General features: G+C 70.5%; 73 protein-coding genes and 1 riboswitch. Of the genes, 31 read left to right on the forward strand and 42 right to left on the reverse strand.

Features of this window, described 5'->3' with window-relative positions:
* Positions 1 to 278 precede the first annotated feature (278 nt).
* Both G6O68_RS26490 and G6O68_RS26495 read right to left on the reverse strand, forming a co-directional pair.
* Positions 279 to 1,853: a glucose-6-phosphate isomerase gene (locus G6O68_RS26490; protein WP_165251833.1), complete on the reverse strand. Its 1,575-nt coding sequence runs from the start codon at positions 1,851 to 1,853 to the stop codon at positions 279 to 281.
* 31 nt (positions 1,854 to 1,884) lie between these two features.
* Positions 1,885 to 2,268: a YidH family protein gene (locus G6O68_RS26495; protein WP_165251835.1), complete on the reverse strand. Its 384-nt coding sequence runs from the start codon at positions 2,266 to 2,268 to the stop codon at positions 1,885 to 1,887.
* A 135-nt stretch (positions 2,269 to 2,403) separates the two neighbouring features.
* On the opposite strand from G6O68_RS26495, the gene G6O68_RS26500 reads away from it, so the two are divergent.
* Positions 2,404 to 3,534 (forward strand): phosphatidylinositol-specific phospholipase C1-like protein, encoded by a 1,131-nt coding sequence (locus G6O68_RS26500; RefSeq protein WP_165251837.1) that lies wholly within the window; start codon positions 2,404 to 2,406, stop codon positions 3,532 to 3,534.
* Positions 3,535 to 3,556: 22 nt separating this feature from the next.
* On the opposite strand, the gene G6O68_RS26505 is transcribed toward G6O68_RS26500, so the two are convergent.
* A complete protein-coding gene (locus G6O68_RS26505) occupies positions 3,557 to 4,801 on the reverse strand; it encodes a serine hydrolase domain-containing protein (protein WP_165251839.1) in 1,245 nt (414 codons plus the stop codon).
* A gap of 313 nt (positions 4,802 to 5,114) precedes the next feature.
* Between G6O68_RS26505 and G6O68_RS26510 the strand changes: the two genes are divergently transcribed.
* The 3 genes from G6O68_RS26510 to G6O68_RS26520 all read left to right on the forward strand — a co-directional run bounded on the left by G6O68_RS26510 (position 5,115) and on the right by G6O68_RS26520 (position 9,512).
* A complete protein-coding gene (locus tag G6O68_RS26510) occupies positions 5,115 to 5,390 on the forward strand; it encodes a hypothetical protein (protein WP_165251841.1) in 276 nt (91 codons plus the stop codon).
* Positions 5,391 to 5,451: 61 nt separating this feature from the next.
* The gene (locus G6O68_RS26515) at positions 5,452 to 7,833 is read left to right on the forward strand and encodes a YybH family protein (RefSeq protein ID WP_165251844.1); all 2,382 of its coding nucleotides are present in this window, start codon (positions 5,452 to 5,454) and stop codon (positions 7,831 to 7,833) included.
* Between the two features lie 239 nt (positions 7,834 to 8,072).
* Positions 8,073 to 9,512 carry a hypothetical protein gene (locus G6O68_RS26520; RefSeq protein WP_165251846.1) on the forward strand — a complete coding sequence of 480 codons (1,440 nt, stop codon included), beginning with the start codon at positions 8,073 to 8,075 and terminating at the stop codon, positions 9,510 to 9,512.
* Between the two features lie 21 nt (positions 9,513 to 9,533).
* Here G6O68_RS26520 and G6O68_RS26525 read toward each other — a convergent pair whose 3' ends face one another.
* From G6O68_RS26525 to sppA, 7 genes are all read right to left on the reverse strand, one after another.
* Entirely contained in the window at positions 9,534 to 10,643 is a 1,110-nt protein-coding gene (locus tag G6O68_RS26525) for a redoxin domain-containing protein (RefSeq protein WP_165251848.1), read from the reverse strand.
* Between the two features lie 112 nt (positions 10,644 to 10,755).
* Complete coding sequence (locus G6O68_RS26530) at positions 10,756 to 11,310, reverse strand: hypothetical protein (protein WP_165251850.1); 555 nt, start codon at positions 11,308 to 11,310, stop codon at positions 10,756 to 10,758.
* A 24-nt stretch (positions 11,311 to 11,334) separates the two neighbouring features.
* Positions 11,335 to 11,715, reverse strand: coding sequence for a CoA-binding protein (locus G6O68_RS26535; RefSeq protein WP_165251852.1), 381 nt, complete (start codon positions 11,713 to 11,715; stop codon positions 11,335 to 11,337).
* A 141-nt stretch (positions 11,716 to 11,856) separates the two neighbouring features.
* Positions 11,857 to 12,999 (reverse strand): PD40 domain-containing protein, encoded by a 1,143-nt coding sequence (locus G6O68_RS26540; protein ID WP_165251854.1) that lies wholly within the window; start codon positions 12,997 to 12,999, stop codon positions 11,857 to 11,859.
* Positions 12,963 to 13,952 (reverse strand): M56 family metallopeptidase, encoded by a 990-nt coding sequence (locus tag G6O68_RS26545; RefSeq protein ID WP_165251856.1) that lies wholly within the window; start codon positions 13,950 to 13,952, stop codon positions 12,963 to 12,965. Before G6O68_RS26545 ends, G6O68_RS26540 begins: the two co-directional genes overlap by 37 nt.
* Complete coding sequence (locus tag G6O68_RS26550) at positions 13,949 to 14,356, reverse strand: BlaI/MecI/CopY family transcriptional regulator (RefSeq protein ID WP_165251857.1); 408 nt, start codon at positions 14,354 to 14,356, stop codon at positions 13,949 to 13,951. The genes G6O68_RS26545 and G6O68_RS26550 overlap by 4 nt, the downstream gene beginning before the upstream one ends.
* Positions 14,357 to 14,509: 153 nt before the next feature.
* Complete coding sequence (gene sppA, locus G6O68_RS26555; protein WP_165251859.1) at positions 14,510 to 16,396, reverse strand: signal peptide peptidase SppA; 1,887 nt, start codon at positions 16,394 to 16,396, stop codon at positions 14,510 to 14,512.
* A gap of 333 nt (positions 16,397 to 16,729) precedes the next feature.
* On the opposite strand from sppA, the gene G6O68_RS26560 reads away from it, so the two are divergent.
* Entirely contained in the window at positions 16,730 to 17,155 is a 426-nt protein-coding gene (locus G6O68_RS26560) for a hypothetical protein (RefSeq protein WP_165251861.1), read from the forward strand.
* A 171-nt stretch (positions 17,156 to 17,326) separates the two neighbouring features.
* Here the strand turns inward: G6O68_RS26560 and G6O68_RS26565 are convergent, their stop codons facing one another.
* A complete protein-coding gene (locus G6O68_RS26565) occupies positions 17,327 to 18,412 on the reverse strand; it encodes a PA0069 family radical SAM protein (RefSeq protein ID WP_165251863.1) in 1,086 nt (361 codons plus the stop codon).
* A gap of 464 nt (positions 18,413 to 18,876) precedes the next feature.
* Here G6O68_RS26565 and G6O68_RS26570 point away from each other — a divergent pair, with 464 nt between their 5' ends.
* A complete protein-coding gene (locus tag G6O68_RS26570) occupies positions 18,877 to 19,317 on the forward strand; it encodes a hypothetical protein (RefSeq protein WP_165251865.1) in 441 nt (146 codons plus the stop codon).
* Positions 19,318 to 19,427: 110 nt separating this feature from the next.
* Here the strand turns inward: G6O68_RS26570 and G6O68_RS26575 are convergent, their stop codons facing one another.
* From G6O68_RS26575 to G6O68_RS26590, 4 genes are all read right to left on the reverse strand, one after another.
* Positions 19,428 to 19,634, reverse strand: a complete 207-nt coding sequence (locus tag G6O68_RS26575; RefSeq protein WP_165251867.1) for a hypothetical protein — start codon at positions 19,632 to 19,634, stop codon at positions 19,428 to 19,430.
* Positions 19,635 to 19,923: 289 nt separating this feature from the next.
* Positions 19,924 to 21,249, reverse strand: coding sequence for a hypothetical protein (locus G6O68_RS26580; protein WP_165251870.1), 1,326 nt, complete (start codon positions 21,247 to 21,249; stop codon positions 19,924 to 19,926).
* Positions 21,250 to 21,580: 331 nt separating this feature from the next.
* Positions 21,581 to 22,462 (reverse strand): class I SAM-dependent methyltransferase, encoded by an 882-nt coding sequence (locus G6O68_RS26585; RefSeq protein ID WP_165251872.1) that lies wholly within the window; start codon positions 22,460 to 22,462, stop codon positions 21,581 to 21,583.
* Between the two features lie 201 nt (positions 22,463 to 22,663).
* Positions 22,664 to 23,287, reverse strand: a complete 624-nt coding sequence (locus tag G6O68_RS26590; RefSeq protein WP_165251873.1) for a pseudouridine synthase — start codon at positions 23,285 to 23,287, stop codon at positions 22,664 to 22,666.
* A gap of 149 nt (positions 23,288 to 23,436) precedes the next feature.
* Between G6O68_RS26590 and G6O68_RS26595 the strand changes: the two genes are divergently transcribed.
* On the forward strand, positions 23,437 to 25,635 hold the full coding sequence (locus tag G6O68_RS26595) for a mechanosensitive ion channel family protein (protein ID WP_165251875.1): 2,199 nt from the start codon (positions 23,437 to 23,439) through the stop codon (positions 25,633 to 25,635).
* On the opposite strand, the gene G6O68_RS26600 is transcribed toward G6O68_RS26595, so the two are convergent.
* The 4 genes from G6O68_RS26600 to G6O68_RS26615 form a co-directional block, all read right to left on the reverse strand.
* Positions 25,586 to 26,563, reverse strand: coding sequence for an ABC transporter substrate-binding protein (locus G6O68_RS26600; RefSeq protein ID WP_165251877.1), 978 nt, complete (start codon positions 26,561 to 26,563; stop codon positions 25,586 to 25,588). The genes G6O68_RS26595 and G6O68_RS26600 overlap by 50 nt on opposite strands.
* Before the next feature lie 266 nt (positions 26,564 to 26,829).
* On the reverse strand, positions 26,830 to 27,654 hold the full coding sequence (locus G6O68_RS26605; protein ID WP_165251879.1) for an ABC transporter ATP-binding protein: 825 nt from the start codon (positions 27,652 to 27,654) through the stop codon (positions 26,830 to 26,832).
* Complete coding sequence (locus tag G6O68_RS26610; RefSeq protein ID WP_165251881.1) at positions 27,651 to 28,646, reverse strand: FecCD family ABC transporter permease; 996 nt, start codon at positions 28,644 to 28,646, stop codon at positions 27,651 to 27,653. Before G6O68_RS26610 ends, G6O68_RS26605 begins: the two co-directional genes overlap by 4 nt.
* A complete protein-coding gene (locus G6O68_RS26615; protein WP_165251883.1) occupies positions 28,643 to 29,524 on the reverse strand; it encodes a DUF1289 domain-containing protein in 882 nt (293 codons plus the stop codon). The genes G6O68_RS26610 and G6O68_RS26615 overlap by 4 nt, the downstream gene beginning before the upstream one ends.
* 163 nt (positions 29,525 to 29,687) lie before the next feature.
* Positions 29,688 to 29,894, reverse strand: a riboswitch (cobalamin riboswitch).
* Positions 29,895 to 30,043: 149 nt separating this feature from the next.
* On the opposite strand from G6O68_RS26615, the gene G6O68_RS26620 reads away from it, so the two are divergent.
* The 3 genes from G6O68_RS26620 (at position 30,044) to smpB (ending at position 32,841) form a co-directional block, all read left to right on the forward strand.
* On the forward strand, positions 30,044 to 31,216 hold the full coding sequence (locus G6O68_RS26620; RefSeq protein ID WP_165251885.1) for an LL-diaminopimelate aminotransferase: 1,173 nt from the start codon (positions 30,044 to 30,046) through the stop codon (positions 31,214 to 31,216).
* A gap of 41 nt (positions 31,217 to 31,257) precedes the next feature.
* Positions 31,258 to 32,274 (forward strand): 2-amino-4-hydroxy-6-hydroxymethyldihydropteridine diphosphokinase, encoded by a 1,017-nt coding sequence (gene folK, locus G6O68_RS26625; RefSeq protein ID WP_165251887.1) that lies wholly within the window; start codon positions 31,258 to 31,260, stop codon positions 32,272 to 32,274.
* 63 nt (positions 32,275 to 32,337) lie between these two features.
* Positions 32,338 to 32,841 carry an SsrA-binding protein SmpB gene (smpB, locus tag G6O68_RS26630; RefSeq protein WP_165251889.1) on the forward strand — a complete coding sequence of 168 codons (504 nt, stop codon included), beginning with the start codon at positions 32,338 to 32,340 and terminating at the stop codon, positions 32,839 to 32,841.
* Positions 32,842 to 32,859: 18 nt separating this feature from the next.
* Here the strand turns inward: smpB and G6O68_RS33650 are convergent, their stop codons facing one another.
* Positions 32,860 to 34,281 (reverse strand): peptidoglycan-binding domain-containing protein, encoded by a 1,422-nt coding sequence (locus tag G6O68_RS33650; protein ID WP_390625395.1) that lies wholly within the window; start codon positions 34,279 to 34,281, stop codon positions 32,860 to 32,862.
* Between G6O68_RS33650 and G6O68_RS26640 the strand changes: the two genes are divergently transcribed.
* Together G6O68_RS26640 and G6O68_RS26645 are read left to right on the forward strand one after the other, a co-directional pair.
* Positions 34,208 to 34,597: a hypothetical protein gene (locus G6O68_RS26640; protein ID WP_165251893.1), complete on the forward strand. Its 390-nt coding sequence runs from the start codon at positions 34,208 to 34,210 to the stop codon at positions 34,595 to 34,597. The two genes, G6O68_RS33650 and G6O68_RS26640, sit on opposite strands and share 74 nt — an antisense overlap.
* Positions 34,598 to 34,777: 180 nt before the next feature.
* A complete protein-coding gene (locus G6O68_RS26645) occupies positions 34,778 to 35,638 on the forward strand; it encodes an SDR family NAD(P)-dependent oxidoreductase (RefSeq protein ID WP_165251895.1) in 861 nt (286 codons plus the stop codon).
* Between the two features lie 18 nt (positions 35,639 to 35,656).
* On the opposite strand, the gene G6O68_RS26650 is transcribed toward G6O68_RS26645, so the two are convergent.
* From G6O68_RS26650 to G6O68_RS26665, 4 genes are all read right to left on the reverse strand, one after another.
* Positions 35,657 to 36,937: a hypothetical protein gene (locus G6O68_RS26650; protein ID WP_165251897.1), complete on the reverse strand. Its 1,281-nt coding sequence runs from the start codon at positions 36,935 to 36,937 to the stop codon at positions 35,657 to 35,659.
* Between the two features lie 15 nt (positions 36,938 to 36,952).
* A complete protein-coding gene (rnc, locus tag G6O68_RS26655) occupies positions 36,953 to 37,624 on the reverse strand; it encodes a ribonuclease III (protein WP_240911521.1) in 672 nt (223 codons plus the stop codon).
* Positions 37,625 to 37,802: 178 nt separating this feature from the next.
* A complete protein-coding gene (budA, locus tag G6O68_RS26660; RefSeq protein ID WP_165251899.1) occupies positions 37,803 to 38,621 on the reverse strand; it encodes an acetolactate decarboxylase in 819 nt (272 codons plus the stop codon).
* Between the two features lie 46 nt (positions 38,622 to 38,667).
* Entirely contained in the window at positions 38,668 to 39,981 is a 1,314-nt protein-coding gene (locus G6O68_RS26665; protein WP_165251901.1) for a hemolysin family protein, read from the reverse strand.
* A 265-nt stretch (positions 39,982 to 40,246) separates the two neighbouring features.
* Here G6O68_RS26665 and G6O68_RS26670 point away from each other — a divergent pair, with 265 nt between their 5' ends.
* On the forward strand, positions 40,247 to 40,684 hold the full coding sequence (locus G6O68_RS26670) for a YciI family protein (protein WP_165251903.1): 438 nt from the start codon (positions 40,247 to 40,249) through the stop codon (positions 40,682 to 40,684).
* A gap of 49 nt (positions 40,685 to 40,733) precedes the next feature.
* Positions 40,734 to 42,017: an RNA polymerase sigma factor gene (locus tag G6O68_RS26675; RefSeq protein ID WP_165251905.1), complete on the forward strand. Its 1,284-nt coding sequence runs from the start codon at positions 40,734 to 40,736 to the stop codon at positions 42,015 to 42,017.
* A 22-nt stretch (positions 42,018 to 42,039) separates the two neighbouring features.
* Here the strand turns inward: G6O68_RS26675 and G6O68_RS26680 are convergent, their stop codons facing one another.
* On the reverse strand, positions 42,040 to 43,395 hold the full coding sequence (locus tag G6O68_RS26680; RefSeq protein ID WP_165251907.1) for an OmpP1/FadL family transporter: 1,356 nt from the start codon (positions 43,393 to 43,395) through the stop codon (positions 42,040 to 42,042).
* 176 nt (positions 43,396 to 43,571) lie between these two features.
* Between G6O68_RS26680 and G6O68_RS26685 the strand changes: the two genes are divergently transcribed.
* Together G6O68_RS26685 and G6O68_RS26690 are read left to right on the forward strand one after the other, a co-directional pair.
* On the forward strand, positions 43,572 to 46,010 hold the full coding sequence (locus tag G6O68_RS26685; protein ID WP_165251909.1) for an arylsulfatase: 2,439 nt from the start codon (positions 43,572 to 43,574) through the stop codon (positions 46,008 to 46,010).
* A gap of 174 nt (positions 46,011 to 46,184) precedes the next feature.
* On the forward strand, positions 46,185 to 47,303 hold the full coding sequence (locus tag G6O68_RS26690) for an alkene reductase (RefSeq protein WP_165251911.1): 1,119 nt from the start codon (positions 46,185 to 46,187) through the stop codon (positions 47,301 to 47,303).
* Between the two features lie 91 nt (positions 47,304 to 47,394).
* Here G6O68_RS26690 and G6O68_RS26695 read toward each other — a convergent pair whose 3' ends face one another.
* The 5 genes from G6O68_RS26695 to G6O68_RS26715 form a co-directional block, all read right to left on the reverse strand.
* On the reverse strand, positions 47,395 to 49,614 hold the full coding sequence (locus G6O68_RS26695) for a hypothetical protein (protein WP_165251913.1): 2,220 nt from the start codon (positions 49,612 to 49,614) through the stop codon (positions 47,395 to 47,397).
* Between the two features lie 100 nt (positions 49,615 to 49,714).
* Positions 49,715 to 50,248 (reverse strand): methylated-DNA--[protein]-cysteine S-methyltransferase, encoded by a 534-nt coding sequence (locus tag G6O68_RS26700; RefSeq protein ID WP_315852143.1) that lies wholly within the window; start codon positions 50,246 to 50,248, stop codon positions 49,715 to 49,717.
* 32 nt (positions 50,249 to 50,280) lie between these two features.
* The gene (locus G6O68_RS26705; protein WP_165251915.1) at positions 50,281 to 52,464 is read right to left on the reverse strand and encodes a hybrid sensor histidine kinase/response regulator; all 2,184 of its coding nucleotides are present in this window, start codon (positions 52,462 to 52,464) and stop codon (positions 50,281 to 50,283) included.
* 45 nt (positions 52,465 to 52,509) lie between these two features.
* Complete coding sequence (locus G6O68_RS26710) at positions 52,510 to 52,953, reverse strand: response regulator (RefSeq protein ID WP_165251916.1); 444 nt, start codon at positions 52,951 to 52,953, stop codon at positions 52,510 to 52,512.
* 13 nt (positions 52,954 to 52,966) lie between these two features.
* The gene (locus tag G6O68_RS26715) at positions 52,967 to 55,237 is read right to left on the reverse strand and encodes an ATP-binding protein (RefSeq protein ID WP_165251917.1); all 2,271 of its coding nucleotides are present in this window, start codon (positions 55,235 to 55,237) and stop codon (positions 52,967 to 52,969) included.
* A gap of 316 nt (positions 55,238 to 55,553) precedes the next feature.
* Here G6O68_RS26715 and G6O68_RS26720 point away from each other — a divergent pair, with 316 nt between their 5' ends.
* The 4 genes from G6O68_RS26720 to G6O68_RS26735 all read left to right on the forward strand — a co-directional run bounded on the left by G6O68_RS26720 (position 55,554) and on the right by G6O68_RS26735 (position 60,851).
* The gene (locus tag G6O68_RS26720; RefSeq protein WP_165251918.1) at positions 55,554 to 56,138 is read left to right on the forward strand and encodes a biliverdin-producing heme oxygenase; all 585 of its coding nucleotides are present in this window, start codon (positions 55,554 to 55,556) and stop codon (positions 56,136 to 56,138) included.
* Positions 56,139 to 56,342: 204 nt separating this feature from the next.
* Positions 56,343 to 58,475 carry an alpha-glucan family phosphorylase gene (glgP, locus tag G6O68_RS26725; RefSeq protein WP_165251919.1) on the forward strand — a complete coding sequence of 711 codons (2,133 nt, stop codon included), beginning with the start codon at positions 56,343 to 56,345 and terminating at the stop codon, positions 58,473 to 58,475.
* 123 nt (positions 58,476 to 58,598) lie between these two features.
* Positions 58,599 to 60,356 (forward strand): serine/threonine-protein kinase, encoded by a 1,758-nt coding sequence (locus G6O68_RS26730; RefSeq protein WP_165251920.1) that lies wholly within the window; start codon positions 58,599 to 58,601, stop codon positions 60,354 to 60,356.
* A gap of 210 nt (positions 60,357 to 60,566) precedes the next feature.
* The gene (locus tag G6O68_RS26735) at positions 60,567 to 60,851 is read left to right on the forward strand and encodes a type II toxin-antitoxin system Phd/YefM family antitoxin (RefSeq protein WP_165251921.1); all 285 of its coding nucleotides are present in this window, start codon (positions 60,567 to 60,569) and stop codon (positions 60,849 to 60,851) included.
* 87 nt (positions 60,852 to 60,938) lie between these two features.
* On the opposite strand, the gene G6O68_RS26740 is transcribed toward G6O68_RS26735, so the two are convergent.
* The 5 genes from G6O68_RS26740 to ychF form a co-directional block, all read right to left on the reverse strand.
* Complete coding sequence (locus G6O68_RS26740; protein ID WP_165251923.1) at positions 60,939 to 61,796, reverse strand: ABC transporter permease; 858 nt, start codon at positions 61,794 to 61,796, stop codon at positions 60,939 to 60,941.
* Positions 61,793 to 62,749 (reverse strand): ABC transporter ATP-binding protein, encoded by a 957-nt coding sequence (locus G6O68_RS26745; protein ID WP_165251925.1) that lies wholly within the window; start codon positions 62,747 to 62,749, stop codon positions 61,793 to 61,795. The genes G6O68_RS26740 and G6O68_RS26745 overlap by 4 nt, the downstream gene beginning before the upstream one ends.
* A gap of 14 nt (positions 62,750 to 62,763) precedes the next feature.
* Positions 62,764 to 63,849, reverse strand: coding sequence for an ABC transporter permease (locus tag G6O68_RS26750; protein WP_165251927.1), 1,086 nt, complete (start codon positions 63,847 to 63,849; stop codon positions 62,764 to 62,766).
* Positions 63,849 to 64,760, reverse strand: a complete 912-nt coding sequence (locus G6O68_RS26755; protein ID WP_165251929.1) for an ABC transporter ATP-binding protein — start codon at positions 64,758 to 64,760, stop codon at positions 63,849 to 63,851. The genes G6O68_RS26750 and G6O68_RS26755 overlap by 1 nt, the downstream gene beginning before the upstream one ends.
* A 150-nt stretch (positions 64,761 to 64,910) precedes the next feature.
* Positions 64,911 to 65,999, reverse strand: coding sequence for a redox-regulated ATPase YchF (gene ychF, locus G6O68_RS26760; protein WP_165251931.1), 1,089 nt, complete (start codon positions 65,997 to 65,999; stop codon positions 64,911 to 64,913).
* Between the two features lie 239 nt (positions 66,000 to 66,238).
* Between ychF and G6O68_RS26765 the strand changes: the two genes are divergently transcribed.
* The gene (locus G6O68_RS26765; RefSeq protein ID WP_165251933.1) at positions 66,239 to 66,520 is read left to right on the forward strand and encodes a hypothetical protein; all 282 of its coding nucleotides are present in this window, start codon (positions 66,239 to 66,241) and stop codon (positions 66,518 to 66,520) included.
* A 6-nt stretch (positions 66,521 to 66,526) separates the two neighbouring features.
* On the opposite strand, the gene G6O68_RS26770 is transcribed toward G6O68_RS26765, so the two are convergent.
* From G6O68_RS26770 to G6O68_RS26780, 3 genes are all read right to left on the reverse strand, one after another.
* Positions 66,527 to 68,365: an AhpC/TSA family protein gene (locus G6O68_RS26770; RefSeq protein ID WP_165251935.1), complete on the reverse strand. Its 1,839-nt coding sequence runs from the start codon at positions 68,363 to 68,365 to the stop codon at positions 66,527 to 66,529.
* A gap of 10 nt (positions 68,366 to 68,375) precedes the next feature.
* Entirely contained in the window at positions 68,376 to 68,627 is a 252-nt protein-coding gene (locus G6O68_RS26775) for an oxidoreductase (protein ID WP_240911522.1), read from the reverse strand.
* 69 nt (positions 68,628 to 68,696) lie between these two features.
* Positions 68,697 to 69,647: a DUF1559 domain-containing protein gene (locus tag G6O68_RS26780; protein WP_165251937.1), complete on the reverse strand. Its 951-nt coding sequence runs from the start codon at positions 69,645 to 69,647 to the stop codon at positions 68,697 to 68,699.
* A 338-nt stretch (positions 69,648 to 69,985) separates the two neighbouring features.
* On the opposite strand from G6O68_RS26780, the gene G6O68_RS26785 reads away from it, so the two are divergent.
* The 4 genes from G6O68_RS26785 to G6O68_RS26800 are packed head-to-tail and all read left to right on the forward strand — an operon-like array spanning position 69,986 to position 73,460.
* The gene (locus tag G6O68_RS26785) at positions 69,986 to 70,651 is read left to right on the forward strand and encodes a metallophosphoesterase family protein (RefSeq protein WP_165251939.1); all 666 of its coding nucleotides are present in this window, start codon (positions 69,986 to 69,988) and stop codon (positions 70,649 to 70,651) included.
* A gap of 29 nt (positions 70,652 to 70,680) precedes the next feature.
* Complete coding sequence (locus G6O68_RS26790; RefSeq protein WP_165251941.1) at positions 70,681 to 71,877, forward strand: Rid family hydrolase; 1,197 nt, start codon at positions 70,681 to 70,683, stop codon at positions 71,875 to 71,877.
* A gap of 28 nt (positions 71,878 to 71,905) precedes the next feature.
* A complete protein-coding gene (locus G6O68_RS26795; protein WP_165251943.1) occupies positions 71,906 to 72,964 on the forward strand; it encodes an NAD(P)-dependent alcohol dehydrogenase in 1,059 nt (352 codons plus the stop codon).
* A 34-nt stretch (positions 72,965 to 72,998) separates the two neighbouring features.
* Entirely contained in the window at positions 72,999 to 73,460 is a 462-nt protein-coding gene (locus G6O68_RS26800) for a hypothetical protein (protein WP_165251945.1), read from the forward strand.
* A gap of 77 nt (positions 73,461 to 73,537) precedes the next feature.
* Here G6O68_RS26800 and G6O68_RS26805 read toward each other — a convergent pair whose 3' ends face one another.
* A complete protein-coding gene (locus tag G6O68_RS26805; protein ID WP_165251947.1) occupies positions 73,538 to 73,891 on the reverse strand; it encodes a hypothetical protein in 354 nt (117 codons plus the stop codon).
* A 111-nt stretch (positions 73,892 to 74,002) separates the two neighbouring features.
* Complete coding sequence (locus tag G6O68_RS26810) at positions 74,003 to 74,902, reverse strand: LysR family transcriptional regulator (protein WP_165251949.1); 900 nt, start codon at positions 74,900 to 74,902, stop codon at positions 74,003 to 74,005.
* 213 nt (positions 74,903 to 75,115) lie between these two features.
* On the opposite strand from G6O68_RS26810, the gene G6O68_RS26815 reads away from it, so the two are divergent.
* The 3 genes from G6O68_RS26815 (at position 75,116) to G6O68_RS26825 (ending at position 76,948) form a co-directional block, all read left to right on the forward strand.
* The gene (locus G6O68_RS26815; protein ID WP_165251951.1) at positions 75,116 to 75,643 is read left to right on the forward strand and encodes a peroxiredoxin; all 528 of its coding nucleotides are present in this window, start codon (positions 75,116 to 75,118) and stop codon (positions 75,641 to 75,643) included.
* A 75-nt stretch (positions 75,644 to 75,718) separates the two neighbouring features.
* Positions 75,719 to 76,258 (forward strand): carboxymuconolactone decarboxylase family protein, encoded by a 540-nt coding sequence (locus tag G6O68_RS26820; protein WP_165251953.1) that lies wholly within the window; start codon positions 75,719 to 75,721, stop codon positions 76,256 to 76,258.
* Positions 76,259 to 76,417: 159 nt separating this feature from the next.
* A complete protein-coding gene (locus G6O68_RS26825) occupies positions 76,418 to 76,948 on the forward strand; it encodes a GNAT family N-acetyltransferase (protein ID WP_165251955.1) in 531 nt (176 codons plus the stop codon).
* 13 nt (positions 76,949 to 76,961) lie between these two features.
* On the opposite strand, the gene G6O68_RS26830 is transcribed toward G6O68_RS26825, so the two are convergent.
* Positions 76,962 to 79,103 carry a LamG-like jellyroll fold domain-containing protein gene (locus G6O68_RS26830; RefSeq protein WP_165251957.1) on the reverse strand — a complete coding sequence of 714 codons (2,142 nt, stop codon included), beginning with the start codon at positions 79,101 to 79,103 and terminating at the stop codon, positions 76,962 to 76,964.
* A 309-nt stretch (positions 79,104 to 79,412) separates the two neighbouring features.
* Between G6O68_RS26830 and G6O68_RS26835 the strand changes: the two genes are divergently transcribed.
* From G6O68_RS26835 to G6O68_RS26845, 3 genes are all read left to right on the forward strand, one after another.
* Complete coding sequence (locus tag G6O68_RS26835; RefSeq protein WP_240911523.1) at positions 79,413 to 80,681, forward strand: M16 family metallopeptidase; 1,269 nt, start codon at positions 79,413 to 79,415, stop codon at positions 80,679 to 80,681.
* Between the two features lie 24 nt (positions 80,682 to 80,705).
* Positions 80,706 to 81,944, forward strand: coding sequence for a M16 family metallopeptidase (locus G6O68_RS26840; RefSeq protein ID WP_165251961.1), 1,239 nt, complete (start codon positions 80,706 to 80,708; stop codon positions 81,942 to 81,944).
* A 297-nt stretch (positions 81,945 to 82,241) separates the two neighbouring features.
* Entirely contained in the window at positions 82,242 to 83,144 is a 903-nt protein-coding gene (locus G6O68_RS26845; RefSeq protein ID WP_165251963.1) for a cobalamin-binding protein, read from the forward strand.
* On the opposite strand, the gene G6O68_RS26850 is transcribed toward G6O68_RS26845, so the two are convergent.
* Positions 83,123 to 83,398: a hypothetical protein gene (locus tag G6O68_RS26850; protein WP_206108218.1), complete on the reverse strand. Its 276-nt coding sequence runs from the start codon at positions 83,396 to 83,398 to the stop codon at positions 83,123 to 83,125. The genes G6O68_RS26845 and G6O68_RS26850 overlap by 22 nt on opposite strands.
* Positions 83,399 to 83,637 lie beyond the last annotated feature (239 nt).

Here is an 83,637-nt window from a genome sequence, read left to right on the forward strand (position 1 = left end):
TTCGGCGTCCATTTCGGCGTGCACGAGATCGCCCGGATCGACCTCCGCGTGTAGACTCGACCGAAGAGAACCGTCACCCATGTCCCCGAACGCGCGCCACCCATGTCCCCGGTCTATACACCCATCAGGGGGAAGGACGATTCGCGACGGCCCATTCCATCAAGGCGGACGTATCAAGAAGGCGAAGGCTTATCGAGGCACCCCCCCCTCATTCCCCACCAGGAGTGAAGGACGATTCGCGACGGCTCTCGTGTTCGTTTTCCTGCTCATTCAGGACTTCAGACCGCCTGGAACGTCGTCAGGCCCGGATTCGCGCCTCGGGACATGCGGGCGCGGCCGTTGGCGGCGAGGTGTTCGAGGACGAGGTAGACGGTCTCGGCCGAGTCGGCGGCGCCGACGGCCTCGGCGACCTGGTCGGCGGTCCGGGGCTGGGCGGTGAGCGCGGCGCGGGCCTTGTCCTGGATCTCGAGGACGCTCGCGGCGGCCTTCTTGCCCGCCTCGACGCCGGGCTGGTGGTAGGCGTTGACGTTGACGAGCGTGGCGTAGAGTCCCACGGCCCGCTCGAAGAGCGCGATGAGCGCGCCGACGGTCTGGGCGTCGACCCGGTCGACGGTGATCGTGACCGAGCGGCGGTCGTTGGCGAAGAGGGCCTCGCGGGTGCCCAGCAGGAAGCCGTGCAGGTAGTCGCCCGGGGTGACGCCGGGCTCGACCTCGCGGCCGTCGCCGCCGTCTTCCAGCACGCGGAGGAAGGTGACGAAGAAGTTGTCGACGCCGTCGCGGAGCTGCTGGACGTAGGCGTGCTGGTCGGTCGACCCCTTGTTGCCGTAGACGCTGATCCCCTGGTCGACGCGGTTCCCCTCCAGGTCTAGCCGCTTGCCCAGGGACTCCATCACGAGCTGCTGGAGATAGCGGCTGAACAGCAGGAGCCGGTCCTTGTAGGGCAGCACCACCATGTCCTTGGCGCCCCGGCCGTCGGTCGCCAGATACCACGAGAGCGCCAGCAGGGCGGCCGGGTTCTTCGCGACGTCGTGGACGCGGGTCGCCCGGTCCATCGCCGCCGCGCCGTCGAGGAGGCCCTTCATGTCGAGCCCCTGGAGCAGGCCGGGGACGAGGCCGACGGCCGAGGTCTCGCTGGTCCGTCCGCCGACCCAATCCCACATCGGGAACCGCGCCAGCCAGCCTTCCTTCGCCACGGTCTGGTCGAGCTTCGACCCTTCGCCGGTGACGGCCGTCGCGTGCTTGGCGAAGTCGAGTCCGGCCTTGCGGTAGGCCTCGGCGACGACGAGCATGCCGTTGCGGGTCTCGGGGGTGCCGCCGGACTTGCTCATGACGACCACCAGCGTCTCGTCGAGCGCGGGGCCGATCCGCTCCAGTTCGCGGGCGATGCCGTCCGGGTCGGTGTTGTCGATGAAGTGGGCATGGAGCCTGTCGGCCTTCGGGCTCCCCAGGGCGTCGGCGACGAACATCGGCCCGAGGGCCGAGCCGCCGATGCCGATGGAGAGCACCCGCGTGAACCTCGGCTTGCGCTGGGGCTTGACCTCGCCGGAGTGGACCTTGGCGGCGAAGGCGGCGACGGCGTCGAGGGTCTCGGCGATCTCGGCGGCGATCTCCGGCGTCGGCGACAGCTCCGGCGACCGGAGCCAGTAGTGGCCGACCATCCGGTTCTCGTCCGGGTTCGCGACGGCCCCCTTCTCCAGCTCGTCCATCGCGGCGAAGGCCCTGTCGAAGGCCGGTCGCATGCGCGCGATCGCGTCGTCGTCGAAGCCCATGCGGCTGACGTCCAGCGACACGTCGAGGGCGGGGACCCGGCAGAGCGAGGCCTGGTAGCGTTTCCAGAGTTCCGGCGCGTTCATTTCGTCGCTCACATGGGGCTTGAGCTGGGAATCAGGAGGTCAAGATCACGAACGTCATGGCCAGCCCGGCGAGCGCCAGGACCGCGGCCACGACCAGGGGCGTGCGGAGGTGGAGGTCCGGATTGGCGACCCCCGCGCGGAGGTCCCGCACGTACGCCCGGTGCCGGATCGCCGCCACCGCGCACACGCCGACGCCGAACGCGACGATCGCCGAGCCCAGCACGGGCGGGATCGGCGACTGGGGGCCGTGCAGCTCGTGCTGCCTCTCCAGATCGCCCAGCAGGAAGCCGAACCGGGCGATCAGGAAGCCGAAGCCCATCAGGCCGAGCGACGTCCGCACCCAGGCCAGGTAGGTCCGCTCGGCGGCCAGATACACGCGCGGGTCGCCCACCGGATTCGTCGGCTCGGTGTCCATGACTCTCCCAGGAATCGGGACGGTCCGGGGCTGCTGCTCCTTGGCCGCGAAGGCCCCTCGGCCCTTATCATCGCATGGACGCCCGCGACGATACATCCCCGAACGACGCCCGCTCCTCCCGAGAGATCCGCCGTCATGACCATCCGCCGACGATTCGCCCTCCTCGCCGCGTTCGCCCCGGCCCTGATCCCGAACACCCGGGCCGAGGGTCCGGGCGAGGCCCGCCTCAACCAGATCCAGGTGATCGGCTCGCACAACTCGTATCACGTCGAGCCCGCGCCCGGGGTGCTGGAGCTGATCGCCCGGGCCAACGCCCGGGGGGCGGATTCGCTCCGGTACACGCACCCGCCGCTGGCCGAGCAGTTCGCCGATCGGGGGATCCGCCAGATCGAGCTGGACGTCTTCGCCGACCCCGACGGCGGCCTCTTCGCCGACCCCGCGATCCGCAAGCTCGCCGAACTGACGGGCAAGGACGTCGGCCCCGACCCCGACCCGGACGGCAAGCTCCGCGACCCCGGCATGAAGGTCCTGCACGTCGCCGGGATCGACTACCGCACGACGACCCTCACGCTGGTCGACGCCCTGGGCCAGGTCCGGTCCTGGTCGCGGCTGAACCCCCGGCACGTCCCGATCCTCGTCCTGCTGGAATTGAAGACGGCCGAGGAGTCGCGGATCGCCGGCAAGGCCGTGCCCTTTGACGCCGGCCGGATCGCCGAGCTGGAGGCCGAGATCCTCTCCGTCTTCCCCCGCCCCGAGATCCTCACGCCCGACGACGTGCGTGGTGACTCCGCCACGCTCCCCGACGCGATCCGCACGCGAGGCTGGCCGAAGCTGGACGACGTGCGCGGCCGCGTGATCTTCGCCCTCGACAACACCGGGCCCGAGCGCGAGGTGTATGTGAAGGACCACCCCGCCCTCGCCGGCCGCCTGATGTTCGCCAGCGTCGACGAGGGCGATCCCGCCGCCGCCTGGTTCAAGATCAACGACCCGATCGCCAGCTTCGACGACATCCAGCGCCTGGTGAAGGCCGGCTTCCTCGTCCGCACCCGCGCCGACGCCGACACGAAGCAGGCCCGCGACGGCTCGACCACGATGCGCGACAAGTCGCTCGCCAGCGGGGCCCAGTTCGTCAGCACGGACTACCCCGTCGCCGACCCGCGCCTCACCGACTACCACGTCCAGCTCCCCGGAGGCGTCGTCGCCCGCTCCAACCCCGTCAGCGGAGACCGCGCGTGGGACGGGATCGACCTGGAACGGGGGCGGTGAGAGGCCCCGAGCGCGTGGCGCGTCACGCCGAGGCGAACGCCGCTTCGTAGCGGCCGAGCAGCGCGCCGACGGCCTCGTCGCAGGCCTGGTCGCTGGTGCCGCCCCCCTGGTTGGCGACGACGAGGACGCCGAAGTCGCGGGCCGGGGCGAGCCAGACGACGGCGTACCACATGGTATTGCTGCCGGCGTGGTTCAGGGCCCGGCCGCCGGCCCAGGGGCGGTCGAAGGCCATCCAGCCGCCGGCGTAGGTCTCGCCGCGACGGGGCGTGTGCAGGTCGCGGTAGGTCTCCGGCCGCAGGATCTTCGCCCCCGGGCGTTCGCCGCGGAGGTGGGCGACGGCGAACTTGGCCCAGTCGCCCATCGTGCAGTGGACGGTCCCCGCCGGGCCCATGACTTCCGCGTTGTCGTGGCGGATCGCCTCGATCCGGCCCCGGACGAGATGGTGGCCATAGGGGGCGTCCTCGCGCGAGGAGCGGTCGGCGCCCGGCGGGCCGAAGCCGCCCGAGTACATGTTCAGGCGCTCGAAGACCCTCGCCCGCGTCAGGTCCTCCCACGTCGCGCCGGTGACCTGCTCGGCCATCAGCCCCGCCAGGACGTAGCCGGCGTTCGAGTAGCTGTAGGCCGCGCCGGGGCGGGTCTTCGGGGCCACGCGGCACAACTCCAGGAGCGCCGAATACCGCTTGTCGGTCGGCGTGCGGCCGGCGAGGTTCCACCAGTCGGCGTCGTGCGGCAGCCCGGCGCGATGGGTGAGGAGCTGCGAGAGGGTCGCGTCGCGGAAGTCGGGGTGGAGGCCGTCGGCGTACTCGGGGAAGACCGTCCCGATCGTGCTCGACGCCCCCAGCAGCCCTTCCTCGAACAGCGTGCCGAGGAGCGTCGCCGTGATGGCCTTCGTGCAGGACCCCAGATGCACGAGATCGGTGACGCGGATCGGGTCGGAGTCGCCGATCTTGCGGACGCCCGTCGCGCCGATCGAGACGACGGCGTTCCCCTTGAGGATCGCGCCGATCATTCCGGGGAGCTTGTGCCGGGAGCGCACGGTCTCCAGCGCGGCGGCCGTCTGGGGGTCGTCCGGCAGGCGGACCTCCCAGGGCTCCAGCACCGGCCGCAGGGCGTTCCGCCCGGGCGTGGGGGCGACCGGCTTGCGGACGGTCCGACGCGTCCCCGGGCCGATGGGCTCCTGCCCCTTCGCCGAGCCGACGAACGAGCCCGCGACGCCCGCCGCGCCGCCGAGCAACACCGACTTCAGCCAATCGCGACGATCCGGCACGGCCCGCCCTCCTGTTCGCTACCCCCCGCCCCGTTCGCATCGGCGGGATCGACGCTCCCTCGATCGAGCATAGATCCCCGATCACGGGGCGACAACCGGCGGGGTCGCGGATCGCGTGCGATGTCGACCTGTCGCATCGATCCGAGGGGATCGTCGGCCGCGCCTCGGCTTTCTCGCGTTTTTCCGGCGCAGTCGCCGTGCGAAAGCCGCCGATCCTCAGGGAGGCCTCGCGCCCCATTTCAGCCCAGCTCGGACGGCCCCGGTCCTCGGCGCCGCACGACCTCGGCTCGTCTCGACTCGGATGGAGGGTCCAGTGGATCGCTTCGTCACGCTGGAGAGGATGCCCGAAGGGTTCGCGATCCCCGAGGATCTCGCCGGCCGGCTGGCCTACGACCCGTCGACGCGCCGGCTCTCGTTTCGCGGCTACATGAGCAAGGCCGACTTCGACCGGCTCTGCGGCCTGACCGGGGATTGGGCGTTCCGCCGCAAGCTGGAGGAATTGTTCCAGCGCTGCGTCTACAATGAGCGGCCGGAAACCCCCGGTCGCGGCCTGCTCGCCGCGCTCCGGAGGCGGATCGCCCCCGGTTGAGGTCGGCCGGGACGGTGCCCTCCCGCCGCGTCTCGGACCCGACCTCGACCGGAGATGACGGATGACGAAGTCGTCGCCCCGCTGGCTGGGGCTCGTGGGATTGGGCCTGATCCTTGCGTCGCGGACCGCGCCGGCGCAGGACCTGGAGCGTTTGAAGTACAACAACCCCGGGCTCGTCGTCGACCTGGGCGTCGGCCTCTGGGCCTGGCCGCTGCCGATGGACTTCGACGGCGACGGCGACCTCGACCTGGTCGTCAACTGCCCGGACAAGCCCTACAACGGCGTCTACTTCTTCGAGAACGCCGACGGCCCGACCTCGAAGGTCAAGTCGCCCGTGTTCAAGCCGGGCCGACGGATCAGCAAGGGGCTGCAGAACGTCCAGGTCAGCTACGTCGACGGCCGCCCGCGCGTGCTCTCGCCGGGGACGGAACATCCCGACTTCCTCAAGACCGGCCTGGAGCGCGGGACGCCTCTCCCCCTGCCCGCGAACGTCCACCCCAACAGGGTCCGGGGCAACTTCTGGCGCTATGTCGATTACGACGGCGACGGCAAGCTCGACGTGGTGGTGGGCGCCGACGACTGGACCGACTACGGCTGGGACAACGCCTACGACCCGACCGGCAAGTGGACGCGCGGGCCGCTGCGGGGGTTCGTCTACGTCGCCCGAAACATCGGCGAGAGCGACGCGCCGAAGTATGAAGACCCGACCCGGGTGATGGTCGGAGACAAGCCGCTGGAGGTCTTCGGCTGGCCCTCGCCCAACTTCGCCGACTTCGACGACGACGGCGACCTGGACCTGGTGTGCGGCGAGTTCCTCGACGGCTTCACCTACTTCGAGAACGTCGGCTCGCGGACGAAGCCCGAGTACGCGGCGGGGCGTCGGCTGAAGCAGGGCGACGGCTCGCCGCTGGTCATGGACCTGGAGATGATCACGCCGACGGCGATCGACTGGGACGGCGACGGCGACCTCGACCTGATCGTCGGCGACGAGGACGGCCGCGTGGCGCTCGTCGAGAACGCCGGCGGCCTGGCCGACGACCGCACCCCGCGCTTCCTCGCTCCCGTCTACTTCCGGCAGGAGGCCGACGACGTGAAGTTCGGGGCGCTCGCCACCCCCTTCGGCTTCGACTGGGACGGCGACGGCGACTTCGACATCGTCTCGGGGAACACGGCCGGCTACATCGCGTTCGTCGAGAACCTGAGCGGGCCGGGCGTGGCCAAGCCGAAGTGGGCCGCGCCGAAGCTGCTGGAGGCCGACGGCCGGACGATCCGCATCCTGGCCGGGCCGAACGGCAGCATCCAGGGGCCTTGCGAGGCCAAGTGGGGCTACACCACGCTGACCGTGGCCGACTGGGACGGCGACGAACTCCCCGACCTGATCGTCAACTCGATCCTCGGCCGCGTCCACTGGTACAAGAACGTCGGCGCCCGCACCGAGCCGAAGCTCGCCGCGGCGCGGCCCGTCGAGGTGGCGTGGACGCCCGAGCATCCCCAGCCGAACCTGTCGTGGGGCTGGCTCCGCCCCGACGGGGACGCCCTGCTCACCCAGTGGCGGACGACGCCCGTCGCCGTGGACTGGAACCGCGACGGCCTGGTCGACCTGGTGATGCTGGACCAGGACGGCTACCTGGCGTTCTTCGAACGGGCCCGCAAGGACGGCGCGCTCGTCCTGCTCCCGCCCCGTCGGGCCTTCCGGAACGACTCCGGCGAGCCGCTTCGGCTGAACGCCAAGAGCGCCGGCGGCAGCGGTCGGAGGAAGCTCTGCGTGGTCGACTGGGACCGCGACGGCAAGCTCGACCTGCTGCTGAACGCCGCCAACGCCCTGCTCTACCGTCAGGAGGGCGAGGCCGACGGCGGCTGGACGTTCCGGAACGTCGGCCTGCTTTCGAACCGGAACATCGAGGGCCACGACGTCAGCCCGACCGTCGTCGACTTCGACGCCGACGGCGTCCCCGACTTCCTCGGCGGCGCGGAGGACGGCCGGTTCTACTACCTGGCGAACCCCGCCGCCAAGGACAAGACGTTCATGCCGGCCGTCGAGGGCGACCCCGCGCACGACGTCCGCGAGGTGCTGGCGCGCCAGGAGGCCGCCTGGAACGCCGGCGACCTCGACGGCTTCCTGACCACCTACTGGGACTCGCCCGAGCTGGTGTTCCAGTCCGGCGGCGCGCGCACCGAGGGATTTCGGGCCACCCGCGACCGCTACCAGGCCCGCTACAAGGCCGAAGGCCGCGCGATGGGCAAGCTGGCGTTCTCGGGCCTCGAAGTCTCCACCCTCGGCCCCGACGCGGCCCTCGCGCGCGGCGGTTGGCGGCTCGTCCTCCCCGACGGCGCCGAGCCCAGCGGCCTGTTCACCCTGATCCTCCGCCGCTTCCCCGAAGGCTGGAAGATCGTCCACGACCACACCTCCGCCGCCGACCCGGAGCCGACGAGGAACCCGTGATCGACATGTCGATTTCCCTCCCCCCCGGCGGGAAAGCATCCTCAGGGACGGACGAGGGCGACCATCAAGGCGGACGGCGCGAGGAAGCGACGGATTCGCGGCCCGCTTGTTCCTTCGGACGGCTCGCATGCTCGTCTTCCCCCTCATCCGGCCCTTCGGGCCACCTTCCCCCGCCAGGGGGGAAGGACGTTCGTCGTCGTGTTCCATCCACAGGCTACCGGACCTCTGAGGCGACGCCCATGACCGCCCTGCCCTCGCTACTCTTCCTCGTCGGTTCTCTGGGACAGACGCCGATCGACGTCGGCGATCGCAAGCAACTCTTCATGGACCATCGCTTCATCGCGGAGAGCGATCGCGTCGAACTCCGCGCGAACCCGGCGCGGAAGCTCGGGCTCCTGCGCGACGAGGCGGGCGAGCCGTTCCAGGGGCATGTCGGCCGAGTGATCGAGGATGACGGGAAGGTCCGCCTGTACCTCGGGGCCGACGACGTGCGCGTCCTGGAGAGCGACGACGGGCTGCACTTTCGACGCACCGACGTCAAGCTCCCCGGCGGCGGGATCTTTCCGACGATCTTCCTGGACCCGCACGACCTCGACCCGACCCGCAGGTACAAGCTGTTCCGGATCGTCTACAGCCCGCCGTTCGACCCGGAGAAACACGGCGTCTACGCGAGCTATTCGGCCGACGGCGTGATCTTCACCGAGGCCGGCCGGGTCCTCCCGCTCTACACGGACAACCCGCCCCTCGTCCACTGGGACGAGCGGATCGGCAAGTACGTGATCTACACGAGGGCCCTGGCGTACGACTCGGAGAACCAGCGCCGGATCGCCAGGATCGAGACCGACGACCCGCTCGCGCCGTGGCCCTACACGAAGACGGACGACCCCCGAATGTTCTCGTCGATCGCGAACCTCCCGGTGGTCCTGGCCGCCGACGAGCAGGACGACCCGCATTCGGATATGTATTACAACGGGTCCGCGATCTACCCGTGGGCGGACGAAGCCTACCTGATGTTCCCCACGATGTTCCGGCACTTCTCGCCCGATCGCAATCCCGCGGTCGTCCCGCCCGTCCCGGGCCGGTGGGAGGACTTCGGCATGCTGGAAGTCCAGCTCGCGGTCAGCCGCGACGGCGTGAAATGGTCGCGTCCGGACCGCTCGCCCTACATCGCGACCGGGATGGTCGACGAGTGGGACCGCTGGTATGCGGTGGCCGCCCCGGGGATCATCCGGCGCGGGAACGTCCTGTACCAGTACTACTATTCGAGCGGGCGGCTGCACGACTCCGCGAACCTGCGGCCCGAGTACGCCGACGTCGCCAAGCAACTCGGCGGGGTCGGGGTCGTCCGGCAGCGGCTCGACGGTTTCGTCTCGGCCGACGTCGACCACAGGGGGGGCTGGCTGCGGACCCCGGTGATCGTCTTCCGGGGCGATCGCCTCCGGCTCAATCTCGACACCGGCGCGATGGGGACGGCGTTCGTGGAACTCCAGGACGCCGAAGGCCGGCCGATCCCCGGCTTCGCGCTCGCGGACTGCGAGGAGATCGGCGGCGACTTCGTCGACCAGCGGGTCTACTGGAAGGGGAACCCGGACGTCTCGGCGCTCGCCGGCCGGCCCGTCCGGATCCACTTCAAGCTGAAGCGGGCGAAGCTCTACGCGTTCCAGTTCACGAACGGCTGAGTTCGCTCCACAGCGGTCCGGTCAGTAAGTCCGGCCGATCTTCGAGACGATCGCGCGACGGACTTCCAGCGGGTCGACGCCGCCGCTCTTGCGGTACACGACCTCGCCGCCGGGGGCGAGGATCAAGGTGTACGGGACGGGCCCGGGCCACTTCGGGTCCAGGGCCTCGGCGAAGGCGTCGCGATCGGCCGAGTCGAGGATGTAGTTCGTCGCGGCGACGCGCTTGTCTTTCAGGGTGGCGAGCGCCTGGTCCTTCTTGGCGGGGTCGTCCAGGCTGATGGTGACCAGGCGGAAGGGCCGGCCGCGGTACATGCGGTTCATCGTCACGAACTCGGGAAGCTCCTGGACGCAGGGGCCGCACCAGGTCGCCCAGACGTTGACGACGGTGTACTTGTCGGTCTCGTTCTTCGCGAGCTTGGCGACGCCCGCCAGGTCGATGGGCTCGATCGCCACGGGCTCGGCGTCCCAGGTCTCCAGCGACTTCTTCGCGTCCGCCTGCTTGTCGGCCCATTTGGTGGAGCAGCCGAAGACGCGGGTGATCGGCGTCGGCACGGGCTTGCCGGCGAGGATGGCGTCGACCGCGTTGAGGGCGTCGCGCGATTTGGGGGGCTTGACCTCGCCGTCGTCGATCCGGCCGTGATACCGGAGCTTCCGCTCGGCGTCGAAGATGAAGACGTGCGGCGTCGCGAGCGCCCCGTAGGCCCTGGCGACCGCCTGGGTGTCGCCGTCGTAGAGGTACGGATACGGGTACTTGTGATCGCGCGCCCGGATCTTCATGTCCTCGAACGAGTCGCCGAGGTCGCTGTAGCCCAGCTCGTCGAGGCGGACGGCCTTGGGGTCGTTGGGCGAGATGGCGACGACGGCGACGCCCTTGTCCTTGTAGTCCTCGTGCAGCTTGGCCACCCGTTCCTCGTAGGCCTGGGCGGTCGGGCAGTGGTTGCAGGTGAAGACGACGACCAGCGCCTTGGCCGCCTCGTAATCCTTCAGCGCGTGGTCCTTGCCGTCGACCCCGGGGAGGTTGAAGTCCGGCGCGGCGGCGCCGATCTCCAGGGGCTTGAGGTCGGGCGGATCGGCGAGGGCCGTGGTGCAGGCCAGCAGGCCGAGGACGATCGTGAGCCGCGTCGTTTTCATGGCGAGTCGCTCCCGTGGCGTCGTGGCATCGGTCGGTTTCGCACGCCGTTCTCCGACGCGCAAGCTGGTAGTCTGACCGACCCGCCGTCTCCGGGCAAGGTTCCCCCGAGGTTCACGGATGCGGCCTGGGGAACGGCATCGGCACGGGGAAGCCCATGGGCACGCCCCCCTGCGGGTACATCATGGGGGCGAAGGACGGGTAGGAAGAGGGGCCGATCGTCCCCCGGATCGGCGCGAGCCGGACGGTGAGCGGCTCGCGCGAGACGACGCTCCGGGCCGAGGCGTCCACACCCAGGAAGATCCCCTCGGCCGCCGCGGCGGCGAGCAATTCGCGATGAACCACCGCGCCGACCTTGCGCGTCTCGTTCGGGCCTTCCTCTCGCCCCAGGTCGACGTCGCGGACGGCCACGTCGTAGTTCGGGAACTTCTCGGCCATCATGGCGACCCACGCCTGGACGGCCGGCGTATAGTCCCCCTTGCGGACGTCGTACACCTGGTACTGGAACGACGCGATCGGCCGGGCGCGGTCGAACCAGGCGACGACCTTGTAATCCGCGCGCGGGGCGGCGGGCGCCGGCCTCGGCGCCTCCTGGGCGATCGCCACGGTCCCGTAAAATGCCGTCGCCCCCAGGATCAGGCTCGCGACGTGCCGACTCGGGCTTCTCATGGAGGACGTCTCCCGGGCGTCGGATCAATAGCGGGCCGGGTTCTCGCCGACGTCCAGGATGCTGCACGCCTGGATCACGTCGAGGCCCAGCTCCTCGGCCTTCATCAGCAGCTCGGGGGACTCGGCGCCGGGGTTGATCCAGACCTCGACCTGCTTGTCGCGGATCTGGTCCAGCACCCGGAGTCCGACTTCAGGCGGGACGTAGAAGGAGACGCGGTCCAGGTGATCAGCCGGGACCGACGCCAGGTCGGGGTAGGCGGCGTGGCCCTCGATTTCGGCGAGCGTCGGGTTGATCGGGAAGACCTCCCAGCCCTGCGCGGCGAAGGCGCGGACGGCCTTGTTGCCGTACTTGGAACGATCCGAACTGGCTCCGACGATGGCGATCTTCTGGCGCGATCCGGTCATCCGAGGACCTCCGACGAGACGGGCCGGCAAGCGGCGGCGAGAGGCGTCCGCTATTCACGTCACGCCGACCCGTGAGTTTATTGTAGGGCCCCGGTCCATCGAAGTCGCGTCCCCGGCCCGCGCGTCGTCGTCGGCCCGGCGTCATTGCCAGTCGAGGCCGTTGATCCAGCTCATCCCGGGGAGCTTGAGCGGCCGGGCCTCCTTCGTCTCGACGTCGACGAGGACGACGCGATTGAGCGTGTTCTCGCCGGGGATCTTTCGCGACGGTGGCCCGTCGGGGTGGACGTCCATCGCCCGGAGCGCGCAGGCCAGGGTCTTGCCGTCGGGCGACCAGGCGACCTTGTCGGGCGAGAGCAGGACGTCCGGCCCCTCCTTCGTCTCCTCGACGAGGATTCGAGGCCCGCCCCCCTCCAGGCCGATCACGCGGATGTCGTTCTTTCCGCGTTCCTGGCGCAGATAGGCGATCCATCGGCCGTCCGGCGAGAAGCGGGGGTAGACGTTCAGCCCCCGGCCCTCGGTCAGCCGACGCTGCTCGCTGCCGTCGGGGCGCATCAGGTAGAGCTGGTAGCCGCTCCCGCGCGGCTCGTGACGGTCGGAGACGGTGACCAGCCACCGGCCGTTGGGCGACCAGTCGTCGACCTCGTCGGTCTCCGGGATCGGCAGTCGGACGGGCTTCGAGCCGTCGAGGTCGAAGCGCCAAGTCTCGTGGTGCGCGGGCTCGGGATCGGGGGGATTGAACCACTTGACCACGATGAGCTGGCGGCCGTCGGGCGACCAGGACGTCACCCCGCCGAAGTCGGAGACCCGAATCGGAGGACCGCCGGCTTGCAGATCGAGCGTCCAGACGCCGACGTTCTCGATGTCGACGCCCGGTCCGGTCCTGCCGGCGCGGATGAGCGCGAGCGACTTTCCGTCCCGCGACGCCCGGGCGTTCGCGCCGGGGACGGCCCCGGGCACTCGCTTGCGATCGCCGGTCGCGGGATCGACGGCCCAGAGGCCGTCGAGGTCCGCGTCGTATCGGCTCCCCGTGCTGAAGTTCGCGTCCAGATAGATCGTGCCGAGGCCCGCCGGCCGCGGAGACGCCTGGGCCGACGCCCGCCGCAAGGTGGGGACGGCGCAGGCGGCCGTGCCGAGGGCGGCGAGCTGCAGCCACTCGCGGCGCGAGACGTCGGGACGCGCGGCGAGCGTCTCGGGGAGCCGCGTCATCCGGCGCTTCCAGAAGGTGCTGAGCCCGGGCGCGCCCTCGCTCAGGGACGAACTCCAGGGACCGAATCCGTGCGACATGGCGGTTGCTCCTGCAGGTTCGGGGAGGCGGCCGAGGCCGCCGGGATCGCGGGACGACGAGGCGACGACAGGGAGACGACCTCGACCAGCGTCGAGGCGTAGGCGGCGGCGTCCTGGCCGGCCGCGTCCATGGCGATCCGGTCGCACGCCAGTTCGCGCTCCAGCAGGGCGCGATAGGCGACGTAGCGCGCCGCGGGATGGACCGTGAAGACGACTTCCGCGACGGCGGGGATCCAGTCCCAGAGCAGGTCGCGTCGCTTCAGGTGCGCCAGCTCGTGGACGAGGACGGCGCGAATGGGAGCGTCGTCCAGGGCGTCGGCCAGGCCACGCGGGATCGCCAGGGTCGGACTTCGCAGCCCGCAGACGAACGGGGAGGCGGCGTCGACCTCGACCACCACGGGTGCGCGTCGCAGGCCGAGTCGGCCCGCCGCTTCCGCCGCGAGCCCCAGGAGGTGGGCATCCGTCGCGGCGGTCGCCCGGCCCAGGACTCGGGCGAGCCGCCGCCCCTGGGCCGCGAGCCGCGCCACGCCCGCGAGGACCCCCAGGACCCAGGCGGCGAGGAGGGCCGATCGCCACGAGAGGGCCCGCCGCGCGAAGGGGGGGGCCGCGTCGTCCGGTCCGCCCGCCTCTCGGCCTTTCGCGGGAGGCCGGAGCATATATCCCGTGGCGGCCTCGACGTCGCCGGGGGCGGCCGCGGCTTCCGGAGGTCGCGCGGTCGGCGGACGCGGCGGCGACGGCGCGGCGAGCCACGCCGCGCCCCACAGCGGCATCAGCAGGAGCTTGATCGCCGCGATCCGCCAGAGCCAGCAACGGAGCGCCGGCGAGGCCCGCCGCAGGCCGGCGGCGATGGCCGCGAATGCGGCCGCGACGACGAGCGACTGCCAGGCGACGGACCAGGCCACGTCGGCCCAGGCCGTGGCAACCCGCTCGAAGCCGGCGAGGAAGGTCGTCACGCCCCCCCCTTCCCCCGCCCCTCGATCTTGCGGGCGATCGCGCGGAGCGCCTCCAGATCCCGGGCGGTGAGGCCGTCGGCGTCGGACTCGGCGAGGAACGCGGCCAGGGGCGCGCTCGATCCTCCCAGCGCCTTCTCGACGAACCGACGGATCAGCGTGGGCAGCACCCGCCGCTCCTCCACAGCCGCCCGGTAGCGGATCGGGCCCCGCTCGGCGTCGGGCTCGCGAATCAGCAGGCCCTTCTCCTCCAGGCGTTGCATCGTCTTCAGCACGGTGGTGCGGGCCACCGGCCGATCGGCCTGCACCAGGTCCCAAACCCGGCGCTCCGTGCAAGGCTGCTCGCGCCAGACCAGGCGCAGCACCATCATCTCCAACTCGCCCAGCGACGGGATCGCCTCACCCATCTCGGTCCTCCGGTGGATTACGACGGCTGTCGTCAACATTCGGAGTTTACGGCGGACGCCGTAAAAGTCAACTCCCGACCGGGGGTCAACAGAAAGACGCCGCGCGACGGGGGGTCGCGCGGCGTCGTAGGATTCACGAGGGATCGGCGAGGCTCAGCGGCCGACGCCCAGCTCGGGCATCATGGCGACGACCCCTTCGCGGCGGATCAGCTCCAGGCGGCCGAGCGCCGTGCGGACGACGGCGGCGCGGACCGGGTCGAGCGCGCCCAGGAGCGGTGCGGCCTGTTCGAGCAGGAACGAGCGCGGTGCGATGCTGACGAGGCCCTTGCGGTCGCCGTCGGCGTCGGGCTCCATCAGCTCTTCGAGGATCGTGCGGGGCTTGGGGAGCGTCCGCACGTCGTAGGTTTCGAGCTTGGCCGCCTCGGCGGCGTGGGCGACGGCGTCGTGGAAGCCGCCGAGCTTGTCGACGAGGCCGAGTTCCAGGGCCTGCTTGCCGGTGTAGACGCGGCCGCCGGCCAGCTCGTCGATCGGCTTCTTGAGCTTGTCGCCGCGGATCGCGACGACGTGGCCCTTGAACTCGCCGTAGATCTCGTCCATGTAGGACTGCATCTTGAGCCGCTCGGCCGGCGTGAAGACGTCGCTGGAGCTGAGCATGCCGGCGTTCTGGCCGCGGCGGTAGGCCTTGAACGACACGCCGAGCTTGTCGAACAGCCCGCCGACGGCCAGCTTGCCGCTGACGACGCCGATGGAGCCGGTGATGGTGGCCTCGTCGGCGAAGACCGCGTCGGTGCCGCAGGCGACGTAGTAGCCGCCGCTGCCGGCGACGTTCCCCATCGAGACGACGAGAGGCTTCTTCGCCTTCACGCGGCGGGTCGCGTCGAGGATGATCTCGCTCGCGAGGGCCGACCCGCCCGGCGAGTCGACGCGGAGGACGACCGCCTTGATCGCTTCGTCGTTCGCCGCGTCGTCGAGGGCGCGGCGGATCGAGACGGCGGCGGCCTCGCCGTCCTGGAAGAGGGCCATGCCCCCGGACGCGCCGACTACGATCGGCCCGTCGACGTAGACCACGCCGATCGCCGGCTTGGTCTTGTCGACCTTCGACTCGGCCATGATCTCGCCGAGGAACTTGAAGAGGCCGAACGGCGACGAGGCGTCGAGCTTGGGCTCGGCCTTCTTGCCGTACTTGCGGTCGAGGACCACGTCGTCGCCGTAGGTCTTCTTGAGGTGCGCCTCCAGGTCCTGGCGGTGCTCCACGGCGTCGAGGACGCCGAGGGCCTTCGCCTTCTCGGCGGTGTGCGGGCCGCTGTCGATCCAGGCCTTGACCAGCTCCGGGCTGACCTTGCGGCCCTCGGCGATGCGGGCGACCATCGTCTCGAAGATACTGTCCAGCAGCCAGTTCTGCATGGACTCGGCCTCCTTGCTGGGGCCTTCGCGCATGAACATCTCGGCGGCGCTCTTGTAGTCGCCGCAGGTGAGGAAGTCGGGCTTCACGCCGATCTTCTCCAGCATCCCGCGGAGGTACGGGGCCTCGCCGTAGAGGCCCGTGATCCAGAGGTCGGCCGTGGGGACCAGGCTGACGCGCGAGGCCCCGCTCATCAGGACGTACTGGCCCAGGCTGCCGACCGAGTCGGCGTGGGCGATCACGTCCTTGCCCGCCGCCTTGACGCGGTCGAACGCCCGGCGGATCTCGGCCACCTGCGCGGCACCGACGGTCGGGCCCTCCAGGATCACCACGACGGCCTTCACCGCCGGGTCCTTCGCCGCCTTGTCCAGACGTTCGATAAGCGTCCAGAGCGGCGTCGACGACTCGCCGCCGAGGTTGAACGAGTCGTCGGTGGGCGTCTCCTTGATCGTCCCGGCCAGCCGGAAGACGGCGACCCGTGGCTTGGGAGGCTCGGGCTTCTTCTCGGGCTCGGCCTTGGCGGCCTCCGCCGGCTTCTCCTGCGCCATCGCCGGGGGCGGGCCCCAGGGGGCCGCCCCGAGCGTCGTCGCCAGGGTCGCGGCCAGGGCGAGTCGGTATCGACTTCGCGTGCTCGTCATGGTGGTTCTTCCTCCAAGGATTCGCGCTTGCTCGTCCCAGATCGCGACCGCGCCGCGATGCGGGCAGGTCGGTCGGGTATTCGACGACTCCGGCCGATTCTTGGCCGGCTCGTCGGGAGTCATGGTAGACGGCGGAGGATGTGCGGGGCAATCCGGGCGGGCTGAACCGGTCTTCTCAGCCGATCGCCGGATCGCTGCCGCCAAATTCCCGTTCGCCGACAACTCGAATCCGAGCGAGCCGATCCATATCGATCCCTGGTCACGGCCGGATCGATCGGTCCTATTCCATCCAGGGCCGGCTTCGGGATCGCCAATCATCAAAGGATCGAGTCCATGAACCAAGATGCGGATCTAGCAGCCTTGATCGAAGGCGTTCTGTTCGACAGCGGCGAATGGATCGACGTTCCCGGGCGGTCGTGCATCCGCCGGCTGAAGGGGATGGGCTCTCGCGCACCCAGCGCCATAGTGGCAATCGCCGATCTCCTGGCAAACCACCCGGAAACCGTCGTCAAGCACCACTGTGTGGAATTGTTGGTGAACGCCAACATGTCGGAGGCGGACGAGGCGCTTGCCGAAGCGCTTCGTTTGCCGCTTGAGGACGAGGTGCGCCAATCTCTCATCGAGGAGGCGGACGACTCGGTGAGGCTTCGTCGGCACGCCCGATTCGTCGCAAACGCCAGGGAGTTGGAGCGACTTTGGTCCCACCCGTCGCTCCGCACCTTCCTCGGCCATGCCGCCGACGCCGCGGGTTCGGGATGACTCCAGATCGGATCGCGTCGGCGAGGTCGAATGGATAGGTCGGCCGTTGCGGGCGGTGGGGTAGATCGCCTTTCAGGCCGGTCATGCCCTGTCCTCCAGCTCGAATCCTTTCAACTGCCGCCGTCATAGGCTCTGGAAGCTGCCGCGACGAATGTTGAAGTTCCATGGCCTTCACTCGAACAGCCGCATTTGGTCGCCGTCCTTCGGCGGACGGCGGAAGGCTGCCGGGGATACGGGCCAGGGCTGGACGTTGAGGTCGAGGCGGCGGCAGGAGGTCTTGAAGACGCGGGCGATGATGTCGGCGATCGGGCCCCGGCCGCGCATGCGGTCGCCGAATTTGGGGTCGTAGAGCTGGCCGCCGTGCATGGAGCGGATGCGGTCCAGGATCTTGTCCTTGGCGTCGGGGCGGTGGCGTTCCAGCCAGTCCTCGAACAGCGGGGCGACGGCCAGTGGGAGGCGCACCGCGACGTAGCCGGCGGTTCGCGCGCCGGCCTTCGCCGCCGCTTCCAGGATCGCGGGCATCTCGTGGTCGGTCAGGCCGGGGATGACCGGGGCGACCATGACGCCGACGGGGACGCCAGCCTCGGCGAGCGTGCGGATCGCCGCCAGCCGTCCCGACGGCCGGCTCGTCCGGGGCTCTAGCTCGGCCGCCATCGCCGGGTTCAGCGTGGTGATCGAGACGAAGACGCCGGCGGCCCGGTCCTTCGCCAGGTCCGCGAGCACGTCCACGTCGCGGGCGACGAGCCGGTTCTTGGTGACGATGGTGACCGCCTGGCGATACTCGGCCATCACCTCCAGGCAGCCCCGGGTGAGCCGCAGCTTGCGCTCGATCGGCTGATACGGGTCGGTCACGCCGCTCATCGAGAGGACCCGGGGCCGCCACCTGGGCGAGTCGAGCGCCGCCCTCAGCAGGGCCGGGGCGTCGCGCTTCACGAGGATCTTGGTTTCGAAGTCGATCCCGGCCGACAGCCCGAGGAACTCGTGGGTGGGCCTGGCATAGCAATAAATGCAGCCGTGTTCACATCCTCGGTACGGATTGACGCTCGCCTCGAAGCCGACGTCGGGGCTGTCGTTCTCGGCGACGATGGTGCGCGAGCGGTCGTCGAGGAACTCGGTGTCGGGCCGACGGAGCCCTTCCAGGTACTCGGCGTCGTCCTGCACGGTCTCCAGCTCGATCTCGTGGTGCTGTCGCTCGAACCGGTTGGGGGGATTGAAGCCGGCCCCCCGGCCCTTCGGTGGGATCCGCTCGCCGCTCATGATCGTGCCGCCTCTCGCGTGAATCGACGCTCCGAGATCCATCCCAATCCGCGCCTTCCTCCCGGGGCGCGCCGAGTCTATCACGAGGGCCGAATAGTGTACAGGTGGATATGTTGTTCCTGACGGCGGATTGCTCCTCGGAGGCCGGTTGTAACGAGCTGATCGACGGTCGCTCCGGATGGTCGTCGGTCGAGCAGACGCGGGGGCGGGGAGGGTCTGTCTCGGGCGTCGGAGGCCTTCGTGCATCGAGTTCGGAGCCGAGGCGAATCGCCGTATCTCCTGAAATTTTCTGAATATGCGACGGAAGTTGGGAGGTCGTCGGCGTCGTCGAAGGCTTTGGCACCTGATTTGTTTATAGGCACTGGCATGACCCGTCTACGCGGCCCGACTGGGCCTCTCCCCGGCCCCTCGTTCGCGAGTGGGACGTCGGCCGCGGGGTTTTGATCGAGAAAGGGCTTCCAGCCATGATGAATATCAAGAATTGGCGTCGTGTCGCCGCAAGTTTGGCCGTCGCCGGGCTCCTGGCCTTCGGCGTGGAGGGCTCGGCCCGGGCGCAGCAGGCCGCGGCCGGCGGGACGCCGGGATGGAGCGGCTACGCCCCCGGCTACTCGTGGGGCTCGACCGCCCCGAGCGTTGGCGGGTTCGCACCGCAGGCGGCGACGCCGGTCTACACCTATCCCCCGAGCACTGCCTGGCAGGGCTACGCCCCGGCGACCGCCTGGCAGTCCTACGCCCCGGCCACCTCGTGGCGAGGTTACGCGCCGGGCTCCTACAACCCGGACGCCGTGCGGTCGGCCGCCCGAGGCTCGAGGACCAGCGAGCCGATCAGCTCGACGAATCGCGAGTATGGGACCGGGCGCAACGTGCACATGCACAAGCCCTGGCTCCCCTCGTCGCCCCGCTGAGGCCGGTCGGCTCGCCGGTTGGAAAAATCAGACGCCCCCGCCCGGCCGCGAGGCTCGGCGGGGGCGTTCTTGTTTCCGCAGCGGGTCTTCCCGGCCGTCGCCTTCGCTTCTCAGCGCGGCGGCGGGGCTGGAGCTTGCCCGTCGAGCCGGCTGCCGGTCCGTTCGTCGGCCGGGTCCGACGGGCCGAGCAGGAACTCGAGGAGCGGGGGCTCGACGGGACCATGATCGTGGCGGGACCTCCTGTCGCCACGCAGGGCGTCCAGGGCGAGGCCGATCACGATCAAGACGGCCGCGGTCAGGAGGACCTTCCGACTCATGGGTACCTCGGCCTCGCGAGACGATTCGGGCGGCGTCGGCCGAAGGGTGCGCTGAATTCGCCTCAGGACCGGCGCGAGGATCCGATCCCCTGGTGTGCGGATCGAAGCGGAAATCATGCTTTCTGAAGAGATTATCAGGTTTCGCTTTCGGCCTCAAGGGGATGCGGCATGGAAGCGGCGCATCGAGGCGAGGTAGGCCCCTCTCGGGTCTTCGACGGAGGCTGGCGGACGCCCGTCCTGCTCGCCGTTTCGCGATCGGAGATCGGCTCGAAGCCCGACCGCGCCGCGGTCAGCCGGGCAGGTAGCCGTCGAACTGGACGGGGGCCTGGTCGTCGTTGCGATAGGCGGGGGGCTCGGGTTCGAGGAACCGGCGCAGGTCGTCCTTGACGGCGAAGGCGAAGAAGTGGTTGCCCGTAGGGTTGTAGTGTCCGATGTAGAGCCGGTCCACGTACTGCTTGGCCGTCAGGCGGTAGGCCGCGAAATCGGCGACGTGGCGCGGCAGGGTGTCGACGTAGGGGATCGACTTCGAGGTCAGGAACGCGCGGAACGACTCCGGGTGCCAGTCCACGTTGTCGCGATCGCCGGGGGGCGTCCGGTTGCAGGCGTGCCAGACCGAGCTCGACGAATAGCTCATCAGGACCATCAGCTTCTTGCCGCGCTCGCGGCAGAAGGCGTCCAGCCGCTCCATGACCCGCACGCCCACCCGCACCGCGTAGCCGTGGAGCGCGGCGGCGGCCGATCGCTTCACGGCCTCGGGGCCCGAGAGGTCCGGCGCGGGCAGGCCCGCGACCTTCGAGGCCCGCGTGATCACGTCGGCGTCGATCGCCTCGCCGGTGCTTCGCGCGTACAGCAGGTGCGTCACCTCGTCGCCGCCGAACCGGTCGACGACGAAGTCGAGGTCGCAGAGCCGGTACAGCGACTCCTCGTCCGGGCAGGGGTTGGGATGCTCCACCAGCGCCCCGTCGTCGTCGAGACCCGCGTGCGACCAGGGGTTGGCGTGGAACATCACCGTGCTCATCGACTCCAGCACGTTCGGCGGAAACGAGAGCGAACGCCAGGTGTAAAGGCTCCGATAATGGTCGTCGCCCCAGATGTTGAAGATCAGGTACGGGGCGCCCTCGTCGGTCGACTCGTGCCGGAGCAGGCGGAGATACGCCTGGTAAACGCCGAACCCGCCGATCCCGTAGTTGCGGATCGGCTCGCAGAAGTGCGCCGCCAGCACCTCCTGCCAGGTCTCGCCGTCGCTGACCTGATGGCCCTGGGTGAAGCTGTCCCCATACGTATGAATTCGGCAAGGCTGATCGGCGAAGTGCGCCTGCCTGCGCCGGCCGGACTCGTCGTAGCGGGCCAGGGTGGAGCAACCGTCCACCCCATCACGGACGAACGAGTTGCGCAGCAGATACCCCAACTGGGGATCGAACCGGGCCCAGACCCGGGCCCTCGGGTCGAGGAATCGGTCGATCGAATCCTTGCGAACCACGTACGGCCTGAGCCAATCCCGGACTCGATCCTCCGCCCCCGCGGCGTTCCCGACGCCCCCTAGTCCGACCCCGACCGCCACGCACCCGGCCGTCAGGAAGTCCCGCCTGGGCCAGTCTCCCGTCCGCTCGCGCATGACCAAGACTCCCGACCGGACCTCCCGCCGGGCCGCCCCCGGCCGGCCGACCCACCCGGTCGCCGTCGATCTTCCGCCCGCCCCGGTCGCCTGTCAACGGGCCGACCGACCGTCGATCCTGGCGCACGCCCCGTTGGATTGAAACGGGAGGAGAAACCTTCCATATTTCTCCGACCGCGGCACCGGCACGCCGACCCGTCGATATTCCTCCACCAGCATATCCCGTTGTATGGCAAGGCGTTTGTCCGCATGGGACGGCCGCCGGCCCGCAGCGTCCCGCGGCCGATCTCTCCGGTCGCTCAACGACGCCTCGGGCCAGCCGCGAACGGTCTCAGGGTCTCAGGACGGCGCAGAGCCAGAGGGACCGGGTCAGGTCGCCGGTCACGAACTCGAAATCTCCATGCATGTAGCCTGGGGTCGCGGGCCGGAGCCGAGACGTGATCGCCGGCCAGGCTCGCCAGCGGGCTTGCCGCCAGGCCGCGCGCAAGGGTCCGACCCGGTGAAGCCGCTCCAGCAGGGGGATTCGCTTCAGCCGCGACGCCCGGGCCTCCTTCCAGCGCGTGCCCTCCGCTAGCTTCGCGATCTTGGCGCGGACGTCGTCCTTCCAGGCCTCAAGCAGCGCGTCGTCGCGGAACTGCTGGCCATAGATGGTGACGTCCGAGAAGTACCGCCCGACCAGCTCGTGGAATTCGTCGAGCTGCAGCTCCTTGATGTGCTCCTTGTTCATCGGGGAGGGCTCGTGCCCCAGGGAGAAGACCTGGCGATTCGGCGTGCTGACGAAGGCGACGCCGTCCGGGGCGAGGTGGCGCCGCATATTGGCGAGGAACTCCGGCATGTCCGGGACGTGTTCGAGCACCTCGCAGCTGAGGATGCGGTCCCATCGGCCCGGTCGGATGTGCAGGTCGGGGTCGCACGAGTCGGCGACGAGGAATTCGACCTCCGGCGCGGCCTCGGCGGCGATCGCGATCGAGTCTGCGGAGACGTCGAACCCGACAGCTTCCCTGGCCCGCCCCGTGGTCGCGAGCCAGGCGCAGTTGTAGCCCGTGCCGCACCCCCAATCGAGGACGGAGCGGCCTTCGGTCCCGACGGTCCGCTCGAAGAACTTGAGCCGCGCGAGCTGCTGCTGAATCATGGGCTCCGGGTCCTCCTCCAGCGACACCCCCCGGGATCTCACGGCCCGGTAACGGAAGACCTCGTCAGACGTCGACGTCATAGGTCGGTTCTCCGATCCTCGCCATCTCTCCGCGGCCATGCAGGCGGTCGTCGCCTCCCGGCCGGCCGGGCGCACGCCGCCGGCCGGACATCGCCGCAGCACGAATGATACGGCGAACCGGGGCGAAACTTTCACGTTCGGGCCGCTCGGTCCTGAAATCCGAGCCGGCGATCCTTCGGTCCGGTCGACGCCCGTTCAGAATTACGGAGCGGGCCGGCGGTCGGTGAGGGGAGGCCTGCGGGGTGGGAACGGCGGCAGGAGGGTGCGGAGCGCTTCGTCTTCCTCGGGGGAGAGGTCGGCCCAGGCGCCGGGCGCGAGGCCCTCGATCGTGACGCCGCCGATCGACCAGCGGACGAGTCGGAGCGTGGGATGGCCCACCGCGGCGGTCATCCTCCGCACCTGGCGGTTGCGGCCCTCGCGGAGCGTGAGCCGGAGCCACGAGGTCGGCACGTTCTTGCGGAACCGGATCGGGACGGGGCGCTCGGGGAGGTCCGGCGGCTCGTCCAGGAGCTCGACCTCCGCCGGCCGGGTCGGGCCGTCCGGGAGCGGCACCCCGCCGCGGAGCGCCCCGAGCGCGGCGGCGTCGGGGATTCGATCGACCTGGACGAGATACGTCTTGGGGTGCTCGTACCTCGGGTCGGTGAGCCGGTGGGCCAGCGTGCCGTCGTCGGTCAGCAGCAGCAGCCCTTCGCTGTCGCGGTCGAGCCGGCCGGCGGCGTAGACGCCCGGGATCGCCACGTGGTCGGCCAGCGTGGGCCTCCCCTGCTCGTCGGTGAACTGGCAGAGCACGTCGTAGGGCTTGAAGAGCTTCAGGGTCCTGGGCATGGGCGGGGGTCCCGGCGGGGGGCCGATCTGGCACTGCACTTGCAGCCCTGGTCGGACCGTCTGGAGCCACTGTATAGTCGGTCGCCGACGACCACCCACCCCGTTTTCGTGGAAATCCGCCGCCGCGCCATCATCCATCGAGGTCGCCGTTGTCATCGTCGCCCGCAAAAACCGCCCCCCGCCTCGTCCCGAGGGCCGTCGCCCAGCTCTCCCGGGCCTCCGTCGTCGCGGCCATTCTCCTGGTCGCCGCGTCGGGCTGCGAGTATTTCACGTCCGAGCGCCTGGCCAAGCTTGCACCCGCCACGGGCGCCGATCCGGCTTCCCGCCCCGCCGCCGGCCCCCTGGACACCGAACCGACCGTCGCCGATCCGGCCACCGGCGAGCCGATCCACCTGTCGGCGGCGGAGGTCGTGGCGATGCTGGAGCGGATCATCCGCGGCAATCAGCGCGAGCTGGACGACCTGGAGCCCAAACTCGCCGAGCGCGACGAGGCCGAGCGGGCGCGCGACGTCTTCCAGCACCTCGACGACCTGCTCAAGAGCCTCGAACGCGAGAGGAAGAAGGCGCTCGCCGAGGGTCAGGGCCCCCGCGCCGAGGAGCTGGCCCGGCAGTCGGCAAGCCTTCGCGAGCCGTGGGAGCTGGCCCGCGAGCGCCTCAACCTGGATCTTCGCGCCCGGATGCTGATGCTGGAGCGGGTGGACATCCTCCGGAACGTCCTCTCCCACGACCGTCAGCGGCTCGCCGCGGTCCTCGCCACCGGCGACCTGGCCCGGTTCCTCGACCCGCTCGCCCCCGACGAGCCGGCCTCGGCCCCCGCTCGCACCGCGCCGACAGACCCGGCGGCCCCCCCGCCCCCCGCCGCCGAGACGGACAAACCGCCGGCGGTCGAGATCCCGATCGTCCCGGGCGTCCCCCTCGTACCCAAGGCGGTCGACGCCCAGGACCAGGAGAAGCCGGCCGCCGCCAAGGCCGAGGCCGGGGGCGAGACCGCCAAGGACGCCGCGGCCAAGGTCGAATCGAAGGACGCGGCCGAGAAATCCGAGGCCGAGCCGGCGAAGGCCAAGCTGCCGCCGAGCAAGGAGCTGATCTCCGCCAAGAAGGAGCTGGAGGCCAAGAGCACGGCCGTCCAGAAGCTCCAGGAACGGACCATGACGCTCGACGCGCGGATGCAGAACCTGGCCCGCTCGATCGAGCTGGTCGGCCAGCTGTCCGACGTCGCCCAACGGAGCGTCGAGAACGCCTCCAGGACCCGCGACTTCCTGATCGCCGCGATGGCGGAGGAGAAGCCCTCGACCGCGCTGCAGGCCTGGACGCACGACGATCCCGACGCCCTCGGCGTCCTCAATCGGCTCGTCCGCGACTCGTCCGAGGACTCCAAGCGGCTCCGGGCCCGGTATGACGAGATGGTCGAGGAGCGCAAGCTCGTCGTCGACGCCCTGCAGAGGACCAACCTCCGCGCGCGATCGGCCCGGGACGTCCTGGACCAGACGCAGGAGAAGGTGGAGGCCCTGCAGAGCCCCTTCTCCACGCCGAACATCAAGGCCTGGCTCCTCGCGAACGCCCCCCCGATCCTGGGGACGCTGGTCGTCATGAGCCTGCTCTACGTGCTGGTCAGCCGCTACTCGCACAAGCTCGTGCAGATCTTCGCCTCGCGAGGCATCCGAGGGTCGAAGGCCGAGCGCGACAACCGCATGGAGACGCTCGTCAGCGTGCTCCAGAACACCGGGAGCGTCGTGGTGCTGCTGGGGGGCGGGTCGACCCTGCTGAGCCAGGTGGGCATCCCGGTGGCCCCGCTCCTCGGCGGCGCCGCCGTGGCGGGCGTCGCCGTGGCCTTCGGCGCCCAGAACCTCATCAAGGACTTCTTCTACGGGTTCATGATCCTGCTGGAGAACCAGTACAAGCTCAAAGACGTGGTCAAGATCGGCGACCACAGCGGCCAGGTTGAGCAGATCACCCTCCGCATGACGGCCCTGCGCGACTCCGAGGGGGCGCTCCACTTCCTCCCGAACGGCTCCACCACCTCGGTCGTCAACATGACCCACGGCTGGTCGGTCGCCGTCTTCAACGTGAGGATCGCCTGGGACGAGGACGTCGACCGCGTCATCGCGCTCATCCAGGATCTCGGCAAGGAGCTTCGCCAGGACCCGGCGCTGCGGCTCATGATCGTCGACGACCTGAACATGATGGGCGTCGATTCGCTGACCGACACGGCCGTGGTCATCCTCTTCTCCATCAAGACGCTCCCGCTCCAGCAGTGGAACGTCAAGCGCGAGTTCCTGCGTCGCCTCAGGAAGAAGTTCAAGGAGAAGGAGGTGCGGCTCCCTCCCCCGACGCCGCCTCCGGTCTGAGCGCCCTCTCCATCGCCTCGAGGCCCTCGGCGAGCCGGGGGCCGACGCGGGTGGTCAGGTCCTCGTCGAGCGCGACGATGCGCCGGTCGCGGACGGCGGGCACGTCGGCCCATCCCGGGCGCGCGAGGAGCCGCCGCCGCCCTTCCTCCCCCGACCGCCCGCCGCCACCCATCAGCCCGAAGGTGGCGAGGACGATCTCGGGCGCGCGGACGAGGACCTCTTCGTCGCTGGGTGTCGGATAGCGGGCCGCGACGTCGGCGAAGACGTTCTCCCCCCCCGCCGCCTCGATCATCCGGCCCAGGAAGGTCCCCGGCCCGACCGTCATCAGGGGCTCGTCGTACAGCAGGTAGAGGACCTTCGGCCGCCTCGCGTCGCCGCGATCGGCCACGCGCCGGCGCACCCCGGCGATGCGAGCCTCGAACGCGGACGCGACCGCCTCGGCCTCGGCGTCGCGGCCCGTCAGCCGGCCGACGGTCCGGATGTTGGAGGCCACGTCCTCCGGCCGTTCGGCGTCGAGCGTCACGACCGCCACCCCTAGGCGTTCGAGCGGCTCGACGATCGGCTGCTGCACCCCCCCCGTCGCCAAAACCAGGTCGGGACGAAGCGCCGCGAGCGTCTCCAGGTTGATGCTCGAAGGCGCCATGCCGCCGACCGACGTCCGCTCCTTGGCCTCGGGCGGGAAGTCGTCCATCATCGTCACGCCGACGACCGATCCGCCCGCCCCGACGGCGAACAGGATCTCGGTATTGGACGGCGCGAGCGACACCACCCGCTCCGCCGGCTTCTCAACCCGGACGGTCCGACCCAGCGAGTCGACCAGTTCCACCGGCCAGACCGAGCCCGGCGTCGCGACCTTCGCCGCCGCGACCGGCGAGGAGGTCGCCGCCTTCTCGTCGTGCGAGCCGCAGCCCGCCGTCGCGAGGAGCACGACCGCCGTCGCCGCCCATCCCCGAGGGCCGGATGAGGACGAGCACCACCGGAGAATCCGACGGGCGGTCGCGGATCGTCCTTCTCCCCTCGTGGGAGAAGGTGGCCGAAGGCCGGATGAGGGGGGCACCTCGATCAGGCGTCGCTTCCTCGCGTCGTCCGACTTGATAATTCCCCTCATCCGGCCCTCCGGGCCACCTTCCCCCACCAGGGGGGAAGGACGTTCGGCCACGGACTTTCCCCCCGCGATCACGCACAGCTCGCAACTCATGGCATCCTCACGGGTTCGTTCGGTCGGCGGGTCCGAGGCGTGGGAAGGACCATCGGGGTCCCGGTGAGGGGATGGCGGTCGACCAGGACGGGGCAGCGGTAGGCTCGGCCGAGGATGTCGGCGGTCAGCACGGCGTCGGGCTCGCCGATCGCCAGCAGGCGGCCCTCGGCCAGCAGGGCGATCCGGTCGGCCCAGGTGGAAGCCTGGTTCAAGTCGTGCAGGCTCACCACGACCGCCAGGCCCTGGTCGCGGGCCAGATGGTCGACGAGTTCGAGGATCTCCGACTGGAAATTCCAGTCCAGGTGGGCGGTGGGCTCGTCCAGCAGCAGCACCCGAGGCTCCTGGGCGAGCGCCTGGGCCAGCACCACGCGCTGCCATTCGCCGGCCGAGAGGCGGTCGACCGGGCGGTCGCGCATCGCCGCGAGGCGGGTGCGTTCCAGGACGCGGTCGACGACGGCCCCGTCGTCGTGGGTCATCGGCAGCCACCAGCCGCGATGCGCCGCGCGGCCGAGTCGGACGACCTCGTCGACGGTCAGCCGCGAGCCCTGCGGGTCGTCCTGAAGGGCGATCGCGACGCGGCGGTGAGTCCAGGCCCGGCCGCGACGCCAGGCGTCTTCGCCGTCGACCCGGACCGAGCCGGCGCGAGGCGGAAGCAGCCGGGCCAGCGTCCGCAGGAGCGTCGTCTTGCCCGAGCCGTTCGGGCCCAGGAGCGCCAGGACCTCGCCGGATTCGACGGTGAGGTCGACGTCCGTCAGCACGTCGGGCAGCCCCCGACCGTAGCCGCAGGCCAGCCCTTCGGCCCGCAGGCGGGGCTCGCTCATCGCACGGACCTCCGCAGCACGACCAGGAAGAACGGCCCGCCGAGGATGGCCGTGAGCACGCCCACCGGCAGCTCGATCGGCGCGGCGATCGTGCGCGCCAGGTCGTCGGCCAGGACCAGCAGGATCGCGCCGGTCAGGCCGCTGGCGGGGATGAGGTAGCGGTGCCTCGCGCCGACGAGCGCCCGCGCCAGATGCGGGGCGATGAGGCCGACGAAGCCGATGACCCCCGCCACGGCCACCGCCGCGGCCGTCGCCAGGCTGGCCGCCGCCACGATGAGCCCGCTGATCGGCTTCAAGGGGAGCCCCAGCGCCCGCGCCGGCTGCTCGCCGAGCGAGAGCGCGTCGAGCGGCCGGGCCAGCGCGCAGAGGCCCAGGAAACCCACGACGATGTAAGGCCCGCCGCCGATCAGCGCCGGCCAACCCCGCCCCTGGAGGCTCCCCATCAGCCAGGAGACGATCCGGGCCAGTTCCTGGTCGTGCAGCACCATCAGGAGCCAGACCATCGCCCCCAGGCAGCTGCTGACGGCCGACCCCGCCAGCAGCAGCGAGACGATCGGCGCGGGGCCCCACCAGGCGGTCGACGCGTAGACGAGCCCGGCCGCCCCCACGGCCCCGAGGAACCCGCCTAACGGCACCGCCCCGAAGCCGAGGCCCCCCGCCTGCCCCGCCGTGACGATCACCAACGTCGCCCCGAGGGCCGAGCCGGTCGACGCCCCGATGACGTAGGGGTCCGCGAGCGGGTTGCGGAAGAGTCCCTGGTACGCGGCCCCGGCGGCGCCGAGCGCCAGGCCCACCAGGCCCGCGAGGATCACCCTGGGCAGCCGCAGCTCCCAGACGATCGTCTCGTGCTGCGCCGCCGCCGGGCTCCGGCCCGAGAGGGCGGCCACGATCTCGACGGGCGAGAGCCGCACGGCGCCGACGCCCAGGCTGGCGACCCCGACCGCGAGCAGGATCGTCAGCAGCAACACGACGCGGACGTTGCGGTCGCTCACGGCGCGAGGCCCTCGATCGCCGTGCCGTCGGGGAAGTAGTACGCGCAGGGCGTGAGGGCGTCGAGCGTCTCCAGGCCGTTGGGGACGTCGCGGTCCCCCGCGAGCTGGATCGGCGCCAGGGGCTCGTCGTCGATCGCCGCGATCGGCCCCAGGGCCTCGACGCGGCCCACCGGACCCAGGATCACCCGGGCCGGCGAGGACGCGACGATCCGACGGCCCATCCCGGCGAAGAGGTCGGGCCACTCCAGGCCGAGGCAGTCGTCCAGGCCTCGGATCAGCTCGGGGTCGTCCGTCCGGAGGCAGAACGCCGCGCCTCGGGCGACCAGGCCCAGGTCGTACAGGCGGGCGTCGCGATCGCGGGGGTCGACCGCGTCGCGATCGGGCCCGAGGGCCGCCAGCCCCGGGCGGGGGACGTGCCGGGGGCGGGGGATCGCCATCACGAGCGGGGCCCGCGTCGGATCCTCGCCGGCCGCCGTCGGGGTCAGCACGCGGACCTGATCGGGGACGTCGAACCGCACCGAGGCGCGGGGCGTCCGAGCCTCCAGCCGCGTCGGCCCGAGCCGGTCCAGGCCGCCCGCGTCTCCCGGCTCCACGCGGAACTCCGAGGCCCCTCCGAAGTTGCCGAAGGCCCAGGTCCCGCCGCCGGGCTCCAGGGTGCCGGCGATGAATCCCATCAGGTCGCCGCGAGTCCACTTGAGGCGATGCAGGCCCACGCCCATGCGGGCCCGGCGATCGGGCAGGTCCGCCCAGACCGATTCCAGGAACGCGGCCGGCGCGTCGCGCCAGGCGGCGATCTCGGCCGCCGTGCGGGCGCAGCCGAGGCAGTGGCCCGACGCGGCGTCGAGGCGGCAGAAGCCGATGCAGGGGCTGATCGTCACGGACGAAGCCCCCCTGTCGGGGAGACGAGTCGGCGCGCGGCCGCCGGGGTCCGGCCGAGGGGCCGGGTCGCGAGGGGAGCATCGAGAGCAGGGGACATCGAGGCAGACCTTTCCGCCGGGCCGGGCGACGTCTTTGATGGGCGCGACCGTCTCGGTCGCGCAGGATTCACGATCCCGACGGGCAGGTCTTCTGGCTCTCGGCTCGTGACGGTCCCGGACGGCCTTCCCGCCGCATCTTGCGGCAGTGGCGCGACGTCCGGGGCCTGGCCGATCACAGCGGCGGCCCCGCGCCGGATTCTCACCGGCTTCCCTATTCTCTCCCCCCCCTCGGTGAACGGAGGACGGGAGCACCTGTCGGGCGGACGCTTCCATTAGAATGCCGGACCCCGACGAATACAAGCGAGTCCGCCGCCCCCCGGACCCCCGACGCCCCGCCGCGGGCCAGTTGTTGGATCGGCGGGCCGGGGATACACTGGGGGGCCGCACGATCCTTTGACGTCGATTTCGAGGCTAGACGCGATGGCGACCACCCCGTTCGAGAAGTCCCAGCGGCTCCAGAAGCTCCCGCCGTACCTGTTCGCCGAGATCGACAAGAAGAAGAAAGCCGCCATCGCCGCCGGTCGCGACGTCATCAACCTCGGCGTGGGCGACCCCGACCGCCCCACCCCCCGGCCGATCATCGAGAGCCTCCAGAAGAACGTCGAGAACCCCGCGTTCCACCAGTACGCCCTCGACCAGGGCTCGCCCGAGCTGCGGAAGTCGATCGCGTCGTTCTGCAAGGCCCGGTACGGCCTGGACCTCGACCCCGAGACCGAGATCCTGCCGCTGATCGGCTCGAAGGAGGGCCTGGCCCACTTTCCGCTTGCGGTGCTCAACCCCGGCGAGATCAGCCTGGTCCCCGACCCCTGCTACCCGGTCTACCGCTCGGCCAGCCAGTTCGCCGGGGCCGACGTCTACACGATGCCGCTCGAGCGGTCGCTGGGCTTCCGCCCCGACCTCGACGCCATCCCGCACGACGTCTACGCGCTCGCCCGGCTGATGTTCCTCAACTTCCCGAACAACCCGACCGGCGGCACGGCCGACCTGGCCTACTTCCGGCAGGTCATCGACCTGGCCAAGAACCACAACTTCACGATCGCCCAGGACGCCGCCTACAACGAGATGTACTACGGCGACCCCGCCCCCAGCATCCTGCAGGTCCCGGGCGCGAAGGACGTGGCGATCGAGTTCCACAGCCTCTCGAAGACGTTCAACATGACCGGCTGGCGCGTCGGCTTCGCGATCGGCGGCGCGCCGTTGATCGCGGCCCTCAAGCAGGTGAAGGCCAACTGCGACTCGGGCATCTTCACCGCGATCCAGTTCGCCGCCAAGACGGCCCTCGACCGGTACGACGAGCTGACCCCGCCGATCCGCGCCCTGTACAAGGAGCGTCGCGACGCGTTCGTCGGCGCCATGAAGAAGCAAGGGTGGGACGTCCCCTCGCCCGACGCGACCTTCTACGTCTGGATCCCCTGCCCGAAGGGTTACACGTCGAGCGACCTCTGCGCCCGGATCCTGGAAGAGGCCGACGTGGTGACGACGCCGGGCCTGGGCTTCGGCCGATCGGCCGACGGCTACATCCGCGTCTCGCTTACGGTCGAGACCCCGCGCCTGCTGGAAGCTGCCGACCGCATCGGCAAGCTCTCCCTGTAAAGTCAAGCCGACCCGAAGTCGGCCCGCGAATCGAGGACGGCATGAGCAGCGAGGGCTCGCTGGCGATCATCGGGATGGGGAGCAACCAGGGGGACCGCGAGGCCACCCTGGACGCCGCGGTGGAGGCCCTGAAGGCGACCCCGCACGTCCACGTGTGGACGGTCAGCCACTACTACGAGACGACTCCCGTCGGAGGACCCCCGGGCCAGGCCCCGTTCCTCAACGCGGCGGTCCTCACCGAGCCCGCCGTCGACCCGCTGACCCTGCTGGAGCGGCTCCACGAGATCGAGGCCCGCCTGGGACGGGTGCGCGACGAACGCTGGGGGTCGCGGACCCTGGACCTGGACCTGCTGCTCTACGGCCAAGAGGTGCGGCGGACGCCCCAGGTCGTCGTCCCCCACCCCCGGCTGACCTTCCGCCGATTCGCGCTGGTGCCGGCCGTCGAGATCGCCCCCTGGTCGCTCGACCCGCTGACGAACCTGACGGTCAACGAGCTGCTGGCCAACCTGGACCGTCGCCCCAGCCTCGTCGCCGTGGCCGCCCACCCGGACGACCCCGAGGCCGTGGAGTTGGCGTCGAAAGTGCATGAAGGGCTCGTCGAGGCCCTCGACGCCGAGCCGATCCGCCGGGCCGACCTGCGGGGGGATGCGGAGTGGGGATCGCCCGCGCATCCTCGCGACCGGCTCTTCGCCGAGGTCCGGGCGATCGCCCATCGCATGCCCATGTCGCGCTGGGCCCACGCCGGGCTGGGCGACCGCTGGCTCGCCGCCGACTTCTCGCTCGACCTGGACGTGCACCGGGCCGAGGCGATGGAGGCCGGCGAACCTCGGGCCGACCACGGGCTCTGGAAAGGGGTCTGGAACCTGTTCACCTACGAGCGGGCCGCCGAATCGGCCGTCGACCGCGCCCTGCCGCCGACGTTCGTGGTCCTGATCGGCCGCGACGCCCACGCGATCCGCGAGGCCGGCTTCCCCAGGCCCGTCCTCGTCCCCGAGTCGACCGACCCCGCGGCCATCGTCGCCGAGGCGGTCGTCACCTGCCGGGCCACCCGGGCCTGAGCGTCGGCCTGGGGCCGGACCAATCAAGGCTTCACGAATCGAGAACGGGGCGCCGTCGAGATCATGGCCAAGAAAGACGCGGGGAAGTCCGCCGGCAAGGGAAAGGACGATCCGGACGCCGTCAAGATCGTCGCCCGGAACCGTCGCGCGCGGCACGACTACGACCTGATCGAGAAGGTCGAGGCCGGCATCGTCCTGACCGGCACCGAGGTGAAGAGCCTGCGCAACGGCAAGGCGAACCTGGAGGACGCCTACGCCGAGATCACCCGGGGCGAGGTCTGGCTCAACGGCTGTGACATCCCCGAGTATCTGCAAGCCAACCGGATGAACCACGTCCCCAAGCGGTCGCGCAAGCTGCTGCTGCACCGTCGCGAGATCGAGAAGCTCGCCGGCCGGACCCACGAGCGCGGGCTCACCCTCATCCCGCTGGCGATCTACTTCAAGAAGGGGATGGCCAAGGTCGAGCTCTTCATCGCTAAGGGCCGCAAGACCTTTGACAAGCGGGAGGCCGTCAAGAAGCAGGAAGCCAAGCGCGACATCGACCGCGCCCTGCGGCGCCGCGATTGAACGACCCCGGCCCCCCCTTCACGGCGTGACCGAAACGCTGCCGATGCGCTTCCCCAGCCGCCCGCCCCCCGCGGTCCAGTCGGCGATGTCGGGGAAGGCGTCGAGGAAGAGCTTGATGAATCCCGGCCAGTCGGAGGGAGCCAGGATCAGGCAGCCCTCCGACATGGCGACGTCGGGCGTCCAGGTATTGTAACCGTTGTGGATGTGGATCCCGTCCGAGGTCTGCTTGGACGACAGGTTGCTCGAGACCGGGACCGACCTGTTCGCGTTGACGACCAGGACCGCGCGGAAGCCGTTGGTCCGGACGACCAGATCCTCGGCCTTCGGCACGCCGGGCTTGTGGAAGCCCAGGTACAGGTCGTGGGAGCCGTCCTTCAGCCTCCCCTTCACCGTCATGTCGTCCGGATAGATCGAACCCTTGAAGCTGCCGGCGACGCCTCCGGAAACCGTCACGGTCGACTCGTACCGCGTGGCGGTCGTCTTGACCTCGGCCCCGGGCAGGCCCCGGACCCCCGTGGGCTTCTTGAACCCGTGCTTGAAGACGACCGATATGGGCGTCACGATCCGCGTCGTCGGAGCGGCGGTTGAGGGGCGGCCGCCGACCAGCACCTTCCAGGTCGCCCCGTTCGGATCGACGCGACCATCAGGGGACGACATCCCCGCCACGCGCTTCTGAAACTCCTCGATGGCCGCGATCGTCTTCTCGCCGACCTTGCCGTCCACCGCGAGCGGGAGCATCGGTCTCGCTCGATGTTGATTCAAAAGGGCCTGGACGGTCCTGGCGTCGGCGGGGGAGTTCACGCCCCGACGGCCGACCGAGGAAGTGAGCGCGGCGGTCATCGGCGTCCCCCTATTATCTTGGCCCTGTCGTGCGGGAAGGGGCGGAGCGAGGCGCTTCGCCGTCCCCGGATCGCTCCGAGGATACCTCGCGACGGGGCTGGAAGGAACGGAGCAGGCGGCGGACTTCTTACACCTTTTTAAACCGCGAGGCTCGGGCGCGGCGGCGGTGGACGTCCTGCCCCCTTCCGCTTTCCGGCTCTCGCCCCCGCTTAGGAAAGACTCCGCCCGAACGTGGTTCCGCCCCTTGGGCCGCGCGTGGCAAACGGCCTTGGCCGATCCGGGGGGATTCGATAAAGTCCGGGCTGACCAGGGCCGACAGGAGGTCGGCCGGGGCCCCATCTTCGCGTCCACTCCCTCGGCTCGCGCGCGGCTCAACTCAGCAGATGATCGGTTCTTCCCGGGCGGCGTCGCGCCGGCTGGGTCGGGATACGGACGTCGATATCGGGTCGCGCAACGCGGGGAGAAGGCCGACGGCGGCCGCCTCGCGAGGTCGTCTCGACCGGGTCGTCGCCACGGGAGATTCGCCATGAGAAACGCCCGCTCTCTCCAACGCCTCGTGCGGCGATCGCTGGCCGTCGCCGCCCTCGCGGCCGTCTGCATCGGCGGCCTGGGATGTCACCAGCACCACTACTACTACGGTTCCTCCGGCGCGGGGCCTTGCCCGCCGGGCGTGGGGACGGTCCTGCCCAGCAACGTGACCGTCGGCCCGGTCTGCGAGGTCCCCAGCACGGTCGACGTCGACTCCCCCGCCGTGGGCGCCCGCTCGACCGTGGTCGACGACGGCCGCGCCAAGCCTCGCGTTGTGGTCAGCGAGCCCGCCCGCCGCTCCTCGCGATTCGGCTGGCGGAGCACCAACCCGGAAGACGTCCCGGCCTTCACCCAGATCGAAGGCGCCGTGAACAGCACGGTCCGCTGATCCCCTTCGGCCCGAGACCGGTCGGTCCGACCCGGAAGCCGCCCCGTCGTTCCCGGTTCGGATTGTATCGACGGCTGCCGTCTTCATCTTTCTGAAGGGACTCTCGGAATCTTGCCCTGATCTGCTAGAATACCTGGACGACTAGATGGACATCTCGACATTATCCGGGTGTAGACGGCCATGTCCCACACACGATCGTGGAAAGACACGCGCGCGCTCGTCACGGGCGCGTCCTCAGGGCTCGGCCGAGCGATAGCCGAGGATCTCGTCCGACGCGGGGCGAGCGTCGTCCTGACCGGTCGGTCCGCCGCCAGGCTCGATGCGGTCGCCTGCGGGCTGATCGACGCCGGCGCCGACCCCGACCGCATCGCGGTCGTCGCGGGGGACCTGACCGTCGAGGCCGATCGGCAGCGGCTGTTCGACGCCGTGAGCGCCCGCTTCGGGGCCCTCGACCTGGTCGTCAACAACGCCGGCGTCGGGGCGAACGGCCAGTTCGACACCCACGACGCCTGGGTCCTCCGTCGGGTCTTCGAGATCAACTTCTTCGCGATGGCCGAGGTCTGCCGCGCCGCCCTCCCCCTGCTCAGCGAAGGGCTCGACCCGGTGATGCTCGTCATGGGCTCGATCAACGCCCGCCGCGGCCTCCCCGGCCGCGTCGAGTACAGCGCCAGCAAGTTCGCGGTCTCGGGCTTCGTCGAGTCGATCCGGATCGAGTGGAAGCGTTACGGCATCCACGTCCTCCAGGTGAACCCCGGCTTCTCCGCGACCCCGTTCGACGAGAACGCGGTGGCCAAGACCGCCCGCGTGTCGGTCTCCGACTGGCGGACCGCCCCCCCCGAGGCCGTCGCCGCCGCCTCGCTGCGGGCCGTCGAGAGGAAGAAGCGCGAGATCACCCTGTCGTCGAAGGGCCGGATGCTCGTCTTCATGAATCGTATCGCGCCGCGGTTCGTGGACTGGGGGCTCTCGCGGTGGCTGCTCCGCCACTTCCCCGATTCGCCCGTGCTCCGCAAGAAGAAGCGGCCGGTCGGCCACGTCTCCTGACCCAGACGGCGCGCGGTCTCAGGTGGTCGAGGCCGTCGCGGCGCCGTTGCGGGCGAAGGCCCCGGCGCGGAGGCGGCGGGAGTTCATGGTCGGCCGGAACATGACCAGGAGCGCCAGCGGCAGGTAGAGCAGGACGAGCGTCCCCCCCTTGTCCAGGTACCAGAACTGGCTGGCCGCCAGCAACGCCGCCGACAGCGCGATGAGCTGCGAGAGGTCCTTGCGCGCCGGCCAGAAGGTGACGACCAGCACCATCGCCAGGTAGCCGATCAGGACCGGCAGGCGGAAGCTGGGGTCGATCCCGCCCCAGAAGCTGCTGCCGCTGGATCGGGGCTCGAACCGGGGAAGCAGGCCGACCTCGGCGATGCTCCGCGCGCCGAGCGCCCGGGCCCATTCCGAAAGCCCCAGCCCGGCCGCCCCGAGCAGGGCGCAGACGATCGCCACCGAAGCGGCCACCGCGACGTAGGTGAGCCGCGACCTGCCCCGGTAGAAGCCCGTCCAGAGGAAGATCAGCCCCAGGCAGGCGGGGATCCAGCCCGCCGCCAGGCCGATCAGGAGCCCGGCGATCGCCGGCCGGGCGTACCAGAGGACCGCGTAGATGATCAGGGCCGAGGGGATGAGCTGGCCGCTATCCACCAGCGCCATGCGGGTGTACGGGAGGATAAGGTAGCATGCGGCCATGGATAGGCCGGTCAGCGACCGCTCGTAATGCTTCCAGCCGATCAGCCAGAGGCCCGTCACGAGGGCCAGGTGGGCGAGCACGGCCAGCACCCGAGACACGATCACCTGCGGCCGTTCCCGCTTGAGCGAAGGCGGCAAGGGGGCGATGTCGAGCACCTGCTTGACCGTACCGCCCTCCTCGTCGGCCGAGGGGGGACGGGCCCCGCGGTCCTCGCGCCCCGAGGGCTCCGCCGGGTTCCTCGCCGCGCCGTCCTCGACGGGGAGGCTCACCGTCTCGACCAGCAGCAGTCCCAGGATGCCGACCGACAGGCAGAGGAGCCCCGAGGCGTTCAGGTTCGGCTCCAGCAAGGGCCGTCGCGAGAGCCCCAGGTCCACCAGGCAGCGGGCCAGCCAGGCCGCCGAGCCCAGGAACAGGAGGATGAACGCGACCCACGGCACCTGGCCGTGGCGGCCGACGATCATCATCATCCCCGGCACGAGCGCGAACAGCAGGATCAGATCCAGGTTGCGGACGCTCCAGAACCGGCTGAACTTGAAGAAGAGCGTGACGCAGCCGAGCAGGGACAAAAACAGCCAGACGATCGGCGCGAGGCCTAGGTCGGTGACGAGCTTACCATCCACGGCGACCTCGTCTCGTCAGTCCGACTCGTAGGGGAGTGGGGAGCCCGCGAGCTGGCACAGGGCGTTCAGGGCCGCGCGTTGCTCGGCCTCTTTCTTGTTCCGCCCCCACGCGGGCGCGTAGCGGTTGGCGCCGATCTGGGCGGAGATCTTGAAGCACTTGGAGTGGTCCGGGCCCTTCTCGTCCAGCAGCAGATACGTCGGCGTCTCGCCGAAGTCGCGTTGGGCCGCCTGCTGGAGGTTGCTCTTGTAGTTGAGGCCGTTCGAGCCCTCGACGGCCGCCTCGATCTCGGGCCCCATGTGGCCGATGATGAACTGCTGGGCCGCGGGCGCGCCGCCGTCCAGAAAGATCGCGCCGATCAGGCTCTCGAAGACGTCCGCCAGGACCGAGGACGGCGTCTGATCGCCGGCCCCCATCCCCTTGCCCAGGAACAGGTAGTTCTCGAGGGCCAGCGATTCCGAGATCTTCGCGCAGGTCCGCCGCGAGACCACGATCGACTTGACCCGCGTCAGGTCCCCCTCCTGGTAGTCGGGGTACTTGCGGAAGAGTTCCTCGCAGACGACGGCCCCCAGGATCGCATCCCCCAGGAACTCCAGCCGCTCGTTCGAGGCCAGCCGGTGGTTGGCGCCCGAAGCGTGCGTGAGCGCCTCGCGCAGCAGGTCCGGGTCCCGGAACTCGTAGCCGAGCACGGCCTGGCAGTCCGCGAGCAGGCGGGCCTCGTCCCGGTGGGTCGTGGTGTTTGGCGCGGCGATGGTTCGAGTTCCAAGCGGGAAGTGCGCGGAAACGCCCGGACGAAATCCGACTCGCGAGCAAGAAAACAGGCTAGCCCGCCGGAAATGCCCTGTCAATCCGCTGATCGCCGGCCGGTCAGGGGCGGTCGGCCCCGGGGGCGGGCCCGCGCGAGCTTTCCACCCGCTTCAGCTCCCGGGAGAGGTCAGGCGTCAGGTCGGCCCGGTCGAAGTCCTGGGAATCGGGGAGTTTGATCTCCCAGTCGTGGACGAGGTCGTACCGCACGCGGCCCTCGGCGGGGCGGCAGTCGAGGACGTGGCCGCCGATCTTGCGGTCGTCGGAGAGGAAGTGCCAGTGGTAGCCGGGGACGGTCAGCCCGCGCACCCAGGCCGGGCTCCGGATGCCCAGGAGCGTGCCGGAAACGCCCTCGCGGCTCCAGACCGACTGGCTCTCGGCCACCGCGGCGAGCGGCCGGTAAGGCGGCTCCTGGCGGTGGACGCTGCGGAGCGTGGCCGAGTCCAGCCGGCCGTCGATCCGCACGGCGACGAACGCGTTGGCCTGCGGCAGGGCCCCGTCGAGCCGGGCCTCCAGCTCCGTGAGGCTGGAAACCCGAGGGCACGCGAACGCCCCGTCCTCGTCGAACGCCGTGACGACCGCGAACGGGGTGGTCGCTTCGGGCCCGACCTCGGCCACCACGCCGTCGCCCCGGACCTGGTACGCGCGACCGTCGAGGATGATCAGCTCGCCATCGAGGTGGTCGAGCGTCCCGAGCCCGAAGTCGCCCTCGCGCAGCATCGCACCGATCGTCGCCACGCCGTCGTAGCGGCCGATCATCAGGGCGTTGATGACCGAAACCTGGATGATCCGGTCGGGGGCGGGCTCGGTCGGCGAGGTCCTTGGCGAGCACGAGGCGAGGCCGAGGAGCATCGAAGCCAGGAAGAGCCTGTTGAGGAGCATGGGCGATTCCGTTGGAGGAGTGCGACCGGCGGCGGGGGCTGGACGCTCAGGCCGGGGCGGCGTTCGATTCGGTCTGGGGCGGCGCGGAGACCAGAACTCGGTCGATGCGGTTCTCGTCCATGTCGACGACCTCGAAAGCGACCCCTTCCCACTCGAAGCGGTCGCCCACGGTCGGGATCCGGCCGAGTTGCATGAGGATGAAGCCCGCGAGCGTGCCGTACTCCCCCTCGGGGAGCCGGGGGAGGTCGGGGAGGTCGGACACCTCGTGGATGGAGAGGGTGCCGTCCAGCAGCCAGGTTCCGTCCTCCCGACGCACGGCGCGGGGGTCGAAATCCTCCTCGTCGGGCAGGTCGCCGACCAGCGCCTGGAGGATGTCGTTGAGCGTCAAGACCCCCTCGACGGCCCCGTACTCGTCGACCACGATCGCCATCGGCGTCGCCGCCGACTTGAACTGCTCCAGGACTTTCAGGCCCGACGCCCCCTCGAAGACGAACAGGGGCGGCTTCATGAGGGCGCGGACGTCGGGGGGGCCTTCCTCGTACGACCGGCCGAGCAGGTCCTTGGCCTGCACGATCCCGACCACCCTGTCGAGCGACCCTTCGCCGACGGGGAAGCCCGAGTGGGTGCTCTCCAGGACCCGTCGGCGGACTTCCTCGTGCTCGCCTTCGGCGTCGATCCAGACGACGTCGGCCCGCTGGGTCATCAGCACCCGCGCGGGCTGGTCGTTGAGCCGGAAGACCCGGCGGACCATGTCGTGCTCGGCCGTCTCGATCGCCCCGGCTTCCGCCCCCTGGCGCACCAGGACCTGGATCTCCTCCTCGGTGACGGGCGAGCCCCCGGTCTCGTGCACGCCGAGGAGGCGGACGACGCGCTCCGTCGACCAGCTCAGCAGGCCGACCAGCGGGACCGCCGCGATCGCGATCAGCCGGAGCGGGCCGGCCGCCCGCATCGCGATGGCCTCGGGACGGCTCAGGGCCAGCCGCTTCGGGGTCAGCTCGCCGAACACGAGCGTCAGGTAGGAGACGGCCGCGACGACCGCCGCCAGGCCGATCCCCTCGGCGTAGGGGACCAGGGCGGGCACGGTCGCGAGCGCCTCAGCGAGATGCTCGGCGAGGGTCGCGCCGCCGAAGACCCCGGCCAGCGTCCCCACCAGCGTGATCCCGACCTGCACCGTCGAGAGGAACCGGTTGGGGTCCTCGGCCAGCTCCAGCGCCAGCCTCGCCCGGGGGTCCCCCTCCTCCGCCCCGTGCTTCAGCAGGGCCTTCCGCGACGAGATGATCGCCAACTCCGCCATCGAGAAGAGGCCGTTCGCGAAGATCAGGAGGAGGACGACGCCGACCTCGATGAGTATCGTGTTCACCAACCGCCTCAGGCCGAGGTGCGAGCTTCCGACGGACGCGACCGCGTCAAGCATACGATAGGAGGCCACGCGGATCGAGCGGTCCGGCGACCATTCACGGCTGCATGACGTCCGGGGGTGGACTCGCGAAGAAATCTCGCCGGGATGTCGATCTCGGGCCGGGACGTTCGACGAAGAGGTGGGACCGATGAGGCGGAGGCCGGAGTTTGGCCTCGAGCTCGCGGTCGGGATGAACGTGGTCTCGCTTGGATGAAGGGAGCCGTCGATGCGTTTCATGGTGATGGTGCGGGCGACGAAGGAATCCGAGTCCGAGGGGTCGCCGGTGGCCGACCAGAAGCTCTTTCAGGACATGGCGAATTTCAACGAGGAGCTGGTGAAGGCCGGCGTGATGCTCGCCGGCGAGGGGCTCCACCCCAGCTCCAAGGGCGCGCGGGTGCGGTTCGCCCCGGACGGCTCGCGCACGGTGATCGACGGCCCGTTCGCCGAGACCAAGGAGCTGATCGCCGGCTTCTGGCTCTGGCAGGTCAGGTCGCTGGAAGAGTGTCTCGAATGGGTCAAGCGGTGCCCCGCCCCGTTCGCGACCGAGTGCGAGATCGAGGTCCGCCGCGTCTACGAGACCGAGGACTTCGGCGAGATGATGAGCCCCGAGCTGATCGCCCAGGAGGAGCGGCTCCGCGAGCAGGTCGCCCGGCTCGCGAAGTGACCCGGGCCCGGCTTGCCCCGGGCCGGAGGAATTGGTCTGATCGGACGTCATGACGACCGATCCGATCCATCGCACGATCGAGGCGGTCTGGCGGATCGAGTCGGCGAAGGTCGTCGCCGTGCTCGCCCGCCGGACCCGCGACCTCGGGCTGGCCGAGGACCTCGCGCACGACGCGCTCGTCGCCGCGCTAGAGCAGTGGCCGAGTTCGGGCGTCCCGCAGCGACCGGGCGCCTGGCTGCTGGCCGCCGCCCGGCGACGCGCGATCGACGCCCACCGCCGCGACCGGGCGTTCGACCGCAGGCGCGAGGAGATCGCCGCCCGCTTCGAGGCCGAGCCCGCGCCGGACCTGGACGCCGCGCTCGACGACGAGGTGGGCGACGACCTCCTGCGGCTGATCTTCACCGCCTGCCATCCCGTCCTCTCGGCCGAAGCCCGCTGCGCGCTGACGCTCCGGCTCCTGGGCGGCCTGACCACCGACGAGATCGCCCGGGCGTTCCTCGTCGCCGAGTCGACGGTCGCCCAGCGCATCGTCCGGGCCAAGCGGACGCTGGTCGACAAGCAGGTCCCCTTCGAGGTCCCTCGCGGCGCCGAGCTGATGGCCCGGCTCGCGACCGTCCTGGAGGTCGTCTACCTGATCTTCAACGAAGGCTACGCCGCGACCGCCGGCGACGACTGGATGCGGCCCTCGCTCTGCGAGGAGGCCCTTCGCCTGGGCCGGATCCTCGCCGAACTCGCCCCCGCCGAGCCCGAGGTCCACGGCCTCGTCGCTCTCATGGAGATCCAGGCCTCGCGCTCGCGGGCCCGCGTCGGCCCGTCGGGCGAGCCCGTGCTGCTGCTGGAGCAGGATCGGGCGAGGTGGGACCAGCTCCTGATCCGCCGGGGGCTCGCCGCGCTGGCCCGCGCCGAAGGGCTCGGCGAGGCACCGGGCCCCTACGTCCTCCAGGCCGCGATCGCCGCCTGCCACGCCCGCGCCCGGACCGCCGCCGAGACCGACTGGCGACGGATCGCCGCCCTTTATGCCGAACTCGCCCGGGGGGTCCCGTCCGCCGTCGTCGAGCTGAACCGGGCGATGGCCGTCTCGATGGCCACCGGCCCCGCCGACGGCCTCGCCGTGATCGACCGCCTCGCCGACGACCCCTCGCTTCGCGATTATCCCTACTACTTCAGCGCCCGCGGCGACCTGCTCGCCAGGCTCGGCCGGCCCGCCGAGGCCGCCCCCGCCTTCGCTCGCGCCGCCGAGCTGACCCGCAACGCCCGCGAACGCGCCTGGCTCCTCGCCCGAGCCCGCGAGTGCGCCGGCGACCCCGCGGCGGCCGGGACGTCGGAAGGATGACCCGCGGGAAGCGCGGCGGAGGTCATTCGACGAGTCCCGATTCGTCCGGTCGGGGCGCGGGCCGATTGCGACGGTCGGCTCCGGGACGGCCGCCGAACTGGACGTTGAACCCGGCGACGATCGAGTCGTACTGGGAGTCGATCTTGGCGGTCGCGAGGGCCTCTTCCCGGATGCCGCCCTCGATCGAGTTGCGGAAGCCGTGGACCCAGGCCAGGGACATGGTGACGTCGTCCGTCAGGCGGAAGGAGCCGCCCAGCGACAGGGTGTTCGTGATGATGCCCGGGAGCTGGACGTTGAACAGGGTCGCGGTGTCCGGGATCGGGTTTGTGTTGTAGAGGTAGCCTCCTCGGACGGTCGTCCTTTCCGTAAGCGCGTACTGGCCGCCGACGGCGACCGCGAAGGCCCCCCGCCAGCCGAGGCCGCCGTCTTGCACCGACTCGCCGAAGAGGGCGGCGTTGGCGTAGTCGACGTATCTCAGGTCGACGTCGATCAGGGCCCGGTCGAAGCCCTTGTAGGCGACGCCCCAGGAATAGATGGCCGGGATCTGGGCCTGGATCCCGATCCGACGCGCGGAGAGGTCGGGCGTCGCAGCGTTGAACCCCCAGCGCTCCTGCCAGATCGGGCTCTTGTACGAGAAGCCGAGGTTCCAGTCCTCGCTCATCTCATACAGCAGCCCGAGCTGGAAGCCCCCGCCCCAGAAAGCCCGGGCGTTCGTCCCGGTCGGGTAGGTGTTGAGCCCGAGATCGTCTCGAGGCCCCGGCGCGAAGAAGGCGGGGGAGAAGCCCAGGGCCATGTTGCTGATCACCGGTCCGCCGCCGACCGAGAGGCGATCGGTCAGCCGCACCGAGGCCGACGGATTGATGGTGAGCATCGAGGCGTTGGCCCAGATCGGCCCGAAGCCGAACGATCGGGGCGGTCGTCGCGAGGCCAGCAGCGGGGTCGTCTCGCTCCCCGCGAAGTTCACGTTGCCGCCGACGTAGCCGAAAATGCCCAGCCCGAAGGTCCAGTGCGAGTCGTCGCTGAGCCGGAAGGCCACGCCGGTCGCCAGGTTCGGCACCACGCCGCTGTCGCTCCGGGAGACGCCATAGCGGCCCTCGCGCGGAAGCACCCCGTTGATCGCCCCCGCGGGAAGGCTGGTCGTCAGATGGGTGCTGGGGATGATAAGTTCCGAACCGAGCAGGAACTCGGGCCGGTCCAGGCCGCTGAGGTTGGCCGGGTTCCAGTAGGTGGAGCCGAAATCGACCGGCGCGGCGGTCGAGGCGCCGGCCATCGCCCGGTTGATCGGGCCCGCTCCGGGGCTGATCAGCCCCTGCGCCGAGGCCGAGGACGTCACCCCGACGAGGGCGAGCAGGACGAACGTCGGACGCCGGCTCTTCATGGGCTCGCTCCTAATCCTGTCGGCCGGAAAATCGACGCAATCGTTTCAGACCGATTGATATTCGGCGGGCCGAGCCTGCTACATTAAAGAAATGGCACCGAGGTTCCGAAAGCCAAGCGACGCTTCCGGCACTCGCGCGGCCCCTCGTCACCCATCTTCCATGTCCGGAGCCCTTCATGATTCCCCCGCGAGACAGGCGACGCAGCCTTCCCGCGACGGCCCTTGCGGCCCTCGCCGTTCTGACCTTCGGCGGCCTCCTGGCGCTCCGCGCGGCGGGCCCGCCCGACGCGCCTCGATCGGCGAAGGCCGAGGCGGCCGACGACATCCCTCGCCCCGATCCGGCCTTTCAGGGGGTCGCGAGGCGAACCCTCGACGGCTCCAAACCGGCTTTTCCGGTGCCCTCCGGCGCGGCCGCGAAGGCGCCGAACGTGCTGCTGGTCCTGGTGGACGACGCGGGTTTCGGGAACCCGTCGACGTTCGGCGGGCCTTGTCAGACGCCGACGCTCTCGAAGCTGGCGGCCGAGGGCCTGCGATACAACCGCTTCCACGTCGCGGCCCTCTGCTCTCCGACCCGGGCCGCCCTGATCTCGGGGCGGAACCACCACGCCGTCGGCTTCGGGAACATCGCGGAGTTCGCCGGCGGCTGGCCGGGTTACAACGCGACCTGGCCGAAGAACGCCGCCAGCCTCGCCCGGATCCTCCAGGGCAACGGCTACTCGACCGCCGCCTTCGGCAAGTGGCACCTGACCCCCGACGATCAGCAGGGCGCCGCCGGCCCCTTCGACCGCTGGCCTTGCGGGCTCGGGTTCGACCACTTCTACGGGTTCCTCGGCGGCGCGGTGGGGCAGTACGACCCGCTGCTGGCCTTGGACAACACCATCGTCGGCGTCCCCACCGGCAAGGACTACTACCTGCCGGACGACCTCACCGACCGCACGATCCGCTGGATCCACGACCAGAAGGCCCAGGCCCCGGACAAGCCGTTCTTCGTCTACTATTCCACCGGGGCCACACACTCGCCGCACCACGTCCCCAAGCCCTGGGCCGACCGGTACAAGGGCCGGTTCGACCAGGGCTGGGACAAGCTCCGCGAGGAGACCTTCGCGCGCCAGAAGGCCCTCGGCGTCGTCCCGGCCGACGCCGTGTTGACCCCTCGCGACCCCGCCTTCCCGGCCTGGGAGAGCCTCAGCCCCGCCGAGAAGGCCTTCTACGCCCGCCAGATGGAAGTCTACGCCGGCTTCCAGGAGAACACGGACAACCAGATCGGCCGCGTGGTCGAGGCCCTGGAGGCGATTGGCGAGCGCGAGAACACCTTGATCATCGCCATCTGGGGCGATAACGGCGCGAGCATGGAAGGGACGGAGACCGGCACCTTCAACGAGATCACCACCATCACCGGCATCCCGATCTCGGCCGAGGCCCAACGGAAGCTGATCGAGGAGTACGGCGGGATGGACGCCTGGGGCGGGCCCGTCATGCAGCCGCACTATTCGTGCGCCTGGGCCTGGGCCGGCAACGCGCCGTTCCGATGGGGCAAGCAGGTCGCGTCGCACCTCGGCGGCACCCGAGATCCGATGGTCGTCTCCTGGCCCGCGGGCATCAAGGCCAGGGGGGGCCTCCGCGAGCAGTTCACGCACGTCATCGACGTCGCGCCGACCATCCTCGAGGCCGCGGGCGTCGCGCCGCCGGAGATCGTGGACGGCATCCCCCAGGCGCCGCTCCACGGGACGAGCTTCGCCTACACGTTCGACGACGCCGCCGCGCCCGAGCGCCACACCCGGCAGTACTTCGAGATCTTCGGCAATCGGGCCATCTATCAGGACGGCTGGCTGGCCTGCGCCCGGCTCGACCGCATCCCCTGGAAGCTCGACGCCGAGGCCCTGGGGAAGTTCGCCCCGGGCAAGTGGGATCCCGACGCGGACGCCTGGGAGCTCTACGACACGAGGGCGGACTTCACCCAGTCCCGCGACCTCGCCGCCGAGCGCCCGGAGAAGCTGGCGGAGATGAAGGCCCTCTTCTGGACGGAGGCCGAGAAATACCAGGTGCCCCCCCTGCTCGCGGGGTTCGCGAAGTTCTACGGCCTCAATCCGCCCCAGGCGGAACGCCGCCGCTTCACGTATTATCCGGGCGCCGAGAACATCGGAGCCGGCATGATCCCGCCGATCTACAACCGCTCCTTCACGATCACCGCCGAGCTGGACGTCCCCGAAGGCGGCGCGGAAGGCGTGCTCGTCGCCAACTCCGACGTCATGGGCGGCTTCTCGATCTACGTCCAGGACCGCCGGCTCCGCTACACCTACAGCTTCCTGGGCGTGAAGGTCGACACCCTGACGGCGGGCGAGGACCTGCCGGCCGGCAAGCTCCAGGTGCGCTACGAGTTCCTCGCCGACAAGCCGGGCCGGCCGGCCACCGGGGGGCGGTCGCGGCTCCTGATCGCCGACAGGGTGGTCGCCGAGGGCCGACTGGAGCAGACCGTGCCCATACGTTTCACGACGTACGCCGGGATGGACGTCGGCAAGGACAACGGCGAGCCGGTCTCGCCCACCTACGCGGCCGATTCGCCCTTCGCCTTCACCGGCAAGATCGGAAGGATCGATTTCGAGATCATGCCGTGACGCCGCTCCGGCCGGAAGCCTCGCTCGTCGGCGAGGCGAGTTCGAATGAAGGGACCTGGCCGCGGATGACGCGTCTCTAGTCGTGCGGCGTCTCCCCCTTCGGACGGGGGGGACCCGCCGACCGTCGCGTCGTCGCGCCGGGCCGCCATTCGAACCCCGGTTCAGGACTCCGCAATGACCGAGACGGACACGCTCTTCCGGCCGCTGACGATCGGCGAGATCGAGGCCCCCAACCGGATCTTCATGGCCCCCCTGACGCGGGCTCGGGCGACGAACCGCGTGCCCAACTCGCTGATGGTCGAGTACTACCGCCAGCGCGCGTCGGCCGGCCTGATCATCACGGAGGCCACGGCGATCAGCGAGGAAGGCTACGGCTGGCTCGGCGCGCCGGGAGCCTACGACGACGACCAGATGGAGGGCTGGAAGCACGTGACCGGGGCCGTGCACGACGCCGGCGGCCGGATCTTCCTGCAGCTCTGGCACATGGGCCGGGTCTCGCATCCCGACTTCCTGCGCGGCGGGCTCCCCGTCGCCCCCAGCCCGATCGCGGCCGAGGGCCACGCCCACACGCCGACCGGCAACAAGCCCTACGTCGTCCCCCGCGAGCTGACCGTCGCCGACGTCGCCCGGATCGTGGACGACTACGCGGCGGCGGCCCGGAGGGCGCGCGAGGCCGGATTCGACGGCGTCGAGGTCCACGGCGCGAACGGCTACCTCATCGACCAGTTCCTGCGTGACTCCTCGAACGTCCGGACCGACGCCTACGGCGGCTCGGTCGAGAATCGCTCGCGGTTTCTCGTGGAAGTCGTCGACGCCGTGACCGCCGCGTGGTCCGCCGGCCGGACGGGCGTCCGGCTGAGCCCGACCATGAACGAGAAGGCCATGAGCGATCGCGACCCGATCGGCCTGTTCACGCACGTCGCCCGCGCGTTGAACCGGTTCGGCCTGGCCTACCTCCACACCGCCGAGGCGATCGGCCCCGGCCGCCTGTTCAACCCGGACGCCCCGCGCGTCACGCCGCACATCCGCGAGGCTTTCGACGGCGTGCTCGTGACCAACGGCGGCTACGGCAAGGCCGAGGCGGAGAAGGCAGTCCGCGACGGCGAGGCCGACGCCATCGCCTTCGGCCAGAAGTTCCTCGCCAACCCCGACCTCCCCGCCCGCCTCCGCCTCGACGCCGCCCTCAATCCCGGCGACCCGAAGACCTACTACACGCACGGGCCCGAGGGCTACATCGACTACCCGACCCTGGGAGCGGCGACCGCGCCGACGCTCCGCGAGGCCGCCGGCTGAACCGATCGCTGGGGGACTTTGCCGGGAACGAGGACGGGCCTTCCCCCGCCGTCGAGGGAAGGCCCGAGACGTCGCGAGGCTCAGGGCCGGATCACTCGATCTCGACCTTCACCGCGTCGGCCGAGTTGGGGAAGCGGATCAGCAGGGTCTTGGAAGCCTCGTCCCACGACTGGGCGTCGGCGAGCGGCTGGCCGGCGACGGCGACCGACTTCGGGGCCCTCGGCAGGGCGACGCGGACGGAGGCGGTGATCTCCTGCGGGCCCCGGACGAAGAAGGCCAGGCCGTCGCCCTTCGGGGCCTCGTCGGTCACCCGGCCGGCCGCGGCGAGGACGCGCGGGCCCTTCGAGGGGACCCGGTCGAGGTCGAGCAGGAGCGACCGCTTCGCGGGGTCGAGCGTCACGGAGTCCACCACCTTCAGGTCGGCGTCGAACAGGTCGACGAATCGACCCTTGAGCACGTGATCGGACTCCCCCTCGGCCGATTCCAGGCCGGCGGCGATCACGTACGGGCCGCGATGCAGGACCAGGTGGTTCGTCTCCTTGTAGTCGAGCTTCGCCGCCCCGCAGGCCTGCTCGATGAGCTTGCGGACGGCGTCGCCCCCCTCGGGCCTGTAGGTCAGGGCCGCCGGGCTGGACGCGTCCCAAATCAACCGGCCGGAGCCGACCTCGTGCGAGCCGGGCTTGGCGTCGCGGCCGACGCCCAGGGCGTCGAACAGGGCCTGGCGAGGGTTGGCGTAGCCGGGGCCGCCGGGGGCGTTCCACCACGAGCGGACCTCGTTGTAGGGGTCCTTGTCGTCGTCGATGAACAGCAGGACGCCGCCGGCCTTGACCCACTCGGCCAGCACCTTGTCGGCGTCGTTGGTCAGCGGCTTCATGCCCTCATAGGTCATCATGAGGACCTTGTAGCGGGCCAGGTCGGCGGAGGTCCGCAGGTTCTCGAGCTGGACCGGCTCGGCGGGGATCCCGCGCTGGATGGCCGGCAGGGCGAGGCCGAAGAAGTTGCCGAGGTACGGGTCCGACGGCTTGTACCCCTCGCGCTGGAACATCAGGGCGTCGGAGACGATCAGGCCGATGCCGCGGGTGCCGGCGTCCCAGGAGATCTCGTCCTGCTCCATGTCGTTGAGCGTGTTCATCACCGTCATCAGCTCGGTGGCGTAGGCGGGCGGGATCGGGATGCGGTCCTCCTCGCGGAAGCGTCGGCGACGCCCCCCGAACAGGCCGGCCTGGGGCTGCGCGCCGGGGCGGGGATACTTGCGGTGGAAGATCCGCTCGGGCCAGGGGGCGACCTCGTAGCGGCTGGTCTCGGGCCAGAACAGGGAGCCGACGACGGTGCATTCCCAGTTCGTCCGGTAGTCGTCCCAGTCGTGGTTGGGGTCGTCCTCGATCGGGTCGTGGAGGAACCAGAGCCGGCCGTTGCTGCCGCGGGTGGCGGCGGTCATGGAGCCGTATTCGAAGAAGGCGGTCTGGAAGGTCCGCTCGGCGGTCTTCCCCTGGTACACGTTCTTGGAACGGGCGGTGCCGGTCCAGACCTGGGCGATGAAGCCGTCGGCGCCGACCGTCAGCAGGCTGGACTCGGGGCTTACGATGTTCCAGAGGGCGTAGTTCACCAGGCTGTGCGTGGGGACGTAGCACTTGACGTTCTTGCCGGTCTCGGCGTTCTTTTTCTTGACCGCGTCGAAGATTTGCTTGAGGGCGTCGCGATAGAGGACGTACTTGAGCTTGCTGGCGCGGTACTGGGCGTCGGCCGACTCGTGCGGCGGGATCCATTCCTCCTTGTAGTGCTCACGCCAGGCGCGCTTGAAGCCCTCGCTGTAGCCGGCGCGGGCCCAGAACTCGGGCTCTTCCAGGTGGACGGCCTCGACGCCGGCGTCGATGGCCTTGAGGACGTTCTGCGCCAGGTACTCGCCGAAGCTCGGGCCGGGGCACATGTAGTAGACGTCGCCACCGTGCGAGATGACCTTGCCGTTGCGGTCGGTCTGGGCCTCGTCGACGTGGTTCTTGCCGTCGAACCGGCCGTAGAGGTAGTCCTGGTACTGGCCCCAGGAGACGCCGGTCATCAGGTGGACGATGTAGCCCCGCTCCTTCCACTGGCGGATGCGGTCGGGGAGGCTCGCGTCGACGCCGTAGCATATGGCGACGTCGGCCGGCAGCTGCAGCCCGGCGTCCCAGGGGGCGTGGGTCTGGAACGACGTCCGTTCCTCCGCCTGGCGGGGGGGGGGCGTCTGGGCCCGGGCGGGCGTCGCCAGGCAGGCGAACAGCGGGCCGATCGCGACGAGGGCGCGTGCGGACCGGCGGGCGAGGATGGATCTCATGGAGGTCCTCGGGGAGGGGACGAGGGGGGGCCCCTCCTCCATCACTCGGGGGACGGGGCGAAGACCCATTATCGTCCGCGACGGCCGCGGCGTCACCCTCCTACCGCGAGGTCCAGGCGGCCGGGACCTCGCGGCCGGAAACCTCGGCCTCGTGCTGGAGCAGCCAGAGCTTGCGGTCGCCGCCGCCGCCGAAGCCCCCCAGGCGGCCGTCGGCGGCGATCACGCGATGGCACGGGACGACGATCGCGATCGGGTTCCGGCCGTTCGCGCCTCCCACCGCCCGGGCCGCGTTCGGGTCGCCCACCCGGCGGGCCAGCTCGGCGTAGGAGATCGTCTCGCCGTAGGGGATTTTGGACAGCTCGGCCCAGACGCGCGACTGGAACGCGGTCCCTTCCCCGGCCAGGGGTAGGTCGAAGCCCCGCGAACGGCCCGAGAAGTAGGCGTCGAGCTGGCCGCGGACGTCGTCCAGGAAGGCCGAGCGTGCTTGGTCCAGCCCCTCGGACGCGCGGGGGTCGGACGGGCCGTGGAGCATGTGGAGCTTCCACAGCCGGTCCCCCTTCGCCGCCAGCAGGAGTTCGCCGATGGGGCTGGCGAACCGGGCGTACCGGATCGTCTCGGTCGAGGTCGTGGACATCGCGAGGATGCTCCGGGGGCCTTCAGGTCGGATCAGGTCCCGTCGGCCGGCGGGGGGGCTGCCCCCCGCCCTTCCTTCGCCGACGGGTCGACGCCGGCGAGGAACCGGCTCAGCTCCTCGGGGTCGACTGGCTTGACCAGATGGAGGTCGAATCCGACCTCGCGCGAGCGACGGCGGGCCTCCTCCTGCCCGTATCCCGTCAGCGCGACGAGATAGGGGCTGCGTTCGCCGTAGCGGCCGCGGATGCGGCGGGCGACCTCGAAGCCGTCCATGCCGGGGAGGCCCAGGTCGAGCAGGATCAGCTCGGGCGTGAGCGCGTCCACCGCCTCAAGGGCCTTCATCCCGTCGGAGACGATCTCGACCTGATGGCCCCAGTGGTCCAGCAGGGTGGCGAGCACCTCGGCCCCGTCCTCGTGATCGTCGACGAGCAGGATCCGGAGCGGCCGCTCCGCCCTGGCGGCCGCCTCGTCGGCGAGCGTCGGCTCCCCGCCCATCGGCTTGCCGTCCATCAGTTCGAAGGCCCTCGCGATGGGCTTGCCGTCGGCCGAGGCTCCCGGCCGCGTCGGGGCCGGTTCGGGCCTGGGCAGCGCCGAGGGGATGGGCAGCCGGACGAGGAATTCGCTCCCCTTGCCGAGGCCTTCGCTGTGGACCGAGACCCGGCCGCCGTGCAGCTCGGCGAGCGTGCGGACGAGGGTCAGGCCGATCCCCAGGCCCCCCTGGGAGCGATCGAGCGAGTGGTCGACCTGGGCGAACATGTCGAAGACGAGCGGCAGCATCTCCGCGGCGATGCCGATGCCGGTGTCGCGGACGCGGATCACCGCCTCGTCGCCGTCACGCTCGGCCGCCAGCCGGATCCGGCCCTCGGCCTCGGTGTACTTGGCGGCGTTGTTGAGCAGGTTGACCAGGATCTGCTCGAGCCTGGCCGCGTCGGCCCAGAGCACGATCGGCCCGACGGGGGGCGACACCTCCAACTCGTGGCGATGCTGCTCCATGACCGGCCGGACGGCCTCCACGGCGCGGAGCATGACGGACGTCAGGTCGACGTCCTCGGGGGTGAGCTGGATCTTGCCCCGGGTGATCCGCGAGACCTCCAGCAGGTCGTCCACCAGGCGGGCCAGCTGGGTGACCTGGCGCTGGGCCATCGCCCGGGCCCGCTCGATGGTCCCCTCGTCGAGGCCGGGGAGCGACATCAGGTGGAGGGCGCTCCGGATCGGGGCGAGGGGGTTGCGCAGCTCGTGGGCGAGCATCGCCAGGAACTCGTTCTTGCGGCGATCCATCTCGGCCAGTTCGTCGGCCCGAAGCCTGGCCTCGCGCTCCAGGCGCTCCAGCAGCCGCAGCCGCTGACGTTCGACCGAGCGGCGGTCGACCACGCTGGCCACGGCGTTGTCCACCGATCGTCGCAGCGTCTCCTCGCCGAATCGGCCCTTGATCAGGTAGTCCTGGGCCCCCCGCTTGAGGGCCTGCACGGCGATCGATTCGTCCCCCCGGCCGGTGAGCATGACGACCGGGAACGGGGTGACGGCGGTCCCGCCGGTCAGCTCGCGGAGGAAGTCCAGGCCGTCCATGTCGGGGAGCGAGAAGTCCAGCAGCACGCAGTCCAGGCCCGCGGACCGGCAGATCTCCAGCCCTTCGCCGCCGTCGGCGGCTTCGAGGAAGCGGTAGGAGCAGTGGGGGTCGCGGGCCAGGAAGCGGCTGGCGGCCACGCGGTCCTCGGGCGAGTCGTCGACGATGAGGACGAGCCGCTCCTTGAGCCGGATCGCCTCCTGGGCCTGACGATGGTCGCGCTCCTTCTCCACCCGCTCGCGCTCGCGGCCGGGGCGGAGGGCGAACTTCTCGATGGCGTCGCCGATGGTGGCGCAGAGGGACTCGGCGTCGAAGTGGCCCTTGACCAGGTAGTCCTCGGCCCCTCGCTTCAGGGCCTGGACGGCGATGGCCTCGCTCCCCCGGCCGGTGAGCATGACGATCGGGAAGGGAGGGCCCCCCGCCTCCTCCTGCAGGCGGCGGAGGAATTCCAGGCCGTCCATGTCGGGGAGCGAGAAGTCCAGCATCACGCAGTCGAGGGCCGCCGAGAGGCCGATCGCCAGCCCCTCGGCCCCGGTGGTCTCCTCCAGGAATCGGTACGAGGCGCGGGGGTCCTGCTGGAGATAGCGACGGATTACGGCGCGGTCTTCCGGGCTGTCGTCGATGATCAACACGAGCCGCTCTTGCCATCCCATGGGAAGTCCATCCTCGTCTTCGCCGGGCCTCGCGCCGGCCGGCCTTCAGCCGACGTTGGTCGGCAGGGCCACGGTTTCGAACCAGTATTCCTTCAGCGTGCGGACCTTCTTGAGGAACTCGTCGAAGCAGATCGGCTTGATGATGTAGCTGCTGGCGCCCTGGCGGTAGCAGAGCTGGATGTCGCTGGGGTTGTCCGAGGTCGTCAGGACGACGACGGGGATCTTGCGCAGCTCGGCGTCCGCCTTGACGCGCTCCAGCACGTCGCGGCCGTCGGTGCCCGGGAGGTTCAGGTCCAGCAGGATCACCGCCGGCTGCACCGCGGCCTGGCCGGCGAACCGGCCGGTGCGGAACAGGTAGTCGATCGCCTCGTCGCCGTCGGTGCACCGGTCCACCGGGTTCACGATCTCCGACTTCTGGAAGGCCCGCCGAACCGCCGCGAACTGCTCGTCGCTGTCCTCGACGACCAGGATCGTCTGACTCGAATCCATTCCCGACTCTCCCTCAACCGCCCAGTGTGAAATGGAAGGTGGCACCTTCGCCGGCCTTCGACTCGATCCAGATGGCCCCCCCGTGCCGCTCGACGATCTTCTTGCTGAAGGTCAGCCCGGCCCCGGTCCCGCCGCCGAACTTGTCGCGGCCGTGGAGTCGCTTGAAGAGGCGGAACACGGTCTGGTGGTGCCTCTCGGGGATGCCGATGCCGTCGTCCTTCACGAAGAAGACGGGGCGCGGGGGGCGGGCCTCGTCCGCGCCGTCGGGCGGCGTCGGCGAATGGAAGCCGATCTCGATCGACTTCTCGGCCCTGTCGTTGTACTTGACCGCGTTGGTGATAAGGTTGCCGAAGAGCTGGCCCACCTGCACCCGGTCGCAGCAGATCGTCGGCAGCGGTCGCGCGACCTTCACCGACACCCGGTCCTCCTGGAGCATGACGCGGTGCAGCTCCAGGACCTCGTCGATCAACGCATTCAGGTCCACCTCCTCGTAGACGAGCTGGGCCCGGCCGAGCCGCGAGTAGCGGAGCATCGACTCGACCAGGTCCTCCATCCGCTGCGAGAGCCGCACGAGGCTCTGCAGCTTCGACACCCCCTCGGCGTCGAGCTTGTCCGCGTAGTCTTCCATCAGGAAGGTCGCGTAGTTGTGGATGCCGCGGAGCGGCTCCTTCATGTCGTGCGAGGTCGTGAAGGCGAAAGCGTCCAGGTCGCTGTTGCTCCGCTCCAGCTCCGCGTTCAGGCGGGTCAGCTCCTCGGCCCGGCGGACGACCACGGCGATGATCGCGTCCCGGAGCGCCCGCGCGGCGGCGACCTCGGCGGGGTGCCAGGGGAGGCTCTTGAGGTAGACCTCCTCCTTCCAGCGCCCGAACGAGGTCCGGGGGCTGAGCGTCCCGTCGGGCTCGACCGGCTTGTTCGGGTCCCCCCCCCAGTCCACCGTCTGGACGACCTCCGGGCGGAACCAGAGGACGTAGTGCCCCTGGGCCCGCGAGGTCGTCACGGCGATCAGCCCACAGCCCCGGTCCTTGTACTCCAACGCCGCGGGGAAGCGCCTGGGGAGCGAGTCGGTCTCGAAGACGTCGCCGTCGGCGTGGATCCGCAGCCAACTGACCAGCGACATGATCTGCTCGTCGTCGGGCGTCGCCCCTACCTTCGTGCAGGACTGGTCGTAGACGACGGCCGCGCCCCGCGCGCCGGTCAACTCGAGCACGTCCCCGCCCCCCTCGGTCAGCGCCCCGGCCAGGTCCGGCTCCTGGGACATCCGCTGGAGCAGCCGCTCGCGGACGCGTTGGAGGTTGGTCCGGTATTCCTGCCCCTCGCCGTCCTCCTTCACGCCGAGCTGGACCGAGACCAGGGCCGCCAGGAACTCGCAGGCGTTGCGCACGGCCGGCGGGACGTAGCGCGGCTCGCTGTAGTGCATGCAGCTCAGGAGCCCCCAGAGGCGGCCGTCCCGCATGAGCGAGAACGACATCGACGTCCGGGCGCCCATGTTCCTCAGGTACTGGATGTGCATCGGCGACACGGCCCGCAGGGCGGCCAGGCTGAGGTCCAGGGGCCGGTCGGCGTCCGGGCCCGGGGCGGCGACGATCGGGACCGCCGGGGCGTCGACGTCGGCGATCAATCGCGAGGGGTTCTCGTGATAGAGCCGCCGGGCCTGCTCGGGGATGTCCGAGGCCGGGAAGTGCAGGCCCATCAGGGGGACCAGCCCCTCGGCCGCGTCCTCGGCGCAGACCTCGCCGTGCCAGTCGGCGTCGAACCGATAGACGAGAACCCGCTCGAATCCCGTCAGCGAGCGCGTCTCCATCGCGGCGACCCGGAGGAAGTCCCGTAGCGACGTGGCCGCCTGCAGCCGGACCATCGCCTTGCGAGGGTCGATGGGGAGGTCCGGGCCGCTCGCCGCCCCGTCGGGCCGGGGGTTCTCCAATTCCAGGATCAGGTTCCCGTCCCGGCGATGCACCAGCGCGTCGAAGATCCTGGCCTCCCCCCGCGCGAGCATCCGGAGACGCGACGGGTTGGCCTCCTGGACCTCCTCGGAGAGGAGCCAGCGCCGGGCCTCCTCGCGGTTGGAGGGCTCGACCAGCGATTCCAGGGGCGAGCCCAGCACGCTTTGGGCGGGCACCCCCAGTAGGGGTTCCACGTTGATGCTGACCCGTCGCACCGTCAGCATCGGCTCGTCGAGCACGAACAGGACGCCGTGCGGCTGGATCCGGCCTGGGATGTGGATGGGCTCGTCCGCGCAGTTCGTGAGATCGACCGCCGGGATGTTCGTTTCCGGGCCTCGCGTCATCTCCCCACCTCGCTCGCCGGGGCGCTCGCCGTCCCCGGCCCTGGGGACGCCGGCGAGAGCCCTTTAATATAGAATACGGCTGCCAAGGCGGTCATCATCAAGGGCCCCTTCCCGGCGAGTCGCGGTCGTCGTCGGCGATCTTGAGAGAACGGTGCGTCCACGGGTTCGATCGCCCAGATTGTGCACGTCGCATGCCGGAGGTCTGGTTTTTCGGTTGGTGGTCCTAAAGTGTTTCTGAAAAGAGCTATGCGCTGTCGCTATGCTGGTTCGCCCGGCCTTCGCCGCGGCGCCGCCCTTCCCTTTTGAGAGAAAGCTCATGATGATGTCACGCTTGAAGGAGGTCACGCGGCCGCACCACGAGGCCGTGGAGGAGACGCTCGGCCGCTTCAAGCTCACCAGCTCGCTCGACGGCTATCGGAGGGTGCTCCGGCGGTTTCACGCGGTCCACCTGACGGCCGAGTCGGCGTTCCAGCGGCTGGACGGATGGGACGCGATCGGGATCGACCCCGCCGAGCGCCGGAAGCTGCCGCTGCTGGAGGCGGACCTCCGCGCCCTGGGCGACGACGAGGCCGTCGCCGCCCCCTCGGCGGAGGCCCCCCTCCCCCCCTTGACCGACCTCCCCCGGGCGCTCGGCGCGATGTACGTCCTGGAGGGGTCGACGCTCGGGGGCCGTTACATCACGAAGAGCGTCGGGGCGTCGCTCGGGCTGACGCCGGGGCGGGGCTGCTCGTACTTCGCCAGCTACGGCGACCGGGTGGGGCCGATGTGGAGGTCGTTCGGCGCGGCGGTCGACGCCTTCGCGACCACCGAGGAGGTGCGCGGGGCGATCGCCGACTCGGCCGACGCGACGTTCCGGGCGATCGACGCCTGGTTCTCGCGGGACGAGCCCGGCCCTCGATGACGACGCCCCGCCGGCGCTCTAGATTGGTAGGGTCGTCGTCGACGTGGGGCCTTGAGGGATGAGGCGTATCGACGGCATACTGTTGTGTCTCGCGGGCCGGGGGATCGCAGGATGGATCGTTCGCCAGGGACGCCCGGCACCGCCGCGACGCCGATCAATGGAGATCGGCCGGCGCGCTCCGAACGCCTCGCCATAGGGGAAAGCATGGTCGGTCAATCGCACCTCCTCGACAAGCTCAAGGAACTGGCTCGCAACCTCTGGTGGTGCTGGCAGGCCAACGTGATCGACCTCTTCCGCGAGCTCGATCCGACGCTCTGGCGGGAGGTGGACCACAACCCGGTCGAGTTCCTCAAGCGGCTGCCGACCGACCAGCTTGAGCGCCGGGCGGCCGAGATGGCCCTGGACTCGCGCATCGACTACGCCTTCCGCCGGCTCTCCGAGTACCTCAAGGACACGAACTCCTGGGGGGCGGTCCACGCCACGATCCTGCGGGCGCGGCCGGTGGCCTACTTCTCGGCCGAGTTCGGCCTGCACGAGAGCCTGCCGATCTACTCCGGCGGCCTCGGCGTCCTGGCCGGCGACCATCTGAAGAGCGCCAGCGACCTGGGCATCCCGCTGATCGGCGTGGGGCTGCTCTACAACCAGGGGTACTTCCGGCAGTCGCTCAACGCCGACGGCTGGCAGCAGGAGAGCTACCTCAACGCCGACACCGACCTGCTGCCGATCGAGAAGGTGGACGGCCCCGACGGCCGGCCGCTGCGGGTCGCCGTCGAGACCGCGACAGGCGTCCTGCACGCGCAGGTCTGGCGGGTCGAGGTCGGCCGCACCCTGCTGCTGCTGCTCGACTCCAACGTCCCGGAGAACAGCGAGTCCGACCGCGCGCTGACCGCCCGGCTCTACGGCGGCGACGCCCGCACCCGCATCCGCCAGGAGCTGCTCCTGGGCGTCGGCGGCGTCCGCGCGATCCGGGCGCTGGGGATCCGGCCCTCGGTCCTCCACCTCAACGAGGGCCACAGCGCCTTCGCCACGCTGGAGAAGATCCGGGAGCAGATGGAGGAGACCGGGATGCCGTTCGGCGAGGTCATCCGCGACGTCGCCCAGATGACGGTCTTCACGACCCACACCCCGGTCGCCGCCGGCCACGACCGCTTCCCCGCCCCGCTCGTCGAGGAGCACCTGGGCAAGATCCGCGAGGCCATGCACCTGTCGTACGACGACTTCATGGGCCTGGGCCGGGTCTACCCCCACGACCTGAACGAGCTGTTCTGCATGACCGTGCTGGCCCTGAAGCTCTCGCGCTACGCCAACGGCGTCAGCTCGCTGCACGGCGTCGTCTCGCGGCGGATGTGGCACCCGCTGTACACCAACGTCGCCGAGGAGCAGGTGCCGATCGGCCACATCACCAACGGCGTCCACGTCCAGACCTGGGTCGCGCCCCAGATGGCGATGCTGTTCAACCGCCACCTGGGGGTCGACTGGCCGAAGCGCCAGCGCTACGCCGACACCTGGAGCGCCATCGACAAGGTGGACGACGCGGAACTCTGGGAGACCCAGCAGGTCCTCAAGGCCCGCCTGATCAACTTCGTCCGGAGCCGGCTGACGGCCCAGGCCCGCCGCCGCGAGGAGCCCGAGTCGCGCGTCGAGCGGTTCGCCAACGTGCTCGACCCCAACGCCCTGACGATCGGCTTCGCCCGGCGGTTCGCCACCTACAAGCGCGCCGGCCTGGTGCTCCAGGACATCGACCGCATGGTCGACCTGATCAAGAACGCCGACCGGCCGATCCAGTTCGTCTTCGCGGGCAAGGCCCACCCCGAGGACCGGATGGGCAAGGAGCTGATCCAGCACATCGTGAAGATCACCTGGGACGAGCGGTTCGCCGGCAACATCGTCTTCGTCGAGGACTATGACATGAACGTCGCCCGGCACCTGGTGCAGGGGGTCGACGTCTGGCTGAACAACCCCCGCCGCCCCCAGGAGGCCAGCGGCACCTCGGGCGAGAAGGCCGTGCTCAACGGCGCGCTCAACTTCTCGATCCTCGACGGCTGGTGGGCCGAGGCGTATGATGGCACCAACGGCTTCGCGATCGGCGCCGGGACCACCCACGCGTCGATCCAGGTCCAGGACGAGCGCGACCACGCCTCGCTCATCGAGACGCTGACCAATCAGGTGGTCCCGATCTACTACGATCGCGACGCCGCCGGCCTGCCGCGGAAGTGGATCGCCCGCCAGAAGGACGCGTTCCGCACCCTGGCCTGGAAATTCAACGCCGATCGCATGGTCATGGACTACGTCAACCGCAGCTACCTGCCGGCGGCCGGCGGGCTGTCGCGCCAGTAAGCCGGACCGGCGGTCGATCGCCGACTCGGCGCGGGGAGGGTGGGGGCCAGCCCCGCCCCCCCGGCTCCGTCCCATCCCTCCCCACGTCCCAGCCGCCGCGCGTCGGCGAGGTCCAAGATCGCCATGAGTCAGGGCTTCATCGGCGAACAACTCGGCTCGTTCCGCCTGGACGAGGTCCTCGGCTCCGGCGCGATGGGGATCGTCTTCAAGGCGACCCAGGAGACGACCGGCCGCAAGGCCGCCGTCAAGATCGTCCAGGGCGAGGTCGCCGACAACGCCAAGCTGCTCCAGCGGTTCAGCCGCGAAGCCGAGATCATCAAGCAGTTCCGCCACCCCAACATCGTCCGCTGGCTCGCCACCGGCAAGTTCCGCGGCACCTACTACTTCGCCATGGAGTACGTCGAGGGGGACACCCTCGACAAGCTCCTTCAGGAGCGCGGCGAGATCCCCTGGCGCGAGGTCGTCGACCTGGGGGTCCAGATCTGCGACGCCCTCCAGTACGCCCACCAGCAGGGGGTCGTCCACCGCGACCTCAAGCCGTCGAACCTGATGGTCACGCCGGACGCCCGCATCAAGCTGACCGACTTCGGCATCGCCAAGGACCTCGACCGCACCGCGCTGACCGCCCCCGGCCGGACCCTGGGGACGGCCGCCTACATGGCGCCCGAGCAGATCCGGGGCACCCCGGCGGTCAGCCACAAGACCGACCTCTACGCGCTGGGCTGCCTGCTCTACCAGATGCTCGTCGGCAAGCCGCCGTTCAGCGGATCGTCCGCCGTCGTGCTGATGCACTGCCACATCAACGAGGCGCCGCCGCGCCCCAGCGACAAGGTCCAGGAGATCCCCAAGGCGCTCGACGACGTGGTCGTCGCCCTGATGGCGAAGAACCCGACCGAGCGCCCCTGGGACGCCGAGGCCGTCGCCGTGATCCTCCGCGAGCTTCGCGACAAGGCCGACAAGAAGCAGGGCGTCGCCATGGTCTGGCCCGAGGCCGGCTCGGGCGCCGCCAACCCCACCCGCGCCGGCATCGGGGTCGAGCCGGCCGCCAAGAAGCCCGGGGCCGCCAAGAAGAAGAAAAAGGGCAAGGCTTCCTCGGGGGGCGTTGGGGCCGCGACCCTCGGCGACGACGACCGGGGCCTGTTCACCCGCGAGCGGATGGAGATCGCCGGGCTCGTGCTGGGCCTGCTGACGATCGGCGGGTTCATCGCCTACTGGGTCTGGCCCCCGGGCGCCGATTACCTCTACAAGCACGCCGCGCCGCTGATGGAATCGACCCGGCGGTCGGACTGGATCACCGCCCGATCCGAGTACATCGACCCGCTCGACCAGCGGTTCCCCGACCACCCCTACCGCGAGCAGACCCGGGCCTGGCGCGACAAGATCGCACTCGACGAGGCCGAGGGCCGGGCCAAGATGCTCGCCAGCCCCACCCCCACGCCGTTCTCGCAGCCCCAGACCAACGGCGAGCGCCAGTTCGCCGCGTTCCACTCGCTGGCCTCGAAGGCCGAGGCCGAGGGGGATGAGCTGACCGCCGAACGCTACTGGCGGGAGATGATCGGGACCATCGCGGCCGACGACCCCGACGACCGCAAGTGGGTCCTCCTCGCCCAGAAGCGGGCCGACGACCTCGCCGCGCGGATCCAGGAACGCCGCGCGTTCGTCCAGCAGCAGGTCCTCCGGGCCGTCGCCGCGATGCAGGCCGGCCGCCCTCGCGACGCGGCCGCGATCCAGGCGATGCTCCGCGAGAAATACGGCCGCTACACCGACCTCGCCGACTTCTTCGCCCCCGTCCCGGAGCCCGAGCCGGGACCCGAGCCCGAACCCGACGCCCCCGCCGAGCCGGGCCCCAAGACGGACGAGCCTACGGCCGGGCCGGGCTGACGAGCCCTGAAGTGTTCAACCTCGTTGCAAGACTCGTCCAACAATTCGGGCGTTTCGCACGTAGGAACGAGCGGGCCATGATTGACGGATCGTCACGCGATTCGCTAATGTGGTTCCACCTATCTTGTGCAAGACGAGGCGGCCCGTCCGTTCGCCTCCTCTGCGATTTACTGTGCTAGCTTTGGGCCGCCCACGGCCCCGAGGATGCTGATGCCTCCGTCCCCGTCTCGTGTCCGCTTCATTGGCAGCCGCGAACTCCATCGCGACCTCCCGAAAGTGCTGGATAACCTCGAAAACCGCGACTGTCGCTATGTTTTGACCATCCACAGCAAGCCCAAGGCCGTCATGATCGGCGCCGAAGCGTTCCTCAGCCTCCTGCGGGGCGCGACCCCCGAGGACCGGCTGCTGGCGCTCCAGCTCGGCGCGCTCGTCCAGGGCCTCGAATCCTCCCACGTCGACGCCGAAGAGCCGGAAGGCGACCTCGTCGAGGTCTGAGCCCCGGCCGCTCTCGTCGCGTCACGTCTCGATCCATACGTCGCCCCCTCCTCGTCCCGAGGAGGGGGCGACGCTCGCCCTTCCTCGTCAGGACCCTTCGGGCGTCTTCACGCGGAATTCACGGCTCGAGAACAGCCAGGCCCCCAGGCCCAGGAAGAGCGCCGTCGCGCCCAGGAGGGCGGCCAGCGAGGTCGTCGCGGCGGGCGCCTCGTCGAGGTCGATCGAGGCGAAGCCCCCGTCCAGGCCCAGCCGGCGGATCGCCAGCACCCGGGTATGGAACAGGATCGTCCCGTAGCGGACCAGGAACGGGATGTTCGACACCACCCCCTCGAATACCAGGATGTAGCCGACGCCGATCACGAGCACCCGGCGCGTGAACAGGCCGAGCAGGCCGAAGATGGAGATGTACGCCATCAGCGCCAGCGCGGAAAGCCCGGCCAGCACGCCGGACTCCGTGAGCAGGGCCTCGGGCGCCTCGCCGGGGAGGCCGCCGCGGACCGCCGCGAGCGTGGCCGCGTTGAAGAGCGCGGCCAGGGCCGACGTGACCAGCGTCGCGCCCAGGACCTTGACCAGGTAGATCGCCCATCGGGGGATCGGACGGATCAGGAAGTAGGTCAGCGTCTGCTCCTCCACGTCGTCTTGCACCAGGCTCGACGCGAACAGGAGGGCCGCCAGCGGCAGGATCGCCTGGGGGATCAGCCCGAAGATCAGGGCCCGTTCGCTCTCCGCCGGGTCGTACGGCTCGTCGTAACGGCGGACCAGAAGCGCGATGGCCAGCGGCGCGGCGAACATCAGCATGAACAGCCAGATCCGCTTGCCGCGCAGCTGCCGGGCGATCGTGATCCGCAGCACGGTCGCCAACGCGCCGAGCGAAGGCCGGTTCGAAAGGTCGGGCGGCGCGGCGGGGCGGGCGGGGGTTGGGGCGGGCGGGGCGTCCGGGCTCATGGGTTCACCAGGTACTTGAAGACGGCTTCCAGGCTGTCGTCGTCGGAGTAGATCTCCTCGATCGGCGCGTCGGCCTCGCGGGCCAGCCGCGGCAGGCGCTGGTAGAAGCGGTCGGGGGCGCGGGTCTCGACCACGATCGCGCGTTCGTCGCGCGGCAGCTCGACCCCTTCCACGTCGTCCCAGCGCACGAGCTTGGCGGCGAGGGCCCGCCGGTCCGGGCCCTTCAGGACGATCCGGTGGGGGTGGGCGTCGATCAGGTCGCGGATCTGCCGGACGTCGCCGAAGGCCACCAGCCGCCCGTGGTTCACCAGCACGATCTGCGAGGTCAGCGACTGGACCTCGTAGAGGACGTGGCTGGAGACGAGGATCGTCCGCCCCTGCCGGGCCAGGCCGGCGACCAGCTCCATCAGCTCGTGGCGGGCCACCGGGTCCGTGCCGGTCAGGGGCTCGTCGAGGAACAGGACCTCGGGGTCGTGGATGAGAGCCTGGGCGAGCTTGGTCCGCTGTCGCATGCCCTTCGAGTACCCGCGCACCGGGCGGTCGGCGGCGGCGGTCATCTTGACCTGTTCGAGCACCCGGTCGGCGGCCTCGCGCGCGGCCCGGCGGCCCAGGCCGGCGAGCGACCCGCAGGCCCGCAGGAACGATCGGCCGGTCATCCACTCGAACATCGCGTCCTGCTCCGGGCAGAGGCCGATGTGTCGATTCAGCCCCGCGTTGTTCCAGGGGCGGGCGCCCAGCACGCGGACCTCCCCCTGGCTCGGGCGGAGCTGGCCCGTCGCCAGTTGCAGGAGTGTGCTCTTGCCCGCGCCGTTGGGGCCCAGCAGGCCCGTCACCCCCTTGCCGATGCGGAGCGAGAGGTTGTTGACCCCGATCACCTGGCCGTACCACTTCGAGACCGAGCGGAACTCGATCACCGCCGGGGCCTCGACCTCGGGCGCTTCCGTCGTGCTCATGCCGTCCCCTCCCCTCATTTCAAGCGGTCGAGCGACCGGACCCGCGTGGACAGGACGACGATCGAGGCGACCCCCAGGCCGGCGAGCACGCCGGCCGACCACGTCCAGGGCGGTCGCCGCGATTCCCCTTCGACCTCGTCCCCGGGGCGGTCGGGCGGCGACGGGGGCCGCGGCGGGCGACGCCCGGCGAGCATGCCGAAGAGCCCCCCCCGTCGGCCGCCAGGCCCGACGCTCCCCGGGCCGTTGAGCATCGCCTCCTGGCTCGCCCGGAAGAGGTTCGCCAGGCGTTCCCACTGGGCGTCGGAATCGAACAGCGCGTCGCGGACCGAGCCGAGGTCGGCGGAGTACGACACGAGCGGGGCCCACTGCTTGCCCACGGCCTGCTCCAGCGCGTCCGAGGCCGCGCCGCCGAGCATCCAGACGCCCAGCCACATCGCCGTGACGAACCGCGAATGCCGCGAGAGCGAGGAGAAGGCCAGCATCAACAGGCCCGTCGAGACCGCCACCACGAGGCTGAACGCCATCGACGCGGCCAGGACCCTCCAGGTGTCGCGCAGCGTCGCCGCGTCCAGGCTGAACGCCAGCCCGATCAGGTAGGCCAGGACCGCCGGGACCAGCGTCACCGCCAGCAGGAACGCCGCGATGATCCCGAACTTGCCGAGGAAGTAGTCGATCCGCCGCAGGGGCCGCGACAGGTATAGCGGCAGCGCGTTGAACCGCAGGTCCTGGCTGATCAGGTCCGGGCCCACCAGCATCACCAGCAGGAACGTGAAGAAGAGCTGGATCTGGAAGAACTGCGTGTAGGCGAGCGTCCAGAAGGTCGTCCGGAACGCCTTCGGCCCGTCGCGGATCTCGGCCGGCAGCCCCTGGAAGAGGAACAGGAAGGGCTCCAGGATCGACGACTGCTGCTCGAAGAGGCCCCAGAGGATCAGGAACGCAGCGAGCAGGAGCGCCGGCGCGAGCGCCCCGACGAGCGTCGAGATCAGCCAGCGGTTCTTGAACTGGGCCTTCACCCCCTGTCGGGTGATGGCCAGCCATCGCAGGCCGTGGCCCGAGAGCTTGCCGTCCCAGTGCTGGTATCCCTGGTCGAGGATCGGCATCAGTTCGCCCCTCCGACGGCCTGCAGGAAGACCTCTTCGAGCGTGCTGCGGCGGGGACGGAGCAGGCGGATCTGCTCGGAGGCCTCGTCGGCCGCCTCCCAGAGCGCGGCGACCCCCTCGCCGTCCGGCAGCGAAACCCGCAGGTGGTCGTCGATCGGTTCGGTCCGCACGCCGCGGCGGGCGAGGACGTCGGCGAACAACGCCTGGTCGCCGCGGACCCGCAATTCGAACTCCTGGGAGTGGGGCTGCTTCAGCTCGTCGATCCGCCCCTGGGCCAGCACCCGCCCCCGGCCGAGGACCACGACGTATTCGCAGACGGCCTCGACGTCGGGCAGCAGGTGGCTGCAGACGAGCAGGTTCATCCCCTTGTTCCGCGCCAGGTCGCGGCAGAGGGCGAGGATGTCCTCGCGACCGGCCGGGTCCATGCCGTTGGTCGGCTCGTCGAGGATCAGGAGCTTCGGGTCGTGGACGATCCCCGAGGCGATCTTGAGCCGCTGCTTCATGCCGGTCGAGTACGACTCGGCCCGGCGGTAGCGGGCCTCGCCCAGCTCCACGTAGTCGAGGACCTCGTGGGCCCGCCGGAGGGCGTCGCGCGGGGGCATGCCGACCAGCTCGCCGGCGTAGGCGACGAATTGCACCCCCGTCACGCCGGGGAACAGGCATTCGTCCTCGGGGACGAAGCCGACCGCCTGGCGGATCGCCAGGGGCCGTTCCGCCAGGTCCATCCCCAGCACCCGGCCCCGGCCGGAGTCGATCCGGACGAGCCCCAGGAGGCTGCGGATCATGGTCGTCTTGCCGGCGCCGTTGGGGCCCAGGAGCCCCACGGCCCCCTCGGGCAGCGCCAGCGAGAGCCCCGCCAGCGCGGTCACGCTCCCGTAGGTCTTGGTCAGGTCTTCAAGCTCGATCAGCATCGCTCACCGGGTCGGGGCCGTCGCGTCGACTCGCCTCACGCCGCGTCGCGCCAGGGCGTCGCCCCAGTCGGTTCGCCGCCCCCGCCCGAATATTGTGCGGCCCCGGACGGGCGGCCGCAATCGGCCGCCGGCCCCCGGATCAAGATCGGATCAATTGAACAGGAAGTGGCAGATGTCGCCGTCCTGCATCACGTAGGCCTTGCCCTCGACGCGGAGCTTGCCGGCGGCGCGGATCTCCTTCTCGGACTTGTAGGTCTCCAGGTCGTCGAGGGTGTAGACCTCGGCGCGGATGAAGCCCTTCTCGAAGTCGGTGTGGATCACGCCGGCCGCCTGGGGGGCCGTGGCGCCGATCGGGATGGTCCAGGCCCGGACCTCCTGCACGCCGGCCGTGAAGTAGCTGTGGTAGCCGAGGATCCGGTACGCCTCGCGAGCCAGCACGGCCAGGGCGGGCTCGTCCAGGCCCGACGACTGGAGCATCTCCTGGCGGTCGGCCTCGTCCAGCTCGGCGATCTCGGCTTCGAGCTTGGCGCAGACCGCGACGACGCCCGCGCCGATCTCCTTGGCCCGCTCGCGGACCTTGGTCGCCAGCGGGCCTTCGCCGTGCAGGTCGTTCTCGTCGACGTTGGCGACGTAGAGGATCGGCTTGGCGGTCATCAGGCCGAAGCTGGAGATCGCGGCGGCCTCGGGGGGCTCCAGGGTCAGGGTCCGCAGCGGCTGATCCTTGCCCAGGTGCTCCAGGCACTTCTTGATCGCGTCGACCCGGAGCTTGGCCTCCTTGTCGCCGCTCTTGGCCGTGCGCTCGGCCTTCGGCAGGGCGTTCTCCAGCGTCTGGAGGTCGGCCAGCATCAGCTCGATCTCGACCGTCTCCACATCCGACAGCGGGTCGACCGCGCCGGCGACGTGGACCACGTCGGCGTCCTCGAAGCAGCGGACGACCTGGAGGATCGCGTCGACCTCGCGGATGTGGCTGAGGAACTTGTTCCCCAGCCCTTCGCCCTCGCTGGCCCCCTTGACGATCCCGGCGATGTCCACCAGCCGCAGCGCCGCGGGGACGAGCTTCTTGGGGACGATGTACCGGCTGATCCGCTCCAGCCGGCCGTCGGGGACGCTCACGACCCCCTCGTTCGGCTCGATGGTGCAGAACGGATAGTTCGCACTCTGCGCCGCCTTGGAGCTGGTCAGCGCGTTGAACAGCGTACTCTTGCCCACGTTCGGCAGACCGACGATGCCAGCCCTCATAGCGACGCGACGCCCTTCTGTATCACCTGGATCGAAGACCGACGGCCCGGCGGCCGACGAAGCGGACCATCGTACCCGCCCCGACGCCGCGCCGTCTGCCCGAATCCGGGCCCGCGGGGGGCGGCGGCTCCGGGTCGACGCTGGGGGGCGTGGAGGGCGCCGATCCTGGCGAGGAGCCGACCGGGCGGTCATACTGCGATCGGCGGTTCCATCCCACGGGTCCCCGTCGGAGCACGACGATGAAGCGAGCGGGCAGGTTCCAGATTTTCGCCGTCATCACCCTCGCCGGCCTGGCGGCCTTCGCGACCCTGGGACGATCCGGGCCGGCCGTCGCCCAGGGGGAAGCTCCGGACGACCTCGCCCCCCACGGGTGGGAGTACAAGTTCGTCCCGAACTACAACGAACAGGAGTTCAACTTCTTCGGCAAGGACGGCTGGGAGCTGGCCGAGTACGTCCCACCCACGCCCTCCAACGGCGCCCACATCTTCATCTTCAAACGCCCCGTCTTCCGGCAACGTTGACGTCGTTCACTCGGCGGACGCGGTCGGCGTCTCGTCCGCCGGCGCAACTCCCGCGCGGCGGAAGAATTCCTCCATGAAGTCGTCGACCGCGCCGGGCCTGGTGAGGTCCTGGTCGGCGCGGGTGAGGCCGAGGAAGAGGATCATCATGTCGTCATTCGTCCCCTCGCCCCAGCGGACCTCGCGCGGGGGGCGGGACGGATTCCGGGGGTTGGCGGACGAGTTGTCGTAGCGGGCCTGCAGGTGGACGGTCGAGCCCTCGGGGATGCGCAGGGGCTCGCGGAGGAAATACGTGTCCTGGCGGTTGAAGTCCCAATCCTCGATCCGGATCAGGGGGCGGGAGCGGCCGTCGGGCGTCTCCACGCGGGCCTCCATCGTCCGCCCGAGCATGTGCATGTGCGGCGTCATCGCGTGCAGGTCGACGTCCATCGGAATCTTCAGCTCGGCCTTCCAGCCGACGTCGGAGTCGTCGGCGGGGAGCACGAATTCGGCCGGGTCGGCGCAGGCGGAGACCCATTGGAGGGCCTTCTTCACGGGCTTGCGGGCGAAGTGGATCCCCAGCCGGGTGCGGTCCCGCTCCACCTTGCCGACGGGGTGGTAGTGGACCTGCAAGACGACGTCCGCGCCCATCGGGAGGTTCTGTCCGACCCCCTCGCCGAAGAAATGGGGCTCGTTGCCCGGAGTCCAGCCGCCGAGCGCGCCGAAGATCGAGTCGCCGGTAAAGCCCGAGAAGCACATGTATCCCGGCCCTTCGTCGGCCTCGTCGCGGGACCGGCCCAGGCCCCGGACGTCGATGTAGGCGAACGTGTGGTGGACGACCCGCGGATTGCCCGGCTTGACCTCGATGGCGGTGATCCAGCGGGCCTCGGGGAGGTCGGTCGGCAGGACGAAGCAGCGGTAGACGTCGCCGCCGGCCGCCGGGATCTCGAACGGCTCGGGCATTTCCAGAATCAGGTCGGGCGTCCCCAGGGCCCATTCGCCGGGCGGGGCCGGCTCGGGGGGCTGCGGAGCGACGGGCGGGCCCTCGGGGGCCCCGGCGTCGGCCCACGCGCGGAGCGTGGCGACCTCGTCCGGCAGGAGCGTGCGATCGTGGAGCGGCGGGGGGCCGAAGCCCGAGGTCGGCTTCCACGGCGGCATGAACCGCGAGGCCGTCACTTCGGCCAGGTCGCGCGAGCGCCGGGCCGCCTGGGCGAAGGTCAGGAGCGGGAACGGCGCGGCCTCGCCGGGGCGGTGGCAGTCGCGACAGCTCCGTCGCAGGATCGGCTCCACGTCCTGCGTGTAGGTCGGCGTTCTGCGGGAGGCGTCGGCCGCGACGATCGGCGTCCCGGTCGCGGGTCGATGCGCCACGGCCGGCTCGACGCCCGCGCAGGCCGCCGCGACGGCCTCGCGCAGCTCGTCGAGGTCGAAGGGGCCCTGATAGAGCAGCCGGCCCTCGCCGACGAGGACGAGGGCCTCGGGCGTGCTCGTCGCCCCGAAGCGGCGGGCGATCGCGCCGGTCGGGTCGTGGACGACGGCCGCCTCGTCGGCGTCCGGTGGAAGCGGGCCGACGATCGCGGCGACGGTCGCCACGCGGCCGGGGAACGCCTCGCGGAGCCTCTCCAGGCCCCGCGCCGCCGGGTCGTCGGCGGCGAGGAAGGCGACGACCGTCGCGCCGTCGGCGGGGGGCCGAAGGTCGACGCGGCGGCCGTCGATCGCTCGGAGCGCCGGGGGGCCGTCCAGGAAGGACTTCCCCAGGAGCCCGGGGGCGAGCGGCCGGCCGGGGATCGCCCGCGGGCTCGGGGAGAGCCAGACGACCAGGGCCGCGCACGCCGGAGCGGCCAGGACGCACGTCAGGATGAGCCGCTTCATGCGCCGCGCCTCAACGCCGTTTCCGACGCTTGGGATTGGGAGCGTTCTCGGGGAGGTTGGGGTCCTTCCAGTCGGCACCCATGTTCTCCTGGACCTCGGGCGTCTCCTGCTCCTCGGGCGGCAGCCTGGCGAACTCCTCGGGCGTGAGCTTCTTGTAGACGATGTTCGGGTCGCGCGGGGGTCCGCAGGCGGCCGAGCAGAAGGCCAGCGTCGGCAGGGCGAGGACCGCGAAGGTCGTCGGGATGCGTCGCGATCGGGTCATGGTCTTCCCAATCAAGGGACGGGGCCGGGCCGGGCGTCGGCGACGCACCGGCCCGGTCGGACGTCGGGTTCAGAAGCTCTCGGCCGAGATCACCTCGCCGCCGGCGCGGGTGGAGAGGCCGCGGTAGACCGGCTTGGAGATCGAGTCCTTGATGAACTTGACGGAGCCGTCGGCGAACACGAAGTTGACGCCGCCCGGATGCTGGCTGCGGAACGCGTAGATCCCGCTCTCCTCGCTGGTGACGTCGGCGACGACCTGGTGGTGGTTGAACTTGCCCCAGGTCGAGAAGTTCAGCCCGCGGGGATAGCCGTGGGCCCAGACCCCCTGGCCGCCCCGGAGCTGGCCGGCGCGGGCGTGGGTCGAGCTGAAGAAGTCGTTCTTCAGGCCGTAATCCTGCTCGCCGGCGAGGAACGTGTTCGACGACCCGTCGGTGATCGAGGCGAGCGTGACCGGCGCGTGCGAGACGGTCGTCAGCGGGTTGACCGGGTCGCCGGTGTTCGTGCTCGTCGCGCCGATGATGACCCCCCGCGGCTCGCCGTAGAGGTGCCGGCCGCTGTAGAGGTTGGCGTAGGCGTCGCCGTTGCTGGTCGTGTAGCTCGAAGGCGCCAGGAAGTCATTCTGCGAGACGTCCGGCTTGGCGTACGGGAGCGTCATCGAGGGGCAGAGGAACGAGGCCACGATCGTCCCCGAGGCGGTCGAGTTCGTCGTCGACGACGCGCCGAACGAGACGTTGTACGACGCGAACAGCGGCCCCTGCTCCACGAACGGCAGGATCCCGGTGAAGCACGAGTAGCGCGACGAGGCCTGGATCAACGCGAAGGGGAAGCAGCCGTTGCCGTCGGCGTAGTTGTGCATCGCCAGGCCGACCTGCTTCAGGTTGTTGACGCACTGCGACCGCCGGGCCGCCTCGCGGGCCGACTGCACGGCCGGCAGTAGTAGCGCGATCAGGACGGCGATGATCGCGATCACGACCAGCAGCTCGATCAGGGTGAAGCCGCGAGGGCGAGGGCTCGACGACATGGCGGGGGCTCTCCGGGGGTTGGACGTTGGCATCGATCTCGATGCGAGGGGCCGGCCGACGCACGCTCCTGCGTCGCAGACTTAAGGGGGATGTCGCGGGAAGGCCGCAATGGGGTTGAGACTGGATCTCAGTTGCGATAGGTCGGATCATAAAGACGTCGTCTCAACGTGTCAATCGCCCGGTCCGCGAAACGCAGGGTTTCGCCGGCGACCCGCCTCCGAGATCCGGGGTCGAGCGTGGGGATGCCGCAGGCTAGGATGGAGGACGGGTGGACCCGCCCGGGGGGCCGAGCGGGTGGGGGTCCAAGGCCGGGCCCATCGTCGAGGGTGAGACGCGAATGCGGATCTGCTGCGCGGCCGACCTGCACGGCCATCTCCCGGAAGTCCCCGAGTGCGACCTGCTCCTGCTCGGGGGCGATCTCGTGCCGCTCGACGCGCACGCGCCGGCGAAGGGACGCGCCTGGCTCGACACGACGTTCCGCTCCTGGCTGGAGGCGATCCCGGCGGGCACGACCATCGTCGGGGTGGCGGGCAACCACGATTTCGTCTTCCAGGAGGGCCGCGCGACCTTCGCCGATCCCCTGCGCTGGACCTATCTTCAGGACTCGGGGACGAGCCACAGAGGTCTCTCGATCTGGGGGACGCCCTGGCAGCCGCGCTTCTTCGACTGGGCGTTCAACCTCGACGAGGACGACCTGGCCGCGAAATGGGCCCTGATCCCCGAGGCGACGGACGTGCTGCTCCTCCACGGGCCGCCGTACGGCCACGGCGATCCCACGCCGAGGGGGCCCGCCGGCTCTCCCGGCCTGCTGCGGCGGATCGAGGCGGTGCGGCCCCGGCTGGTGGTCGCGGGCCACATCCATTCCGGCTACGGCGTCTACACGATCGGCCCGACGACGCTTGCGAACTGCTCCCTGCTCGACGAGGATTATCGATTTAGGAACCGACCCATCCTGATCGAACTGTCCGACGAGGGGATCGCGGCCGATTTCGGCCCGCTTTGACGACGTCCGTTTCCGGGAAGCGACCTCCGATGCACCAGATAGCCGCATTCCTCCTGACCCTGTCGCTCGTCGCGCCGCTCGCCCTGGGAGACGACGCCCTGCGCCGGCTCCGCGTCGACTCCGATCGCGCCGGCACGACCGCCGTGGTCGTCTCCTCGAACGTCCCGCTGGTCCACACGGCCCAGGTCTTTCCGGTCGACGAGCAAGGACGTCCGGCGGCGGACGAGGCGCAGGTCGGCCTGGTTTTGGATCGTCTCGACGCGGTCTTGAAGGCCGCCGGCTCCGACGCCTCGCGGGTCGTCCGCCTGCACGTCGTCCTGGCTCGGGATGACTTGCGGGATGCGGTCCGCGCGGCGTTCGCCGGGCGTCTCGACGGCCGCGAAGGTCCGGCCTGGACCTTCGTCGGCGGCGAGCCGGCCGTCCCGGGCGCGCTCCTCGCGGTCGACGCCGTCGCGACGACCGACGCCCCGACGGCCGGTGCCGCGGTCGCTCGCGCCGTCGTCCCCGGCTTCTCGAAGTCCCAGGCGACGTTCGCCGTCCTTCCCGGCTGGCCTCGCGTCTTCATCTCGGGCCAGGCCGAGCCCGACGAGGACCTCGCGGCGGCGACCCGGAAGACGCTCCGCAGCCTGGGGGATTCCCTCAAGCTCCTGGGCCTCGACCGAGATGACGTCGTCCAGCTCAAGGCGTTCGTCCAGCCGTCGGACGCGGCCGCCGCCGAGGTCGTCGCCCGCGAGTCGTCGGCCTTCTTCGAGGGGGGCACGCCCCCGCCGCTGGTCGTCGTCGGCTGGAAGTCGTCGACCTCGCAGCCGATCGAGATCGAGCTGATCGCCGCTTCGCCGGCCCCCGGCGGGCCGGACCGGCTCGACTTCCCGCCGCTGCCGCCGCTCAAGCCTTCGCCGGTCTTCAGCCGCTCGGCGCGAGTGAACCGGGGATCGCTGGTCTACGTCTCCGGGCTGATGGGTCCCGAAAACGCGACCGGCGCCGAGCAGGTCCGCTCGGTGTTCGACGACCTCCGGGCGGTGCTCGACGAGGCCGGGTCCGACTTCCGCCAGATGGCCAAGGCGACCTACTACGTCTCCGACCCCGCCGCCGACGCGGCGCTCGGGGCGATCCGACCTCTCCTCTACGACCCCGACCGTCCCCCCGCCGCGTCGAAGGCCGCCGTCGCGGGCGTCGCCGCGCCGGGCCGGGGGATCGCCGTCGACATGATCGCCGTCGCACCCTGACGCCACTCTTCCTTCCGCGAGTCCATCGATGAGCATCAAAGCCTACGCCGCGCAGGCCGCCGAATCGCCGCTGTCCTCGTTCTCGATCACCCGGCGCGATCCCCTGCCGAACGACGTCCTGATCGACATCCTCTACTGCGGCGTCTGCCATTCCGACCTGCACCAGGCCCGCAACGAGTGGGGCAACACGATCTACCCGTGCGTGCCGGGCCACGAGATCCTGGGCCGGGTCGCGAAGGTCGGGACGGCCGTGACCCGCTTCAAGGAGGGGGACCTGGCGGCGGTCGGCTGCATGGTCGACTCCTGCCGCACCTGCCCGGCCTGCCAGAAGGGGCTGGAGCAGTATTGCGAGACCGGCGGGACCGTCTTCACCTATAACGGCCCGGACAAGATCCTCGGCGGGGTGACGTTCGGGGGCTATTCCGAGAACATCGTCGTCGACGAGGCGTTCGTCCTGAAGGTCTCGGAGAAGGTGAAGCCCGAGGAGCTCCCCGGCGTCGCCCCCCTGCTCTGCGCCGGGATCACGACGTACTCGCCGATGCGGCACTGGAAGGTCGGGCCGGGGCAGAAGGTCGGGATCGTGGGCCTCGGCGGGCTGGGGCACATGGGGGTGAAGTTCGCCCACGCGTTCGGCGCCCAAGTCGTCCTGTTCACGACCTCGCCGGGCAAGGCCGAGGACGCCAGGCGGCTCGGCGCCGACGAGGTGGTCGTCTCGAAGGACCCCGACGCCATGGCCGCCCAGGCGCGGAGCTTCGACTTCATCCTCGACTGCGTCTCCGCCCAGCACGACCTCAACGCCTATCTGCAACTGCTCAAGCGAGACGGCACGCTCGTCCTCGTCGGCGCCCCGGAGCACCCGCTGCCGATCGCCGCGTTCAACCTGCTCATGCCCCGCCGCAACCTCGCCGGCTCCGGCATCGGCGGCATCCCCGAGACCCAGGAGATGCTCGACTTCTGCGCCGAGCGCGGCATCACCTGCGACGTCGAGATGATCGGCATCCAGGATGTCGAGACCGCCTACGCCCGGCTGCTCAAGAGCGACGTCCGGTATCGGTTCGTGATCGACATGGCGACGCTGAAGAGCTGAAAGCCACCAAGTCGGAAAGGCAGGGCCGGATCCGATGACGCCGAACTTCTCCGGCTCCGCCGCCCTCGACTGGATCCGCCGCCTGCTCGGGAGGCTGCGGCGCGAGGATCGCGGCCCGATCGTCGGCTCGGCGGTCGTCGATTTCGACCGCGACGGGCTCATCCTTCTCCCGTCCGCCGACACGAAGCTCGATTACCTCGCGGGGTTCTGGCGATGGGTCGAGTTGCTCGCCGCCGACGACTACGCAGGGGCGATCGTATCGCTGCACTGGCCTCGGGAGACTCGCTGGACGCCCGAGGGCTTGAAGAAGCAGATCACCACCTTCTTCGGTGGCGACCGCCCCTGGTCGGTCGTGGTGCCGAACGAGAGGCTGATCGGGGTCCTGAACGACCTCGCGCAGTTCGAGCCGCTCGATCGTGAGGGCGTTGGTTGGTTCATGGCCCACATCCCGCTGACCACGGAGCCTTCGAATCCCAAAGACGACGCGCTCCCTTGATGGGCCTGGCGGCCTCGTTCTTCGTCCGACGACTCGAGGAGGCTTACGTCCTGGAATTCATCATCTTTCACATCTAGCTAGCTAGGCGGGGCCTCAACATGGGGTCGCACGACTCGGTCGAACACCCGCTTCAACGAGTCAAGAAAGGCGGCCTCGGATTCGAGGAACGAAGCGGCCGCCGAGCGGACCTGGCGCGGCTCGTCGAGCAGGCCGTCGCGGATCAGCAGACGCAACCGCCGACCCTGATCCATAAACGCGTCCTCCCATGTCGCGTTGTCGATCCCGGTGGCCAGATGGACCAGGACGGCGACGGCCACGCCGGTCCGCTCGAATTCGGAGAGCGTGGGATCGCGGATGAGCTGATAGGGGTTGTGGTCGACAGGAATCGATCCCGCCGCCGAAGTCGCCGCCGTATTCGGCGATCTCGGCATACATCCGCAGGATCTGGGATCTGAGGTCGTCCAACGGCTGTCGCCTCCGAACTCGTCTCCAGGGTCAGGAGTCGCGGCGGGAGTCTCGCGTGGCTTTGGGCGTCGCGCTCATCAGGTCGCTCGGGCGACAGGCCCGGGTCGGCCGGCCTCCTTGAGCGTCTCCAGGAAGCGGAGCATCAGCCGGGACTGGTAACGGTCCGGGTTCCAGCAGGCGGTGATGGTCCGGGTCGGCTTCTCGCCGTCGAGGGAGCGGTAGCGGAGGCGGCCGGACGGGTCGGGGCGGACTGCCATCTCGGGGATGAGCGAGACGCCGAAGCCCATCGCCACCAGCTCCTGAACCGTCGCGAGCTGGCTGACCCGGCCGGTGCTGACGGGCTGGAACAGCTTGCGGCGGCAGAATCCCCGGATGTCGTCCGACAGGCAGTGGGCCTCGTCCAGCAGGACGAACGGCTGCTCGCGGAGGTCTTCCAGCTCGACCCGGTCCCGGTCGGCCATCGGGTGATCGGCCGACGTGACCAGGAGCAGCTCCTCCTCGAACAAGTTCTCGAACCGGAGATACCCCCGCGAGGCCGGCAGGGCCAGCACGCCGACGTCGATCTCTCCCAGGGCGCAACGGCGGAGGATGGCCTCGGTCACCTCCTCGTTCACCTCCACGCGGGCCTGGGGATGTTCCTCGTGGAAGGCCTCCAGCAGGCCGGGCATGAAGTAAGGAGCGATGGTCGGGATGGCCGAGACCACGATCTTGCCAGTCTCGCCGTCGTCGCAGAGCAGCCGCGCGGTGTCCTCGACGAGCGAGACGATCTGCAAGGCCCGCCGCCGCAGCAATTCGCCCGCCTCGGTGAGCGCCACCTGCCTGCCCTGGCGCTCGAACAGCGGCCGGCCCAGGCTCGCCTCCAGCCGCGCGACCTGCTGGCTGATCGCCGGCTGGCTCACCCCGCAGTCGCGAGCGGCCGCGGTGAAGCTCCCGCGCTCGGCGACCTTCAGGAACATCCGGAGCTGCTGGATCTCCATAACCGCTCCTTATGGCATCTATAGCGAAAGGTCTCATTGAATTATATCGGCGAGTCCCTATCATGACGAGTGAGGACGCCGGGAGGGCCGGGCCAGGCGCGAGCCGTCGGGCCCTTCGATGGTCGGCGATCCCGTGGAAATCCTCTCACAAAAGGGCCCCGACGCGCGGTGCGACGGGGGCCGTCGAAACGATCGAATTGGAGACCGAACGCGATGTTGACCGTCGGCGACAAGTTCCCGGAGTTCACGGCCAAGGCGAGTCTCGGCAGCGGCCCGGAGGCCCTGGTCACCGTCAGCAGCGAGCAGTTCGCGGGCAAGTGGGTGGTCTACTTCTTCTATCCCAAGGACTTCACGTTCGTCTGCCCGACCGAGCTGGTCGAGTTCAGCCGCCGCCTGAAGGATTTCGAGGATCGCGACGCCGAGGTGGTGGGGGGGAGCACCGACAACGAGTTCTCCCACCTGGCCTGGTGCAAGGACCATGACGACCTGCACGACCTGGGCTACCCGCTGATCGCCGCCCAGAAGCTGGCGCCCGCCCTGGGGATCTGCGACCCTGTCGAAGGCTACGCCAACCGCGCGACGTTCCTGGTCGACCCCAACGGCGTGATCCAGTGGGCCGCCGTCTACAACGGCAACGTCGGCCGCAACGTCGACGAGGTGATCCGCGTGCTCGACGCCGTGCAGTCCGACGAGCTCTGCCCCTGCAACTGGAAGCAGGGCGAGGCGACCATCCAGGCCTGACCAGGCCGCCGCCGTCGGGGCGGGGACGGCCCCCGCCCCGCCCCCTCTCCCCGGCCCCGTTGGAGCTGACGAACCATGCGCTCTCTCGACGAGTTGAAGGCCCTCCTCGGCGACGACACCAAGGACCTGCGGCTGAACCTGGGCAACGTGCTGGACTCCGGCGACCTGGAGCCCCGCGAGCGCTGGTCGACCGCCTTGGCCTCCGCCTACTTCCTCCGTTCCGCCGAGCTGGCCGACGCCATCACGGCCGCCGGCTCCGCGCACCTGACCCCGGAGTCGATCGCCGACGCCCGCGCCGCCGCCGCGATCATGGGGATGAACACGGTCTACTACCGCTTCCGCCACATGATCGGCAAGCCGAGCTACTCCCAGCGCCAGGCGGGGCTGCGGATGGGCCGGATGGGCAAGCCGGCGACCACCAAGGGGCTGTTCGAGCTGGCCTCGATGGCCTGCGCCGTGCTGGCCGGCTGCGAGATGTGCATCAAGGCCCACGAGCAGAGCCTGCTGCACGAAGGCTACACCGAGGACCGCGTCCACCAGGCCGTGCGGATCGCCGCGGTGGTCCAGGGCTTCGCCGTCGCCGTCGGGGCCGAATCCCCCGCGCACGTCTCCTGAACGGCCCGGACGTCGCCCGCCCGATCCGGCTCCCGCGCCCGATTGACCGCCCACGACGCGATTCCTAGAATGAGTCCATCCAGGTCGTCGAGGGCGACCGCGCGTCAACTCGCAGCCGGGTCGGGTCGCCCCGCGGGCCGGCGGATCCTCGGGCCTCAGATGGCGATCACTTATTACAAACGCCTTCGCATGGAGGTCGACCTCGACGGGTCGAACCTCTCTCAGCCTCTCCCCGGGCAGTTCTTCTGGGCGCCCTGGGACGAGTCGATGCTCGCCCAGCACGCCGAGATCAAGTATCTGAGCTTCCGCGACGAGATCGACGCGGCGGTCTTCCCCTGCCTGGGGGACCGCCAGGGCTGCATCCGGCTCATGCGCGAGATCCGCCGCAAGCCGGGGTTCCTGCCCGGGGCCACCTGGCTGATCGCCTGCTCGGAAGGCTACGTCGGGACGATCCAGGGCGTCGCCGACTACGGCCCCATCGGCGCGATCCAGAACGTCGGCGTGCTGCCGGCCTACCGGGGCCTCGGCCTCGGCCGGGCCCTGGTGAATCGGGCCCTCTGGGGCTTCCACCAGGCGGGCCTCCGGCGGGCCTACCTGGAGGTCACCGCCGAGAACCGCTCCGCCGTGCAGCTCTACCGCGCCCTGGGCTTCCGCAAGGCGAAGACCCTGTACAAGGCCGTGGGCGGCTGACGGACGATCGACTTCAAGGGCCGGCGGGTCCGGCCGTCCGGATCCGGAGCGTTTCGACCTCCGCCTTGCCGCAGGCGACGCCCAGCGTCAGCCGGCCGGACCGGCGGTCGTAAGCGCGGCAGGTCAGCGCGCGACGGCCGTCGACGAAGCATTCCAGGATCGGGCCTCGGACCAGGGCCTGGATCGCGACCGGACGTGAGGCGTCGAACGCCATCGGCAGGACGAACCGCGAGTCCCCGCGGCGGATCTCGGCCTCCCCGCGCCCCGGGCGGACGATCAAGGGATAGCCGCCGGCCCCCCCGTCCTCGGAGCGGAACGTCAGGGTGAACTCGGCCTCGGGATCGAGACGCACGGTGCAGTCCAGCAGGTAGTCGTCGGGGGCGTCGAACCGGCACGAGCCCCCCTCGCCGGCGAGCACTAGCACGGGGCCTTCATAACGACAGACGCCCGACGGAGCGAGCGGGGCGGGCCGATCGGCCAGGTCGAGCGCGGCACTCTCGAAAGCCCCGACGACCTCTCGGGCGAGCCGGACCCCCAGGTCGCCGCGGCGGTCGGCGAACAGCTCGCGGGGGGCGCTCATGGTGCCGCCCCAGAGGGGCTTGCCGCGATCCTCGCCCCCCTCCAGGTCGCGGATCCAGCCGGTGAGGATCCGACGCTCGCCGTCGTAGGACGACTTGGGGACGAACAGGTCGCCGGCGTCGTAGACCGTCATGCCGGCGGGATAAGGCCCGCCGGGCGACGGGGCCGTCGCGTAGCTCGCATCGGCCGCGATCAGGAACCACCGGCCGTCGACGGGCGCGGCGTGGGGGCAGTCCAGCGAGACGGCCGGGTCGTAGACGGCGATCGGCGGTCGCGGCGTCCAGGTCGTCAGGTCGGGCGACGTATAGAGGCCGATGCAGGGCTTCCGCGAGTCCGCCGTGAGGGCGTGCAGGAGCATCCACCAGCGATTCTCGCCTTCATGGAAGAACACGTCCGGGTCGCGGAACGCCTGGTGGTGGTAGATCACCGGATCGGCCGGGCCGTTGACCGGGAGGCTCCAGTAGAGGGCGCCCTCGGCGTAGAAGGTCCGCGAGGGGTCCTTCCGCCAGTGGATCAGGTCCGTGCTCGTCGCCGCCATGACCTTCTGGTCCCCCTTCGGGTCGCGGAGATTCTTGCCGGTGTAGAACAGATGGAACAGCCCGTCCCGCTCGACGAGGCTCCCCGTCCAGCAGGCCTCGCCGTCGGGGGCGGCGGGGTCGTCGGTCCTCTCCAAGGCGGGGGGAAGCTCCCGCCAGTTGAGCAGGTCGGAGCTGACGATGTGGTCCCACCGGCCATCGTTCAGGAAGAAGACGTGCCGCTCCCCCCTCCAGGCGAAGCCGATCGTGTCGCCGACCTTGCCGGTCCGCGGCCGGTAGCGGAGGAAGTCCTGCGCCGGCTCGCGATAGGGCCGGGTCCGGCGGGCCTCCAGACCGTCGCCGGGCTTCTCCAGCCAGAGTTTGCCGTCGGCGATCCGGGCCCCGCCCCGCAGTTCGGCGAAGGCGAAGCGGCCCATGAGGTCGTCGGCCCGGTCTCCCTCGAAGGTCCAGTGGGCGAACGGCGGCGTGAGCCCCGGATCGCCCGGGCGGAGCGCGGCGATCGTCGGGCCGTCGAGCGCGACGTCGTACAGCCGGGCCTCCTCGATCGCCCCTCGGAACGACTGGTCGGCGGGGGCGGACAGGTGCCTCGGGCCCATCAGGACCACGCTGGCCGCGTCGAAGCCGCGGGGCTCGGCCACCTCGTAAGCGGCGGTGAGGAGGCCGTCCCGGTAGATCGCGACCCGGCGGCCCCGGTAGGCGATCGCGACCTGGACGAGCGTGTCGGGACCGGCGGATTCCTCAGGGTTAGCCGCCTGGTCGGCCTGGCTGCGGGCGAGCCGGTCGCTGCCGGCCATCCATCGCCGGGGGGCGATCTCGCCGTAGACGATCGCGTCGAACTCCTCGCCGGGGGCCTGGATCGAGAGCGGCGCCCCCCCGCGCCGGGCGAGGTCCGCGAGCCGCACCCAGGCGACGAGCGTCTTGTCGCCGATCGGCCCCGGCCAGGGGCGCGGCGGGGCGGGATCGCCGGCGGCGGTCGCCTGGCGCGGGCCGAGGAGTCCCAGGAGCGAGACGGTCAGGATGCAGCTCGCGAGGCGGTTCATTCGGAGTCCTCCTTCCCGCGGCGTCGATCGCGCCGACGAGCGGTGCAGGGTAGCCCCGGGACGCCGGCCAGGGCAAGCTCCGGCCGCCGGCCTGGGGCGGCGGGAGGGGAAACGGGGGCAGAACCTTCCGGCCGGGGCGTCGGGCGGGTATCCTCGGGGGGGCCCATGCGAGAGGCCCCGGGACGACCCCGGCGCGCGGAGTCGCGCCGGATTTCGGCGACGGCCCGGAACGGACTTCCAATTCAGGACGACGCGACGCCGGGCGGCCGCGGGATGCGGCGGGGCGGAGCGCGAAATCGGGGGACCGCCGTGACGGCGCCGACCGCGACGATCCAACAGCACGAGTACCCCAACGGCCTGGTCCTCGTCGCCGAGACGATGCCCGGCCTCCAGTCGGCCTCGTTCACCCTGCTGATCCCCGCGGGTGCGGCCTACGAGGCGGCGCAGGGGCTCGACTCCGGCGGCGGTGCCGCGAGCATGGCCTGCGAGTGGCTGATGCGCGGGGCCGGCCCCCGCGACAGCCGCGAGCTGCTCACCGCCCTGGACAACCTGGGCGTCAGCCATTCCGAGAGCGCGCAGACGCTCCACACGAGCCTCGCCGCCGCGACCCTCGGGGCCAACCTGATCCCGGCCCTGGAGATCTTCGCCGACGTCGTCCTCCGCCCCCGGTTCGACGAGGAGGAGGTCGAGCCGATCCGCGCCCTCTGCCTCCAGAACCTCCGGAGCCTGGAGGACGACCCCGGATCGAAGGTGATCTACGAGCTGCGTCGGCGGCACTTCCCCGAGCCCTGGGGACGGCCCTCGCCGGGCACGCCGGAGGACGTCGCGCGGATCACCGGCGACGACCTGCGGGCCTTTCACCGGGCCGTGTACCGCCCCAACGGCGCGATCCTGGGGGTCGCCGGCGCGATCGACTGGCCCCGCTTGCAGGAGGCCGTCGGCCGGCTCTTCGGCGGCTGGGAGTCCCGACCCGAGCCGAAGCTCGTCGAGACGCCCGCCGGCCCTCGGATCGACCACATCACCCGCGAGACCCAGCAGATCCAGATCGCCATGGCCGCGCCGGCCGCCACCGTCGCCAGCGACGACTACTACCGCGCCCGGGCCGCCGTCGCCATCCTCGGCGGCTACTCCTCCGCCCGGCTCTTCACCGAGGTCCGCGAGAAGCGCGGGCTCTGCTACTCGGTCTACGCCAGCTACGAGGGCCAGCGCGAGCGGGGGGCGATGCTCAGCTACGCCGGCACCTCCACCGAGCGGGCGCAGGAGACCCTCGACGTGATGCTCGCCGAGTTCCGCCGCCTGGCGACGGGGGGCGTGGATTTGGAGGAGCTGGAGACCATGCGGGCGGGGCTCAAGAGCTCGCTCATCATGGCCCAGGAGTCCAGCATGAGCCGATCCAACGCCCTGGCGTCGGACTGGTACTTCCTGGGACGCGTCCGCTCGCTCGACGAGATCGCCGCCGAGCTGGACGCGCTGACGCCCGAATCGGTCTCCGCCTACGCCGAGACCCTGCTGAACCTCCAAGACCTGACCATCCTGACGCTGGGCCCCACCCCCCTCGACGTCAACATCCCGGCCTGACGGCAGGGGCGGAGACCCGACCCGATGCGATTCCACCGCACGACCCTGGACAACGGCCTGGAAGTGATCGCCGAGCTGAACGACGACGCGCACTCGATCGCCGCCGGCTTCTTCGTCAAGGCCGGCAGCCGCGACGAGACGCCCGAGCTGGCCGGCGTCTCGCACTTCCTCGAGCACATGACGTTCAAGGGGACCGCCCGCCGCGACGCGCTGGCCGTCAACCGCGACTTCGACCGCGTCGGTGCCAAGCACAACGCGCAGACGTCCGAGGAAGACACCTTCTACCACTTCACCAGCCTGCCCGAGTACCTCCCCAAGGCGTTCGACGTCCTGGCCGACATCCTCCGCCCCACCCTCCGCGAGGACGACTTCGAGACCGAGAAGAAGGTGATCATCGAAGAGATCCGGATGTACCTGGACAATCCCATGTCGGTCGCCTACGAGGCCGCCAAGGCCGCGCACTTCGGCGGCCACCCGCTGGGCAACAGCATCCTGGGGACGGTCGACTCCATCAACGGTATGAAGGCCGAGGACATGCGGGCCTACTTCGCCAGCCGCTACAGCCCGGCCAACATCGTCCTGGGCTTCGCCGGCAAGGGGGACTGGGACCAGCTCGTCGACCTGGCGTCGACCCACTGCAGCTCCTGGACCGGCGACCACCCGACCCGCACGGCCGAGCCCGTCCACGGCGCCCACGCCTTCCAGGCCATCCTCCGCGAGGAGGACCAGCAGCAGACCGTCGTCGGCGTCAGCGACGGGCCCCCGCTGGAGAGCGACGACCGCTACGCCGCCCACCTGCTGGCGACGATCCTCGGCGACCACACCAGCTCCCAGCTCTACTGGGCCCTCATCGACCCCGGCTACGCCGACGGCGCCGAGATGAGCTACCAGGACTACAACCAGGCCGGCGGCTTCTACTCCTTCCTCTCCTGCGAGCCCGACGACGTCCAGGAGAACCTCGCCCGGATGGCCGACGTCCTCCGCGGCGTGATGGCCAAGGGCGTCACGCAGGCGGAGCTGGACCAGGCTAAGAACAAGGTGCAGGCGCGTTCGGTCCTCCGCAGCGAGCGGCCGATGGGCCGCCTGGCCTCGCTGGGCTTCCACTGGGTCTACCGCCGGGCGTACCTGCCCGTCGAGCAGGAGATGGAGGCTTTCGCCAAGGTCTCCGTCGAGCAGATCGCCCGCCTTCTCGACACCTGGCCCCTCTGGCCCATGACCATCGTCTCCGTCGGCCCCACCACCCAGGTCAAGCCGCCCAGGTGACGGGCCCCGCATTTGGGTCCGTTCGCGCCGGCCCGGAAACGAACCCATCGGACGCAAGCCTTGGGATTTAATAAGCTTGTGTCCAGTGTCGGCTCCAGGAAATTGGGTTCGTTCGGCGCGCTTTCGCCGCCTCGCGTCGTCCGTTCCGGTCGACGCGGGGCATGCCAGGCCGGGCCCCGCGCGTGGGATCCCTTGGAGAGAGGATGGTCCGGGATCGGGAATCACCGATCGCCGGCCTTCGGATTTTCCCGCTCGCCCCCGCGCCAGGCGCGCGAGGTCCCGCCACGAGGGCCGGTCATGCGGATCGTCAGCCTGCTCCCCTCGCTCACCGAGCTGGTCCACGCGCTGGGGCGCGGCGGCGAACTCGTCGGCGTGACCCACGAGTGCGACTATCCGCCGGGGGTCGAGTCGCTCCCCTGGCTGACGCGGAGCCACATCCCCGCGGCGGCCTCGAGCGCCGAGATCGACGCACTGGTCTCGTCGCAGCAAGGGAGCCTGTACACGCTCGACGAGGCGAGGCTCGCCGAGGTCGCCCCCGACCTGATCCTGACCCAGGAGCAGTGCGACGTCTGCGCCGTCAACGAGGTCGTCGTCCGCCGCTCGGCGATGAAGCTGCCCGGCGCGCCGCACGTCGAGAGCGTGAACCCGACCTCGCTCGACGGCCTGTTCGCGATGTTCCGCCGCGTCGGCGAGCTGCTCGACCGCCGCGACGAGGCCGAGGCCCTGGTCGTCGGCTTCGAGGCGACCGCCCGGACCATCGCCGACCGCCTGGGGGACCGCCCGAGGCCGCGCGTCCTGCTGCTCGAATGGGTCGACCCGCCGTTCGGCTCGGGGCACTGGAACCCGGAGATCGTCGCGCTGGCGGGGGGCGTCGAGGTGATCGGCGAGGCGGGCGAGGCTTCTCGCCGGGTCGCCTGGGAGGAAGTCGCCGCGTCGCGGCCCGAGGTGGTGCTGCTCTCGCTCTGCGGCTTCCCGCTCGGGAGGGCGGAGCACGAGCTGAAAGCCGTGGCCGACCGCCCCGAGTGGCGGGAGCTTCCGGCCGTCCGCGCGGGGCGCGTCGCCGTGGTCGACGGCTCGGCCTACTTCTCGCGTCCGGGGCCGAGGCTGGAGACCAGCCTGCGGATCGCCGCGGCGGCGATCCATCCCGACCTGTGCCGCGATCTCGCCCCGCCGGAGGGTCAGGGCTGGCGGATGTTGTGACTCGACCGCTCGTCGACCGGGGCCGGAAACGGCGGGGCGGTCGTGGCCGGCACCCGTGGACGGTGACGACCAATCCCCGACGGGATGATCGGCGGCAACGTGAGGAAGGCCAGGACGAAGGCGGTCGCGACGATCGCGACGTAATCCAGCCAGGTGGTTCCCCGGACGAAGACCGGATACAGGGACCCGATGACGATGGGGGCGAGGAAACGCGCGACGGGCCCCCCCCAGGCGAAGGCGAGGGCGGCGAGCACCAATCCGACGACGGCCGTCCCCGCCGCCAGCGTCCTGGGGCCAGTTGGATTCGCGATTTCAGCATGCCCGATCCTCCGATATCCGCCGAAGGTCCGCCTAAAAGGCGAACCGCCCGCCGAAAGCCTGGGGGCTCGCGGCGGGCGGTCGGGTTGGTTGCGTCACGTCCGATGGGATCGGCCGGTCTCAGAGCCCGCTGAGGTCGGCGGCGGTGACGCGGACGCCCTTCTTGAGGCCGAGT

The organism is Paludisphaera soli, from assembly GCF_011064595.1.
GTDB lineage: Bacteria > Planctomycetota > Planctomycetia > Isosphaerales > Isosphaeraceae > Paludisphaera > Paludisphaera soli.

Coding starts and splice junctions, on each gene's coding strand:
- G6O68_RS26590 (WP_165251873.1), bottom strand. CDS start 23,287: ATGCCCAGGACCCTGAAGCTCTTCAAGCCCTACGACGTGCTCTGCCAG.
- G6O68_RS26805 (WP_165251947.1), bottom strand. CDS start 73,891: ATGCCGAGATCGCCGAATACGGCGGCGACTTCGGCGGCGGGATCGATT.
- G6O68_RS26495 (WP_165251835.1), bottom strand. CDS start 2,268: ATGGACACCGAGCCGACGAATCCGGTGGGCGACCCGCGCGTGTATCTG.
- G6O68_RS26530 (WP_165251850.1), bottom strand. CDS start 11,310: ATGAGAAGCCCGAGTCGGCACGTCGCGAGCCTGATCCTGGGGGCGACG.
- G6O68_RS26490 (WP_165251833.1), bottom strand. CDS start 1,853: ATGAACGCGCCGGAACTCTGGAAACGCTACCAGGCCTCGCTCTGCCGG.
- G6O68_RS26820 (WP_165251953.1), top strand. CDS start 75,719: ATGCGCTCTCTCGACGAGTTGAAGGCCCTCCTCGGCGACGACACCAAG.
- G6O68_RS26770 (WP_165251935.1), bottom strand. CDS start 68,365: ATGAAGCGGCTCATCCTGACGTGCGTCCTGGCCGCTCCGGCGTGCGCG.
- G6O68_RS26695 (WP_165251913.1), bottom strand. CDS start 49,614: ATGAGATCCATCCTCGCCCGCCGGTCCGCACGCGCCCTCGTCGCGATC.
- G6O68_RS26570 (WP_165251865.1), top strand. CDS start 18,877: ATGATGAATATCAAGAATTGGCGTCGTGTCGCCGCAAGTTTGGCCGTC.
- G6O68_RS26710 (WP_165251916.1), bottom strand. CDS start 52,953: ATGGATTCGAGTCAGACGATCCTGGTCGTCGAGGACAGCGACGAGCAG.
- G6O68_RS26730 (WP_165251920.1), top strand. CDS start 58,599: ATGAGTCAGGGCTTCATCGGCGAACAACTCGGCTCGTTCCGCCTGGAC.
- smpB (WP_165251889.1), top strand. CDS start 32,338: ATGGCCAAGAAAGACGCGGGGAAGTCCGCCGGCAAGGGAAAGGACGAT.
- G6O68_RS26780 (WP_165251937.1), bottom strand. CDS start 69,647: ATGTCGTCGAGCCCTCGCCCTCGCGGCTTCACCCTGATCGAGCTGCTG.
- budA (WP_165251899.1), bottom strand. CDS start 38,621: ATGCTCCTCAACAGGCTCTTCCTGGCTTCGATGCTCCTCGGCCTCGCC.
- G6O68_RS26565 (WP_165251863.1), bottom strand. CDS start 18,412: ATGAGCGGCGAGCGGATCCCACCGAAGGGCCGGGGGGCCGGCTTCAAT.
- G6O68_RS26520 (WP_165251846.1), top strand. CDS start 8,073: ATGACCGCCCTGCCCTCGCTACTCTTCCTCGTCGGTTCTCTGGGACAG.
- G6O68_RS26700 (WP_315852143.1), bottom strand. CDS start 50,248: ATGTCCACGACCTCGACCGAGACGATCCGGTACGCCCGGTTCGCCAGC.
- G6O68_RS26740 (WP_165251923.1), bottom strand. CDS start 61,796: ATGAGCCCGGACGCCCCGCCCGCCCCAACCCCCGCCCGCCCCGCCGCG.
- G6O68_RS26560 (WP_165251861.1), top strand. CDS start 16,730: ATGAACCAAGATGCGGATCTAGCAGCCTTGATCGAAGGCGTTCTGTTC.
- G6O68_RS33650 (WP_390625395.1), bottom strand. CDS start 34,281: ATGCAGACGGCCGCGAGGGCGGCGACGGCCAGCGATCGCCGCACGAGG.
- G6O68_RS26500 (WP_165251837.1), top strand. CDS start 2,404: ATGACCATCCGCCGACGATTCGCCCTCCTCGCCGCGTTCGCCCCGGCC.
- G6O68_RS26715 (WP_165251917.1), bottom strand. CDS start 55,237: ATGACGCGAGGCCCGGAAACGAACATCCCGGCGGTCGATCTCACGAAC.
- G6O68_RS26670 (WP_165251903.1), top strand. CDS start 40,247: ATGCGTTTCATGGTGATGGTGCGGGCGACGAAGGAATCCGAGTCCGAG.
- G6O68_RS26840 (WP_165251961.1), top strand. CDS start 80,706: ATGCGATTCCACCGCACGACCCTGGACAACGGCCTGGAAGTGATCGCC.
- sppA (WP_165251859.1), bottom strand. CDS start 16,396: ATGACGAGCACGCGAAGTCGATACCGACTCGCCCTGGCCGCGACCCTG.
- G6O68_RS26705 (WP_165251915.1), bottom strand. CDS start 52,464: ATGGGATGGCAAGAGCGGCTCGTGTTGATCATCGACGACAGCCCGGAA.
- G6O68_RS26765 (WP_165251933.1), top strand. CDS start 66,239: ATGAAGCGAGCGGGCAGGTTCCAGATTTTCGCCGTCATCACCCTCGCC.
- G6O68_RS26830 (WP_165251957.1), bottom strand. CDS start 79,103: ATGAACCGCCTCGCGAGCTGCATCCTGACCGTCTCGCTCCTGGGACTC.
- G6O68_RS26605 (WP_165251879.1), bottom strand. CDS start 27,654: ATGAGCGAGCCCCGCCTGCGGGCCGAAGGGCTGGCCTGCGGCTACGGT.
- G6O68_RS26640 (WP_165251893.1), top strand. CDS start 34,208: ATGAGAAACGCCCGCTCTCTCCAACGCCTCGTGCGGCGATCGCTGGCC.
- G6O68_RS26585 (WP_165251872.1), bottom strand. CDS start 22,462: ATGACGTCGACGTCTGACGAGGTCTTCCGTTACCGGGCCGTGAGATCC.
- G6O68_RS26720 (WP_165251918.1), top strand. CDS start 55,554: ATGATGATGTCACGCTTGAAGGAGGTCACGCGGCCGCACCACGAGGCC.
- G6O68_RS26795 (WP_165251943.1), top strand. CDS start 71,906: ATGAGCATCAAAGCCTACGCCGCGCAGGCCGCCGAATCGCCGCTGTCC.
- G6O68_RS26775 (WP_240911522.1), bottom strand. CDS start 68,627: ATGACCCGATCGCGACGCATCCCGACGACCTTCGCGGTCCTCGCCCTG.
- G6O68_RS26735 (WP_165251921.1), top strand. CDS start 60,567: ATGCCTCCGTCCCCGTCTCGTGTCCGCTTCATTGGCAGCCGCGAACTC.
- G6O68_RS26845 (WP_165251963.1), top strand. CDS start 82,242: ATGCGGATCGTCAGCCTGCTCCCCTCGCTCACCGAGCTGGTCCACGCG.
- ychF (WP_165251931.1), bottom strand. CDS start 65,999: ATGAGGGCTGGCATCGTCGGTCTGCCGAACGTGGGCAAGAGTACGCTG.
- G6O68_RS26750 (WP_165251927.1), bottom strand. CDS start 63,849: ATGCCGATCCTCGACCAGGGATACCAGCACTGGGACGGCAAGCTCTCG.
- G6O68_RS26540 (WP_165251854.1), bottom strand. CDS start 12,999: ATGTCGCACGGATTCGGTCCCTGGAGTTCGTCCCTGAGCGAGGGCGCG.
- glgP (WP_165251919.1), top strand. CDS start 56,343: ATGGTCGGTCAATCGCACCTCCTCGACAAGCTCAAGGAACTGGCTCGC.
- G6O68_RS26550 (WP_165251857.1), bottom strand. CDS start 14,356: ATGGGTGAGGCGATCCCGTCGCTGGGCGAGTTGGAGATGATGGTGCTG.
- G6O68_RS26785 (WP_165251939.1), top strand. CDS start 69,986: ATGCGGATCTGCTGCGCGGCCGACCTGCACGGCCATCTCCCGGAAGTC.
- G6O68_RS26580 (WP_165251870.1), bottom strand. CDS start 21,249: ATGCGCGAGCGGACGGGAGACTGGCCCAGGCGGGACTTCCTGACGGCC.
- G6O68_RS26755 (WP_165251929.1), bottom strand. CDS start 64,760: ATGCTGATCGAGCTTGAAGACCTGACCAAGACCTACGGGAGCGTGACC.
- G6O68_RS26525 (WP_165251848.1), bottom strand. CDS start 10,643: ATGAAAACGACGCGGCTCACGATCGTCCTCGGCCTGCTGGCCTGCACC.
- G6O68_RS26815 (WP_165251951.1), top strand. CDS start 75,116: ATGTTGACCGTCGGCGACAAGTTCCCGGAGTTCACGGCCAAGGCGAGT.
- G6O68_RS26515 (WP_165251844.1), top strand. CDS start 5,452: ATGACGAAGTCGTCGCCCCGCTGGCTGGGGCTCGTGGGATTGGGCCTG.
- G6O68_RS26685 (WP_165251909.1), top strand. CDS start 43,572: ATGATTCCCCCGCGAGACAGGCGACGCAGCCTTCCCGCGACGGCCCTT.
- G6O68_RS26825 (WP_165251955.1), top strand. CDS start 76,418: ATGGCGATCACTTATTACAAACGCCTTCGCATGGAGGTCGACCTCGAC.
- G6O68_RS26675 (WP_165251905.1), top strand. CDS start 40,734: ATGACGACCGATCCGATCCATCGCACGATCGAGGCGGTCTGGCGGATC.
- G6O68_RS26790 (WP_165251941.1), top strand. CDS start 70,681: ATGCACCAGATAGCCGCATTCCTCCTGACCCTGTCGCTCGTCGCGCCG.
- G6O68_RS26810 (WP_165251949.1), bottom strand. CDS start 74,902: ATGGAGATCCAGCAGCTCCGGATGTTCCTGAAGGTCGCCGAGCGCGGG.
- G6O68_RS26645 (WP_165251895.1), top strand. CDS start 34,778: ATGTCCCACACACGATCGTGGAAAGACACGCGCGCGCTCGTCACGGGC.
- G6O68_RS26800 (WP_165251945.1), top strand. CDS start 72,999: ATGACGCCGAACTTCTCCGGCTCCGCCGCCCTCGACTGGATCCGCCGC.
- G6O68_RS26680 (WP_165251907.1), bottom strand. CDS start 43,395: ATGAAGAGCCGGCGTCCGACGTTCGTCCTGCTCGCCCTCGTCGGGGTG.
- G6O68_RS26535 (WP_165251852.1), bottom strand. CDS start 11,715: ATGACCGGATCGCGCCAGAAGATCGCCATCGTCGGAGCCAGTTCGGAT.
- G6O68_RS26620 (WP_165251885.1), top strand. CDS start 30,044: ATGGCGACCACCCCGTTCGAGAAGTCCCAGCGGCTCCAGAAGCTCCCG.
- G6O68_RS26575 (WP_165251867.1), bottom strand. CDS start 19,634: ATGAGTCGGAAGGTCCTCCTGACCGCGGCCGTCTTGATCGTGATCGGC.
- G6O68_RS26745 (WP_165251925.1), bottom strand. CDS start 62,749: ATGAGCACGACGGAAGCGCCCGAGGTCGAGGCCCCGGCGGTGATCGAG.
- G6O68_RS26690 (WP_165251911.1), top strand. CDS start 46,185: ATGACCGAGACGGACACGCTCTTCCGGCCGCTGACGATCGGCGAGATC.
- folK (WP_165251887.1), top strand. CDS start 31,258: ATGAGCAGCGAGGGCTCGCTGGCGATCATCGGGATGGGGAGCAACCAG.